Annotated in this window: 73 protein-coding genes, 3 rRNA genes and 1 pseudogene (1 of these 77 only partly in view); 38 read left to right on the top strand and 39 right to left on the bottom strand. The window is 70.0% G+C overall.

Annotated features, from left to right (window positions below; translation table 11 throughout):
* Both OG430_RS29735 and OG430_RS29730 read right to left on the bottom strand, forming a co-directional pair.
* Positions 1-740 carry the 5' portion of a serine/threonine-protein kinase gene (locus tag OG430_RS29735; RefSeq protein ID WP_327355694.1) on the bottom strand. 529 nt of this gene lie to the left of the window's left edge, so the window shows 740 of its 1,269 coding nt (coding positions 1-740); its start codon is at positions 738-740; its stop codon lies off the left edge, out of view.
* Between the two features lie 153 nt (positions 741-893).
* Positions 894-2,540 carry a serine/threonine-protein kinase gene (locus tag OG430_RS29730; protein WP_327355693.1) on the bottom strand — a complete coding sequence of 549 codons (1,647 nt, stop codon included), beginning with the start codon at positions 2,538-2,540 and terminating at the stop codon, positions 894-896.
* A gap of 653 nt (positions 2,541-3,193) precedes the next feature.
* Between OG430_RS29730 and OG430_RS29725 the strand changes: the two genes are divergently transcribed.
* From OG430_RS29725 to OG430_RS29690, 8 genes are all read left to right on the top strand, one after another.
* A complete protein-coding gene (locus OG430_RS29725; RefSeq protein ID WP_327355692.1) occupies positions 3,194-6,388 on the top strand; it encodes an FHA domain-containing protein in 3,195 nt (1,064 codons plus the stop codon).
* Between the two features lie 456 nt (positions 6,389-6,844).
* Positions 6,845-8,224: an ABC transporter substrate-binding protein gene (locus OG430_RS29720; protein WP_327355691.1), complete on the top strand. Its 1,380-nt coding sequence runs from the start codon at positions 6,845-6,847 to the stop codon at positions 8,222-8,224.
* Between the two features lie 9 nt (positions 8,225-8,233).
* Entirely contained in the window at positions 8,234-9,586 is a 1,353-nt protein-coding gene (locus tag OG430_RS29715) for a carbohydrate ABC transporter permease (RefSeq protein ID WP_327355690.1), read from the top strand.
* Positions 9,587-9,693: 107 nt separating this feature from the next.
* Positions 9,694-10,497, top strand: coding sequence for a carbohydrate ABC transporter permease (locus tag OG430_RS29710; RefSeq protein ID WP_327359271.1), 804 nt, complete (start codon positions 9,694-9,696; stop codon positions 10,495-10,497).
* A 203-nt stretch (positions 10,498-10,700) separates the two neighbouring features.
* Complete coding sequence (locus OG430_RS29705; protein ID WP_327355689.1) at positions 10,701-12,959, top strand: bifunctional glycosyltransferase/CDP-glycerol:glycerophosphate glycerophosphotransferase; 2,259 nt, start codon at positions 10,701-10,703, stop codon at positions 12,957-12,959.
* A gap of 98 nt (positions 12,960-13,057) precedes the next feature.
* Positions 13,058-13,918: a class I SAM-dependent methyltransferase gene (locus OG430_RS29700; protein WP_327355688.1), complete on the top strand. Its 861-nt coding sequence runs from the start codon at positions 13,058-13,060 to the stop codon at positions 13,916-13,918.
* A gap of 236 nt (positions 13,919-14,154) precedes the next feature.
* Positions 14,155-16,377 (top strand): bifunctional glycosyltransferase/CDP-glycerol:glycerophosphate glycerophosphotransferase, encoded by a 2,223-nt coding sequence (locus OG430_RS29695; RefSeq protein WP_327355687.1) that lies wholly within the window; start codon positions 14,155-14,157, stop codon positions 16,375-16,377.
* 3 nt (positions 16,378-16,380) lie between these two features.
* Positions 16,381-18,651 (top strand): bifunctional glycosyltransferase/CDP-glycerol:glycerophosphate glycerophosphotransferase, encoded by a 2,271-nt coding sequence (locus OG430_RS29690; RefSeq protein ID WP_327355686.1) that lies wholly within the window; start codon positions 16,381-16,383, stop codon positions 18,649-18,651.
* Positions 18,652-18,726: 75 nt separating this feature from the next.
* On the opposite strand, the gene OG430_RS29685 is transcribed toward OG430_RS29690, so the two are convergent.
* The 3 genes from OG430_RS29685 to OG430_RS29675 are packed head-to-tail and all read right to left on the bottom strand — an operon-like array spanning position 18,727 to position 21,953.
* Positions 18,727-19,101, bottom strand: coding sequence for a hypothetical protein (locus OG430_RS29685; RefSeq protein WP_327355685.1), 375 nt, complete (start codon positions 19,099-19,101; stop codon positions 18,727-18,729).
* 46 nt (positions 19,102-19,147) lie between these two features.
* Entirely contained in the window at positions 19,148-20,677 is a 1,530-nt protein-coding gene (locus OG430_RS29680) for a bifunctional glycosyltransferase/class I SAM-dependent methyltransferase (RefSeq protein WP_327355684.1), read from the bottom strand.
* A gap of 31 nt (positions 20,678-20,708) precedes the next feature.
* Entirely contained in the window at positions 20,709-21,953 is a 1,245-nt protein-coding gene (locus OG430_RS29675) for a glycosyltransferase family 39 protein (protein WP_327355683.1), read from the bottom strand.
* Positions 21,954-22,212: 259 nt separating this feature from the next.
* Between OG430_RS29675 and OG430_RS29670 the strand changes: the two genes are divergently transcribed.
* The 3 genes from OG430_RS29670 to rfbD are packed head-to-tail and all read left to right on the top strand — an operon-like array spanning position 22,213 to position 25,243.
* Positions 22,213-23,280: a glucose-1-phosphate thymidylyltransferase gene (locus OG430_RS29670; protein WP_327355682.1), complete on the top strand. Its 1,068-nt coding sequence runs from the start codon at positions 22,213-22,215 to the stop codon at positions 23,278-23,280.
* Positions 23,277-24,305 carry a dTDP-glucose 4,6-dehydratase gene (gene rfbB, locus OG430_RS29665; protein ID WP_327355681.1) on the top strand — a complete coding sequence of 343 codons (1,029 nt, stop codon included), beginning with the start codon at positions 23,277-23,279 and terminating at the stop codon, positions 24,303-24,305. The genes OG430_RS29670 and rfbB overlap by 4 nt, the downstream gene beginning before the upstream one ends.
* Positions 24,302-25,243, top strand: a complete 942-nt coding sequence (rfbD, locus tag OG430_RS29660; RefSeq protein ID WP_327355680.1) for a dTDP-4-dehydrorhamnose reductase — start codon at positions 24,302-24,304, stop codon at positions 25,241-25,243. The genes rfbB and rfbD overlap by 4 nt, the downstream gene beginning before the upstream one ends.
* Here rfbD and rfbC read toward each other — a convergent pair.
* The gene (rfbC, locus tag OG430_RS29655; protein WP_327355679.1) at positions 25,224-25,865 is read right to left on the bottom strand and encodes a dTDP-4-dehydrorhamnose 3,5-epimerase; all 642 of its coding nucleotides are present in this window, start codon (positions 25,863-25,865) and stop codon (positions 25,224-25,226) included. The two genes, rfbD and rfbC, sit on opposite strands and share 20 nt — an antisense overlap.
* 222 nt (positions 25,866-26,087) lie before the next feature.
* Between rfbC and OG430_RS29650 the strand changes: the two are divergent.
* The 5 genes and pseudogenes from OG430_RS29650 to OG430_RS29630 form a co-directional block, all read left to right on the top strand.
* Positions 26,088-26,603 (top strand): annotated as a pseudogene (locus OG430_RS29650) (acylneuraminate cytidylyltransferase family protein); the annotation flags it as partial.
* 222 nt (positions 26,604-26,825) lie between these two features.
* Positions 26,826-27,758 carry an N-acetylneuraminate synthase family protein gene (locus OG430_RS29645; protein ID WP_327359270.1) on the top strand — a complete coding sequence of 311 codons (933 nt, stop codon included), beginning with the start codon at positions 26,826-26,828 and terminating at the stop codon, positions 27,756-27,758.
* Positions 27,759-27,770: 12 nt separating this feature from the next.
* Positions 27,771-28,763, top strand: coding sequence for a glycosyltransferase (locus tag OG430_RS29640; protein ID WP_327355678.1), 993 nt, complete (start codon positions 27,771-27,773; stop codon positions 28,761-28,763).
* Positions 28,763-31,576, top strand: coding sequence for a polysialyltransferase family glycosyltransferase (locus tag OG430_RS29635; RefSeq protein WP_327355677.1), 2,814 nt, complete (start codon positions 28,763-28,765; stop codon positions 31,574-31,576). Before OG430_RS29640 ends, OG430_RS29635 begins: the two co-directional genes overlap by 1 nt.
* Positions 31,573-33,768 (top strand): polysaccharide pyruvyl transferase family protein, encoded by a 2,196-nt coding sequence (locus tag OG430_RS29630; protein WP_327355676.1) that lies wholly within the window; start codon positions 31,573-31,575, stop codon positions 33,766-33,768. Before OG430_RS29635 ends, OG430_RS29630 begins: the two co-directional genes overlap by 4 nt.
* Here the strand turns inward: OG430_RS29630 and OG430_RS29625 are convergent.
* The 3 genes from OG430_RS29625 to OG430_RS29615 all read right to left on the bottom strand — a co-directional run bounded on the left by OG430_RS29625 (position 33,754) and on the right by OG430_RS29615 (position 41,092).
* The gene (locus OG430_RS29625) at positions 33,754-35,235 is read right to left on the bottom strand and encodes a hypothetical protein (protein ID WP_327355675.1); all 1,482 of its coding nucleotides are present in this window, start codon (positions 35,233-35,235) and stop codon (positions 33,754-33,756) included. The genes OG430_RS29630 and OG430_RS29625 overlap by 15 nt on opposite strands.
* Entirely contained in the window at positions 35,232-38,786 is a 3,555-nt protein-coding gene (locus OG430_RS29620) for a bifunctional glycosyltransferase/CDP-glycerol:glycerophosphate glycerophosphotransferase (protein WP_327355674.1), read from the bottom strand. Before OG430_RS29620 ends, OG430_RS29625 begins: the two co-directional genes overlap by 4 nt.
* A 206-nt stretch (positions 38,787-38,992) precedes the next feature.
* A complete protein-coding gene (locus tag OG430_RS29615) occupies positions 38,993-41,092 on the bottom strand; it encodes a bifunctional glycosyltransferase/CDP-glycerol:glycerophosphate glycerophosphotransferase (RefSeq protein WP_327355673.1) in 2,100 nt (699 codons plus the stop codon).
* 165 nt (positions 41,093-41,257) lie between these two features.
* Here OG430_RS29615 and OG430_RS29610 point away from each other — a divergent pair, with 165 nt between their 5' ends.
* A complete protein-coding gene (locus OG430_RS29610) occupies positions 41,258-44,815 on the top strand; it encodes a CDP-glycerol glycerophosphotransferase family protein (protein ID WP_327355672.1) in 3,558 nt (1,185 codons plus the stop codon).
* Positions 44,812-46,350 (top strand): hypothetical protein, encoded by a 1,539-nt coding sequence (locus OG430_RS29605; RefSeq protein ID WP_327355671.1) that lies wholly within the window; start codon positions 44,812-44,814, stop codon positions 46,348-46,350. Before OG430_RS29610 ends, OG430_RS29605 begins: the two co-directional genes overlap by 4 nt.
* Here the strand turns inward: OG430_RS29605 and OG430_RS29600 are convergent.
* On the bottom strand, positions 46,347-48,053 hold the full coding sequence (locus OG430_RS29600) for a glycosyltransferase family 39 protein (protein ID WP_327355670.1): 1,707 nt from the start codon (positions 48,051-48,053) through the stop codon (positions 46,347-46,349). The genes OG430_RS29605 and OG430_RS29600 overlap by 4 nt on opposite strands.
* Before the next feature lie 81 nt (positions 48,054-48,134).
* Here OG430_RS29600 and OG430_RS29595 point away from each other — a divergent pair, with 81 nt between their 5' ends.
* The 3 genes from OG430_RS29595 to galE all read left to right on the top strand — a co-directional run bounded on the left by OG430_RS29595 (position 48,135) and on the right by galE (position 52,198).
* Positions 48,135-49,472 (top strand): glycosyltransferase 87 family protein, encoded by a 1,338-nt coding sequence (locus OG430_RS29595; protein WP_442816573.1) that lies wholly within the window; start codon positions 48,135-48,137, stop codon positions 49,470-49,472.
* A gap of 61 nt (positions 49,473-49,533) precedes the next feature.
* Entirely contained in the window at positions 49,534-51,150 is a 1,617-nt protein-coding gene (locus OG430_RS29590) for a glycosyltransferase family 2 protein (RefSeq protein ID WP_442816572.1), read from the top strand.
* 64 nt (positions 51,151-51,214) lie between these two features.
* The gene (gene galE, locus OG430_RS29585) at positions 51,215-52,198 is read left to right on the top strand and encodes a UDP-glucose 4-epimerase GalE (RefSeq protein ID WP_327355669.1); all 984 of its coding nucleotides are present in this window, start codon (positions 51,215-51,217) and stop codon (positions 52,196-52,198) included.
* 159 nt (positions 52,199-52,357) lie between these two features.
* Here the strand turns inward: galE and OG430_RS29580 are convergent, their stop codons facing one another.
* Positions 52,358-52,987, bottom strand: coding sequence for a TetR/AcrR family transcriptional regulator (locus OG430_RS29580; protein ID WP_327355668.1), 630 nt, complete (start codon positions 52,985-52,987; stop codon positions 52,358-52,360).
* 142 nt (positions 52,988-53,129) lie between these two features.
* Between OG430_RS29580 and OG430_RS29575 the strand changes: the two genes are divergently transcribed.
* The 5 genes from OG430_RS29575 to OG430_RS29555 all read left to right on the top strand — a co-directional run bounded on the left by OG430_RS29575 (position 53,130) and on the right by OG430_RS29555 (position 60,243).
* Positions 53,130-54,110 carry an ABC transporter permease gene (locus OG430_RS29575; RefSeq protein ID WP_442816571.1) on the top strand — a complete coding sequence of 327 codons (981 nt, stop codon included), beginning with the start codon at positions 53,130-53,132 and terminating at the stop codon, positions 54,108-54,110.
* Positions 54,111-54,117: 7 nt separating this feature from the next.
* Complete coding sequence (locus OG430_RS29570; protein WP_327359266.1) at positions 54,118-54,915, top strand: ABC transporter ATP-binding protein; 798 nt, start codon at positions 54,118-54,120, stop codon at positions 54,913-54,915.
* Positions 54,916-55,070: 155 nt separating this feature from the next.
* A complete protein-coding gene (locus tag OG430_RS29565; RefSeq protein WP_327355667.1) occupies positions 55,071-56,195 on the top strand; it encodes an alpha/beta hydrolase in 1,125 nt (374 codons plus the stop codon).
* A 122-nt stretch (positions 56,196-56,317) separates the two neighbouring features.
* On the top strand, positions 56,318-58,570 hold the full coding sequence (locus OG430_RS29560; RefSeq protein WP_327355666.1) for a CDP-glycerol glycerophosphotransferase family protein: 2,253 nt from the start codon (positions 56,318-56,320) through the stop codon (positions 58,568-58,570).
* Positions 58,567-60,243: a glycosyltransferase family 2 protein gene (locus tag OG430_RS29555; protein WP_327355665.1), complete on the top strand. Its 1,677-nt coding sequence runs from the start codon at positions 58,567-58,569 to the stop codon at positions 60,241-60,243. Before OG430_RS29560 ends, OG430_RS29555 begins: the two co-directional genes overlap by 4 nt.
* Before the next feature lie 42 nt (positions 60,244-60,285).
* Here OG430_RS29555 and OG430_RS29550 read toward each other — a convergent pair whose 3' ends face one another.
* Positions 60,286-62,562, bottom strand: coding sequence for a bifunctional glycosyltransferase/CDP-glycerol:glycerophosphate glycerophosphotransferase (locus OG430_RS29550; RefSeq protein WP_327355664.1), 2,277 nt, complete (start codon positions 62,560-62,562; stop codon positions 60,286-60,288).
* 252 nt (positions 62,563-62,814) lie between these two features.
* Between OG430_RS29550 and OG430_RS29545 the strand changes: the two genes are divergently transcribed.
* Positions 62,815-63,900: an acyltransferase family protein gene (locus OG430_RS29545; RefSeq protein ID WP_327355663.1), complete on the top strand. Its 1,086-nt coding sequence runs from the start codon at positions 62,815-62,817 to the stop codon at positions 63,898-63,900.
* Positions 63,901-63,938: 38 nt separating this feature from the next.
* Here OG430_RS29545 and OG430_RS29540 read toward each other — a convergent pair whose 3' ends face one another.
* The 6 genes from OG430_RS29540 to OG430_RS29515 form a co-directional block, all read right to left on the bottom strand.
* On the bottom strand, positions 63,939-65,285 hold the full coding sequence (locus OG430_RS29540; protein ID WP_327355662.1) for a hypothetical protein: 1,347 nt from the start codon (positions 65,283-65,285) through the stop codon (positions 63,939-63,941).
* A complete protein-coding gene (locus OG430_RS29535) occupies positions 65,272-65,763 on the bottom strand; it encodes a GtrA family protein (protein ID WP_327355661.1) in 492 nt (163 codons plus the stop codon). The genes OG430_RS29540 and OG430_RS29535 overlap by 14 nt, the downstream gene beginning before the upstream one ends.
* Before the next feature lie 56 nt (positions 65,764-65,819).
* Positions 65,820-66,542, bottom strand: a complete 723-nt coding sequence (locus OG430_RS29530; RefSeq protein WP_327359265.1) for a polyprenol monophosphomannose synthase — start codon at positions 66,540-66,542, stop codon at positions 65,820-65,822.
* A 148-nt stretch (positions 66,543-66,690) separates the two neighbouring features.
* Positions 66,691-67,773 (bottom strand): NDP-sugar synthase, encoded by a 1,083-nt coding sequence (locus tag OG430_RS29525; RefSeq protein ID WP_327355660.1) that lies wholly within the window; start codon positions 67,771-67,773, stop codon positions 66,691-66,693.
* 194 nt (positions 67,774-67,967) lie between these two features.
* On the bottom strand, positions 67,968-69,188 hold the full coding sequence (locus OG430_RS29520) for a hypothetical protein (RefSeq protein ID WP_327355659.1): 1,221 nt from the start codon (positions 69,186-69,188) through the stop codon (positions 67,968-67,970).
* Between the two features lie 159 nt (positions 69,189-69,347).
* Positions 69,348-74,330 carry an NAD-glutamate dehydrogenase gene (locus OG430_RS29515; protein WP_327355658.1) on the bottom strand — a complete coding sequence of 1,661 codons (4,983 nt, stop codon included), beginning with the start codon at positions 74,328-74,330 and terminating at the stop codon, positions 69,348-69,350.
* A gap of 458 nt (positions 74,331-74,788) precedes the next feature.
* Between OG430_RS29515 and OG430_RS29510 the strand changes: the two genes are divergently transcribed.
* Positions 74,789-75,355, top strand: coding sequence for a DJ-1/PfpI family protein (locus tag OG430_RS29510; protein WP_327355657.1), 567 nt, complete (start codon positions 74,789-74,791; stop codon positions 75,353-75,355).
* Positions 75,356-75,669: 314 nt separating this feature from the next.
* Here OG430_RS29510 and OG430_RS29505 read toward each other — a convergent pair whose 3' ends face one another.
* Positions 75,670-76,341, bottom strand: coding sequence for an HAD family hydrolase (locus tag OG430_RS29505; protein ID WP_327355656.1), 672 nt, complete (start codon positions 76,339-76,341; stop codon positions 75,670-75,672).
* Between the two features lie 100 nt (positions 76,342-76,441).
* Positions 76,442-76,948: a DUF6912 family protein gene (locus OG430_RS29500; RefSeq protein ID WP_327355655.1), complete on the bottom strand. Its 507-nt coding sequence runs from the start codon at positions 76,946-76,948 to the stop codon at positions 76,442-76,444.
* A 292-nt stretch (positions 76,949-77,240) separates the two neighbouring features.
* Here OG430_RS29500 and OG430_RS29495 point away from each other — a divergent pair, with 292 nt between their 5' ends.
* Positions 77,241-77,672, top strand: coding sequence for an Rv3235 family protein (locus tag OG430_RS29495; protein WP_327355654.1), 432 nt, complete (start codon positions 77,241-77,243; stop codon positions 77,670-77,672).
* A 59-nt stretch (positions 77,673-77,731) separates the two neighbouring features.
* On the opposite strand, the gene secA is transcribed toward OG430_RS29495, so the two are convergent.
* Positions 77,732-80,590 carry a preprotein translocase subunit SecA gene (secA, locus tag OG430_RS29490; RefSeq protein ID WP_327355653.1) on the bottom strand — a complete coding sequence of 953 codons (2,859 nt, stop codon included), beginning with the start codon at positions 80,588-80,590 and terminating at the stop codon, positions 77,732-77,734.
* A 230-nt stretch (positions 80,591-80,820) separates the two neighbouring features.
* On the opposite strand from secA, the gene OG430_RS29485 reads away from it, so the two are divergent.
* Both OG430_RS29485 and OG430_RS29480 read left to right on the top strand, forming a co-directional pair.
* Positions 80,821-81,402, top strand: coding sequence for a GNAT family N-acetyltransferase (locus OG430_RS29485; protein ID WP_327355652.1), 582 nt, complete (start codon positions 80,821-80,823; stop codon positions 81,400-81,402).
* Positions 81,403-81,476: 74 nt separating this feature from the next.
* Positions 81,477-82,652 carry a winged helix-turn-helix domain-containing protein gene (locus tag OG430_RS29480; RefSeq protein WP_327355651.1) on the top strand — a complete coding sequence of 392 codons (1,176 nt, stop codon included), beginning with the start codon at positions 81,477-81,479 and terminating at the stop codon, positions 82,650-82,652.
* Between the two features lie 33 nt (positions 82,653-82,685).
* Here OG430_RS29480 and OG430_RS29475 read toward each other — a convergent pair whose 3' ends face one another.
* The 7 genes from OG430_RS29475 to mtnA form a co-directional block, all read right to left on the bottom strand.
* Positions 82,686-83,444, bottom strand: coding sequence for a response regulator transcription factor (locus tag OG430_RS29475; protein WP_327355650.1), 759 nt, complete (start codon positions 83,442-83,444; stop codon positions 82,686-82,688).
* A 264-nt stretch (positions 83,445-83,708) separates the two neighbouring features.
* Complete coding sequence (hpf, locus tag OG430_RS29470) at positions 83,709-84,401, bottom strand: ribosome hibernation-promoting factor, HPF/YfiA family (protein WP_327355649.1); 693 nt, start codon at positions 84,399-84,401, stop codon at positions 83,709-83,711.
* A gap of 314 nt (positions 84,402-84,715) precedes the next feature.
* Positions 84,716-85,741, bottom strand: coding sequence for a ComF family protein (locus OG430_RS29465; RefSeq protein ID WP_327355648.1), 1,026 nt, complete (start codon positions 85,739-85,741; stop codon positions 84,716-84,718).
* Between the two features lie 106 nt (positions 85,742-85,847).
* Positions 85,848-87,671 carry an LpqB family beta-propeller domain-containing protein gene (locus tag OG430_RS29460; protein ID WP_327355647.1) on the bottom strand — a complete coding sequence of 608 codons (1,824 nt, stop codon included), beginning with the start codon at positions 87,669-87,671 and terminating at the stop codon, positions 85,848-85,850.
* On the bottom strand, positions 87,661-89,736 hold the full coding sequence (mtrB, locus tag OG430_RS29455) for an MtrAB system histidine kinase MtrB (RefSeq protein ID WP_327355646.1): 2,076 nt from the start codon (positions 89,734-89,736) through the stop codon (positions 87,661-87,663). The genes OG430_RS29460 and mtrB overlap by 11 nt, the downstream gene beginning before the upstream one ends.
* Before the next feature lies 1 nt (position 89,737).
* Positions 89,738-90,427 (bottom strand): two-component system response regulator MtrA, encoded by a 690-nt coding sequence (mtrA, locus tag OG430_RS29450; RefSeq protein WP_199820881.1) that lies wholly within the window; start codon positions 90,425-90,427, stop codon positions 89,738-89,740.
* Positions 90,428-90,431: 4 nt separating this feature from the next.
* Entirely contained in the window at positions 90,432-91,580 is a 1,149-nt protein-coding gene (mtnA, locus tag OG430_RS29445; protein WP_327355645.1) for an S-methyl-5-thioribose-1-phosphate isomerase, read from the bottom strand.
* Between the two features lie 140 nt (positions 91,581-91,720).
* Here mtnA and OG430_RS29440 point away from each other — a divergent pair, with 140 nt between their 5' ends.
* From OG430_RS29440 to OG430_RS29420, 5 genes are read left to right on the top strand one after another with little or no spacing between them, the layout of a single operon-like run.
* Entirely contained in the window at positions 91,721-92,992 is a 1,272-nt protein-coding gene (locus tag OG430_RS29440) for a glycerophosphoryl diester phosphodiesterase membrane domain-containing protein (protein ID WP_327355644.1), read from the top strand.
* 4 nt (positions 92,993-92,996) lie between these two features.
* A complete protein-coding gene (locus tag OG430_RS29435; protein ID WP_327355643.1) occupies positions 92,997-93,686 on the top strand; it encodes a DUF4129 domain-containing protein in 690 nt (229 codons plus the stop codon).
* Positions 93,683-94,864: a DUF4350 domain-containing protein gene (locus tag OG430_RS29430; RefSeq protein WP_327355642.1), complete on the top strand. Its 1,182-nt coding sequence runs from the start codon at positions 93,683-93,685 to the stop codon at positions 94,862-94,864. The genes OG430_RS29435 and OG430_RS29430 overlap by 4 nt, the downstream gene beginning before the upstream one ends.
* A complete protein-coding gene (locus tag OG430_RS29425; RefSeq protein ID WP_327355641.1) occupies positions 94,861-95,844 on the top strand; it encodes an AAA family ATPase in 984 nt (327 codons plus the stop codon). Before OG430_RS29430 ends, OG430_RS29425 begins: the two co-directional genes overlap by 4 nt.
* Before the next feature lie 11 nt (positions 95,845-95,855).
* Positions 95,856-97,166: a DUF58 domain-containing protein gene (locus OG430_RS29420; RefSeq protein WP_327355640.1), complete on the top strand. Its 1,311-nt coding sequence runs from the start codon at positions 95,856-95,858 to the stop codon at positions 97,164-97,166.
* Between the two features lie 121 nt (positions 97,167-97,287).
* Here the strand turns inward: OG430_RS29420 and rrf are convergent.
* From rrf to OG430_RS29400, 4 genes are all read right to left on the bottom strand, one after another.
* A 5S ribosomal RNA gene (rrf, locus tag OG430_RS29415) occupies positions 97,288-97,404 on the bottom strand.
* A gap of 100 nt (positions 97,405-97,504) precedes the next feature.
* A 23S ribosomal RNA gene (locus tag OG430_RS29410) occupies positions 97,505-100,627 on the bottom strand.
* 315 nt (positions 100,628-100,942) lie between these two features.
* Positions 100,943-102,468 (bottom strand): 16S ribosomal RNA (locus OG430_RS29405).
* The 16S, 23S and 5S rRNA genes sit together here, the layout of an rRNA operon.
* A gap of 671 nt (positions 102,469-103,139) precedes the next feature.
* Positions 103,140-104,147 carry a stage II sporulation protein M gene (locus tag OG430_RS29400; RefSeq protein ID WP_327355639.1) on the bottom strand — a complete coding sequence of 336 codons (1,008 nt, stop codon included), beginning with the start codon at positions 104,145-104,147 and terminating at the stop codon, positions 103,140-103,142.
* 104 nt (positions 104,148-104,251) lie between these two features.
* On the opposite strand from OG430_RS29400, the gene OG430_RS29395 reads away from it, so the two are divergent.
* A complete protein-coding gene (locus OG430_RS29395; RefSeq protein WP_327355638.1) occupies positions 104,252-105,223 on the top strand; it encodes an RDD family protein in 972 nt (323 codons plus the stop codon).
* 63 nt (positions 105,224-105,286) lie between these two features.
* Here the strand turns inward: OG430_RS29395 and OG430_RS29390 are convergent, their stop codons facing one another.
* Both OG430_RS29390 and ahcY read right to left on the bottom strand, forming a co-directional pair.
* Positions 105,287-105,901, bottom strand: coding sequence for a hypothetical protein (locus OG430_RS29390; protein ID WP_327355637.1), 615 nt, complete (start codon positions 105,899-105,901; stop codon positions 105,287-105,289).
* A gap of 153 nt (positions 105,902-106,054) precedes the next feature.
* The gene (ahcY, locus tag OG430_RS29385) at positions 106,055-107,512 is read right to left on the bottom strand and encodes an adenosylhomocysteinase (protein WP_327355636.1); all 1,458 of its coding nucleotides are present in this window, start codon (positions 107,510-107,512) and stop codon (positions 106,055-106,057) included.
* A gap of 362 nt (positions 107,513-107,874) precedes the next feature.
* Between ahcY and OG430_RS29380 the strand changes: the two genes are divergently transcribed.
* A complete protein-coding gene (locus OG430_RS29380) occupies positions 107,875-109,938 on the top strand; it encodes a fructose-specific PTS transporter subunit EIIC (protein WP_327355635.1) in 2,064 nt (687 codons plus the stop codon).
* A gap of 75 nt (positions 109,939-110,013) precedes the next feature.
* Here OG430_RS29380 and OG430_RS29375 read toward each other — a convergent pair whose 3' ends face one another.
* The 5 genes from OG430_RS29375 to OG430_RS29355 all read right to left on the bottom strand — a co-directional run bounded on the left by OG430_RS29375 (position 110,014) and on the right by OG430_RS29355 (position 115,293).
* Positions 110,014-110,991, bottom strand: coding sequence for a cation diffusion facilitator family transporter (locus OG430_RS29375; RefSeq protein ID WP_327355634.1), 978 nt, complete (start codon positions 110,989-110,991; stop codon positions 110,014-110,016).
* Positions 110,992-111,102: 111 nt separating this feature from the next.
* A complete protein-coding gene (gene manA / locus OG430_RS29370) occupies positions 111,103-112,254 on the bottom strand; it encodes a mannose-6-phosphate isomerase, class I (RefSeq protein ID WP_327355632.1) in 1,152 nt (383 codons plus the stop codon).
* A 141-nt stretch (positions 112,255-112,395) separates the two neighbouring features.
* Positions 112,396-113,541 carry an SIS domain-containing protein gene (locus tag OG430_RS29365; protein WP_327355631.1) on the bottom strand — a complete coding sequence of 382 codons (1,146 nt, stop codon included), beginning with the start codon at positions 113,539-113,541 and terminating at the stop codon, positions 112,396-112,398.
* Between the two features lie 73 nt (positions 113,542-113,614).
* A complete protein-coding gene (locus tag OG430_RS29360) occupies positions 113,615-113,785 on the bottom strand; it encodes a Trm112 family protein (protein ID WP_327355630.1) in 171 nt (56 codons plus the stop codon).
* A 134-nt stretch (positions 113,786-113,919) separates the two neighbouring features.
* On the bottom strand, positions 113,920-115,293 hold the full coding sequence (locus OG430_RS29355; RefSeq protein WP_327355629.1) for a phosphomannomutase/phosphoglucomutase: 1,374 nt from the start codon (positions 115,291-115,293) through the stop codon (positions 113,920-113,922).
* Positions 115,294-115,343: the final 50 nt, after the last annotated feature.

The following is a 115,343-nucleotide window of genomic DNA, read 5'->3' as shown; positions in this document are numbered from 1 at the left end:
TGGACGATCAGCTGCCACAGCTCGTCGGGGATGCCCGGCAGCGGCACGACGGTCTCGGTGACGTGGCGGCGCAGGACGGCGCCGGGGTGGCCGCCGCCGAACGGCGTGAAGCCGGCGAGGAGTTCGTACAGGACGGTGGCGAGCGCGTAGATGTCGACGGCCGCGCGGGGCGGCAGTCCCTCGATGATCTCGGGGGCGAGGTAGTCGGGGGTGCCGATCACCTTCGTCGCGCGCGTGCGGCGCGGTGAGTCGACGAGCTTGGCGACGCCGAAGTCGGTGAGCAGCGCCGGGTGCGAGCCGCCGGGGCCGAGCGGGCCCTGCATGTCGAGCAGGACGTTCTCCGGCTTCACGTCGCGGTGGACGATGCCCGCCGCGTGCGCGGCCGCGAGTCCGTCGGCGACGTCGGCCGCGATGGCGACCGCGGCCTCGGGGGCGAGCCTGCGCTCGCGCTCCAGGCGGGTGCGTACGTCCGTGCCGCGGACGAGGTCCATCACGAGGGCGAGGTCGTTGCCGTCGACCACCAGGTCGCGGACGCCCACCACGTTCGGGTGGTCGAGGCTGAGCAGCGCGGTGCGCTCCTGCACGAAGCGCCCGACGAGGTCCTGGTCGGAGGCGAGGTCCTCGCGCAGCAGCTTGATGGCGACGGGCCCCTCGGGTCCCTCACCGAGCCACACTGTGCCGGCGGATCCGCGGCCCAGGATCTGGTGGGCGGTGTACCGGCTGCCGATTTTCCGTGCCAAGACTGCTCCTACGGGGCGCTGTTGGCGACAAAGCTACGCGGCTTCGTCGCCAACCTTCACTTCCGCGGGAGAAATCACCCTGCAGATGTCGACAAATCTGCAGGGTCGCGTGCGCAGTTGGGTGCGGGCGGCCAGCGGTCGGCCGCCCGTGGACTACTGCGAGCCGCCGCCCGAGTCTCCGCCGAGGTCCCCGACCCAGCCGGACACCGTGCCGACCCAGTCCGAGATCTGCTCCCAGTAGCCCTTGCCCTGCCCGATCCAGTCCTGCAGCGGGCTCAGCTCCCAGATCAGCCAGCTGGCCACGATCAGGATGACGACCGTGAACAGGCAGCCCTTGAGGCAGCCGAGGCCCGGGATCCGCATCCGGTTCGGGTTGCTGCGCCGCGGCTCGCGCGGCGGCCTAGGCTGCTGGGGCGGCGGGGCCTGCGGGGGCGCGTAGTGCTGTGGCTGCTGCTGGGGCTGCGGGGCCGGGGCGTAGCGCTGCGGCTGGTGCTGCTGGGGTTGCTGCTGCTGGGGGTAGCCGTAGCCCGCCTGCTGCTGGGGATAGCCGTAGCCGCCCTGCTGCTGCGGCTGGCGCGGGGCCTGCTGCGGGCGGTTGACCTGACGCTGGGGGCGGCGGCGCAGCGGGTCCTGGTTGGGGTCCAGGTACTGGACCTGGGTCTGCTCGTTGCGGTCGCGAGCCGCGCGCATCTGGTTCTGCCACGGGTGCTCGTCCTGGGGGCCCTGGCCCGGCTGGTTCGGCGGGACGGGCGGCATGACCGCGGTGGGATCGGCGTGACCGGTGTGCGGCATGACGTTCGTCGCGGCGCCCGGGTCGTACGAGCCAGCGTTGCTCGGCAGTACCTGGGTGGGGTCGGCCGCGCCCGGGGTGCCCGGGACGGTGGCCGGGGCCGGGTCGGGGGCGAGCAGGGCGCCGACGCCCTCGGCCGCGGCGATCTGGGCGGAGTTCGCGTGCACCCCGACGCCGTCGGCGACGGTGCGCAGCCCGCGCGCGAGGTTCTCCGCGCTGGGGCGTTCGTCCGGGTTCTTGCGCAGGCAGCGCTCGATGACCGTCCACAGCGGCTGGGGCACGGTGGACGGGCGCTGCGGCTCCTCGCTGAGGTGCCGGTGCAGCACCTCGAGGGCGGTGCCGCCCGCGAACGGCGGGCGCCCGGTGACCAGTTCGTACAGCAGGATGCCCGCGCCGTAGATGTCGACGGCGGAGGTCTGCGGCCGGCCCTCGGCGGACTCGGGTGCGACGTACGCGGGCGTACCGACGAATTCATGGGTCCGGGTCAGGCCCGGGGAGTCGGCGAGGCGCGCGATGCCGAAGTCGGTGAGCAGCGGGTGGAGCTGACCGCCCTCGTCCTTCAGGAGGACGTTCGCGGGCTTCAGGTCGCGGTGTACGACGCCGTCCGCGTGGCTCGCGGCGAGGGCGTCGGCGATCTGGGCGGTCATCAGGGAGGCGGCGACGGGCGTCATCGGCCCGTTGTCCCGGATGTAGTGGTGCAGGTCCGGGCCGTCGACCAGGTCCATGACGAGCGCCAGGAGGTCGCCCTCGACGACCAGGTCGCGGGTGCGCACGATGTTCTGGTGGGTCAGGCGCAGCAGGACCGAGCGTTCGCGCAGGAAGCGCATCACGACGTCCGGGTCGTTCGCCAGCTCCTCCTTGAGGACCTTGATGGCGACGGTCTCGCCGGGCTGCCCGGCCACGGCGGCCTCGGCGCCCGCGGTCTCGCGCTGGCGGGCTCGCCAGACGGTGCCCGTGGCGCCGCGTCCGAGCGGCTCCTCGAGCAGATACTTGCTGCCTACCGGCCGCACGTCGCGCTCCCTGTCGATCTGCTGGTCTGCCTGGTGTTTCCTGGTCTGCTTGGTCCCAGGGGGCCCTCTGTACCGCGTCCAGGTGTTCCGACCCACTGTAGTGCGGGTGTCTGAGGGCCTTCCCCGGATGTATCGGATCAGTCGGATCAGTGTTCGGTGGGAAGACGTTCCTCCGTGGCCGTTGGTTGCCACCGTCGGGGTCGCAGGAGGTCACACCGGGTCGTCCGCGCCGTGGCGGCGGGCTCAGCGACAGGCTCAAGGCGTCAAAAAACAGTCAGACCCAGCCAATCAAGATCACTTACGGGTGGCCCCCGGGCGTGTTGTCAGTGGCAGGTGCGAGGATGCACAGCAGCACGGAGCCATGCCGTGTGCGGTGGGGGGAGTCACATGGGCCATCTCCCTGCCGGGCACTAGGGCCTGTTCTGAGTTGCCCGTCGTCCGCGCGAAGCGCGGACGCAGCGGCGGTCGGTGCGTGCCCTCGGCGTGCGGCGTCGCAGGTCATGAATGGGGTCTCCCCTGCTCGAGCGAAGTCGAGAGCTTGGGGAAGGAGCCACCTGTCCTGTGGCGCCGTGCGGTGAGGGTGCGTGCCGGGCGTCGGGGCGCAGACGGGCAACTCAGAACAGGCCCTAGCGCAGAAGGGACCGCTGACGGCGATGCAGATCCGGCTGACCGTCCTCGGGCCGCTCAGCGGCCGGACCCCGCAGACCGCACAGTCCGCGCAGGGCGAGCCGCCCCTGCCCCCCTCCCGGTCGTCCTGCGACGTGCTCGTCACCGCGCCCACCGGCACCGCTCTCGCGTCGGTGGTCTCCGGCCTGGCCACCGCCGTCGGCGGACCCGAGGGTCCCGTGGTGGTGTACGCGGGCTCCGAGCGCCTCGACGCGAAGGAACGCACGCTGGGCGAACCGCCCCTGCTGGACGGATCCGTGCTCGCCCTGGGCGGTCCGGCCGAGCCCGCCCCGTCCGCCGAAGGTGCCGCCGCGCGCCTCCATGTGATCGCCGGGCCCGATGCGGGCGGCGTCCATCTGCTGCACGGCGGGCAGGTCAGCATCGGCCGCTCCGCCGACGCGGACGTCCCGCTCGACGACCCCGATGTGTCCCGGCTGCACTGCGCGGTCACGGTGGCCCCGGACGGCCGGGTCACGGTGACGGACCTGAACTCCACGAACGGCACGGCGGTCGACGGCGAGCCGGTCGCCGACCGCCCCGTGCGGCTGGCCCCCGGCGCACTGTTGCGCATCGGCGAATCGGCGCTGCGGCTCGCGCCCCCGCGCGCGGAGACCGCGCTGGACACACAGGCGGACGGCGAAGGACACATCCGGGTGGGCGTCCCGGCGATCGCCGCCGTCGGCCTGTCCGCGACCGCCCCCGGCGCCCCGGCGGGCGCGACGGTGAGCGGCCTCGGCGACGCGGGGCCCGGCGTCGCCCCGCACGCGGGGCCCGTCGCCGAGTCGGACCCGCGCGCGGCCGCCCAGGAGGGAACGGCCTCCTCTTATACGGACCCTTCTTATACGGAGCCTTCTTATACAGAGCCTTCTGCGGGAGCTTCTTACGCCTCAGCAGGGCCCTCTTACGAGGGAACCCCGTCCGCCGGACCGTACGAGGGTGCGGAGGACGACGGCCGCACCCCCGAGCGCGGCCGCACCGGCACCCCCGCGCGGGGCACCACCGTGCCCCGGCAGATCCGCAGGCGCGGCGGGATCGGCGCCTGGGCCAGGCGGTTGACCGGTGGGCGGGGCGAGCAGGAGCTGCCCCTCGCACCGGCCGTCACCGCGCGCGTGACCGTCACTGAGCCCCCGGCGGCGCCGGAGGTCTGGCCCGACCCGTCCGCGCTGCTGCTCACCGCGCTCGGCCCGGGCCCCCGGCTCTGGGAGCGCGGGCCCGCGCACCCCGAGGCCCTCGCAGTGCGGCTCGGCACCGCGGACCGGGCCACGCCTGACGGGGCGGGGCTGCTGCCGGCCGTGCCCGTGACGGTCGGCCTGCGGGAGGCGGGCGCGCTGGGGCTCGCCGGGCCCCGGGACCGCCTCGCGGGCCTGGCCCGCGCGGTCCTCGCCCAGCTCGCGGCGCTGCACTCGCCCTCGGACCTGGAGCTCGTGCTGATCAGCACCGACCGGGTCCGGCCGGTGGAGGAGCGGACCGCCCAGTGGGGCTGGCTCGGCTGGCTGCCGCATGTGCGTCCGGCGCACGGCCAGGACTGCCGGCTGCTCCTCGCGTACGACCGTGAGCAGGCGGCCGCCCGCACGGGTGAGCTGCTGCGTCGCCTGGACGACCACCTGGAGGACGTCGAAACTCCGCCCGCCCGCGGCCCCTTCACCGTCCTCGTCGTCGACGGCGACCCCGGCCACGCGGGTCTGCGCGAGGCGACCACCCGGCTCGCGGCCGAGGGCCCGGCCGCCGGAATCCATGTGATCTGCCTGGCCGAGACCCCGGCGGCGTCCCCCGCCTCCCCGGTCGCGACGACGTACGAGACGGCCTGCGCCGCATCCCCCGCCTTCCGTGCCTGCGGGGCGGTCACCCTGCTGAGCGGCGACGTGGCGACGGCCCTGCGCCTCCTGCGCATCTCGCAGGGCCGCCCCGTCGGCCACGGCCAGGTCGCCTCGGTGGACGCCGTGTCGGCCGCCTGGGCCGAGCGGTTCGCGCGGGCGCTCGCCCCGCTGCGCACGGCGGACTCCCTGACGCCGGGCGAGCGGCACGCACGCGTGGCGGCGCCGTTGCCCCAAGCGGCCCGGCTCCTGGACGAGTTGGGGCTTGCCAGGGCCACCCCCGCCTCCCTGCTCGCACGCTGGGCGGCGGCCGCCGACGACAAGGAAGCGCTCGGCGGGCGCGCCTGGGCGGTGCTCGGGGCGGGCCCGCGCGGGCCGGTCTGCGCCGACCTGGTGGCCGCAGGCCCCCATCTGCTGATCGAGGGCCCGGCAGGCAGCGGCCGCACCGAGCTGCTCCGCTCGGCCGCCGCGTCCCTGGCCTCCGCCGAGCGGCCGGACCGCCTCGGCATGATCCTGATCGACGGGGCGGGCGGCGAGCGCGGCGAAGGCCTGCGCGCGGGCACGGAGCTGCCCCACGTCACCACCCACCTCACGGCCAACGACCCGGTGCGCATGCGGGAGTTCGCGCAGGCCCTGACCGCCGAGCTGAAGCGTCGCGCCGAGCTCCTGGGCCGCCTCGACTTCACGGCGTGGCACACCCAGCGGGAGGTGTCGGGGCGGATGGTGGCGCAGCGCTCGGGCGCCGGTGCGCCGGGGCGCCCGGAGCAGCGGGGCGCGGCGGATCTGGACGCGCCGCCCAGCTCGACCCTCAAGTTGCGTACGACACAGGCGAGTTCGGCCCCCGAGCCGGGCCCGCCGCTCCCCCGCCTTGTCGTCCTGGTCGACGACATCGACGCGCTGGTGGCGCCCGCGCTCGGCGCACCCGGGCGGCCCTCGGCCGGGTCCGTGGTGCGCGCCCTGGAGGCCATCGCCCGTGACGGCGAGCGGCTCGGCGTCCACCTCGTGGCGACCACGGGGCGTCCGGACCGGACCGCCGAGACGGAGCTGGCCCGGTCGGCGACCCTGCGCGTCGTGCTGGCCGCACCGGCGTCGAACCCGGAGGATCCTGCCCCGGGGCGCGGGCAGTTGCACACGGCGGACGGTCGTGCGACGCCCTTCCAGGCCGGGCGGGTCACGGGGCGCATTCCCCGTACGTCGACTTTGCGGCCTACCGCGGTGCCGCTGGAGTGGGAGCGGATGGGGGATCCGCCCACGCGGCGGCCCGTGCGTGAACTGGGCAATGGGCCCACCGACTTGGCCCTGCTGGCCAGTGCGCTGGAGCGGGCCGCTCGGTCCGTTGCGGCTCAGGAGGTTCCGTCGCTGTTGTGACGCCCCCCTTTTTTCTTCCCCTCCCCGCCCCTTCCCGTAAGGCTGCCGCCGGCTTCAAAAGACTGTCCTCAAACGCCGGACGGGCTGAAGAGACACGCCTGACGGGCTGAAGAGACATGCCGGACGGGCTGATTCATCGAGGCCGAGCTCGATGAATCAGCCCGTCCGGCGCTTGAGGACACCGCCCGGAGGGCGGAAAGCTCCGCAGGATTACGGGAAGGGGCGGGGAGGGGCAAAGGAAGGGGGCCCGGGAGCGAAGCCCCCGCGACCTCGGCCGGAAATCCCGCCCAGCCCTGACGGCAAGTCACGCTCCCATCACGATCGCCTACTTGACGCCGCAGACGCTATTGCCGGGCTCAAGGCACCGGGCGTACACCTGACCGCACGGGACAAGCTCTCCGCACGGGACAAGCTCCCCGCAGGGGACCGCGCACAGGAAGAAGAGACGGGGCAGTGATGCGCACAACTCTTCGCACGGGCAGGGCAGGCAGCGTAAGCAGCGCCAAGGCCGCCATAGCCATCGCAGTGGCAGGCGCCCTCGCGCTCGCCGGATGCAGCGACGACAAGAAGGGCGACGGGGGCGGCGAAAAGCCCAGCAAGTCCAGCGGGGCAAGCGTCCAACTGCCCAAGCTGGACGGCCAGAAGCTCGAGGTGGCGGCCGTCTGGACCGGGCCCGAGCAGGAGAACTTCCAGGCGGTCCTCGACGAGTTCGAGAAGCGCACCGGCGCCGAGGTCAGCTACGTACCGACCGGCAACAACACCTCCACCTTCCTGGGCACGAAGATCCAGGGCGGCCAGCCGCCCAATGTGGCGTTCCTCCCGCAGGTCGGCGTCCTGCACCAGTTCGTCGACAAGGGCTGGGTCAAGCCGCTGGGCACCGAGGCCCAGGCGCAGCTCGACAAGAACTTCTCGGCGGGCTGGAAGGACCTCGGGGCCTACAAGGACAAGCAGTACGGGATCTACGCCAAGGCCGCCAACAAGTCCCTGGTCTGGTACAACACGGAGGCCTTCGAGGCCGCGGGCATCAGTGACGCGCCCAAGACCTGGAAGGACTTCGTCGCCACCGCGCAGACCCTGTCGGACGCGGGCTCCCCCGCGGTCTCGGTCGCCGGGCAGGACGGCTGGACCCTCACCGACTGGTTCGAGAACGTCTATCTCTCGCAGGCGGGCCCGGAGAAGTACGACCAGCTGGCCGCGCACAAGATCAAGTGGACGGACCCCTCCGTGAAGGAGGCGCTGACCACCCTCGGTGAGCTGTGGGGCAAGGACGAACTCCTCGCGGGCGGCAAGGCGGGCGCACTGCGCACGGAGTTCCCCAAGTCGGTGACGAACACCTTCTCCGGTGACACCCCGGCCGCGATGGTCTTCGAGGGCGACTTCGTCACCGCGAACATCAACAAGGACACCAAGGCCAAGGTCGGCACGGACGCCAAGGTCTTCCCGTTCCCGGCGGTCGGCGACAAGTCGCCGGTGGTCAGCGGCGGCGACGTGGCCGTGATCCTGAAGGACGACAAGGCCGCCCAGGCCCTGATGACCTTCCTCGCCTCGACCGACGCGGCCGAGGTCTGGGCGGCGCAGGGCGGCATCATCTCCCCCAACAAGGAGATGGATCAGGCCAAGTACAAGGACGCCGTGATCCGGGACATCGCCAAGAACCTGATCGCCGCGGGCGACGACTTCCGCTTCGACATGTCCGACCAGGCCCCGGCCGCCTTCGGCGGCACCCAGGGCTCGGGCGAGTGGAAGGCGCTGCAGGACTTCCTCAAGAACCCCAAGGACGTCGCGGGCGCCCAGCAGGCACTCGAGGCGGCCGCCGCCAAGGCCTACAAGAGCTGACGGCAGCCCATGGCAGCCGACGCAGTGACGGCGGGGGGCCCAAGAGGTCCGGTGCCCCCCGCCGGAAAACGCAAGAGCTTGATGGGTACGCGACCGTGGGTGGTGGGACTCTTCCTGCTGCCCGCGCTCGTGCTGCTCGGAGCGCTCGTGGTCTACCCGATCGGGTACTCGGTCTGGCGCAGCCTGTTCGACGCCGATGGCTCGGGCTTCGTGGGCCTGGACAACTACGTCGACATGTTCACCGACGACGCCACCTTCACCGCGGTGAAGAACACCGCGATCTGGGTCGCGGTGGCCCCCGCCCTGTGCACCGGGCTCGGTCTGATCTTCGCCGTGCTGACCGAACGGGTGCGCTGGTCAACGGCGTTCAAGGTCATCGTCTTCATGCCGATGGCGATCTCCATGCTCGCCGCCGGCATCATCTTCCGGCTCGTGTACGAGGCGGAGCCGGACCAGGGCGTGGCCAACGCCGTGATCGTGGGCGTGCACGACAGCTTCGCCGATTCCTCGGTGTACCCGAAGGCGCGCCCGGCCCTCGGCGGGGATCTCAAGGCCTCCGGAGGCGGCGCGTTCACCACCAAGAGCACGGTGAACACGGACTCCCCGGCCCTGCTCCCCCTGGTCGGCATCGCGCCGAACAAACTCCCCGACAGCCCGCAGAACGCCAAACCCGCCGCAAGCACGGGTAGCGGCATATCCGGCACGGTCTGGCTGGACTTCAAGCTGGGCGGCGGCGGCAAGAAGGGTGCCATCGACCCGGGCGAGAAGGCCATGCCCGGCATCAAGATCGAGGCGGTCAAGGACGGCAAGGTCGTGGCCTCCACGAAGGCCGGCGCCGACGGCACCTTCACCCTGCCCAAGGAGGCGGACGGGGCCCAACTCCGTTTGCCCGGCTCGAACTTCGCGGCGCCCTACAACGGCGTCGACTGGCTCGGCCCCAGCCTGGTGACCCCGGCCATCATCGGCGCGTACGCATGGATGTGGGCGGGCTTCGCGATGGTCCTGATCGCGGCGGGCCTCGCCGGGGTGGACCGCAACCTCCTGGAGGCGGCCCGCGTCGACGGCGCGAACGAGTGGCAGGTGTTCCGCCGGGTCACGGTGCCGCTGCTCGCACCGGTCCTGGTCGTCGTGCTGATCACTCTGATGATCAACGTGATGAAGATCTTCGACCTGGTCTACATCATCGCCCCGCAGCCCACCCAGGACGAGGCCAACGTCCTCGCCCTGCAGCTGTACAACGTCTCCTTCGGCGGCGGCGAGAACCAGGGCCTGGGCAGTGCGATCGGCATCGTCCTGCTGCTGCTCGTCCTGCCGGTGATGATCATCAACATCCGCCGACTGCGAAGGGAGCGTCAGCGGTGACCGCACCCTCCGTACCCGCAGAAGAGACACCGGGGCCCGTCGAGGCCTCCGGACCGCCCAAGCGCTCGGTGGCCAACCGGCTGGCGAGCGGGGCGGCCGGCGGTGTGATGCGGATCTTCCTGATCCTGATCGCGCTGCTCTGGCTGACACCGACCGTCGGCCTGCTCGCCTCGTCGTTCCGCGATCCGACCGACATCGCCGAGTCCGGCTGGTGGGACGTCTTCAGCAAGCCGTCCCAGATGACCTTCGACAGCTACTCGACGCTGCTCGAGAAGGAGGAGATCACCGATTCCCTGCTGAACACGGTCCTGATCACCGTCCCGGCCACCGTCCTGGTGATCGTCATCGGCGCGATGGCCGGATACGCGTTCGCCTGGATGGACTTCAAGGGCCGCGACTGGTGGTTCCTGGCCGTGGTGGCGCTGCTCGTGGTACCCGTCCAGATCGCCCTGATCCCGCTGACCAGCCTCTTCCGCGACCTCGGGATCTTCGGCACGATCACCGCCGTCATCATCTTCCACGTCGGCTTCGGCCTGCCGTTCGCGATCTTCCTCCTGCGGAACTTCTTCGCGGAGATCCCCAAGGAACTCCTGGAGGCGGCACGACTGGACGGCGCGGGCGAGACCCGGGTGTTCACCCAGGTGATCATGCCGCTCGGCGGGCCCGCCATCGCCTCCCTCGGGATCTTCCAGTTCCTGTGGGTGTGGAACGACATGCTGGTGGCGCTGGTCTTCTCGAACTCCAAATCACGCCCACTGACCGTCGCCCTGCAGGAGCAGACGCGCGCGTTCAGCGGCAACATCGAGACACTCGCTCCCGGCGCGTTCATCTCCCTGGTGATCCCGCTGATCGTCTTCTTCGCCTTCCAACGCCAGTTCGTCTCCGGCGTGATGGCGGGCGCGGTGAAGTAGGTGCGGCAGGTGAAGCACGTGACCATGCACGGTGAAGCACCCGTGTGCACTTCGTGAACCAGCTTATTTTGTACGTGAGTTGAGGGGCGCCCCCGACCGACCAGGCCGGGAGCGCCCCTCACCCCTTTGCCACATCTGGCGTAACCGGCCCGCCATGTCGGCCGTTTCCGGGCAGTCTGCCCGTGCCGACCCATGGATGCGCCTTGCCCCGGTTCAGTGTCATCGTCCCCGCGTTCAAGGTGCAGGCGTATCTGCACGAGGCCCTCGAATCCGTACTGAGACAGTCGTACGCGGATCTGGAGCTGATCGCGGTCGACGACTGCTCACCGGATGCCTCGGGCGCCATCATCGACGAGTTCGCCGCAGCCGACCCACGTGTGAAGGCCGTCCACCTCAAGGAGAACGTGGGCCTGGGCCGGGCCCGCAACGCCGGCATCGAGCGGGCGAGCGGCGACTACCTGATCTTCCTGGACAGCGACGACACGCTCACCCCGGACGCCCTGCAGGCCATCGCGGACCGCCTCAAGGAGACCGACGGCCCCGACGTCCTGGTCTACGACTACGCGCGTACGTACTGGAACGGCTCCGTCGCGCGCAACGAGTTCGCGGACCAGCTCACCGAGCGCGGCGAGACCACCTTTCAACTCGCCGACCGGCCCGGCCTGTTGCGCGTGATCATGGTCGTCTGGAACAAGGCCTACCGGCGCGAGTTCATCGAGCGCGAAGGCTTCACCTTCCCGCCCGGCTACTACGAGGACACGCCCTGGACCTATCCGGTACTGATGGCCGCCGAGTCGATCGCGACCCTGGACCGGGTGTGCGTGCACTACCGGCAGCGCCGCCAGGGCAGCATCCTCGGCACCACCAGTCGCAAGCACTTCGACATCTTCGACCAGTACGACCGGGTCTTCGCCTTCCTCGACTCCCGTCCGGAGCTGGCGAGTTGGCGGCCGGTGATCTTCCGGCGGATGGTCGACCACTACTCGACACTGTTCACCAAGCGGGGCCGGCTGCCCCGCGGCAGCCGGCCTGAGTTCCTGCGCAGGGCCCGCGCCCAGTACGCCCGCTACCGCGTCAAGGGCGCCCGGGTGAAGCCCCGCACCCGACTGCGGCACGCCCTCGTCAAGCTGGGCGTGCACCGCGTCTACCGCACCCTGTGGACGGGCATCAGGATCGCCCGGCGGACCGGCCAATTCTCCCGGACCGTGCGCCGCATGGCCCGCGGGGCGCTGCTCCAGCTGCACTACCGCGTCCAGCTGCGCCTGCCCGTACGTGACAACCACGCGGTGTTCTCCGCCTATTGGGGCCGCGGCCACAGCTGCAACCCGGGCGCCCTGGAGGACAAGCTCCGCGAGCTCGCCCCGCGGATGCGCACCGCCTGGATCGCCGAGCCCGCCCACCAGCACACCGTGCCCACCGCGACCAGGAGGATCACCCCGGGCTCGATGGCGTACTGGACGGCCCTGGCCCGCGCCAAGTACCTGGTGAACAACGTCAACTTCGACCGCCGCCTGAAGAAGCGCCGCGGACAGGTCCTGATCCAGACCCAGCACGGCACCCCGCTCAAGCACATGGGCCTCGATCTGCAGGACCGCCCGGCGGCCGCCCGCACCATGGACTTCGGCGGCCTCATGGCCAACGTCGACAAGTGGGACTACGTCCTGTCCGCCAACCGGCACTCCACCCTCACCTGGGAGCGAGTGTTCCCCGGCAGCTACACCACGCTCGAGTACGGCTACCCGCGCAACGACATCTTCCAGCGCACCACGTCGAAGGACGTCACACGGCTGCGCGAGACTCTCGGCATCGCGCCCGGCACGACCGCGATCCTCTACGCGCCGACCCATCGCGACTACCGCACGACCCAGCGCCACTCGGTCGACCTGGCGCGGATGCTGCGCACGCTCGGCCCGCGCTTCACGATCCTGACCCGCGCCCACCACGCGTACGACGCACCGCTCTGCGAAGAGACGTCCGCCCGGCTCATCGACGTATCGGCACACCCGAGCATCGAATCGCTCTGCCTGGCCAGCGACGCCCTGATCACGGACTACTCGTCGCTGATGTTCGACTACGCGAGCCTGGACCGCCCGATCGTCGTGTACGCCGACGACTGGGAGGCGTACGAGGCGGCCCGCGGCACCTACTTCGATCTGCGCGCCTTCCCGCCCGGCGCGGTGGCCCGCAGCGAGGACGAGCTGATCGACATCTTCGCGACCGGACATTGGCGCGGATCCCGCTCGACACAACTGCGTTTGGCCTTCCGTGAACGCTTCTGCGGATGTGACGATGGGCGCGCCGCCGAGCGCGTCGTACGCCATGTGTTCCTTGGCGAGACGGCGGGCCTGCCGTCCGTCGTGCCCCTGGAGGAACGCCGTCCCGTGCCCGCACCGCACGCCGCCGACCACCTGCCCGAGCAGTACCAGGGACTTCCCGCTCTGCTGCCCACCGAGAGCAACTGACCGTCAGCACCTGATCCCGCCAGTACGCGCCGCCACGCGACTGAAATCGACCGATCGCACCGGACCATCCCGTACGCACCGGATCTCAGGAGCACCTCTTGACCAGCACCAACGCCACCGACACCCTCCCTCGTCCGACCAGCCTCGCCGAGGTGAAGGGCTGGTTCTTCCCTGCTGACCAGCTGCTCTTCGACTGGTTCCTGGCCCGGCAGCAGGCCCGCGACGTCCACGGCGACCTGCTCGAACTCGGCGCCTACATGGGCAAGAGCGCCATCTTCATGGGCGGGTACCTCCGCACGGAGGAGACCTTCACGGTCTGCGACCTCTTCGACTCGCCGGCGCTCGACGACCCCAACTCCAGGGAGATGAACCGCTCTTACGCGACGCTGACCCGCCGCGCCTTCGAGTCCAACTACCTGTCCTTCCACGACGAGCTGCCGAAGATCCTGCAGGGCCCGTCGTCCATCGTCACCGATCACGTGGCCGAGAACAGCTGTCGCTTCGCGCACATCGACGCCTCGCATCTGTACGAGCACGTGCACAGCGACATCGAGGCGGCCGCCCAACTCCTGGGCCCCGACGGCATCGTGGTCCTCGACGACTTCCGCGCGGAGCACTGCCCGGGGGTGGCCGCGGCGACCTGGGGCGCGGTCGCGACCACGGGGCTCAAGCCGCTGTGCATCACCGGCACCAAGTTCTACGGGACCTGGGGCGGCGGGCACGACGAGATCCACCAGGAACTCGTGGAGATGCTGAAGCAGCGCGGCGATCTGTGGCACGGCGTGGAGCAGGTCGCGGGCCGCGCGATGATCCGCATCGACGGCAAGAAGGCCAAGTCCCCTGCCCAGCCCACCTCGAAGCACCGCGCGGCGGACGGCGACAAGCCTGCCGGGCAGGTGCCCACTCAGGCCCGGCGAAGCCTCTCCGCCCGCCTGGCACGGCCCTTCAGGGGGCGCTGAGCACCCCCTCAACAGGGCTCGGAACCAAGGGTGTCTGCCCCGGTCGGCGGGGGCAGACACCCTTTCCTGCTGTCCGTCGCCGTGTGCTGTTCCTGTCCGACGCCGTGTGCTGTTCCTGTCCGTCGCCGCGTGCCGCTCGCGCGAAGATCCCCCGGATGCCACACCTGGCGTAACCGGAGCGGAAGACAGCCAGTTGCTGTGCAGAGCCCCACGTCTGCACATCGAGAGAGGCTGTCTTGTTGCGCTTCAGCATCATCGTTCCCACCCACGCGGTCGCGGGCCTGCTGCCCGGCTGTCTCGACTCGGTGCTCGGGCAGTCCTTCGCCGACTTCGAGCTGATCGCCGTCGTCTCGGAGCAGGAGGGGCTCGGCGCCTCGGCCCTCTCCGGGCAGGCGGGCCGCGATCCGCGGATCAGAGTGGTGTACGAGTCTGCTGAGGGTGGCCTGCCGGCCGCGCGGAACGCGGCCCTGAAGGTGGCCCGGGGCGAGTTCGTGCTCTTCCTCGACGGGGACGACACCCTCGTCCCGGGCACCCTGAGCGCCTTGGACGCGCGGCTCACGGAGACCGGGGAGCCCGATCTGCTGCTCTTCGACCACGAGAAGGTGCACTGGTACGAGGGCAGTCAGGGCCCGGTCCTGGACCGCCTCTGGCCGGGCGCCCCCGCCGGGGCGTTCGGGCTCGGCGGGCATGCCGCGCTGCCGGACGTCCTGGTGCCCGCCTTCTCGGCCGCGTACCGCCGTGAATTCGTCGAGAACGCTCGACTCGCCTTTCCCACCGGGATGTTCACCGATGTCGCCTGGAGCGCGCTGGCCGCGCTGCGGGCCGACCGGATCGCCGTCCTCGACCGGATCTGCGTCCGGCATCTGCAGCGCCGCCAGGGTGCGCGCAACCGGCTGCCCGGGGCGCACCATCTGGAGCTCCTCGACCAGTTCGACCTGGTGATGCGGGAGGCGGCCGGCCTGAAGCTGCCGAAGGGCACGCTGAACGCGCTCTTCCGGCGGCTGGTCCACGAGGTGCTCAAGACCGCGGCGACCCCGGGACGGCTGCCGTCCACGCGGCTGCGCCGACGCTTCTTCCGGCGGGCGGCGGGGCTCTACCGGCAGCACCGGCCGGCCGGGTTCTGCACGCCCGGCGGCAGCGTGGGACTGCAGCACCGGCTGCTCGCCACCGGCGCGTACGCCGCGTTCCAGGTGCTGCGCGGCGCCAAGGGGTCGACGGCCCTGGCCGCCCGACTGCGGCCCCGGCCGCGCACCCGCACCCCGTACGCGCGCCACCTCAGGCGGCCCGTCGACGAGAAGCTCGCCGTCTACTGCGCGTACTGGGGCCGCGGTTACACCTGCAGCCCGGCCGCCATCCACGCCGCCGCGCGGCGCCTGGCCCCGGACATCCGCTCGGTCTTCCTGGTCACCAAGGACGCGGTGCCCCGGCTGCCCGAGGACATCGAGTACGCGGTGATCGGCACGGCCCGCTACTGGGAGGTCCTGGCCCGCGCCAAGTACCTGATCAACAATGCCAACTTCGAGGGCACCGTCGTCAAGCGGCCGGGCACCGTGCACCTGTCCACCCAGCACGGCACCCCCCTGAAGAAGATGGGCATCGAGCAGGCCGCCTACCCGGTGGTCACGGCCGCGACCGGCAGTCTCGGCCGGCTGCTGCAGCGCATGGACCGCTGGGACTACAACCTCAGCTCCAACCGGCACTCCACCGAGGTGTGGGAGCGCGCCTTCCCCGGCAGCCACGAGACACTCGAGTACGGCTATCCGCGCAACGACGCGTACTACACCGCCACCGCCGCCGATGTGCGCCGCATCCGCGAGCAGTTGGGCATCCCCGAGGGGCGTACCGCCCTGCTGTACGCGCCCACCCACCGCGACTACCGGACCGGCTTCGACACCCAGCTCGACCTGACCGCCTTCTGCGAGGCGGTCGGCGAGGACTTCGTGGTGCTGCTGCGCGCCCACTACTTCTACGACGAGGGCGACCGGCGCCTGCCGCACGAGCGGATCATCGACGTCACCGGCCATCTCTCCTCCGAGGAGATCTGCCTGGCCGCGGACGCGCTGATCACGGACTACTCGTCGATCGCCTTCGACTACGCCAACTTGGACCGCCCGATCGTCGTGTACGCCGACGACTGGGACGTCTACCGCGAGACCCGGGGCATCACCCTGGACTTCCTGGCCGGGGCCCCGGGGCCGGTCGCCCGCACCCCCGAGGAACTGGCCGACGCCTTCCGGTCCGGCGACTGGGCGGGCGCGGAGTCGGCGGCGCGCCGTGCCGCCTTCCGGGAGCGCTTCTGCGAGTTCGACGACGGCCGGGCGGCCGAGCGCACCGTGCGCCGGGTACTGCTCGGCGAGCCGGCCGACGCCATCGAGCCACCGGTGCCGCTCGCCCGGCGCACCCCCGCGCCCGCCGCCGCACTGCGCGTGCCCGCCGCCACCACTGCCCAAAGGAGCTGACCCGTGCCCCGCTTCAGCATCGTTGTGCCCGTCTTCAAGGTGCAGGGGTACCTGCGTGCCTGCCTCGACTCGGTGCTCGACCAGTCGTTCACCGACATCGAGCTGATCGCCGTCGACGACTGCTCACCTGACCACTGCGGCGACATCCTCGACGAGTACGCGGCCCGCGACCCGCGCGTGACGGCGGTCCATCTGCCCGAGAACGTGGGGCTCGGCCGCGCCCGCAACGCCGGCCTTGACCTGGCCACCGGCGACTACGTCCTCTTCCTCGACAGCGACGACTCCTACACGCCCGGTCTGCTGCGCGCCGTCGACGACCGGCTGCGCACCACCGACGACCCCGATCTGCTGGTCTTCGACCACGTCCGCACCTTCTGGTGGGGCCGGGCCAACCGCGGCACCACGTCGGAACTGCTGGCGCAGATCGGCACCGGGACCTTCCGGATCGAGGACGATCCCGCGTACATCCATCTCTTCCTGGTCGCCTGGAACAAGGCGTTCCGCCGCGACTTCTTCCTCAAGCAGGGGTTCCGGTTCGCGCCCGGCCTGTACGAGGACGCACCCGTCAGCTATCTGGCGATGATCACCGCCGAGCGCATCGGCTGCCTGGACCGCGTCGGCGTCGAGTACCGCCAGCGCCGCCAGGGGGCGATCACCCGCACTCCCGGGCGCAAGCACTTCGACATCTTCACGCAGTACGAGGGGCTGTTCGCCTTCCTCGACGGGCGCCCGGAATTCGAGTGGGCCCGGCCCCTGCTGTTCGAGCGGGCCCTGGACCACATGCTGTTCGTGCTGGCCTGTGACGAGCGCGTGGCGCCGGCGGACCGCAAGGAGTTCCACCGCGAGACCGCGAGGTTCTACCGCAGCCACGTGCCGCGCGGCTTCACCCCGCCGCGCGGCCCGCGGCGCACCGAGTTCCGGCTGCTCTCCGCCCTTCCGTACGCGGCGTACGCGACTCATCGGCGGCTGCGGGCCATGGCCCCGGCGACGCGGGCGCACACGGAGAAGCTGACCAAGCGTCTGCACCACATGGTCAAACAGGCCTGGTACAAGGCGCAGTTGATGCGCCGACTCGACCCGCGGCTGGCGGTGTACGCGGCCGGTCACCATCGCGGGGTCTTCGGCGACCCGGCCGCGATCCACGCCCGGGCCGGTCAACTCGCCCCGCACATCAAGGGGGTGTGGGTGGTGCAGGCCGACGCGGTCGATCAGGTGCCGCCCGGCACCGACTACGTACTGGCGGGGTCCTGGAGCCACTACGCGGTGATGGCCCGCGCCACATATTGGATCAACCAGTTCAACTGGGCCGGGAACCTCGTCAAGCGCCGTGGCACGACCCACATCCAGACCCACCAGGGCACCCCGCTGAAGTACATGGGCCTCGACCTGCTCGACCGGCCCGCCGGCCGGCACGGCTTCAATCTGCGGGCGATGCTCCGGCGCAGCGACCGCTGGGACGTCAGCCTGGCCGCGAGCCGCTATGCGGAGGAGGTCTGGCAGCGCGCCTACCCCTGTCACTTCACGTCCCTGCGCACGGGCAGCCCCCGCAACGACGTGCTCGTGCGCGGCGACGCCGGACGCGCGGCCACGACCCGTGAGCGGCTCGGCATCCCTGCCACCGACACGGTCGTCCTGTACGCGCCGACCCGCCGCGACTACCGCGCGGGCGGCCACGTACAGCGCGTCGATCCGGAACGTCTGGCACGTGCGCTCGGCCCCGGGCACACCCTGGTCGTGCGGCTGCACCCGACGCTGGCGGGCGCACCCGAGCGCGACCTGGAACTGCGCGATCTGCACCGCGCGGGCCTGCTCGTCGACGCCACCGACGAGGCCTCGGTCGAGGATCTGATGCTCGCCTCGGACGCTCTGGTCACCGACTACTCGGCCCTGATGTTCGACTACCTCTGCCTGGACCGGCCGGTCGTCGTGCACGCCGACGACTGGGACGTGTACCGGGTCAGTCGTGGCGCCTACTTCGACATCACCGAGGACGCGCCCGGCCATGTCACCCGCACGGATGAGGAGTTGGCAGCGGTCTTCAGTTCCGGTGCCTGGCGGGACGAGGAGTCGGCGCGGCGCCGGGCCGGGTTCCGTGAGCGCTTTTGCGAGTACGAGGACGGGCGCGCCGCCGAACGTGTCGTACGCCGGGTGATGCTGGGCGAGCCGGATGCCGCGCTGCTGCCGGCGGCGCGGCGGGACAGCGAGAACACCGGGCACACCGAGCACACCGGACCGGCGCCCCGGCCCGCGCAGAGCGAGCACGTGCCGGGCTGAGCCGAGCTGCACGGGAATGCCGTCGGCCGCCTCGGATTCCGAGGCGGCCGACGGCTTTTCGGTGCGGCGGGGACGTCAGGCCTGCTGGCCGGCCATGACCGTGATCAGCCCGAGCACCACCATCACGGACCCCGACCAGGTCCACAGGGTGGTCCGCTCGTGCAGCACGGTGGCGCTGACCAGGACGATCAGCAGGTACCCGAGGGCATTGAACGGATAGGCGATCGACAGCGGCACCTGCGCCAGAGTCGTCATCCAGGCCACCGCGGAGACCGCGAACACGGTCAGGCCGAACAGCACCCACGGAGTGGTCATGGCATGCACGGCGATGGATCCGCCGCGCCGCTCGGCCGTGCTCGCGGCCACCCGCATGCCGTGCTTGAGCAGCAGCTGGCCCGCCGCCGACGAGAAGACGGCGAAGAGCAGCAGTGCGAGAGCGGGGAGGGTCAAGGTCCTTCTCCTGACGGGTGGTTCGACCTCAGGGGCCGCGGACGGCTCAGACCCGGACTGCTGCGGTACCGGCCGGCTCGGCGGGGCTGTACTGACGGTTGAGGAGCTCTTGGACATCGATGTGCTCTCCGGCCACGATCGTCTGGGCCGCATGCGGGGTGAGCGATGCGACGTACTGGTAGCCGAAGAGGGTCGGCCTGATGCGGGTGAGCAGCCGGGACGCGGCACCCAGGGTGCGGGCCACGATCCCGCCGCCGAGCACGGACCAGAAGGGCGCGCCCGTCGAGGTGAGCGCGATCAGGTCGTAGCCGGCCGCCTTGACCGTGCGGCGCAGGCTGCCGCGGGTGAAGAAGCGCAGATGGGTCTCGTCGAGGATGCCGCGCCGGTCGTAGTCGAAGGCGCCGGCCGCCACCCGCAGCCGCGAGTACCAGTGGCTGAAGTTCGGTACGGAGAGCAGCACTTGACCGTCGGGCCGCAGCACCTCGGCGACCTGCGCGAGCAGCTGCTCGGGCCGGGACAGGTGCTCGATCACGTCGCCGGCGACGACGTAGTCGAACTCGTCGCCGATCTCGTCCGGCAGGCCCGCTTCCAGGTTGGCCAGGACGAAGCGGGAACACTTCTCCCGTACGCCCGGCACCTCGATGTAGTCGACGCCGGTCACCTTGTGGCCGAGCGCTTCGAGGCGCTCGGCGAACAGGCCGCCGGAGCAGCCGAGGTCGAGGACCCGGCCGGGGGGCAGCTTGCGCATCTGCTCCAGGATGACGGCGTGCGAGGAGCCGTCGCCCTCCTTGAACGCGTACTCCGCGGGCTTGGGGATCCAGGGGCAGGTGCCGAACCCCTTGAGCGCGAGCCGGTATTCGAAGACGTCCTTGATGACGTCCTTGGCGTACCGCATTCCGTTGACGTAGCAGATCTCGTCGCCGTAATACGTCGGAATGGGGATCTCCTTGATCCGCATTCCGGCATCGATGACCTGGACGATGATCTGGGTGTCGAAGTCGAACTCGTCGGTGTTGCGGTCGATGGGGAGCTTCCGCAGGGCGTCCACGCTGTAAGCGCGGTAACCCGAGTGGAATTCGGTGAGCTTGGAGCCGAGCAGCTTGTTCTCGAGCCGCGTGAGGATGCGGTTGCCGAGCCACTTGTACATCGGCATTCCGCCCTTGCGGGCGCCGCCGTTCTTCATCATGCGGGAGCCGAACACGGCCTCGCATTCGCCGCGTTCGATGGGCGCCACCATGTCCGGCAGGAGTTCCGGCGCGTACTGGCCGTCGCCGTGGAGCAACACCACGATGTCCAGGCCGCGTTCCATGGCGAGCGCGTATCCGGCCTTCTGGTTGCCGCCGTATCCCAGATTCTTGGTGTGCCGCATGACCACGGTCTTGGGCCGGTCCTCCAACTGCGACCATCGGCAGCCGGCGGTGAAGGTCTCGTCGTGGCTGGCGTCGTCGAGGATGAGAATTTCGGCGATCCGGGAGCGGAAATCCTCCGGGATACGGTCGAGCGTCTTCTCCAGAGTCGACTCGGCGTTGTACGCCACGACCAGGATGCCGATCCTGGGAGCCGGGCTTTCGTTCACGGGTGGTTCTCCACTTTCCCTCGGGGGGTGGTCAGTTGGCAGCAGACTCGGCGGGTTCGGGCCGGTCGGCGGATGCGGAGCGCGGGGTGACGAGCGGCACCGGGGCCGGCTCCCCGGGAACGGTCAGGAGTTTGCGCATGCCATCCGCGATGGCGACGGCGAGCACCACCCAGCCGACGGCGGCGAGCACTTGCAGGGGCTCGCTCCAGACCACGGCGGACCGCCCCGCGTACGCCAGGTAGGCGACGGCTCCCAGGACGGCGTTGCAGGCGAGGCCCTGCCACAGGCCGACCGCGCACACCGCGGTGGCGGCCCAGGCCAGGTACTGCACGCCGGACGCCGTGGAGAGCAGGAGCAGCAGTGCCATGGTCAGCCCGACCACCGCCGGTGCCTCGTCGGGCCTGCGCCAGGCGAGCCAGACCCCCGCGGCCACGCAGGCCAGGACGAACAGGAAGTGACCGTCGCCGCGTGCGAAGCCCATCACCGGCTCGGGCACCCCGAGCCAGTCGCCGAACTTCATCAGCCCCCACAGCCGCCAGCGGCCGCCCTCATAGGCGAGGACGTTCGCCTTGAGGGCCGCGGGCACCGTGAGCAGGGCCGGCCCCCACAGCAGCGCCATCAGGCCGCCGAAGCCCGCACCGAAGCGCAGCAGCACCGCGCGCCCGCCCCGCAGCGCCACCACGAACAGCACCGGGATCGCCACGATGGGCACCAGCTTGACGCTGATGGCCAGGGCGGCCACCAGGCCTGCCGCGAGCGGGAGTTTGCGATCCGCAAGCAGATGGGCAGCGGCGAGCGCCAGCGTGACAGCGATCGGATCGGTGTTGCCGTGATAGGCGGAGACCCCCACCAGGACCGGACTGAGCGCCACGGCCAGCGCGCACAGCACGGCGCTGCGCAACCGGACGCGCCGCCGCATGATTTCGAAGACGAGCAAACAGGCGACGGCGTCCGCCAAGGAAGACGGCAGTCGAATGAGCACCCCGAACGGGAGTCCCATTCCCTCGAGTTCCGTCATCGCCGCGAGCATCCACCCGGCAAGCGGCGGGTGGTTGTAGACGGGAAGTCCGGGGAGGTCCTGTGCATAGACGCGTACGGGCCCGAACTTCTCGATGGCTTGGGCGAATCCGTGGAAGAAGCGGACGTCCGCCGTCCCGGGCGTCGTGACGACAAACCAGATCCGCAGCAGCAGTCCGGCCGCCGCCAAAGAGACGACAGCCCAACGCGCTCTGCGGACCCGGTCGGAATCCTCTCGCTGTTCGCTACTCAAGCTCATGGCCGTGGAACGTATCAACGCAGGCGAATCCCCTGCCGAACCGATGAACACATAGGAACGGCCCCGGAGTTCAACTGCCAGGGGATCTGGAGCCGCACAGTGGACACGGCGGTTCGCTGATTCACCCGGAAGGCCCACAGGCCCCCGTAATCCGGATGGTTATCTCTCGTTCACTACCTGTCCCCCTGCAGACATCCCTGCATGCACGGGCCCCGTTCATCTCTTCGTTCACCCGCCATCAGCGCGAAGGACAGACACAGTGAAGGCACTCGTACTTTCCGGCGGCGCCGGCACCCGGCTGCGGCCGATCACTCATACGTCCGCCAAGCAACTCGTCCCGGTGGCCAACAAGCCCGTGCTCTTCTACGGCTTGGAGTCGATCGCGGCGGCCGGCATCACCGAGGTGGGCATCATCGTCGGTGACACCGTCGAGGAGATCAAAGCCGCGGTCGGCGACGGCTCCCGCTTCGGGATCGACGTCACGTACATCCACCAGGACCAGCCGCTCGGTCTCGCGCACGCGGTGCTGATCTCCCGGGACTTCCTCGGGGACGACGACTTCGTGATGTACCTGGGGGACAACTTCATCGTCGGTGGAATCACCGATCTGGTACGGGAGTTCCGCACCAGCCGGCCCGAGGCCCAGATCATGCTGACCAAGGTGCCCGACCCGCGCTCCTTCGGTGTGGCCGAACTCGACGGCGAGGGGCGCGTGGTGCGCCTGGAGGAGAAGCCGGAGCAGCCGCGCAGCGATCTGGCGCTGGTCGGCGTCTATCTCTTCACGCCGTCGATCCACGAGGCCGTACGGTCCATCAAGCCGTCCGCACGCGGCGAGTTGGAGATCACGCACGCGCTGCAGTGGCTCATCGACGAGCGGCGCGAGGTGAGTTCGACCACCATCTCCGGCTACTGGAAGGACACCGGCAATGTGGTCGACATGCTGGAGGTGAACCGGTCCGTGCTCGAACTCCTCGAACCCGTCTGTGAGGGTTCCGTCGCCGACGACACCGAGATCATTGGCCGGGTGCACATCGGCGAGGGGGCAACCGTGCGCGGCTCCCGGATCGTCGGTCCCGCGATCATCGGCCCCCGTACCACGGTGGAGAACTCCTACATCGGCCCGTCCACGTCGATCGCCGAGAACTGCCGGATCACGGACAGCGAGATCGAGTACTCCATCGTGCTGTGCGGGTCCTCGCTGGACGGCGTGGGCCGCGTCGAGTCCTCGCTGATCGGCCGGGACGTCGAGATCACCCCCGCCCCCAACACCCCTGCCGCACACCGTCTGGTGCTCGGCGATCACAGCAAGGTGCAGATCTCCGCATGACGCAAGGCCTCCGCATGACCCAAGGCAAGGACCACGCCCCCCGCATCCTGGTGACCGGCGGTGCCGGGTTCATCGGCTCGCACTATGTCCGTACGCTGCTCGGCCCGGGCGGCCCCGAGAGCGCCGTCGGCGCCGATGTCACCGTGCTCGACAAGCTCACCTATGCGGGCAACCCGGCCAACCTCGACCCGGTGCGCGACCACCCGCGCTTCCACTTCGTGCAGGGCGACATCTGCGACGCCGAGCTGGTGGGCAAGCTGGTCTCCGAGCACGACCAGATCGTGCACTTCGCGGCCGAGTCGCACGTGGACCGCTCCATCCAGGGCGCCGACACGTTCGTCCGTACCAACGTGCTCGGTACGCAGGTGCTGCTTGATGCCGCGCTGCGCCACCGGCTCGGCGCCTTCGTGCACATCTCGACGGACGAGGTGTACGGCTCGATCGAGGAGGGCTCCTGGCCGGAGACCGACCCGCTCGCCCCCAACTCCCCGTACGCGGCGGCCAAGGCGTCCAGCGACCTGCTCGCGCTCTCGTACCACCGCACCCACGGTCTCGATGTCCGGGTGACCCGCTGTTCCAACAACTACGGGCACCACCACTTCCCGGAGAAGATGATCCCGCTGTTCATCACCCGGCTCCTGGACGGCGGCCGGGTGCCGCTGTACGGCGACGGTCTGAACGTCCGGGACTGGCTGCACATCGACGACCACGTCCAGGGCATCGAGCTGGTCCGCAGCCGCGGCCGGGCGGGCGAGGTCTACAACATCGGCGGCGGCACCGAGCTCACCAACCGGCGCCTCACCGAGCTGCTCCTGGAGCACTGCGGCGCCGACTGGGACCGGGTCGACCACGTCGAGGACCGCAAGGGCCACGACCGGCGCTACTCGGTGGACTGCACCAAGATCCGCACCGAGCTGGGCTACGTACCGCGCAAGGACTTCCCGACCGGGCTCGCCGAGACGGTCCGCTGGTACCGCGAGAACCGCTCCTGGTGGGAGCCCCTGCTCGAACGGTCCGGGCTGTGAACACCCCGGCGGCGAGCGGCCGCTGGCTCGTCACGGGCGCGGGCGGCATGCTCGGCCAGGACGTCACGGCGCTCCTGGAGCGGACGGGTCCTGCCCATGTCGCCCTAAATCGGGCTGAGTTGGACCTCACCGACCCGGCCGCGGTCTCCCGTGCGCTCATGGACGTACGTCCCTCGGTGGTCGTCAACTGCGCGGCGTGGACCGCCGTCGACGACGCCGAGGAGCGCGAGGCCGAGGCGCTGCGGATCAATGGCGCGGCGACCGACGTACTGGCCACCGCCTGCGGCGCGCAGGGCTGCGTCCTGCTGCACGTGTCGACGGACTACGTCTTCGCGGGCGACGCGCACGCCCCCTACGCGGAGAGCGGGATCCCCGCGCCGCGCACCGCCTACGGCCGCACCAAGCTCGCCGGGGAGCGCGCGGTGCTCGACCGGCTGCCCGAGCGCGGCCATGTGGTGCGCACGGCCTGGCTGTACGGCGCGGGCGGCGCCAACTTCGTACGCACCATGATCCGTCTGGAGGGCGTCAAGGAGACCCTGGACGTCGTCGACGACCAGCGCGGTCAGCCGACCTGGACCGCCGACCTCGCGGACCGGCTGCTCGCGCTCGGCCGGGGCGCGCTCGCGGGCACCGCGCCCGGCGGGGTCTACCACGGCACCAGCGGCGGCGAGGCGACCTGGTTCGAGCTGGCCCAGGAGACGTTCCGGCTGCTCGGCGCCGATCCCGGCCGGGTGCGGCCCACCACGAGCGCCGCCTTCGTGCGGCCCGCGCCCCGGCCCGCGTACAGCGTGCTCGGCCACGAGCGCTGGCGGGCGGCCGGCCTGGCACCGATCGGCGACTGGCGGGCGCGTCTGGCCGAGGCCTTCCCCGCCCTGCTCGCGGCCGAACGGGGCGGGCGAGCAGGGCAGGGCGCCGCGGTCAGTGCTGCACGGGAATAGCCGCCGGGGTGCGGCGGCCCTCCACGGCACGGGCCTGGAGCTCGCGCTGCCAGGCCACGCACTCCTCGTAGTCGGGCAACAGGCCCCCGCGCTCGGCCTCGGCGAGCGTGGGGGCCGCCGCGTCCTTCTCCGAGAGCAGCGGCGCGAGGTCGGCGGGCCAGTCGATGCCGAGCTCCGGGTCGAGCGGGTGGATGCCGTGCTCGCGCTGCGGGGCGTAGCCGGTCGAGCAGAGGTAGACGACGGTGGCGTCGTCGGTGAGCGCCATGAAGGCGTGGCCGAGACCCTCGGCGAGATGCACGGAGCGGTGCTCGGTGTCGTCCAGGCGGACCGCCTCCCAGCGACGGTACGTCGGTGAGCCGACCCGGATGTCGACGATCACGTCGAGGACCGCGCCGCGCACGCACTTGACGTACTTCGCCTGCCCGGGCGGCACATCGGCGAAGTGGATGCCGCGCAGGGTGCCGCGCGCGGAGACCGAGCAGTTGGCCTGGGCGAGGCCCAGGCCGTAGCCGGTGGCGGTGCCGAAGTCGCCCTCCTTGAACCACTCGTGGAAGCCGCCACGGCCGTCCGTGAACACCCGCGGTTCCATGACCCAGGCGCCTTCAATGCTCAACGGCCGCATGTGCAGCCCTCCTTCGGACGTAAGACAACTTCGGACTCGGGCAACTTCGGGACAACAACGGGGTTCAACCCGCTTCGCCCGTCCCGGTCACCTCCGGTGCGCCATACGGGGGACATCTCCGCGCCCCGCGCTTTCGCGCCGGGCTGGTTTTCCGCGGCGGGCCGAAACCCAACACGCCCATGGGCGTTGGTACTTCGTTCCCGCCTGCCATGAAGGAGTCCGATGCCCACGGTCCTGGCTGTGATCCCCGCCCGGGGAGGCTCCAAGGGCGTGCCCGCCAAGAACCTGGCCCCCGTGGGCGGCGTCCCGTTGGTGGCCCGTGCCGTGCGCGCCTGCCGGGGTGCGCGGCTGGTCACCGCCGTCGTCGTCTCGACGGACGACGCGGCGATCGCCGAGGTCGCACGGGCCGCGGGCGCCGAAGTCGTCGCCCGCCCACTGGAGTTGTCCGGTGACACGGCGACCAGCGAGTCGGCCGTGCTGCACGTCCTTGAGTCGTACGAGGGCGCGGACGTGGTCCTCCTCGTCCAGGCGACCAGCCCCTTCCTGACGAGTGCCGAGATCGACGGCGTCGCGGCGGCGGTCGCCGAGGGCGGCGCGGACAGCGCCCTGACCGTCGCCCCCTCGCACGGCTTCATCTGGCGCGACGCGGCCGAGGCGCCCGGGGCCGACGTCGGGACCCACGGGGTCAACCACGACAAGGCGTTCCGGCCGCGCCGCCAGGACCGGCCCCAGGACTACCTGGAGACCGGCGCCGCCTACGCCATGGACGTCGCGGGATTCCGGGCCGCCGGCCACCGCTTCTTCGGGCGCACCGCCCTCGTACACACCGATCCCGCCCGGGTCCTGGAGATCGACGATCCGCACGACCTGGCCCGCGCCCGCGCCCTCGCACCGCTCCTCGACCGCCCTGTCACACCGCTCCTCGACCGCCCCCTCACCAGGCAGGGAACACCACACCTCATGGGCACCAACTCACCCCTGCGCACGCTGGGTTCGCGCGTCGTGGGCTTCGACCAGCCCGTCTACATCACCGGCGAGATCGGCATCAACCACAACGGCGACCTCGGATGCGCCTTCGCGCTGATCGACGTGGCCGCCGAGGCCGGCTGCGACGCGGTCAAGTTCCAGAAGCGCACCCCGGAGATCTGCACCCCGCGCGACCAGTGGGACATCGAGCGCGACACCCCCTGGGGCCGCATGACCTACATCGACTACCGCCACCGCGTCGAATTCGGTGCGGACGAGTACCGCCAGATCGACGACCACTGCAGGAAGCGCGGCATCGACTGGTTCGCCTCCCCCTGGGACACCGAGGCCGTCGCCTTCCTCGAAAGGTTCGACGTCCCCGCCCACAAGGTCGCCTCCGCGTCCCTCACCGACGACGAACTGCTGCGCTCGCTGCGCGCCACCGGCCGCACGATCATCCTCTCCACCGGCATGTCGACCCCGAAGCAGATCCGCCACGCGGTCGAGGTCCTGGGCAGCGACAACATCCTTCTCTGCCACGCCACTTCGACCTACCCGGCCAAGGCCGAGGAGCTCAACCTGCGCGTCATCAACACCCTGCAGGGCGAGTACCCCAACGTCCCGATCGGCTACTCCGGCCACGAGACCGGCCTGCAGACCACCCTCGCCGCCGTCGCCCTCGGCGCCACCTTCGTCGAGCGTCACATCACCCTCGACCGCGCCATGTGGGGCTCCGACCAGGCCGCCTCCGTCGAACCCCAGGGCCTCACCCGCCTCGTCCGCGACATCCGCACCATCGAGGCCTCCCTCGGCGACGGCATCAAGAAGGTGTACGAGTCCGAGCTCGGCCCCATGAAGAAGCTCCGCCGCGTCCCCGGCGTCGTGGCCCAGGCCGACACGGCCGACCGCGCACCACTCGCGGTCTGACGGGGCCCGGCCATGAGACTGACGTCCGTCGTCGCCTGCCACAACGTGGCCCCTCACCTTCCCGAGTGCCTTGCCACCCTGTGGCGCAACACCGGCCCGGACATCGAGTTCGTCTTCGTCGACGACCACTCGACCGACGGCACCCTCCCCCTGCTCGAGGAGGCCGTGCGTTCCCTGCCCCGCTGCACCCTGATCCGGCACCCCGACAACCGGGGCGTCTCCGCGGCACGCAATACGGGCACGGCTCGGGCCAGGGGTGATTACGTCACCTACCTCGACGGCGACGACTGGATCGCGCCCGGCTACTACCCCCGCCTCGCGGCCGCCGCCCGGGCGAGCGGCGCGGACTTCGTCAAGGTGGACCACATCAGCGTTGCGGGCCGGCGCCGCACTCTGCACCGCGCCCCGGAAGACCGTCGCGACCGCCTCCTCCACCCACTCGACCAGGTGGAGACCGAGGAGCGGACCACCATGGTCGACTACCCGCAGGTGTGGGCGGGCGCGTACCACCGGCGGCTGGACGCCCGCGGTCTGCTCACCTTCGACACGACGCTGCGCAGCGGCGAGGACCGGCACTGGACCTGGCGGCTGCACCTGCGCGCCGACTCCTTCACGGTGGCCGGTCTCGACGGCCCCCGCTTCCGCGACATCGCCCCCGGCCCGGCGCCGGACGACCACCACCTCGACTTCCTGCCCGCCTTCCGGAAGGTGATCGAGGAGGCCGCGGCACACCCGATGGGCGCCAGGCTGCTCCCCAAGGCGATCCGCTCCTGCCTCGACGTCGTCCATTCCCACGCCGAACGCATCCCCGCCCACGACGCACCCGCAAGGCGCGCGCTGCGTACCGGGTACGCCCAACTCGCCGCGGAACTGCCCCAGGACCTCCTCGCGGACGTGCTGTTGCGGATGGACGACAAGCGCCGCAAGAAGCTCCTCACGCTGTATCGGCCCGAGGGGCTTTACCGACCCGAGGGGCTGCACAGACCCGAGGAGACGTGGTCGTGATGACCGTACAGATCGTCGAGATCTCCACGGTCTACGGACTCGCCTGCGTCTGCGCGGCCGTCGACGCGGGGCTCCTCGACCCCGCCGAGCCGGGCCCCGTGCGCCGCATCCTGGTGACGTCCACCAACACGGCGGTTCCCGAAGCGGCCCCTCGCTGGGAGGAGTACGCGGGCTTCGACGCACTGCGCACCCGCTTCGAGCGGGTCGTCTCCTGGAACGACACCATCCACCCGAACCACCCGGCCACCTGGTCGCCCCAGCCGCGCGACGTCCCGATCCTGGAGCGCGCGCTGCGCCACGCCTGGGGCATCGAGGCCGCGGAGCCGGTGACGCTGGTGGTGGAATCCATCCAGATCTCCCCCGGCCAGGCGCTCGCCAAGCTCTTCCCCGACGCCCGCGTCCAGGTGTACGCCGACGGGCTGATGGCGTACGGGCCGCTGCGTGCCCGGCTGCCGCACCAGGTGCTGCGGCGCATCGAAGCGCTCATCCACCCCGATCTCGTCCCCGGGCTGCGCCCCCTGGTGCTCGACGAGACCGCCTTCGGCCGGCACCGTCCCGTCCACCGGACCGTTCCGCACGACGCCCTGAGGTCGGTCTTCGCCGAACTGGCCCGCACCCCTCGGACGAAGGAAGCACTCGAACCGCTGCGCGGCGCTGCGAACCCGGTGATCCTCCTCGGCCAGTTCCTCGCCGCTGGAGGCATCCTCAGCGACGAGGAGGAGTCCGGTCTGCATCTGCGGATGCTGCGCCGGGTGATCGGACACGGCCACCGCGACGTCGTGTTCAAGGCACACCCGAGCGCCCCCAGGACCCAGCTCCACGCACTGCACGACGAGGCGGCGGCCGCGGGGATCACGCTGCGCACCACTACCGCCCCCGTACCGGTGGAGGTGCTCTTCCAGGAGCTCGGGCCGGCGGCCGTGGTCGGCTGCTTCTCCACCGGGCTCTTCACCGCCCGCGCCCTGTACGGGATTCCGGCCGCCCGCTTCGACACCGCGATGGTGCTCGACAGACTCTCCCCGTACGAGAACAGCAATCGCGTCCCCCTCGTCATCGCGGACCGTGCGCTGCCCGAGCTGCGGGCCGGTGAAGGCGGCGAGGGCAGCGAGGGCGGCGACCCCGGACCGCTGGTGCGGGCGGTGACGTACTGCATGCAGCCGAAGGCCTACCCCCAACTCCGCCCGGCCGCCGAACAGTTCCTCGCCGCCCACCCGGACTGCGAGGAGACGCAGCGGCACTTCGGGCACGACCGCCTGCGCGAGGTGGGGCTCGCCGCACCCCCCGCAGTCCCGTCCGTCCCACTCGCGCCGCCCGCCGAAGAGCGGCCCGTGCCCGACCACCCCCGGCCGACGACCCAGACCAGGAGCACGCCCCCCATGCACCCCTCCCGGCCACAGCCCACGAAGAGCCGCCGGGCGGCACGCCGGCTCAAAGCGGCCGCGCGGAGGCTGACGCGGACCGCCCCGTCCGCCTCGTCCGCACCTCCCGCGCCTGCCGCACCCCGGCGTCCGCTCGCGGAGATCATGCGGGCCAATCCGCTCGCCGCGGGCATCAGCGCGTGCGCCGACCGGATCGAGGAGATCCGGGGCAGCGACAGCGCCGACCACCTCGCCCTCGCGACGGCGGCGGGGCAGCTGGTCCGCAGCTATCTCGGCACCCTGTCCGACCCCGAACACGCGGAGGACGTACGGAGCGCCAACGGGCCCTGGTGCAAGGCGGGTTCACCCCACCTCGTCCAGCTGTTCAGCACCTGCCGCGCGGCCCTGCGGTCCGGGGAGCCCGCCGACGCCCGGCTGATCCGCACCCTGGCCGACGCCGTGCTCACCGCGCGCCCGGGCTCCTGGACCGCGCTGCACTACCGCGCCAGGGCGCTCGAAGCGCTGGGCGATCTGCCCGGGGCGCTGCGCGCCTACGACACGTACCTCGACGCGTGCGGCGACGACACCACCGCGGTGCGCCGCAAGGTGCGGCGCCTGCGCGAGACGTACGCCGCCCAGTCGGCCTGCGCCGACCTGCTCACACCGCACCTTCCCCCGGCATCCTTGCCCACGGCACCCGACCGGTGCGCGACGGCCCCCGCCGCCGAGGCCGTCACGCTGATCCGTGCGGGCTGCTCCCTCGCGGAGGGTTCCCGGGCCCTGGACGCGGTGGCCGTCCCGCTGGTGCTGGGCACCACGATCGACGGGCTGGACACCACTGCCTTCCTCCGCGGCTACGCGGAGCAGGGCGCGTCGGCAGGCCACGGCCCGCTGTCCCGGCCCGGCCCAAAGGATGCCGCGCACCCTCTCGACGTCGCCCAGTTCCGCAACGCCGTCGTCGGCCGGAGCATCTGTCTGGTCGCCGACTCGCCACTGCTCGCGGAGGGCGGGTGCGGCGCGGAGATCGATGGTTACGACCTCGTGGTCCGCTTCTGCTCGTATGTCACCGAGGCCCACTCCACCGGCGTACGCACCGACATCCACGTCACGACTGCCCGCGACACCGAGAACTGGGATCAACAGGTGCCCATGCGCCTGGTGTTGGAACCCAGCAGGTCCCTCTGGGCGCAGGCGCTGCGTCACCAGCTGGTGCCCGGCGCACAGCGACAGGTGGGCGATGCCTCGCTGCGCCACCCCGTCGGCTCCCTCGGCACACCGGGCCAGGGCCTGCCCGCCGCGCCCTCGCCCGGATTCACCATGGCCTGGCTCCTCGACTTCCTCGACGTCAGCCCCCGCATCGACCTCTTCGGCTTCGACTTCACCTCCCCGGCAGAAGCCGGCTGGCTCGAGGGCCGCACCCGGTCGGTCACTCGGACAAGGACCACGCTGCGATGACCGCGACGACCACCGCCACCGCCACCGCCGGCGACCGCGCACTGACCGGCAAGCGGCGCATCGCCTTCGCCTCCTTCGTCGACGAGGCCCGACTGCCGGGATTCCTCGGCCTGTTGCGCAGTCTCGCCCTGCACAACCCCGCGCTCTGCGAGGACTTCGCGGTCCTGCACGAAGAGCTGTCGCCCACGTCGTGGGAGGCCGTCCACCGGCTCCACCCCCGGGTGGTCCCGTTCCGCGTCGAGCCGGGCCGCCCGCCCGCGTACGCCCTCCTCGACGCCCTCCGGCTGCGCGGCTACGACACGGTCGTCGCGGTGGATTCCGGCATGGAGGCCCTCGGCGACATCGGCCATCTGCTCACGCCGAGGGAGGGCTGGGCAGGCCTGCCGTCCGGGGACGACGAGTGCGGTGATCTGCTGGTGATCCAGCGGGAGTTCCTCACCGACGCGTTCTGCCGACGGATCGACGCGGCGCTCCGCAATGCGGAGCACGAGGGAGGCCGGCACGCCCAGGACGTCCTCGAAACGCTGGCCCAGGACTCCCTGACGCCCCTCACCCCCCGGTTCAACCTGGTCCGGCAACAGGACGGGCAACAGGACCGGCCCGCGTGCTCCGACACCGACTTCCGCACCGCCTATCTGGACCTGAAGGGCGCCAGGCACCCCGACCTGGTGATCCACTACGCGACGGCACACCGTCAGGAGAACGGCGCCCTGTCCACCGCGCAGGCGACCGCGCTCTGCAACGCCCTGTACGCGTCCTCGCGTTACGAGGAGGCCGTGGCGGCGATCACGGCCGCCCAGCCGCTGGCGGCCGACGATCACGCCGCCCAGCTGGCCGCCGGCCGGGCCCTGATCGCCTGCTCCCGGTATCCGGAAGCCGAGCGCCATCTGCTGATCGCCGCCGCCCATCACCCCGATCCGGTCCGCCCGTACCGCGAGCTCGCCCGGTGCGCGTGGATCCGTGACGACCGGGCGCAGGCCCACGCGTACGCCGCGCAGGCGCTGGCCGCGCTGCCCGCCGACCGTGGCGCCCACGAACTGTTCGTACGCACCGGCCCCGAGGCGCCCGCCCCTCAAGAGCACAACCCAGCAAGGCAGTTGAGCCATGTCGCGTACTACATGGACCAGCAGGGCAACGCCGGTGACAAGGTGCTGCCCGAGGCGGTCCGGCTCTGCTTCGGCCCGGACACCGGACCCTCGGCGTGGCATGCGGTCCATGTGCACCAGGAGTTCGACGGGCGCCGCATCGACGAGGTCAACCGGCGACGCGGTGTCGTCGTGGGCGGCGGCGGACTCTTCCTTCCCGACACGTCCCCCAACGGTCACAGTTCCTGGCAGTGGAACGTCCCCGACGCGGCGCTGTCCCGCATCGACGTCCCGCTCGCCGTTTTCGCCGTCGGCTTCAACTCCTTCGACGGCCAGGGCTATCCGCGACCGGGATTCCCCGCCAGTCTGCGCGGGCTCGTGGAGCGCGCCGACTTCTTCGGCCTGCGCAACCACGGCTCCGTCGAGCGGGTGCGCGACCTGCTCCCCGCCCATCTGCACGACCGCGTCGTCCACCAGCCCTGCCCGACCACGGTCCTTGACCACCTCCGCCCGCCCGCCGCTCCGGTGCCGCGCGTGGACACCGTCCTGGTGAACTGCGCGTACGACCGCTCGGGGATGCGCTTCGGCCACGACTACGAGGCCTTCCTCGCGCACATGGCGCGGGCCGTCACCGCCCTCGGCCGCCGGGCCGAAGTGCGGTACGCGGCCCATTCCGGGAACGACGAGAGGTTCGTCCTCGATCTGCGTTCCCGGTACGGCATCAGCCTGCCGGTTCTGCCGATGTACGACTACACCAACACCCAGACCTGGGCGGCCTACCGGAGCACCCGGCTGGTCATCGGCATGCGGGGACACGCGAGCATGATCCCGTTCGGTGTGGGAACCCCGGTGCTCAGTCTGGTCTCGCACCCCAAGATGATGTTCTTCCTCCAGGACATCGGCCGCCCGGAGTGGGGGGTCTCCGTCCACGACCGGAATCTGTCCGACGTGCTCGTCGACAAGGCGACGCACATCCTGGACGACCATGCGCGGGCGGTCGCGGATGTCCGCGACCGCCAGAACGCGCTGTGGCAGGTCACCCGGGGCAACCTGGAGGTCCTGGAGAAGACCTTCGGATCCAACGGCCAGGGCTCACCGCGCAGTTGATGCCACCGGTTCGGGGAGCTCCGGGGCGGGTGACGGTGCGGTGGACTGGACGGGCAGCCCCTCAGCGGCGGCGACGGTACCGGCCGCCGCGCGACGCCGCGCCGCGTAGGCGGTCGCGACGAGCACCAGCGCGACCGTCCCGGAGAGCGCCGGCCAGTACACGTAGCGGAAGTTGGACTCGGGCGCGGTGGGCAGGTACGCGAGGACGTACACGAGCGAGCTGGCCCCGATGAGACGCAGCTCCCTGCGGTAGGGGCCGGGCCGGCGGCGCAGCACCAGCACCAGGGACACCGCCAGCCAGAACCAGCCCTGGAAGAGCATCGGCAGGTCACGGACGGCACCTGTCACATAGTTCTGCAGGGCGAACCTCAGTGTGTCGTTGGTCGGTTGCTGCGACGCGATCTCGGGCAGCCGACTGCCCTTCGGGAGCCGGGTGCCGTTGAAGAAGGTCTGATTGCTCTGGAAGAGCACCTTGGTGAACACCCGGACCCGGTACTCGGCGTATCCCTGCCAGTGCCTCGGCATCTGCCGCATCCACATCCGGCGTACGACGTCGGCGTTGCGGCTCAGCTCCATCACGTCGAAGCGGCCCTTGCGCGGATAGCACTCCAGGTACGCGTTGGACGTGAGCCGGCGCTTCTGGCAGTCGACGGCTGCGGTGACCATGCGGTCCGTGAAGTCCGCGCTTCCACCGGCCTGTTGGGCGGCGGAGCGGACCTGGGTCGGGGTGAGCACATGGACGAGGTCGTCCACCGGGATGACCGCGTACACGCGGGTCGGCAGCGGTTGGGCGACCGCGGACACACCGATGCTGCCGACGACGGTGAGCGCGAGGAACACCCCGGTGGCGGCAAGCCACCGGCGGCGGCCCGGAGTCGGCCACGCCGCGAGGACGAGCAGCGCGAAGACCGGGAGCACGGCGGGGAAACCGTTCTTGCGGACCATGCCCGCGTACACGACGAACAGCACCCCGAGCACCAGCAGGGCCCATCGCGTCCTGGTCCGGTCCCTGGGCAGCTCACGTACGGTGAGCGCGAGCGCGCAGGCCGCGAGGAGGGCGTACGCCAGGTGTACGTCCTTCCAGACCACGCCCGTGAAGTTCATGACCTGGGGCGCGAGGCCGACGGCCAGCATCGCGAGAGACAGGCCGCGGCTGCCGGTCTTCAGCCAGACCAGTCGGGCGAGCAGCCACAGCGACCCCCACAGCAGGGCGGTCTGCAGGTCGGCCATGGCCGAGACGCCCCCCGTGGCCCACAGCAGGGCCCGCCACACGAGCGCCAGAACCGGCGGGTGCCAGTCGCTCATCGGCTCGTCCCCGAGCGCCTGCAGCAGCTGGTAGTGGCTGTCCGCGCTGAAGTATCCGGGGTGGAAGACGGTGGCCACGGCGTAGCCGCAGACGGCCGCGATCGCCGCCAGGCACCACGGCCAGGGCGAAGGCCTTTCGGAGGGGGTTGTTGTGTGCTTCACAGCGCGCTCTGACCCAGCAGCCGGTCCGCCACCCGCTCGGCCGCGTGCCCGTCGTCCAGGTCGCAGAAGGCCTCGCGGAAGGTGTCGTACGCCTCGGCGCTCGCCTCCATCACTCCTCCCAAGTCCCTCAGCGCGTCGACGACTTCGGCCGACGTGGAGAGCAGCGGGCCCGGCGCGCGGGACTCGAAGTCGAAGTAGAAGCCGCGCAGCACGTCCCGGTAGTGCTCCAGGTCGTAGGTGAAGAACAGCATCGGCCGGCCGGTGTGCGCGAAGTCGAACATCAGGGACGAGTAGTCGGTGATCAGGACGTCCGCGATCAGCATCAGCTCGGTGATGTCCGGATGGGCCGACACGTCGCGGACGAAGCCGCTGGGCGAGGCGGGTACGGAGTCGGACACGAAGTGGTGCTTGCGGATCAGGAGTACGTGGTCGTCGCCGAGGGCGCGTTCGGCCGCCTCCAGGTCGAGTCGCAGGTCGAGCTTGTAGCGGGCGGCGTCGTACCGCATGTCGTCCCGCCAGGTCGGCGCGTACAGCACGATCTTCTTGCCCTCGGGCAGACCGAGATCGCGCCGCACCGCCTCGGCGACCTTGCCCCGGTCCTCCGCGTACAGCAGGTCGTTGCGCGGGTAGCCGGACTCCAGGATCTCGCCCTCGTAGGCGAACGCCCGGCGCAGGATGGGGGTGCTGAAGCGGTTGGGGGACAGCAGCATGCTCCACTGGCCGGCCCGTCGGCTCAGGCCCCGCAGATAGGCGGGGTTGGCGAAGTCGGTGCCCGCCAGGTCGTGGCCGATGCGCTTGAGCGGAGTGCCGTGCCAGGTCTGCAGGACCGTCTGGCCGGGGCGCTTCCTGAACCAGCGCGGGAGGTGGGTGTTGCCGACGATGGTGCGGCTGCGGCCCAGGGCCTGGTGCCATTCGGCGCTGCCGAGCACCACGGCGCGGGCGGTGGGCGGTACCTCGGCCTGGCCGTCGCGTACCGCCCAGAGGTGTTCCACGTCGGCGGAGCGGCGTACCAGTTCCTCGTGCACGGCTCGTGGCGAGTCCGAGTACTGCTTGCCGTCGAAGCTGTTGTAGAGCACGGCGTCGCGCAGCGGCAGGTGCCGGGCCACCGGGAAGCCGACGGTGGCGAGTCGGTGCTGCCGGTAGGCGCCCCGCTCCCGGGGGCCGAGCGTGGAGCCGGACCCGAGGAAGAGCAGGTCGTGGAAGCGGCGCTGCACTGTGAAGGTTCGGTCAGACGCCCGGTGTTCCAGGGGCAGTTGAGGCAGAAGCGCCGGGGCGAGCCGCAGGGGGGCGTCGACCCCAGGGGTCCGGGCGTCGCGGAAGAACGCGTACCAGCGTCCCTCGCGCAGCGGCCGCCCGCCGCCGCCCGCGGCCGCCGGGGACACCTCGGTGCGGAACCGGCCGTCGCTCAACTCCACCGGCAGCACGATCTCTTCGCGGTGCTCACTGTGCTGCCACACCAGCTCGACGCCGGCCGCCCCCGCGTGGGCGCCCGCCAGGACGAGCCCGCCCTCGGGGGTCCAGGTGAGGGTGTCGACGAGGGGCTGGCCGATCTGGTCGATGAGAGTCAGATGGCCGGACGCGTCGGCGGTCACGGCGAGTTCACGGCGTACGCCGCCGAGGCGCGGGTCGGTGCCAAGGGGGTGGCGGCCGGGTGTCAGGCCCTGGGGCACGAGCAGCCGGTGGCGGCCGCCGTCGGTCGTGGCGAGCTCGACCTTCCAGTAGTCCCTGGTGCGGACCGGCTCCTCCTTGGGCCCGGCGGCCTCGACGGGGCGGGTCGCTTCGAGGACGGCGAGCGGGACCCGGGCGGTGAACGGCGCCCAGCCACCGGGCACTTCGGCCGATTCGGCAGGGGTCGCCGCCACGGGAATGTCGAGCGACTCGACGGAGTCCGGCCCGGTGAGCCGCAGCGCGACGGGCGCGGAGCCGCCCCGCACCAGGCCGGTCAGTTCGAGGTCGTCCCCGTCGAGCCGGTGGCCGGCGAGCCGGGCCCCGGTCTCCTCCACGGTGATCCGGAGCACGCCCTGATGGAAGGCGGGCACGGCACGCCGTCCGTCGCCGAGGTCCAGGGCGGGCGGCTGGGCGCCGGATCCCTCGACGCCCGCGCCGATCCGGCTGCGACGCAGCACGCCGCCGGTGAGGACGCCCAGGGTGAGGTGCCAAGTGCCCGTCCTGACACCCTTCTTGAGGAGCCGGTCGAGGTCGATGCGGAGCCCGAAGCCGGAGGCGTCGTACGAGTACATGCGCTGCCCGGAGTTGCGGGTCGCCTCGGGGCAGGACGTGCCGCGCACCCACACCGGCACGACGGAGCGACTGCCCTGGCGGCGCAGCCAGCCCGCCTTGACCGAGCGGTGCGGGCGGCCGGCGCGCAGGCCGCGGATGTACGCGTATCCGCCGAGTCGCAGGGTGCGGCCGTCCCAGTCGGCCGACAACAGGCGGGCGTGCAACGGGAGTTCCGACCGCTTGAGTGTGGCGATGCCCGCCGGGACGCGGATGACACGGCCGTTCGGCGCGGTGGGCACGGCACGGCGCCCGCGGTGGCCGGCCAGGCGGAACACGGAGGGGTTGGCCACCTCGAAGGCGAGCAGGTCGAGCAGGTCGGCGGTGCGCCGCTCCTTGATCAGCTGCCACTTGAGCCGCATCCCGAGCGGCAGTTCGGCGTGCACCGAGGGGTCGACCCGGCTGAGGAAGTCGGCACCGAGCTCCACGAAGAGCTCCTGGAATTCCTCGGAGCCCTGGGCCAGGACCTCCATGAAGAGCACCAGGTCGCTGGCCAGGACGCTGCGGTCGTAGGCGCGCTTGAGCGGGGCCGCGCTCGGGTCGTCCTGCGCGGCGAGGAAGCGGCTGGCCCCGTCGACGGAGGTGAACCGGTCCCGCAGTCCGCTCGGCCTGGTGCGGGCCTGCGTGATGGAGCCCTCGCGCTCGCGCCAGTAGTAGACGTGGTCGCTGAGCACGTCGACCGACCTGGCGTGGTAGTGCGCGGGGATGCTCACCGGGATGTCCTCGTAGAGCCTCCCCTCGGGGAACGTGAAGGAGTGCTTGTCCCAGAAGGCGCGACGGTAGACCTTGTTGCAGACGATGCGGTCGTACACGAGGTCGTGGTGCCGGGTGATGTGGGTGGCGACGCGGGTCTGGGCCATCGGCTTCTTGAAGGTGCCGGACTGGCCGAGGCCCCGCGCCCGCAGCCGCATCACATTGCCCGTGGCGAAGTCGGAGCCGCTGGCCTCCAGGGAGTCGAGCATCTTGGCGTAGGCGTCGGGCGGGATGACGTCGTCGCTGTCGACGAAGGTGAGGTACCCGGCCCCGGGGTCGATGTGCCGCACCCCGGTGTTACGGGCGTGCCCCAGCCCGCCGTTGGCCTGCCGGACCAGGGTGAAGCGCTCGTCCACCGCCGCGTACCGCTCGGCGATGGCCGTGCTGCCGTCCGCCGATCCGTCGTCGACCATGACCACTTCGAGGTCTGCCATGGTCTGGACGGCCAGCGAGCTCAGGCAGTCCTCCAGGTAGAGCTCCACGTTGTAGATCGGGACAACGACGCTGAGCCTGGGCGGCATGGAGGCACATCCGTTTCACGCGGGGGCGGGGGTTGCTGGTGACCAACCCCGCAGTCGCGCCGCGGTCACCCACGAGTGGGCCGTACGGGTGACCCCTGACGGCATGACTCAACTTCGGGTGTTCTCCGGCGAGTTCACGCGAGTTCACTCCGGGGAAAGCCGCCTCTGCTCCGCGGCGGGCCCACCTCGCCGAGGGCCGGCCGCCCTCACCGGTCCCCGAGGAAGACCCGCCGCACCACCCGCTCCGCCGCTCCCCCGTCGTCGTACGGACAGAACCGCGCCCGGAACGCGGCCCGCAGCCGGTCCGTCTTCTCCGTGTCCCACGCCCCCACCTGGAAGAGGAAGCCCAGCTCCTCCTCGCTGGCGGCGACCGCCCCCGGCGTCTCCCCGGGCCGGCCCGAGAGCAGGTCGAAGTAGGTGCCGCGGGCCAGCCGGTACGCCTGCCAGTCGGGGGCGTAGCTGATGATCGGGCGGTCCAGGCAGGCGTAGTCGAACATCAGGGACGAGTAGTCCGTGATCAGTGCGTCGGCGGCCAGGCAGAGGTCCTCCACGCGCGCGTGGCCGGTGACGTCGACGATCTGCGGGTGCGTGGCGAGCCCCGCCTGTGCGCCGTAGAAGTAGTGGGCCCGCACCAGGATCACGAAGGAAGGGCCGAGCTTCAGGGCGAAGCGCTCCAGGTCGAGGCGGGGCTGGAAGCCCTTCTGGTAGTCGCGGTGGGTGGGCGCGTAGAGCAGTGCGGTCTGGCCGGGCCGGATGCCCAACTCCTCGCGCACTGCGGCTACTTGCTCCTTGCCGGCCCGGAAGTAGATGTCGTTGCGCGGATAGCCGAGTTCGAGCGCTTTGTACGTCGACGGATAGACGCGCTCCCAGATCTCGGTGGAGTGCGGATTGGCGGAGAGCGAGAAGTCCCACTGGTCGGTGTGGTCCAGGACCTTCTGGAAGCTGATTCCGTGCGTGCCGGCCGGGTAGCGGCGCTGGTCGAGGCCCATCTTCTTGAGCGGGGTGCCGTGGTGGGTCTGCAGGTAGACCTGACCGGGGCGCTTGACGAAGCCGCCGGGGAAGCTGGAGTTGTTGACCAGGTAGGTGGCCTGCGCCATGACCCGCCAGTAGCGGCGTGATCCCTCGATGACGTACTCGACGCCCTCGGGGACGCGGTGCCGGTTGCGGCTGGAGACGACCCAGACGCCGCGGATGTGCGGGGCGAGCTCGCGGGCCTTCTCGTAGACCGCCAGGGGGTTGCAGGACAGGCCGCGGTTCCAATAGGAGCCGTAGACCGCGAGCCGGGGGTCGAGGGCCCGGCGGCGGTCGGTGCGGTAGGTGAGGCGCATGACCTGGGCCCGCAGCCGCTTCTTGCGGTGGGTGAGGGCCTTCTTCGCCGCCTTGAGGCGGCCGTTGGCGTGCTTGAGGCCCTGATAGGCGGCGTACGAGCCGGTCGCGAGGGCCCGCTGGCGGTCGCCCACCGGCTCGTAGTCGTCCGGGCGGTGGGCCCGGTAGAGGCGGGCCGCGCCGCGGAAGAAGTCGGCCCGGTCGGCGGGGCGGATCCGGCCCGGGTCGCCGAGCACCGCGAGCGCGTGCTCGATCGCGGGCCCGAAGAGCCGCTGCCCGGACTCGCCCGCGCCGGACGTCCCCGCGGCGCCGGAGAGCAGTTCCTCGTACCGGTCGAGGACCGCGAAGTGCGCTCGCCCGGGCGTCGTGGACACGCTGCCGCCGCGTCGCTTGCGCCAGCGCACGCAGACCTTGGGCAGGACGGCGAGGCGCCGGCCGGCCAGGAGCGTGGCCCGGTGCATGGGCACCACGTCCTCATAGGGCCCTTCGGTGAAGGCCAGCCGGTGCGTCACCCAGAAGGAGCGGCGCACGACGCGGTTCCAGGCGGCCGGGGTGACGGCAAGGGGTTCGCCCGCGAGGTCGTCGCCGCTGCCGGAGACGTTCTCCCACCAGTCGACCCGGTCGTGGTCGAAGAGCAGCACGTCCGTCTCGCGCTCGGCGAGGGCGCGGGCCAGGGATGCGAGGGCGCCGGGCAGCAGCAGGTCGTCGCCGTCGAGGAAGAGGAGGTGGTCGCCGGTGGCGCGGTCGGCCCCGGCATTGCGGGCGGCGCCCGTGCCGGAGTGCTTGTCGAGGCGGACGAGTTGCAGGCGGTCGTCGCGTTCCGCATACTCCGCGGCGATCGCGGCCCCGGCGTCCGGGGAGCAGTCGTCCACGACGATCAGTTCGAGGTCCCGGTGACTCTGCGAGAGCACGGATTCCAGGCATTCCCGCAGATAGCCCTGGATGCGGTGAGCGGGCACGACGACGGAGAAACGGACCATGACAACTGACCGTAGTCAGCCGCGTACGCCCTGTCGAAGACCTCTGGCCACTCTTTCGGGTTACGTAAGGCAAAAAGATTGACGTGAATGGGCAAATGGGACAAATACACCGCATTCACTCGCGGTGCGCCCTTGTTCCTTTTGGACCGCTGCGAAAGGCCCACCGTGCAGCCCCGACTCAGCGTCGTCGTGCCCATCTACAACGTCGAGGACTACCTGGAGGACTGCCTGCGCTCCCTCGCAGGCCAGACCATCGCGCAGAGTGAGCCCGCAGAGGGCGATGCAGATGCGGTCGGCTTCGAGGTCGTCCTCGTCGACGACGGCTCCACCGACGGCAGTACGGACATCGCCCGTGCCTTCGCCGAGCGCGACCCCCGCTTCCGGTACGTCCACCAGCAGAACGCGGGCCTGAGCGCGGCCCGCAACACGGGGGTCCGGCACGCCTCGCCGGACGCCACGTATCTGACCTTCGTCGACAGCGACGACGTCGTGGCGCACGACACCTACGCGCGCATGATCGCCAGCCTCGACGCCTCGGGCTCCGACTTCGCGACCGGCAACGTGTGGCGCCTCAACGAGCGCGGCCGCCAGCAGGCCTGGCAGTACAAGTGGCTGACCGAGTCCCGGACGCGTACGCACATCACCCGCGATCCGGAGCTGCTGGCCGACCGCGTGGCCTGGAACAAGGTGTTCCGCCGGGACTTCTGGGACAAGCACGCCTTCGAGTTCCCCGAGGGCAAGCTCTACGAGGACACCCCGGTGATGATCCCGGCGCACTTCCTCGCCACGTCCGTGGACGTCCTCGCCGAGCACGTCTACTACTGGCGGGTGCGCGAGGGGTCCATCACCCGCCGCCGTACGGATGTGAAGGGCGTACGCGACCGGATCGCGGCCTGCGCCGGCGTCAGCGCGTTCCTCGGCGAACGCTTCCCCGGACAGAAGCGCACCTACGACCTGTCCTGCCTGCGCGACGACTTCCTCTACTTCCTGGACGGGCTGCCGATGGGCGGCCCCGAGTACCGCGCGGCCTTCCTCGCGGACACGGCCGCCTTCCTGCGCGACGCGGACGCCTCGGTGATCGCGGAGCTGCCGGTCGACCTGCGGGTCAAGTGGCAGCTCGTACGCGAGGAGCGCCTGGCCGATCTGGTCGAGCTGCTCGCCTTCGAGCAGGCCAACGGGACGGCCTTCCGGGTACAGGGGGCGTTGGCCCGCAGCGCCGTGTACCCGAGTGCGGCCGGCGGCCGCCTCGACGTCGACCCGAAGCTGACCCGGATCGGCAGCCGTGAACTCCCCGTCGTGGCAAGGGTTGTCGATGCCTCCTGGGGCGCCGACGGGAAGCTGACGATCAGCGGGTACGCGTACGTCCGCAATCTGGAGGCGGCGCGGCCGGGTCAGTCCGTCAAGGCCGGAATCCTCAAGTCGGCGCACAGCAGAGGGCAGTTCAGGCGGGTCCCCACCACGACCGTCGCCTCCCCGTACGCCACCGAGTCCTCCCGGCAGCAGCTGCACAGCTACGACCAATCCGGCTTCGAGATGACCATCGACCCGCGCAAGCTGAAGATCCGCGGGCGCTGGCGGCCGGGCAACTGGCTGCTCGGCGTGGTCGTCGCGGGCCACGGCACGGTCCGCCGGGCCGCGGTGCGCTCGCTCGACGGCGCGGCCGCGCAGTCGGTGGTGCGGGAGCTGGCGGACGGCCTGCGGCTCGTGCTCGCCTTCAGCAAGGGCCGCCTGGTGCTGCGCGTCGAGCGGTACGCCGCCCGGGTCGAGTCGCACGCCCTGGACGGCGGCGACGTGGTGCTCACCGGGCGCGTGCACGGCGGGCCCGAGCCGAAGGCGCTGCGGCTCACCCACAAGGACTCGAAGGCGGAGCTCGACTGCCCGGTCGCCTGCGCGCTCGGGCGGTTCAGCGTGCGGATTCCGCTGGCCGACCTGGAGGCCGTGCCGCCGACCGAGCACCGGGCGCCGCGCGAGGTCGAACCGCCGCACGGGGACCGGTGGCAGGCCAATCTGGTGCTGCCGGACGGGTCGTTGAAGTCGGTCGCCGCGGTGTGCGACCTGCCGCCCGGGCGGTACGCGACGCAGGCCGGCCGCGAGGTGTGCGCGACCGCCAACGACGCCGGGCAGCTGGTGGTCGAGCTGACCCGGCAGCCCGTCGCCGACGTGGTCCGCTGGACGGACGAGGGCGCGCTTGTCGTCGAGGGGTGGGTGAGCGAGGCCAGTTGGTACGAGGCCGAGCTGGTCCTGCGGCACAGCACACGGGACGAGGAGGTCACGGTCGCGGTCGAGCGCGACGGCGGCCGCTTCCGGGCGTCCTTCGCCCCCGCGAGCGCGGACGACGGGCTGTCGCTGCGGGAGGGGCGCTGGTACGCCTTCCTGCGCGAGGTGGCCGCGGTCGGCGAGGACGACCGGGTGTCAGGGGACGGCTCCGCGATCTCTGCGGGCCCGCGACGCCTCGACGGTGTGCCGGTACGCCTGCTCGCCTCGGTCGGCGCCGGGCTGCCGCTGGCCCGCGAGCACGGGGGCCGTACCTTCACCGCCGACCGGCGCTTCGGGGACCGGCTCCTCCTTGACTCGGGACCCGTACTGCCCGCCGCCGAGCGCAGCGCGTACAGCCGTGCCCGACTGCGTACCGTCCACTACCCGGCGCAGCGCCAACTCCCCCTCCAGGAGACGGTGTTGTACTTCGACGGCGATTCCCCGCGCGCCGTCCACGAGGAACTGGTCCGGCGCGGCACCGACCTGGAGCACCTGTGGGTCGCCCACGACGGGCAGACCCGCATCCCGGCCGGCGCGCGCGCCGTCGAACTGCACAGCACCGCCTGGTACGAGGCCCTCGCACGGGCCCGGCACATCGTCACGGCCGGCCATCTCCCCGACTTCTTCGAGCGGCGCGAGGGCCAGCACGTCGTCCAGACCTGGCACGGCGCACCCCTCAAGCGCATCGGCAAGGACCTCACCGACACGCTGTACGCGGACCACGCCCACGTCGACGCGCTGCCGAGGCTCACCGCGCAGTGGAGCCTCCTGGTCTCGCCGAACCGGCACTCCATCCCCCACATGTCGCGGGCCCTGAGCTACCAGGGCGAGGTCCTGCAGGCCGGATCGCCGCGCAACGACGTCCTGTTCGCCGACGACCGCGCCAAGATCGCGGACCGGGTGCGGCGCGACCTCGGCATCGAGGAGGGCAAGCGGGTCGTCCTGTACGCCCCGACCCACCGCGACCACCTCGCCTACGAGCCCGGCCGCTTCCGCTACGAGGCCGCCCTCGACTTCCGCGAGGCCGAGCGGGCCCTCGGCGAGGACCACGTCCTGCTGGTCCGCAAGCATCCGCTCGCCACGGGCCGGCTGCCGGGCGGCCGCGCTCCGTTCGTGCGCGATGTCTCGGCGTACCCGCAGGTGGCCGAACTGCTCCTGATCACCGATGTGTTGGTGACGGACTACTCGTCCCTGGTGTTCGACTTCGCGCACACCGGCCGCCCGATGCTCTTCCACACCTACGACCTGGAGCACTACCGCGACACGGTCCGCGGCTTCTACCTCGACTTCGAGACCCGCGCCCCTGGCCCGCTGCTCGCCACCACCGGCGAGCTGATCGAGGCGCTGCTCGACGTCGACACGATCGCGGCCCGGCACGCGGACGTGTACGCGGCGTTCCGGCAGGCGTACTGCGACCTGGACGACGGGCGGGCCGCGGGCCGGGTCGCGGACAGGATGCTGCGGTGAGCGGGCCCGCCACCGCGACGCTCACCCGCAAGGCCCGCATCACCCACGGCGCGACCGCGCTGTTCGGCGGCCGGCGCTCGCTGCGCCCCAGCCCCTACCTGGTGTTCGGCACGCTGTTCTGGGTACTGATGTCGGCGGCGGCCTGGCGGGTCCCGGTCTGCTGCGACTTCGGGCAGCACGCGGCAGTCGTCGAACGCCTCAAGGCGGACCTGCTCAGCCCGTCCCACCCGATGGCGGACCTGCCGGGCGACGGCAGCGCGTACTACTCGCCGTACGCCGTCCTGCAGGGCCTGTTCGCCCAGCTCGCCGGCCTGGCGGGCTGGCAGGTGGTCAAGCTGACCGGCCCGTTCAACCTGCTCGTCCTGCTCACCGGCCTCGGGCGCTTCGTGAAGGTACTCACTCCACGCCCCTGGGCGCCGGTCCTCGCGCTGGCCTGCATGGTGCTGCTCTGGGGCACCAAGATGGCCTGGTGGAGCGGGTACTTGGGCCTGATGTCCATGACCGGCCACCTCCCCTTCCCGAGCACCTTCGCGATCGGGCTGGCCTTCTGGATCTGGGCGCTGACCGGACGCCTCACCCGCTCCGGCGGACGTCTTTGGTCGTACGCGGTGCTCGGCGCGCTCTGCGGCCTCGTCCTGCTCGTCCACCCGATCACATCCGTGGCGACGATGCTGGGCGTGCTCGCCTTCGTCGCCGGATGGCAGCGGGGCCGGCCGCCGCGCGTGCTCGGCGGCTGGGCGCTCGGGGCCGTGGTGGCGGTGCTCGTGGCGGCCGGGTGGCCGTACTTCAGTGTCGTCTCGCTGGTCGGCGACCAGAGCGTCGACTGGATCCACGAGCAGCTCTACTTCGACATGCCGGCACACTTCTGGCTGGCCTTCCTCGGCCTGCCCGCGCTCACGCTGCGGTGGCGCCGGGACCGGCGTGATCCGCTGGTCCTGATGTTCGCGCTGGAATGCCTGACCATCGGCTACGGCTGGGTGAGCGGGCACTACACCTACGGCCGGATCATGGGGATGACGCTGATCCCCCTGCAGTTCGCCCTCGCGGTGGAGCTGGCCCGGCCACGACCCTGGCCTCTTGGCCGTCAACTCCTAGGCACCGCCGCCGGGTTGGGTCTCTGCATCGGCTTCTTCCAGGTCCAGGCGGGCGCGGTCGTGCCCCGCGCCCTCGACCCGGCCGGCTTCGACCAGCCGCCGCGCTGGCCGTCGTACGACTGGGCGGCCCGCCGGATCGCCCCCGGCGAGGTCGTCCTCACCGACGCGTACAAGGCCACCCGGTCGCTGCCCGGCTTCGGCCCCAACCTGGTCGCACCCGCCTGGCCCGACGCCTCCCTGGACGAGCGGGAACGCAACCGCAGACTGCGGGCGGTGAAGGACTACTTGGCGCCGTCGTCGACCCGCGCGGTGCGCGCCGAAGTGGTACGCCGCTACCACGTGCGGTGGCTGCTGCTCTCGCCGGACCAGCGGGCGCCCGAGGAGGCGGTGGTGGTGGCCTGGGGGCCGCACACCGGGGAAGTCCTGGCGCGGATCGGCTAGTTGTCGTTCTCCTGCTCTTCTTCCACTGAACCGGGGTGGTCGGCTCCCGCCGGCCACCCCATCGGCTTGACCGGGGCCCTGCGGACGTACTGCCTGAGCACGCCGCTGCGCGTGGCGAACTCGTCCCGCAGCACGAACTGCTCGTTCACCACGGAGAGCTTGGCCCGCTCCGTCGCGTTCCTCGGGTACCAGGCGGGCCGCACCGCGAACGGCTCCGCGAGCACCCACACCCGCTCCAGGCCGGCCAGCCTGCGCCGCACCTCCGCCGCACCTGCCTCCTCGCCGTACAGCGTCCCGGACTCGGGGCCGGGCGTGCGCAGCGCGAGATCCTTCGTGCCACGGAACCCCGCCGGATACGCCATCGCCGTGGCGCGCCCGCTGGACGGCAGGAACAACAGCGGGTCCCCCGGGTGGAGTTCCCGCGCGGCCATCCGGGCCACCCCTGCCAGATCGTCCCGGCGTTCCATGCCCGTCCGCTCCGCCCGGTGCTCCGGCAGCTGCCACACGAAGCCCAGGCCCACCGCCACCACTCCGGCGAACGCCCCGATCGCCCGCCGCCGCACCACCGCCCGCCCGCCGAGGCGGCGTACCGCCCGCGCACAGCGCTCGGCCCCCGCGGCGACCAGGAGCGGAAGACCCGCCAGCGTGAAGAACAGATAGCGGCCGCAGAACAGCGGCGTGCTCTGCGGGGCGAAGAACAACACGACGGGCGGGACCAGGACCAGCGGCAGCGCCACCGCGTTCAGCGAGACCGACCCACGCCGTCCCGAGGGACCACGCCGTCCCGAGGGACCCCGCCACCCCGAGGGACCGTTCAGCGCCGCGCAGGCCAGCAACAGGCTGACGCACAGCACGAGTTCGGTCGGCCCGCCGAAGGCGCGCAGGACCACCTCCGCACTCTCCCCGTTGGGCGGCTTCAGCCAGGCGATCTGTCCCCGTTGCCCGGCCGACAGCCACAGCAGGGGCAGCAGGGCGGCGAGTGCCGCACCCGAGGCGAGCGCCCACCCCGCCCACACCCGCCGGTCGATCCGCCGCCAGGAAACGGCCAGCGTCACCGCGTGCGCGAGGAGCAGCAGCGCGGCGAGCTCGTGCAGCAGTGCGGTGCCGGTGACGGCGACCCCGTACAGAAACCAGTCCCGCACGCGCGCGTGACGTACGGCGCGCAGCAGGAGCAGCGTCGCGGTCGCCGCCCCGGCCGCGACCAGGGCGTAGGAACGGCCCTCCTGCGCGTAATGGCCGGTGATCGGCATGACCGCGTAGAGCAGTCCCGCCCACAGCCCGACGCGGGGCCGCGCGAGCCGCACCCCGAGGAACGCCACGAGCGCGGCACTGGCGGTCGCGGCGAGCACCGAGGGCAGCCGCAGCGCGACCTCGCCCGGGTGCACGGCGACGGCCAGGTGCATCAGCACGTAGTAGAGGCCGTGCACGGCGTCGACGGTGCCGAGCAGCCGCCAGATCTCCGGCAGCGAGCGCCTGGCCACCTGGAAGGTGGCGCCCTCGTCGCTCCACATCGTGCCCCGGTCCAGGCCCCAGAGACCGAGACCGAGCATGACGGCGGCGGGGGTGAGCACGGCGGTGACGGCCGGGCGGGCCGTGCAGACTCCGACGAGCAGCCTGAGGAGCGTGCGGGCGTGCCCGTCGGGGCGGGGGCTCGTGCGGTGCGCATGGTCCGCACGGTGCGTACGGGGTGTCATGACCTGCATGACGCAGAGTTTGTACGATTAACAGCCGATTGCTGTGTATTGACGAGGCATCAGGCGATACGCGCCCTAAGCTGCCCGCCGATGACACCGCACCCGACACCCACCGCCCCCGCCCTGACCGCCGCGGCACCCGAAGCCGGACCCACGGCCGCCACTGCCGGACGCAGGGCCCAACTCCCTTCCTTGCCCAGCGTGTTGCTTGCCACCTGGGGCGTGACGCGCTGCGTGATGCTGGCCCTGCTCCTCCTCGACGGACGCGCGCCGCTCGGTGTCGGCGGGGTGGCGCGCGAGGTGCACGAGCTCTACTTCCGCTGGTACGGGGTGCTGGCCCAGGGCGGCTTCCCGGTGGGCGACCCGCTCTGGCAGTACCCGCCGGCGGCGGGCCCGGTGCTGCTCGCGCCGGGGCTGCTGCCGGGACTCACCTACTTCCAGGGCTTCGTGGCCCTGACGCTCGCGGCGGACGCGGTGGTCGCGTACGCCTTGGTGCGGACGGGACGGCGACCGGGGCGCAGCCTGAAGGGGGCCGCGCTCTGGGTCGGCGGCCTCCCGCTCCTCCTGCACCTCCCGCTCGCCCGCTACGACGTACAGGTCACGGCCTTCGCGGTGCTCGCCCTGCTGGTGCTTCCGGCATCACTTCCGGCGGGCACGCGCGCGTGGGGCTCGTCAGACCCGACATCGCAAGGCACGCGCGCGTGGCGGCCGATCGTCTGCGGCGTGCTCACCGCGCTCGGCACCCTGGTGAAGGTCTGGCCCGCCCTCGCCCTCCTCGGCACCCCGCGCGGCCGCACCACCCGCGCGGCCTGGACCTCGGCGCTCGTCTCGGCGGCGGCCCTGCTCCTGACCCTGACCGCGCTCTTCGCGCACCCCTTCGCCTTCCTCCGCCAGCAGGGCGGCCGGGGCATCCAGATCGAGTCGCTCGCCGGCACCCTCCTCGCCTTCGCCCGGCACGCGGGCTGGCCGGGCGAGGTGCGCTATCAGTACGGGGCGATGGAGTACGTGGGCCCGTACGTCACCCTCCTGGCCCAGGCCTCCCTCCTGCTCACCGCGCTCGCCTGCGCCGCGCTGCTGTTCTGGCGGGTGCGGGCCGGGCGCTGGACGGAGGCCACCCCCTATGACGCCGCCCTCTGCGCCGTCCTGCTGTTCACCCTCACCAGCCGCGTGATCAGCCCCCAGTACCTGATCTGGCTGCTCGGCCTCGCCGCCGTCTGCCTCACCTCGCGCGCGACCACCCAGCGCCCGGTGGCGGTGCTGCTCCTTGCCGCGGCCGGGGTGAGCACGCTCGTCTATCCGGTCCTGTACGAGGACGTCATGGCCGGGACCTGGACGGGCTGCGTGGTGCTCGGGGTGCGCAACGCGCTGCTGGTGGGGGCGGCGGTGCTGTCGTGGCGGGGCCTGTGGCGCTCCGTGCACGCAAAGTGACCCAACCAGCCTCCAGCCATCCCTTTACTGCCCAATAACTGGCAATCGTTAATATTTACCCGTGAATAGCCTGCCGCCCCGGTCGTCCCAGGTCTGCGTCGTCGTGATCGGTTACAACGACGCGGCCCATGTGGCTGACGCGGTGCGCTCAGCCCTCGCCCAGGGCCCCGCCGTCCGCGAGGTGATCGCGGTCGATGACTGCTCCGACGACGAGAGCCCCGAAATCCTGCGGCGCCTGGCCGCCGACGAACCCCGCCTGAAGGTCGTCCTGCGGGACACCAACAGCGGCGGTTGCGGCAGTCCCCGCAACGACGGCATCGACGCCTGTGCGTCGCCGTATGTGATGTTCCTGGACAGCGACGATCTGCTGCCGCCCGGAGCGGTGGACGCGCTGCTCACCGCCGCCACCGAGCACCGCACGGAGGTCACCGCCGGCCTGTGCGTGCGCGTGGAGCTGCCGTCGGGGCGCGAGGTGGCCTGGCAGCCCGAGCTGTACGACGTGCCTGCCATCGTCGAGCGTCCGCAGGACCGGCCCCGCCTCGTCCACGACACCCTCTGCGTGAACAAGCTGTACGAGACGGACTTCCTGCGCGCGCACGCGATCCGCTTCCCCGAGGGCCGGTTCATCTACGAAGACTTCGTCTTCACCGCGCGCGTCCTCGCCGCCGCGCCCCGGATCGCCCTGATCTCGAACACCGTCTACCGCTGGCACGTCCGCCGGTCCGCCGCCAAGCTCTCCATCTCCCTCGACCGGTCCGGCATCGCCAACTGGAAGGCCCGGATGGAGGCCCACCGCCAGGTCGTCGACATCCTTCTGGGCGCCGGCGAGAAGCGCCTCGCCAGGGCGGCCCGCGCCAAGTTCCTCGACCACGGCCTGCGCATGTACACCAAGGAGCTGGGCGCCCGCAGCCCCGAGTACCGGCGCGAGTGGTGGGACCTCACCCGGGCCTATCTGCGCACCTTCGACACGGCCGACTTCGAGCTGGCCCCGGCCCCCGGCCGGGTCATCGGCCGGGTCGTCATGGCCTCGCCCGACCCCGTCGACCTGCCCCGCCTGCAGCAGGTCGCGGCCCGCCCCGCCCGCCTCACGCCGCCCTACCCGCGCACCGGCTCCGGCACCCCGGTCTGGTCGGCCGACCTCCCCCAGGTCACCCTCGAACACCTCCTCGTACGCCCCATGCGCCTGCTGCCCCTCGCGGTCGACGCGGAACTGCGGCCACGCGCGCGTGCCTCCGTTCTGTCCCTCCGGCTGCACGAGCTGTACGGCCGGGTGGCGGCTGCGGAACCGACGTACGTGGACGTGGAGCTGCGCGCACGCAACGGCGGCCGGTGCGGACTGCGGCGGACCGCGGCGTGGGCGCCCGCACAGGGTTCCGGGGGCACCGCGAGCTGGACCGCCGACGTGCTGCTCGACCTGGCCGCGCTCGACCGCGGCGTCTGGGACCTGCGCATCCGGCTCCGCTTCGCCGACGGCACCACCCGCGACACGACCGGGCAGGCGACGGCGGGCGCGCCCGGACTGCGCCCCCGTATCCTGCCGCACCGGCGCCGCGGCGTCCTGCTCGTCCGCCCGTACGCCACCACGGCGGCGAACCTCGCAGTGCGGGTCGCACCCGGGGTGCGGGCGGCGGGCGGGGTGGTCCGGGGGCGGCTGAAGCGGCTGTTCGGCCCGGGCTGACGGAACCCGGCCCCCGACCCCGCACGTTGACCGACAGACAACCCGCACAACAGAGAGCGAATCCATGACCTGGCTGATCACCGGCGGCGCCGGCTACATCGGGGCGCACGTCGTCCGCGCCATGACCGAGGCCGGCGAGCAGGCCGTCGTGTACGACGACCTGTCGACCGGGGTCGCCGAGCGCGTCCCCGCGGGCGTGCCCCTGGTGCGGGGATCCGTCCTCGACCGCGAACTGCTCGACCGCACGATCGCCGAACACGGCATCACGGGCGTCGTGCATCTGGCGGGCAAGAAGCAGGTCGGCGAGTCCGTCGAACTGCCGCTGCACTACTACCACGAGAACATCGAGGGCCTGCGCGTCCTGCTCGCAGCGGTCGCCGCTGCGGGCGTCGGCTCCTTCGTCTTCTCCTCCTCCGCCTCGGTGTACGGCATGCCCGACATCGACCTCGTCACCGAGGACACGCCCTGCGCGCCGATGAGCCCGTACGGCGAGACGAAGCTGGCCGGCGAGTGGCTGGTGCGCGCGGTCGGCCGGGCGCACGGCCTGTCCACGGCGTCGCTCCGCTACTTCAACGTGGCGGGGGCGGCGGCGCCCGAACTCGCGGACACCGGCGTCTTCAACGTCGTCCCGATGGTCTTCGAGAAGCTCACCGAGGGCGCGGCCCCCCGCATCTTCGGCGACGACTACCCCACCCCGGACGGCACCTGCGTCCGCGACTACATCCACGTGGCCGACCTGGCGGACGCCCATGTGGCCACCGCCCGCAAGCTCGCCGCGGCCGAGGCCGGGACCGATCTGACGCTCAACATCGGGCGGGGCGAGGGGGTTTCGGTGCGCGAGATGGTCGACCTCATCAATGAGGTCTCGGCGTACGACATCGCCCCGGAGGTGACACCGCGCCGCGCCGGCGACCCGGCCCGGGTGGTCGCGTCCGCGGAGCGCATCGCGACGGAGCTGGGCTGGTCGGCCAAGCACGACGTGCGGGCGATGGTCACTTCGGCTTGGGCGGGGTGGGTTCGGCTGCATCCGGAGGCGGCTCGGAGCTGACTTCGACGCCGGCGGTGGCCGGGCCCGTAACGGGCCCGGCGCTTCCGTTTCCGCCGCAAAGGGCCGCTGCGCCGCCTCCCGCTCGGCCCGCCCGGCCCGCTCGCCCTGCCCGGCCGCACCGAAGGTCAGGCGCGGCCCGACACCTGCTCCTGAGCCCGCTCAAAGAGCCCGCAGCCCGGCCGCGGTAGCCCCCGCCAAGGCCCCCAAATACCCTCCCGGCAAGGGAACCCGCACCACCAACGACCGCCAGTACAGCGGCCCCGAAATCAGATCGAGTGCCAACTCCTCGTCCAGCCCCGGGCGGAGCTCCCCCCGCCCGATGGCAGCCTGGACGATGCCATGGGCGACTCCGTACTGGCTCTCGCGCAAAGCTTTCTGCAGCGGCTCCCGGATCTCCGGGTTACGCGCGGCCTCCGCCTGCAGGTCCGGGATGATCTGGCTCGCCACGGGATGCCGCAGGGCCCGCGCGGAGACTTCGTACAACAGTCGCAGATCCCCCTCGAGCGACCCCGTGTCCGGCGCCGGCAGCCCCTGCACCGCGAGCGCCGAGACCAGGTCCAGGACCAGGTGCAGCTTGGATCGCCAGCGCCGGTAGACCGCCGTCTTTCCCACGCCCGCGCGGCGCGCGATGCCCTCCATGGACATCCGGGCGTAGCCCACCGCGGCCAGCTCCGCGAAGACCGCAGCGCGGATCGCCTCGGTCTTGTCCTCGCGCAGGACGGCGGCCCCGGCAGGGGCTCTGCGCCGGGCGGACGGGGTGGATCGGGGGGCGTCGGCGGGGTCAGTCATGAGGACAGCATAAGGCGTGACGACGATACGGTTGCGTCCCGACGTCACTTCTGCTTACTCTCGACGTAGCGACGCAACGGGTCCGTCCCGACGTGTGCCGCCACATCAGGACACACTCCCCCGCGGAAGGCCAGGCCGATCAGTGAGTCAGCTCCTCGACGCCCCACCGCGTAAAGCGACACCTCACGAAGCGACACTTCATGAAGCGGCGCCGCACGAAACGGCGCCTCACGAAGCGTGGACAGGACCCGCGGCCCGCTCCGCCACCGAACTCGCCGAGCAGTACGGCCTGGCCATCAGCAACGCCCGCCCCCCGCTGTCCACGTACGCCAAGCAGCTCTGGCGGCGCCGGCACTTCATCACCGCCTTCGCCACCGCCAAGCTGACCTCGCAGTACAGCGAGGCGAAGCTCGGCCAGATCTGGCAGGTCATGACGCCGCTGCTCAACGCGGGCGTCTACTACCTCATCTTCGGCGTCCTGATGAACGCGAAGCGAGGCATCGACGACTACATCCCGTTCCTGGTCACCGGCGTCTTCGTGTTCACCTTCACGCAGTCCTCGGTGATCGCCGGGACCCGGGCCATCGCCGGAAACCTGGGCCTGGTGCGGGCGCTGCACTTCCCGCGGGCCGCACTGCCGATCTCGTTCTGTCTGCAGCAGCTGCAGCAGCTGCTGTTCTCGATGGTCGCCCTGGCCGTGATCATCCTCGGCTTCGGACTGCCGCTCTCGACCTCCTGGCTCCTCGTACTGCCCACCCTGGTGCTGCAGTTCGTGTTCAACGCGGGGCTCGCGATGATCATGGCCAGGATGTGCGCGAAGACCCCGGACATCGCACAGCTGATGCCGTTCGTGCTGCGGACCTGGATGTACATGTCCGGCGTGATGTTCGCGCTCTCGAACGTCCTCAAGGGCCACAACGTCCCGCACGCCGTCCATGTGGCGCTCGAGTGCAATCCGGCCGCCGTCTATATCGACCTGATGCGTTTCGCCGTGATCGACAGCTTCCACAAGAGCCAGCTGCCGCACCACGTGTGGGCCTGGGCCATCGGGTGGGCGCTACTGGTCGGCGTGGGCGGGTTCATCTACTTCTGGAAGGCAGAGGAGACCTACGGCCGTGGCTGACACCCTGATCAAGCCGGACACCCACCCGGTACGGGCCGGCGGCGGCCCGCTGACCCCCACCGTCATCGCCGAGAACGTCGACATCGTCTACCGGATCATCGGCACCGGCTCGGGCCGCGGCAGCGCCACCTCCGCGCTGACCCGGATCATCAGCCGCAAGGAGCGTCCCGGCATCCGCGAGGTGCACGCCGTCAAGGGCGTCTCCTTCACCGCCTTCAAGGGTGAGGCCATCGGCCTCATCGGCACCAACGGCTCCGGCAAGTCGACCCTGCTGCGGGCCGTCGCGGGGCTGCTGCCCTGCGAGAGGGGCCGGATCTACACCGACGGCCAGCCCTCCCTGATGGGCGTCAACGCCGCCCTGATGGACGACCTGACCGGCGAACGCAATGTCACGCTCGGCTGCCTCGCCATGGGCATGAGCCGCGAGCAGGTCAAGGAGCGCTACGACGACATCGTCGACTTCTCCGGGATCAACGAGAAGGGCGACTTCATCTCACTGCCCATGCGGACCTACTCCTCCGGCATGCGCGCCAGGCTCCGCTTCTCCATCGGCGCCGCCAAGGACCACGACGTACTCCTGATCGACGAGGCCCTGGCCACCGGCGACCGGCGCTTCCAGAAGCGATCCGAGGAGCGGATCCGGGAGCTGCGCCAGCAGGCCGGCACGGTCTTCCTGGTCAGCCACAACAACAAGTCGATCGCGGACACCTGCGACCGGGTCCTGTGGCTGGAGGGCGGAGTGCTGCGGATGGACGGCCCGACGGGCGAGGTCCTGGAGGCGTACGAGCGGTTCACCGGCAAGTAGCCGACGAACCGGCCGGTGAACGGCTCACCGGCGGGCCGGCGACGGGCGGGCGACGGGACAGCGACGGGGATCACTCTGAGTCGTAGAACCCAATCGGGACATTTAGCCTCTTGTTGTCGGGGTACCTCCTCCGCCGCCGCCAGCAAGGACACACCATGGGTCTCACCAGCAAGAAGCTGCTGCTGCTCGCCATACTCGTGGCGGTGGCGCTGTTCGTGCTCACCATGTGGCTGTGGCCACGGTTCTCCCGTACGACCGTGCGCGCCTGGCTGGGCCGGCTGGCACTGCTCGTCTGCACCCAGGTGGCCGTACTGTCCGTGGTGCTGCTGTACGTGAACGACAAGTTCGAGTTCTACGCCTCCTGGGACGACCTCTTCGGCACGCAGCAGGGCGAGGGCGTCGTCCAGGAGGTGGGTCCCGGCGGCAAGCTGGTTCAGCAGTCCGCGAGCCAGCCGCTGGGGGGTGCCGGGAGCAAGGCGCCGGGGATCGCCGGGCGGATCGACACCGTGAAGATCCTGGGCGAGTCCACCCGGATCGCCGCGACCGCGAAGGTCTATCTGCCGCCCCAGTACTTCCAGAAGGGCGACCGGCACAAGAAGTTCCCGGTCATCCTGGCGATCACCGGCTATCCCGGCACCGTCGACGGAATGATCAACGAGCTCAAGTTCGCCGAGACCGCCCGGGACAAGGCCCGCAAGAAGAAGATGCCGCCCGCGGTGATGGTCTTCATCCGCTCGGCGGTGACCCCGCCCCGGGACACCGAGTGCGTGAACGTGCCGGGCGGACCGCAGGTCGAGACGTACTTCGCGAAGGACCTGCCCAAGGCGGTGACCTCCGAGTACCGGGTCCAGACCGGGCCCGAGCACTGGGTCGTCACCGGCTACTCGACCGGGGGCTACTGCGCACTGAAGCTGCCGCTGATGCACCCCGACGTGTTCTCGGCGGGCGCCGGGCTCTCCCCCTATTTCTCGGCCAAGACCGACGACACCACCGGGGACCTCTTCCAGGGCAACAAGAAGCTGCAGCAGGAGAACGACCTGATGTGGCGCATGGAGCACCTGCCGCAGCCGCCGGTCTCGCTGCTGGCCACCAGCAGCCGCAAGGGCGAGTACGACTACGGCCACACGCTGAAGTTCCTGGCCGCGACCAAGCCTGGCCCGCTGCGGATGTACCGGATGCTCCTCGACGAGGGCGGCCACAACTTCAACACCTGGAAGCGCGAGGTGCCCGGAACCCTGGTGTGGCTGGGCAAGCAGCTGGACCCTAAGAAGTCGCCTTAATTCTTGCCTTATAGACTCAAAAGTCACATAAAGCTGCACACGGTGACCGACCCCGACCGACCACTGCTGACTGTGCCGCCACCCGACCGACGACTGCTGACCGGATAAGGACGACCTGCCCCATGCCCCACCTCAGCGTGATCGTGTCCGGCCCGGACATTCAGGGCCATCTGTACGAGTGTCTGGACAGCATCGCCGCGCAGCCGGACACCGGTCTCGAGGTGCTCGTCGCCACCGCCGACGAAGCCGCCGGTGAGCTGGCGGCCGCGCACGCCGCCCGCGACCCGCGCTTCATACCCCTCGCCCTGCCCGAGGGCACCTCCCCGGCCGCCGCCCGCCGCGCCGCCCTGGACCGGGCCACGGGCCTGTATCTGCACTTCCTGCAGAGCAAGGACGGCCTCCCGGCCGACGCCGTGGCCTCGATCGTCGCCCGCCTGGACGAAGCCGCGACCGCCGACGGCGACCTGGACGTGCTGCTCTTCGACCACGTCCAGGTCCACTGGTGGGACCCGGCCCGCCCCAGCGGCGACACCGCGCTCATGGCGAAGGCCGGCCACGCCGTCACCCGACTGGCCGCCCGCCCCGAGCTCCTGACGGCCGCACCCCTGCTCGGCAACCGTGTGCTGCGCGCCGACTTCGCCCGCGCCCACGCCGACCTGCTGACCTCGGACCTGCCGCCCGCCCCGAACGCCCCGGCCGACGAGCGCCACCCGGCCTACGCGACCCTGCTGCTCGCCGACCGCATCGGCTGCCTCGACAAGGTCGCCCTCCACCACCGCCGGCTGCGCCGGGCCAGCCTGCCCCCGCTCTCCGCCGAGCAGCACTTCGCGGTGTTCGCGACGTACGAGCGCCTGCAGGAGCTCGCCGAGAGCAGCCCGAAGGCCGTACGCATCGCGCTCTACGACCTCATGGTCGAGGACTATCTGCGCACCATCGCCCGCCCCGGCCTGCTGCCCGCGGCCATCGCCCCGGACTACTTCCACCGCGCCGCCGAGCACGCCCGCCGCTACCGGCCCGACGGGTATCAGACGCCGGGCGGCCTGGCCGGCGTACGACGGAATCTGCTCGACCGCGACCAGTACACGGGCTACAAGGCCCTGAACACCGCCAACGCCAAGCGCCGCGGCCTGCAGTCCAAGCTCGGCGCCAAGAAGCGCAAGGTCGGCGCGGCGGTCCGCAAGCACCGCTACGGCAAGGCGCTCGAGCAGCCCGTCGACCGCGAGCTCGCCGTGTTCTCCGCGTACTGGGACCGCGGGGTGGCCTGCAACCCGGCCGCCATCGCAGCACGGCTCGGCGAACTGGCCCCCGAGATCCACCCGGTGTGGGTCGTCGCCCAGGACCGGGTGCCGCTCCTGCCGCCCGGCACCGACTTCGTGGTGCCCGGCAGCCGCCGCTACCTCGAAGTGATGGGGACCGCGAAGTTCCTGGTCAACAACGTCAACTTCCCCAATGCCATGGTGAAGCGGCCCGACCAGACCTACCTGCAGACCCACCACGGCACCCCGCTCAAGCGGATGGGCCTGGACCAGCTGGACTTCCCCGCGGCCTCCAAGGGCCTCAACTTCCGCAGCCTGCTCGCAAGGGTGGACCGCTGGGACTACAGCCTCTCCGCGAACAGCCACTCCACGCGGATGTGGGAGCACGCCTACCCGTCGCACTACACCTCGCTCGACTACGGCTATCCGCGCAACGACGTCTTCTACCGGGCGGGCGCGGAAGAAGTACGCGCCGTACGCGCCCGCCTCGGCATCGCCCCCGGCAAGCGGGCCCTGCTCTACGCGCCCACGCACCGCGACTACGAGGCCGGCTGGACCCCGCGCCTGGACCTCGCCGCGCTCAGCGAGGCGCTCGGTGAGGACACCGTGATCCTGGTGCGAGGCCACTACTTCTACGGCGGCGCGGCATCGCCGCTGGCGCGGCTGCGCAAGACGGGGCGGGTCATCGACGTCTCGGCGTACGACCCGGTCGAGGACCTGTGCCTGGCCGCCGACGCGCTGATCGCGGACTACTCCTCGATCATGTTCGACTACGCCAACCTGGACCGCCCGATCGTCATCTTCGCCGACGACTGGGAGATGTACGCCAAGACCCGAGGCGTCTACTTCGACCTGGTGGCCGACCAACCGCCCGGCCATGTCGCCTTCAGCCAGGACGAGTTGACGCAGCTGCTCGGCTCGCAGATGTGGCGCGACGAGGCGGCCGCCAAGCTGCGGGCCGACTTCCGGCGACGCTTCTGCGAGTTCGACGACGGTTTCGCCGCCGACCGGGTGGTCCGCCGGGTCTTCCTGGGCGAGCGCCCCGAAGCCCTCCCGCAGATCATCCCGGTCGAGGACCGTACCCCCGCACCGACCCCGGAAGAGGCCGCCGCCCGATGAGCACTTCAGCGATATCCCCCACGACGGCCGCGGACACCACCAAGGGCCCGGACGTCACCGTCACGGTGATCGTCTTCAATGACGCCGAGCGGCTGCCGCGCGCGGTCGCCTCGCTGCGCGCGCAGACGCACGCCAATATCGAGATCATCATCAGCGACGACCACTCGACGGACAACACCCCCGAAGTCGCGCGGCAGTTGGAGTCCGGGGACGAGCGGGTCCGCTATCTCCGCCTCCCCGAGAACAGCGGCGGCTGCAGCGCCCCGCGCAACCGCGCGATGGAGATCGCCCGCGCCCCGTACCTGATGTTCCTCGACAGCGACGACGAACTCCCGCCCGACGCCGTCGAGTTGCTGCTCGCCGCCCACCGGGAGCAGGACGTAGACTTCGCCATGGGCCAGGTCGAGCGCGTCCGCGTCGACACCGGCGCCCGCTCCACCTGGATGCCCGACCTGGTCGCCGAGCGGCGCACGGTGCAGGGCATCGAGGCCGAGCCGCGCCTGCTCTTCGAGCACCTCTCCACGTCGAAGATGTACACCAAGGCCTTCCTGGACCGGCACGAGCTGCGCTTCCCGGAGGGCATCCACTACGAGGACCAGCTGTTCTCGGCCCAGGCGTACTGCCTGGCCAGGGCCTTCACCATCGTCCCCAAGCCGGTCTACCGCTGGTACATCGAGCCGTACGCCGCCGCAGGTGCGGCCTCCATCTCCAACCAGCGGCACAAGATCAGCAACGTACGGGACCGGATCCACGTCCAGACCTTGATCGACGACTTCCTGGTCTCGTCCGGCCATGCGGGCCTGCGCGCCGACAAGGACTACAAGTTCCTCAAGCACGACTTCCGGATGTACGCGGGCGACCTGCCGTTCCGCGACGAGGAGTGGCTGCGGCAGTTCGCCGGGGCCGTCGTGCCGTACCTCGACGACGTGGCGCCCTCCGCGCTCGCCCGGCTGCCGCGCTCCGAGCGCGTGGTGATCCAGCTGCTGCGCGACGGCCGGCTCGCCGACGCCCAGGTGGCCGCGCGCGGCATGGGCCACGGGGTCGCACCCCGGCAGACCACCGCGGACGAGACGGGCCGGGTGTACTGGGGCGACCGCGTGCCGGTCACCGAGCAGACCAAGGCGGAACTCGACCTGACCGAACTGGATCTGGACACCCGGCCGTTCCCGGCGGCCCAGTTCCGGCACGAGATCACCCAGGTGACCAAGGGGCCGGGCGCCACGATCGACCTGGACATCCGCACCTACGACCCGGGACTCAGGCTCGCGGTCGGCCCGCACGCGGCCGCCGTCCACCTCGCACCGGGCGGGCGCCGGCACACCTGGCGGTTCCGCCTCGACGTGGTGCGGCCGGGCGTCTACGAGGGCCGGGTCCGGCTCGACCTGGCCGCCGCGCAGCTGCCGGTGCAGGGCTTCGACGGGACGCGGCACCCGGTGCTCGAGCTGGAGGAGAACCGGCAGCGCAACACGGGGCTGCTGCTCGCGCCGCTCACCTTCACACCGCTCACCGCGTCACTGCGGCCGCGGCACGGGCTCACCCATCGAGTGACGGTCGAGCCCGAGGGCCGCAACTCCGGTCGCCTGCAGGTGCGTTGGGTTCCGGAAGGCGTACTGGCCCGGGTCCGGCCGCTGGCGGTGCGGGCTCGTGGGCTGCGGGCGGTACTGGCCCGCTGACGCCCCCGGTCGGGCGCGGACCCACTCCGCGCCCGGCCCGGCTCAGCCCGCGAGCAGCACGTCCTGCACCCCACGGGGCCCCGGCAGAAGGCCGAGCCCGTCCGGGCCCGGTGCGGGTGCCGGAGTGCGGTCGGCCAGGGGCAGCACGGCGGGACCCATCTCCTGCCCGAGCAGGACCCGGCGCACCACACGCTCGGCGGCACGCCCGTCGTCGTACTGGCAGAACCGCTCCCGGAACGCGGCCCGCAGCCCGGCGGCGGCCTCCCCGCGCCAACTGCCGTTGCGGAAGGCCTCGATGAGCTCGTCCTCGGTGGTGGCGACGACGCCCGGGGTGTCGCCGGGGTTGCCGGAGAGGAGGTCGAAGGTGACGCCGCGGGATTCGGCGTAGACATCCCAGTCGTCCGCGTAGGTGACGATCGGGCGGTCCAGGTTGGCGTAGTCGAACATGATCGACGAGTAGTCCGCGATCAACGCGTCCGCGGCGAGGCAGAGCTCTTCGACGACCGGGTACTGGGAGACGTCGACGAGCGCGCCCTGCGCCGCGAGCTGCTCCAACTGCCGGTCCTGGCCGTAGAAGTAGTGGGTGCGCGCCAGGATCACATAGTCGTCACCGAGCGCGGCGCCGAGGCGGGCGAGGTCCAGACTGGGGGTCCAGTCGGCCCGGTAGTCACGGTGCGTGGGCGCGTACAGGAGCACGGTCTTGCCGGGCGCGATGCCCAACTTCTCCCGGATGGCTGCCACGCCCTCGGCATCGGTGCGGTAGTAGGCGTCATTGCGCGGGTAGCCGGCGTCGACGGACTCGAAGGCGCTCGGGTAGACGCGCTCCCAGTTCTCGGTCGTGTGCTGGTTCGCGGAGACGCTGAAGTCCCAGCGGTCGGCGCGCGCCAGGAGCCGGGCGAAGCTCATGCCCTTGGCAGAGGCCGGGAAGCGCTTCTGGTCGATGCCCATGCGCTTGAGCGGGGTGCCGTGGTGGGTCTGCAGGTGGACCTGGCCAGGGCGCTTGACGATGTTGTCGGGGAAGTTGACGTTGTTGACGAAGTACTTGGCGCGCGCCATCACCTCCCAGTAGCGCCGGGAGCCGGGGACCACGAAGTCGATGCCGGCCGGCACCTGGTCGGCGAGCGCCTTCTTGACCACCCACACGCCGTGCACACCGGGGGCCAGCTCCTTGGCCTCCTGGTAGATCGCGAGTGGATTGCAGGAGGGCAGACGGTTCCAGTACGCGGAGTAGACCGCGAGGTTCTCGTCGAGCGGGCGGCGGCGCTGCAGCGCGTAGAAGCTCTGGTAGGCACGCTTGCCCAGCTTGTTCCTCGACGTCGTGACCTTCTTCAGGCCCGACTTCGCGGACTGGCGCAGGAGTTCATTGGCCTGGAAAGCGCGGTAGTTGCCGCGTGCGAGCAGCCGGACGCGGCCCAGCTCGTCCCCCTCGTCCGGTGTGAAACCGGCGGGGAGGTGGCGCCCGTAGAACGTGACGGCCCGGGCGAAGAACTCCTTGCGGTCGGCCGGCATCACCCTTTCCGGGCGGACCAGCGCGAAGAGTATGTGGTCCAGGGCCCGCTCGAAGAGCAGCGGCTGCGCCCAGGCCAGCTCCGGCCGGGCCTCGATGAAGGCGAACAGGCCCTCGTACTGGCGGAAGATGTCGAAGTGCTTGCGGCCGGGAGTCTTGGTGATCGCGCCCTGCCGCCGCTGGCGGTACTCCACGCCCACCCGGTTGAGGCAGCCGATGCGCTCGGCGGTGACCATCGCCTCGTAGGTGACGGGCGCGTCCTCGTACAGACCGGGCGCGTACTGGAGGCCCTGCTCCAGGAAGAACTCGCGGCGGAACGCCTTGTTCCAGGCGACCAGGAAGAGGTTCAGATACTCCGGGGCGTCCTCGATCCGGAAGCTGTCCGTGCCCGCCTTCTCGAGCAGGTGCGCGGCATCGCTCTGGCCGCCGTTGCCCCACCAGTACGTGCGTACGTGATCGAAGACCAGGATGTCCAGGTCGCCGGACGCGTCGAGCCGGTCGGCGAGGGCCTGGAGCAGTCCGGGGGTGTAGGTGTCGTCGCTGTCGAGGAACAGCACGTACTCGCCGGTGGCGTGGGTGAGCCCGGCGTTGCGGGCGCGGCCGAGTCCGCCGTTCTCCGCCAGGTGCACCGGGACCACTCGCGAGTCCCGCGCCGCGTACTCGTCGATGATCGCCCCACACGCATCCGGCGAGCAGTCGTCGACCGCGATGACCTCGATGTCCCGGAAGGACTGACCGAGCACGGAGTCGAGGCACTCGCGCAGGTAGCCCTGCACCTTGAACACGGGTACGACGATGCTGAAGCGGGGCATGAAGAGGGAGCCTCCCGGCGGCGACACTTCGGACGTAGATGCACTTACTTGGACTTTACGTAGGGAAGTTGTAGCCCGTTCTCCCCAAAGGTCCCTATCCGCCGGGACCAAAGACCCCTGCCTCGCGCTTCGGGTTCGGCGGCATGCCAATGCCGAAAAACCCTGAAAAAGGCCGTGTTAGCGTGGTGAGCCGTTCGCGCGGGCGAGGGAATCCGTGCACCGCCCCGTCAGCCTGCCGCCCGGAGAGTCACCATGCCCCAGCCCTCCCTCGCCGCCCCGCCCCACCCCGCCCGGTCTACCCCCGTGCCGCGCCAGGCGACGGCCGGCGGCCGGCTCAGGGTCCTGGACGGACTGCGACTGCTCGCCGCGCTGATGGTGATGCTCTACCACTTCGCGAGCCCGGACATATGGGGCGGTACGCGATTCGGTGTGCTCGGGGCGATCGCGCCCTACTCATGGCTCGGCGTCGAACTCTTCTTCCTGATCAGCGGATTCGTCATCTGCATGTCCACCTGGGGCAAGACCCTGCGGGACTTCGTGCGCAGCCGGGTCGTGCGGCTCTTTCCCGCGTACTGGTTCTGTGTGCTGCTCACCGGTGCCGTGCTGCTGGTCCCCGGTCTTCCCGTGGACGGCGACCGGCCCACCGTGAGCACGATCCTCACCAATCTGACGATGGTGCAGGACCCGCTGGGCGTCGCCGAGGTCGACCACTCGTACTGGACGCTCTGGGCGGAGCTGCGCTTCTACCTGCTGTTCGCGGTGGTGGCCTGGCTCGGGGTGAACTCACGGCGGGTGCTCGCCTTCTGCTGGGTGTGGACCGCCGCGGTGGTGCTCGCCGGCGATTCCGGCATCCCGCTGCTGAGCACGCTGGCCAATCCGGGGTACGCCCCGCTGTTCATCTCCGGGATCGCGTTCTACTTGATCCGCCGGGACGGGCCGCGCTCGCGCCAGCCGTGGGCGCTGCTCGGCGTCAACTGGCTGTTCGCCCAGCACAATCTCGTCGACACGGCGCAGAACTACAGCACCGGGCAGCACCAACTGTCCTGGACGGTCTGCGTGACGGTGCTCACCGGCTGCTACGCCCTGATGGCGGCCGTCGCGCTCGGTCTGCTCGACCGGATCGACTGGCGCTGGCTCTCCGTGGCGGGGGCCATCTCGTATCCGCTGTACCTGGTCCACCAGGCGATCGGCACCACCGCGCTGCGCGCCTGGCACGACGCGGCACCGGCGTGGGTGGTGCTGCCCGGCGTGATGGCGGGGATGGTCGCGGTCGGCTGGCTGATCCACCGGTTCGTGGAACGGCCCGGCTCAAAGGCGCTGCGCAAGGCTTTCCGCTAGCGCGGCGCCTCACCTCAGAGACGTACCGGTCCCTCACCTCAGAGACGTACCGACGTGTCCCTCTCGGCCTCGGCCGCCGGCTTCCCCGTCGGGGAGGACGAGGAGGACACCGCGGCCCGCGCCGCTCCCAGCTGCCAGATCCGCTCAAGGGCGAGCGGCAGCCCGATCACCGCGATCAGCCACACCTGGACGTACAGCCGGTCCTGCTCCATGTCGAGCGGATGCGCCGCCATCGTCGCGAATCCGGTCAGTCCCATGGCGAGCACACACAGCGCGACCGGCACGGACCGCTTCCAGACGCCCCAGGCGCCGACGGCCAGCAGGAACAGCAGCAGCGGCGCGAGGGACTCCTTCTGGAGCCACTGCCACCAGTAGTTGAAGTTCAGCCGGGCCAGCGCCCGCCACGGATCCGCGATCTCCGGCCGCGTCCAGTGCAGCGAGAACGTGTCCTGCAGCGAGTCCACCATCCCGGGCAGCCCGAGCACCTTGCTCAGTACGACGGCGAACAGCGTGCCGCCCGTCGAGAGCCCGGCCAGCCACCAGGTGCCGCGATGACGCACCCCTCGTACGAACAGCAGGGCGGCGATCACGGCGGCCGCCAGGAACGGGGCCGCGACCAGGAAGCTCGAATACTTCACCCCGAGCCCCAGCGCGAAGGCGCCGGTGAACAGCAGCGCACCGCTGCGCACCCGGCCCTGCAGCAGCCAGACCGAGGCGAGCAGCAGAGCCGTCATCAGGCTCAGCATCGGCCCCTCGGTCAGCGGCCGGCCGCCCCATGCCGCGAGCGGCGTCACGTAGTAGAGGACCTGCCCGAGCACGGCGGCCGCGGGCGGCGCCCGCAGCGCGCGCAGCAGCAGGTACACCAGGTAGCCGGCGAGCGTGGTGAAGCCCAGGGCGACCAGGGTCAGCCCCGCCTTGGCGCCGAGCAGCCAGACGAAGGGGGCCGCGATCAGCGGGTAGGCCGGTCTGGTGTGGAAGATCTTCTCGTAGCGCGGGTCGTTCGGCTCCAGGCCGTTCTTGTACTTCGCCACGCAGTCGCGGGTGTACTCGGCCTCCCGGCCCGGACCGCGGAACTGGAGCTGGTCCAGCATCCGGTTGCGGTGCACCAGCTTGGCGGTGTCGGTGCAGTACGCCTCGACCGCCTTGGCCTGCGCCTCCTTGGGCGAGTCGCCGAGGAATTCGTACGCCTGGCGCGCATAGCGGTAGGAGTCGTTGGAGAAGCGGGTCGCCGGGTAGCCGAAGGCGTGCAGCAGCACGAAGGCGGCCGCCGCGATCAGCGGCAGCGCACGCAGCACCCGCCGCCTGCGGGCGGCGCGGGAGGCCGCGGTGCGGGCTGGGGCACGGACCTGCGTACGCCCTCCGGCGTGGCCGTCAGTGCCGGTCATGCTGGAAGACCCAGGTCCGGTAGACCAGGAAGCGGAACGCGGAGGCGAGGACGATCGAGCCCGCCTTGGCGATGTTCGAGCCGAGCGGGCCGCTCCAGTCCAGGCCGTGATAGGCGACGTAGAACAGGGCGCTCTCCACGGCCACCCCGAGGCCGCTGAAGACGAAGAACAGCACGATCTGCTGCTTGGTGCGCTTCGCCCGGTCCCGGTACGCGAAGAAGCGGAAGCCCAGGTAGTTGGTGCAGATGGCGACGCAACTGGCGAGGATCGTCGAGGTCATCGGCCCCCAGCTGAGGCCGTGCAGAAGCAGGTTGAAGACGACGAAGTTCACGCCGACACCGCTGCCGCCGACGATGCCGAACTTGATGACCTCCTTGCCGATCCTGCGCAGCCGGTCTGCGCCGGACGGCTTCGGCAGCGCCCCCGGCACGGCGGGCGCGGGAACGGAGACGGTGGGGGGTTCGTGCAGCGTGGTCATGGCAGTGGGGTCACCAAGTCGGTCGTACGTGTGGGAGGTCGGGGCTTCCTGGTCGGTCAGCGGCGGCCACGGGAGCGGGCGCGCAGCTTCCACGGCATGGCCATGGACTCGAGCTGCACGGCGAGGTTCATCTTGGACTCCCCGATGGTGCGGTCCTCGAAGTGGATCGGCACCTCCATCACGCTGAAGCCACGGCGCAGGGCGGCGTACTTCATCTCGACCTGGAAGCTGTAGCCGGCGGAGCCGACCGAGGCGAGGTCGATGGCGCGCAGGGCGTCGGCGCGCCAGAGGTTGAAGCCGCCGGTGATGTCGCGCACGCGGGTGCCGAGGATGGCGCTGGCGTAGGCGTTGGCCCAGCGGGAGAGCAGCTTGCGGTGGGCGCCCCAGGCGTCCGAGAGGGACCCGCCGGGGACGTATCGGCTGCCGACCACGACGCCCGCGCCGGTCGAGAGGGCGACACCGAGCATCTCGGCGACCTTCTCGGCGGGGTGGCTGCCGTCGGCGTCCATCTGCAGCACGTACTGGGCACCCTGCTCGACCGCCTGGCTCATGCCGGCCGCGTAGGCACGGCCGAGGCCGTCCTTGTCGGTGCGGTGCAGGACGCGCATACGGGGCCGGTCGGCGCCCTTGTTGTAGCGCGCGGCCAGGGTCTCGGCGAGGTCGCCGGTGCCGTCCGGGCTGGAGTCGTCGACGACGAGCAGGCTCAGTCCGGGCAGGTCGAGGTCCATGAGAGTCTCGGCCATGCCGGGCAGGTTGCCCGCCTCGTTGTACGTCGGCATCACGACGGTCAGCGGGGTGTCGGCCCAGGCCGCGGGCAGCGCTCGGGCTGCCGACTGCTGGGTCCGGGGGGTGGGGTTCACTTGCTTGCCCTTCGTTTCTTGCGTCGTCGTGTGCGGCTCGCCGGTGTTCATCGGCCCGTTGCCGCCTTCAGCGGTCCGACGAGAACCGCAGCGCGGCGTCGGGCAGCTCTGCCTCGCACCACACCCGGGCTCCCGCCCGCAGTTCGTTGTCGGCCCCCACCCGTGCGCCGTCGCCGATGACGGCTCCGTGCAGTGCGGTGCGCGGGCCGATGGTGGCACCCGCGCCGACCAGGCTCTCGTGTACGTAGGCGTCCTCGGCGACGACCGCTCCGTCCAGGACCACCGAGCCCTGCACCACGGCCCCGGCCCCGATGCGCGCACCGGCTCCGACGACGGTGCCGTCGGCGAGCTTGGCTCCCTCGGCGACCTGCGCGCCGGCCAGGACCAGGGCCTCGCCGCGCTCGCCGGGCACCGCCGGGGAGTCGACGATGCCGCGGACCAGGTCGGCCGAGGCCTGGATGAAGGCCTCCGGCGTGCCGAGGTCCAGCCAGTAGCCCTGCTCGACCTTGCCGTGCAGCCGGGCGCCGGAGGCGAGCAGGGCGGGGAAGGTCTCGCGCTCCACGGAGACCGGGCGGCCGGACGGAATCGTGTCGATCACCGAGCGCTTGAAGACGTAGCAGCCCGCGTTGATCTGGTCGGTGACGATCTCCTCGGGCGTCTGTGGCTTCTCGGTGAAGGCGGTCACCCGCCCGTCCGCGTCGGTCGGCACCAGGCCGAAGGCGCGCGGATCGTCGACGCGGGTGAGGTGCAGGGTGACGTCGGCGCCGGCCTGCTGATGCGAGTCGACCAGGCCGCGGATGTCCAGGCCGGTCAGGATGTCGCCGTTGAAGACGAGCACCGGCTCGTCGGCGCCGCAGGTCAGGTGCTCGGCGGCATGGCGGATGGCGCCGCCGGTACCGAGCGGCTGGTCCTCGACGACGTACTCGAGCGTGACGCCGAAGGCGGAGCCGTCGCCGAAGTACGGCTCGAAGACCTCGGCCAGATAGCAGGTGGCCATCACGATGTGGTCGACCCCGGCGGCCGCGGCCCGTGCGATCTGATGGGCCAGGAAGGGGACTCCGGCGGCGGGAACCATCGGCTTGGGGGTGTTGACCGTCACCGGTCGCAGCCGAGTCCCCTGGCCTCCGACCAGCAGAATTGCTTCCGTCATCCACAAACCCCAGACAGGTCAGAACTCGACAGCAGGCAAGTAATCAGATCAAGCTTAGGCCATATGTCCGAGTTCTTATCTATTGCGCTTCTCGCACGATTTCTTCCATGCGGGAAGCAACCTCGGGCGCGCTGTGCGCATCAGACCCCCTCGGCCGGTGCGAGAGACATCAGCGGCCCTCGACCCGTCCCAGGTCAGGGCGCGGGCCGGAACAGCACCAGGAGGCTCACCCCGTACCACCCGGCGAACACCGCACCGCTGCCGTAGAGCAGCCACCGCACCTGCCGAGGAGCCCGCGCCAGCGGCGTGGCGACCAGCAGCAGGAGCACCGGCAGGAAAGGCAGCATGAAGCGTGGCTTGGAGAACGGTGCGCCCGGCGTGCCGACCATCAGCAGCCACGCCCCCGACACCAGGGCGACCAGGGGCCACGGAATCCGTCGGTCCAGGACCAGGGCGACGACACCGATCAGCACGGCCGCGATCACCGCGATGACGGCGACGTACCGCAGGTCGAAGGAGTGCGCCCCGGCCGCCCGCTTGAGGAAGCGCAGGGTGCCGAGGCCGAAGTCGAAGGACTGGTCCCAGGCCTTCTGGGCCTCGAACCAGCCGGTCACGGAGCCGATCCTGCTGCCCAGATACAGCCAGCTGCCCACGAGACCCACGGGCGCCAGCATCAGCGCGGCCAGCGGACGCAGCCCGTCCCGTCTGCCCCAGAGCGCCGCGAGCGCGCTCAGCGCCACCACCGCGACCAGCACCGACGCGGTCGGCCGCACCGTCCCCGCCAGGGCGCACAGCAGCCCCGTCGTCACCCAGCGCCGGGCAAGCAGCGCCACCAGGGCCCACATCAGGACCGCCGTGAACACGGCCTCCGAGTACGGGATCCACAACACGAAGGCGTACGGCGAGCAGGCCCACAGCGCCACACAGGCGAAGGCCGCCGACCGGCCGACGACGGCCCGGGCCAGGGTGTGGATCCCGGCGGCGGCCACGGCGCCCGCAGACCAGGAGACGACGACCCCGGCGAAGGCGAAGGGCAGCCCGGTCAGCAGATGCAGGCCCCGGATCAGGCCCGGCACCAGTGGGAAGAAGGCCAGCGTGTTGTAGTCGGGCACGCCGTCGGGCCGGTACTTCAGGGCGCTCGGGTAGCCGTGCTCGGCGACGGACAGATAGTTCGCCGCGTCCCAGCGCCCGAGGAGCCCGGTCACCCCGTGGTCGAGGTGCCGATTGAGCACCAGCAGCACCGCGAAGCCCAGGAGCGCGAGGATCAGGTGGAGCGCGGCCGCGAGATGGGCCTCGTGCCGCACCAGGCGGATGCGCACCGGATCCCGGTCGAGCAGTCGGCGCCGCCCGTCAGCGGCGCCGCCGGACGGCAGCCGGTGCTTGCGGGCCGGCGCGAGGGTGCTGCCGAGCGTCATGTCGGTGGATCTCCAGTCGGGCAGAGGTGCTGGTGCGCGCCCTCCCCCGAAACGGAACGCTCCGGCCAGTCAGATGGCCGGAGCGTCCCTTTGGTTCACTTTTTTGACTTTAACGCCTCTTTTGACGCGGAGCCGCGGTCAGCTCCGCGCCGCCAAGCCTCAGCCGTGCGTCCGCAACAACGTCCGCATGGTCCGCATCGCCACCGACAGATTCGCCAGATCGAACGCCTCGGACCCCTGGATCTCGTCCAGCGTCGTCTTCGCCCGGCCCAGGATCGCCGCGTTCCGCTGCTCCCACGCCTTGAAGCGCTGCTCCGGCGTCGACGTACCGTTGCCCGCCGCCAGGACGTCCGCGGTGAGGGCCGCGTGCGCCGCGTACAGGTCCTCGCGGATGGCCGCGCGGGCCATCGACTGCCAGCGGTCGGTCCGCGGCAGCGCGCTGATGCGGTCCATGAGCTGGGTGATGGAGAGCCGGTCGGCCAGGTCGTAGTAGACCTCGGCGACCGCCATCGGCTCCTTGTCCATGCGGTCCGCGATCAGTACGACGTCGAGCGCGGGGAAGGCGGACGAGAAGCCGGCGACCCGCTGGGCGAGCTCGTCCGGCACGTTCGCGCCGGTCAGCTCGTCGCGGATCTGCTGGTACCACTCGAGGTCCGCGCCGCGCAGCAGCGTCGGCAGCTCGGACCAGACCTGGGCGACGCCCGCGCTGAAGAAGCCGATGGTCTCGTCGAGCTGGAGCGGCTGCGGCCGGTTGTTGAGCAGCCACCGGGTGCCGCGCTCGACCAGGCGCCGCGAGTGCAGCCGGATCCGGGTCTGGACGTCGGCGGCCACGACGTTGTCGAGGGCCTCGACCGCGTCCCAGACCTCGCCGAGACCGAAGATCTCGCGGGCCGCGGTGTGCGCGCGTACGACCTCTTCGAGCGAGGCGCCGGTCTCCTCGCGCATGCGGTGCAGGAAGCTCGTGCCACCGGAGTTGATCGTGTCGTTGACGAGGACCGTCGTGACGATCTCGCGGCGCAGGGCGTGCGCGTCGATCTGCTCGGTGAACTTCTCGCGCAGCGCCGTCGGGAAGTACGCGTGCAGCAGGCTCTGCAGGTACTTGTCGTCCGGCAGATCGGTGGCGAGCAGATCCTCGGCCACGGTGATCTTCGCGTACGCGAGGAGGACGGAGGTCTCCGGCTGGGTCAGGCCGAGACCGGCGTTGAGCCGCTCGCGGATCTGCCGCTCGGTGGGCAGGAACTCGAGTCCCCGGTCGAGGCGGCCCTCGCGGACCAGGGTGCGCATGAAGCGCTGCTGGGCGTGGAGCATGGACGAGGACTGGGCGAGCGCGTTGGCCAGCGCGGTGTTCTGCGCGTAGTTGTTGCGGAGCACCAACTTGCCGACCTCGTCGGTCATTTCGGCGAGCAGCTTGTTGCGCTGCTTGACCGTCATGTCGCCGTCCCCGACGACCGCGTTGAGCAGGATCTTGATGTTCACCTCGTGGTCAGAGGTGTCCACGCCCGCGCTGTTGTCGATCGCGTCGGTGTTGACGCGTCCGCCGGTGCGGGCGAACTCGATGCGGCCGAGCTGGGTCAGACCGAGGTTGCCGCCCTCGCCGACGACCTTGACCCGCAGGTCCTCGCCGTTGACGCGGATGGCGTCGTTGGCCTTGTCGCCGACGTCACCGTGCGATTCGGCGGACGACTTCACGTACGTACCGATGCCGCCGTTCCACAGCAGGTCGACGGGCGAGCTGAGGATCGCCTTCATCAGGTCGGCCGGGGTCATCTTGGCGACGCCCGACTCGATGCCGAGGGCCTCGCGGATGTGCGCGTTGAGCTGGATGGACTTGGCGCTGCGCGGGAAGATGCCGCCGCCCGCGGAGAGCAGCTGCTTGTCGTAGTCCGCCCAGGACGAGCGCGACAGCTCGAAGAGGCGGCGCCGCTCGGCGTACGAGGTCGCGGACTCCGGGTTCGGGTCGATGAAGATGTGCCGGTGGTCGAAGGCGGCCACCAGGCGGATGTGCTCGCTGAGCAGCATGCCGTTGCCGAACACGTCGCCGGACATGTCGCCGACGCCGACGACCGTGAAGTCCTCGTTCTGCGTGTCGTGGCCGAGCTCGCGGAAGTGCCGCTTGACCGACTCCCAGGCGCCGCGGGCGGTGATGCCCATGCCCTTGTGGTCGTAGCCGGCCGAACCGCCGGACGCGAAGGCGTCACCGAGCCAGAAGTTGTACGACTCGGCGACCTCGTTGGCGATGTCGGAGAAGGTCGCGGTGCCCTTGTCGGCGGCGACCACCAGGTAGGTGTCCTCCCCGTCGTGGCGGACCACGTCGGAGGGCGGCACGACCTCGCCGGCCACCATGTTGTCGGTGATGTCGAGCAGCGCCGAGATGAACGTCTTGTAGCTGGCGATGCCCTCCGCCAGCCACGCGTCCCGGTCCACGCCCGGGTCCGGCAGCTGCTTGGCGACGAAGCCGCCCTTGGCGCCGACCGGCACGATGACGGTGTTCTTCACCATCTGCGCCTTGACCAGGCCGAGGATCTCCGTACGGAAGTCCTCACGCCGGTCGGACCAGCGCAGCCCGCCGCGCGCGACCTTGCCGAAGCGCAGGTGCACGCCCTCGACGCGGGGCGAGTACACCCAGATCTCGTACGCGGGCCGGGGGGCCGGCAGGTCCGGGATAGCCTGCGGGTCGAACTTCATGGAGACGTACGTGTGCGGCTTGCCCCCGCCCGCCTCCTGGAAGAAGTTCGTGCGCAGGGTCGCCTTGATGACGGTGAGGAAGGACCTGAGGATCCGGTCCTCGTCGAGGGAGGCCACCTGGTCTAGGGCGCCCTCCAGCTCCTCCATGAGCCCGTCGATCAGCTCGGTGCCCGCGCGCTGGCGGTCCGGGGACATCCGGGCCTCGAAGAGGGAGACCAGGAGCCGGGTGGTGTGGACGTTGTCCCGGAGGGTGTCCTCCATGTAGTCCTGGCTGAAGGTCGCACCGGCCTGGCGCAGGTACTTGGCGTACGCGCGCAGCACCATCGCCTGGCGCCAGTCCAGACCGGCGCCCAGGACGAGCGAGTTGAAGCCGTCGTTCTCGGCGGCACCGGTCCAGACGGCGGCGAAGGCCTCCTGGAAGCGCTCGCGGGCGTCGTCGGCGAGGTAGTCGCCGTTGCCGTTGGCCTTCGGCATGCGCAGGCCGAAGTCGTAGACCCACGCGGTGGAGCGGTCCGAGCAGCGCAGCTCGTACGGCCGTTCGTCGACGACCTCGCAGCCGAGGCGCTGCAGCACCGGCAGGACGGCGGACAGCGAGACCTGGCCGCCGAGGCGGTAGATCTTGAAGCGGCGCTCACCGGGGCCGGCGCCCACGGGCTCGTACAGGGAGAGCGCGAACTCCTTGTCGGCGCCCGAGAGTTGCTCGATGTGCATCAGGTCGGCCACGGCGGAGCGCGGGGTGTGGTCGGCCTTGTAGCCCTCGGGGAAGGCGTTGCCGTACCGGCGGAGCAGCTCGGCGGCGCGCTCCTCGCCGCACTCGGCGGTCAGCGCCTCCCCGAAGCCGTCGGCCCAGGAGCGGGCGGCCTCGACGAGGCGGGCCTCGATGCGGTCGGTGTCGGCCTCGGTGAGCGCGGGCAGCTCGGTGCCCTGCGGGACGCGGACGACGAAGTGCAGGCGGGACAGGATCGACTCGGTGTTCCAGGCGGTGAAGTCGACGTTCGTGCCGCCGAGCTCCTCCTTGAGGATGTCGATCAGACGCAGCCGTACGCCGGTGGTGTAGCGGTCGCGCGGCAGGTAGATCAGCGCCGAGTAGTAGCGGCCGTACTCGTCCTGGCGCAGGTAGAGCCGCAGTCGGCGGCGCTCCTGGAGGTACAGGACGGAGGTGACGATGGCGCGCAGCTCGTCGGGCGGCGTCTGGAAGAGCTCGTCGCGCGGGTACGTCTCCAGGATCTGCAGCAGGTCCCGGCCGTCGTGGCTGTTGGGCGAGAAGCCCGCGCCCTTGAGGACCTCGGCGACCTTGCGACGGATGACCGGGACGCGGCGTACGGACTCGGTGTACGCGGCCGACGAGAAGAGGCCGAGGAAGCGGCGCTCGCCGACGACGTTGCCCTCGGCGTCGAACTTCTTCACGCCGACGTAGTCGAGGTAGCTGGGCCGGTGCACGGTGGCGCGGCTGTTGGCCTTCGTCAGGACCAGGAGCTTGTGCTCGCGGGCCTTGGCGCGGGCGTCGGCGGGCAGCCGGTTGAAGGAGGGGCTCACCGGGTGGCCGGTCGAGTCGCCGCCGTGGTGCGGGTCGGAGCGCAGCACGCCGAGGCCGGTGCCGGGCACGGCGGCCAGGGAGTCGTCGTCGCCCAGCTGGTACTCGCGGTAGCCGAGGAAGGTGAAGTGGTCGGCGGCCAGCCAGCGCAGCAGCTCGCGGGCCTCCTCGACCTCCTGGTTGGGCAGGTCACCGGCGGTGGGCTCACCGGGCAGTTCGTCGGCGATGCGCAGCGCCGCGTCCCGCATCTTCTCCCAGTCCTCGACGGCCTCGCGGACGTCGGACAGGACGCGCTGCAGATCGGCGGTGATCTGCTTGAGGTCGGCGCGGTCGGTCTCGCGGTCGATCTCGACGTGGATCCAGGACTCGACGGCCGCGTCGTGCGGCAGCTGGTCCGCGGCCGGGGCGTCGGTGAGGAGCTCGATCAGCTTGCCGGTGACATCACGGCGGACGATCACCTGCGGGTGGATCACGACATGGATGCCGCGGCTCTGCCGGGACAGCTCATTGGTGACCGAGTCGACGAGGAAGGGCATGTCGTCGGTGACGACCTCGACGACGGAGTGCGAGCACGTCCAGCCGTTCTCCTCGACGGTCGGGGTGTGCACCCGGACGCTGGCCGTGCCCTGCGGGCGCATCTCGGCCAGGCGGTAGTGCGAGAGCGCGGCACCGAAGACGTCAACCGGGTCCCGGTCGGCCAGATCCTCGGGGGCGGTGTGGAGGTAGTACCGCTGCAGATATGTGAGGACGGTGTCCTGGTCCGGACGGCCGGAAGCGCCTGGATCGCCGGAAGAGCCTGCCCCGCCCCCTGCCGCCCCGGTCGTGGCCCCCGTCGGAAGTTGCCCCCCGACCGGGCTGTTCTCAGCAACCCGGGCAGCCCTTGCGAGCAGCTCGGCCTTGGCTTCGTCCAGCTTGGTCTGCATGTCCTCTGGCTCCTGTCAGCGCGCCATTGCGTGACGTAGAAAATGTGGCGTGACGCCGCGACACGGGGTGTCCGGTCGAAGTCGACGTTATGCCGTGAAAAGAGATGCCCGGGCGGATACAGGACATCTGCGAACGGGCCTTGTCGGCCATCTTCGAGTGCCTGCCCCGGATCTGAGGATCAGCAAGCGCCCGGGCACGGTGGTGCACCGGGCGGCGGCCGGGAGCTGCACTGCTCCCGAGGCGTATCGCGCTGATCACGCGACAAGGCTATCGCCCCGCACCGGGGAACCGTCATGAGCCGGTTCTGTCCAAAAAGTGCCGGGGATTTTGACACTTTGGCCAGAGGCGGCGCCCTCTCGGTCCGTGCCCCTTGGCAAACCCGCCCGACGGGGGCACGTTGACCGCAACGGCACACATGGCACACATCGGATGGCACACACCGAGGGAGCGATCGGCGATGTCAGTGAAGATCCTGATAGTGACCGGTGATGCGGCCGAGTCGCTGGAGGTCCTGTACCCCTACCAGCGGCTGCGCGAGGAGGGCTACGACGTCCACATCGCGGCCCCGGCCCGCAAGAAGCTGCAGTTCGTGGTGCACGACTTCGAGCCAGGTTTCGACACGTACACGGAGAAGCCGGGCTACACCTGGCCGGCCGACCTTGCCTTCTCGGAAGTCGATCCGGGACAGTACGCCGCCCTGGTGATCCCGGGCGGCCGGGCCCCCGAGTACCTGCGCAACGACCCGGAGCTCCGCAAGGTCCTCAAGGCCTTCTTCGACTCCGACAAACCGGTGGCCCAGATCTGTCACGGCCCCCTCCTCACCGCAGCGGTCGGCGCCCTCACGGGCCGCAGGGTGACGGCGTACCCGGCCCTGGAAATGGACATGCAGGCAGCGGGCGCGACCTTCCAGGACGCGGAAACAGTGGTCGACGGCACCCTGGTGTCGGCACGGGCTTGGCCGGACCACTCACGCTGGATGCGGGAGTTCCTTACGGTGCTGCGCGCGAAGGCTCCGGTGACCTGAACCAGCCCGCCCGCATCTCTCCACCCGCCCACATCTCTCCAGCCCGTCCGCAGCTCTCCACCCGCCCGCATCTCTCCAGCCCGTCCGCAGCTCTCCACCCGCCCGCATCTCTCCAGCCCGCCCGCAGCTCTCCACCCGCCCGCATCTCTCCAGCCCGTCCGGCGTTTGAGGACAATCTTTTGCCTTTGAAGCCGGCGGCAGCCTTACGGGAAGGGGCGGGGTGGGGGAATCAGCCCGCCGCAGGCGCAACGAACCCCCGCCCGCCCCACGCCCCACGCCCCACCCATCACGCATCACGCATCACGCATCACCCATCACGCAACGAGGCGCCCCACCTCCTCAACAGCCTCCGCAAGCGTGTCCACCACAGGCACCCCGGCCACGGCAAGGCTGGCCCGACTGTGCGACCCCCCGGTGTAGAGCACGGCCTTGGCCCCGACATGCGCCGCGGCCAGCGCATCGTCCACCGCATCCCCGATGACCACGGAACGCCCCGGATCCACCCCCGGCAGCGCGGCTATGTGCCGCACCATGTGCTCCGCCTTGCCGCCCCGCGAGTCCCCCACCCGCCCGTCCACCCGCACAAAATGCCGCTCGATCCCATGCGTACGCACGATCGGCAAGAGCTCCGCATGCGGCGCCAGCGAACACATCGACTGCGTGAGCCCCGCCCCCTGCCAGGAGGCCAGCAACTCCCGCGCCCCCTCGGCAAGCCCCGCCCCCGCGGCCCGCACCCAGTAGTGCCGATGGAACGCCTCGTCCATCACGGCCCACTCGGCATCCGTCGGCAGCCGCCCCATCAGCCGCTCGTAGAACTTCGGCACGGGCACGCAGTACAGATCCCGGTAGCGCTCCAGCGTGATCGGCTCGAGCCCGACCTCCGCGAACGAAGCGTTCGTGGCCTCGATGACCGCGTCGATGTCATGGAACAGCGTGCCGTTCCAGTCCCAGACGATGTGCCCGCCCTGCGTCCCGTTCTTCCCCATGCCCAAGAACGTACCCGCCACCACCGACAACACGGCAGCCGCAACCAATTCACCCAGGCCAGCCGATCAAACTCCGCGGAGCAGACCCAGCGGATCAGACTCAGCCGATCAGATTCGGGATCTCCTGCGTCGCGAACCACAACAGCTCGTGGTCCTCCGCACCGTCCACGGTGAACTGCGCGTCGTCGTCCCCCTGATCGGCCGCGCCCAGCGCGTCCGCCGCCGCCGACACATCGCCCTCGGCGTCATCGGCGTCGACGTGTACCGCCGCCGCCTTGGCCAGCGGCACGGCCACCGCGATCCGCACCTCGCCGAGCGCCCCCGCGTCGAGACCCCGGTCCGGGTCGACGGAGGCATCGGAGTCCGGCACGTCGACGGCGAGCACGACGCGCCGCCTGGCGGCGGCCGGATCCCCGGCGAGCAGCCGCAACGAGGCGGCGGCGGCCCGATTGAGCGCCGCGTACTCGAGCTCCTCGATGTCGTCCGAGACGTACCACTCACGCAGCGCCGGCGTCACCGCATACGCGGTCAGCGGCCCGGGGCCCAGCTCTCCCGCCCGGTGCGCCGCCGCGAGACCGCCGAGTGTCAGGGGTACGTAGACGCGCATGGCCGTCGCTTTCGTGGTCGGGGCTGAACGGTCGAGTCCGAACGGCCTTCAGGATACGTGCGGGAGTCCCCCTTCGGGCTGTCGGCCAAGGCCCGCACCACGTCGACTCCGCGCCCCGCACGCCAGGGCCCGCCTGCCCCTGACCCGGGCCTGCCTCACCCTGATAGGTGATTCCGTCGTACGTCGCCGCTGCGGCCCCACGCCGTTGCGGCACCCTCGCCCGCCCCCGTAGAAGAAAGCCAGAAGCTACTGGCCGGTAAGCAGGCCGGAACAGGCAGAACGGGGCACTGGCATGACGACGGGGACCACGACCTCGACCCGGCCCGGCGGCCGGCGCGACCGGAGCACCAGGCCGGGCGGCGCCCCGGCACAGCGCGGGCGCCGACGCGGCATCACCCCGCACGAGCTGTTCGCCGAGCGCCTGTTGGCGGTGCTCAGCGGACAGCGTCCGGTGCACTGGATGCTGAACCACACCGTCGGGCCCGGCTTCCAGCACCTGGTGGAACTCGCACCCGGGGCCCCCTTCAGGGCGCAGGGCCCGCGCTCCGTGGTCCGCACCTGCCGGGCCGTCCCGCTGCGCCCCGGCGTCGTGGAGGCCAGCGCCTGCATCGGCACCGGCGACCAGGTGCGCGCCATGGCCTTCCGCCTGGAGCAGGGCCCCGACCTGCGCTGGCGCTGCGCCGCCGTGGAGCTGGACGGCCGACGGGAACCGGCCGAGGCCTGAACGCGAGAGGGCCGGGGCCCAGCAGCAACTGCTGGACCCCGGCCCTCGTACAGCCAGAACTACTTCTTGCGGCGGCGGCCCTTCTGCGCCTTGCGCCGCTCCGCGCGGGTCATGCCGTCGGCCTCCGAGCGGGCCGGGCCGTCGCCGTTGTCGAAGTCGCCCTCGACGACACCGCCCTCGCCGTCCACGGTCGGCGCCGAGAAGTGCAGCCGGTCCGGGCGCTGCGGGGCGTCGAGGCCCTTGGCGCGGATCTCCGGGCGGGCGCCCGCGGGGACGGTGTCCTGGACGTCGTCACCCTTGTCCAGGGACGGCTTCGCGTCCTCGACCGGGACCTCCTCGACCTGCTGCTCGACCTGGACCTCCAGGTTGAACAGATAGCCGACGGACTCCTCCTTGATGCCTTCCATCATGGCCGTGAACATGTCGAAGCCCTCGCGCTGGTACTCGACCAGCGGGTCCTTCTGGGCCATCGCGCGCAGGCCGATGCCCTCCTGGAGGTAGTCCATCTCGTAGAGGTGCTCGCGCCACTTGCGGTCGAGGACCGAGAGGACCACGCGCCGCTCCAGCTCACGCATGATCTCCGAGCCGAGCTGCTCCTCACGGGCGTCGTACTGCTCGTGGATGTCGTCCTTGATGGACTCCGAGACGAACTCGGCGGTGAGGCCCGCGCGGTCGCCGGTGGCGTCCTCGAGCTCCTCGATGGTCACCTTCACCGGGTAGAGCTGCTTGAAGGCGCCCCACAGCCGGTCCAGGTCCCACTCCTCGGCGAAGCCCTCGGCGGTCTCGGCGCCGATGTACTCGTCGATGGTGTCGTCCATGAAGTGGCGGATCTGCTCGTGCAGGTCCTCGCCCTTCAGGACGCGACGGCGCTCGCCGTAGATGACCTCGCGCTGGCGGTTGAGAACCTCGTCGTACTTCAGGACGTTCTTACGCGTCTCGAAGTTCTGCTGCTCGACCTGCGACTGCGCGGAGGCGATCGCGCGGGTCACCATCTTGTTCTCGATCGGTACGTCGTCCGGAACGTTGGCCATCGCCATGACGCGCTCGACCATCTGGGCCTTGAACAGGCGCATCAGGTCGTCACCGAGGGACAGGTAGAACCGGGACTCGCCCGGGTCGCCCTGACGGCCGGAACGGCCGCGCAGCTGGTTGTCGATACGCCGCGACTCGTGCCGCTCGGTGCCGAGCACGTAGAGCCCGCCGAGGTCCTTGACCTCGTCGTGCTCGTCCTTGACGGCCTGCTCGGCCTTCTCCAGGGCGGCGGGCAGCGCGTGCGCCCACTCCTCGATGTGCTCCTCGGGGTCGAGGCCCTGCTGGCGCAGTTCGGCCTCGGCGAGGTCCTCGGGGTTGCCGCCGAGCTTGATGTCGGTGCCTCGTCCGGCCATGTTCGTGGCGACGGTGACGGCGCCCTTGCGGCCGGCCTGGGCGACGATCGTGGCCTCACGGTCGTGCTGCTTGGCGTTGAGCACCTCGTGCGGGACGCCGCGCTTGGCGAGCTGCTGCGAGAGGTACTCGGACTTCTCGACCGAGGTGGTGCCGACCAGGATCGGCTGGCCCTTCTCGTGCTTCTCGGCGATGTCGTCCACGACCGCGTCGAACTTCGACTTCTCGGTGCGGTAGATCAGGTCGGACTGGTCGAGGCGGACCATCGGCCGGTTCGTCGGGATCGGCACGACGCCCAGCTTGTAGATCTGCTGGAACTCGGCGGCCTCGGTCATGGCCGTACCGGTCATGCCGGACAGGCCGCTGTCGTAGTCGTCGCGCTTGTAGAGGCGGAAGAAGTTCTGCAGGGTGATCGTCGCGAGCGTCTGGTTCTCGTCCTTGATGTCCACCCCTTCCTTCGCCTCGATCGCCTGGTGCATCCCCTCGTTGTAGCGGCGGCCGGCGAGGATACGGCCGGTGTGCTCGTCGACGATCATGACTTCGCCGTCCATGACGACGTAGTCCTTGTCGTTCTTGAACAGTTCCTTCGCCTTGATGGCGTTGTTCAAGTAGCCGACGAGCGGGGTGTTCACCGACTCGTAGAGGTTGTCGATGCCCAGCCAGTCCTCGACCTTGGCGACACCCGACTCATGGATGGCGACGGTGCGCTTCTTCTCATCGACCTCGTAGTCGCCGGTCTCCTCGATGCCCTTGAGCTGGTTGCCCGGCTCGCCCTTCTTGAGGCGGGTGACGAGCTTGGCGAAGTCTCCGTACCACTTGGTGGCCTGGTCGGCGGGGCCGGAGATGATCAGCGGCGTACGGGCCTCGTCGACGAGGATCGAGTCGACCTCGTCCACCACGGCGAAGTTGTGGCCGCGCTGGACGAGCTCGTCCTGGGACCACGCCATGTTGTCGCGCAGGTAGTCGAAGCCGAACTCGTTGTTCGTGCCGTACGTGATGTCGCAGTTGTACTGCTCGCGGCGCTGGGCCGGCGTCATGTTGGCGAGGATGCAGCCGACGCTCAGGCCCAGGAACTTGTGGACCCGGCCCATCATCTCGGAGTCGCGCTCGGCCAGGTAGTCGTTGACCGTGATCAGGTGCACGCCCTTGCCCGACAGGGCGTTCAGGTACGTGGGGAGGGTGCCGACGAGGGTCTTGCCCTCACCGGTCTTCATCTCGGCCACATAGCCGAGGTGGAGCGCGGCACCACCCATGATCTGCACGTCGTAGTGGCGCTGGCCGAGGGCGCGCTTGGCGGCCTCACGGACGGTGGCGAAGGCCTCCGGCAGCAGGTCGTCGAGGCTGTCGCCCGACTTGCCCTCGCTGTCGACGTACTCCTTGTACCGCTCCTTGTACTCCTCGGTGAGGGCGCGCAGCTCGGCGTCGGAGAGGCTCTCGAAGTCCTCTTCGATGGAGTTGACCTGGTCCGCGATGCGGTGCAGCTTGCGCAGGATCTTGCCTTCGCCTGCACGCATGAGCTTGGAGATGACGGACACGAGGGAAGGTCTCCTTGGCGATCGGGCCTTGCGCGGTCGGGTACTGCTGAGCAGCGGTCGGTACTACTGAGCAACGGCCATCGTATGCGAGGACCCGCCTGCGCCGGGAGGGTCGTCGTGACGAACGACACCTGTTGCCTCTATTGGCAACGATTCGGCACCGCGTGAGGTGCCCAAGCGCACAGGAAAAGTTCTGGCGCCGCGCTCCGGATCGGACCGAGAATCGGCCGATGGAGCCCGTCACACTGACCACCGACCGACTGCTGCTGCGCCCCCTGGGCCCGGACGACACCGAGGCCGTGTACGCGGCCTGTCAGGACCCGGACATCTCACGCTGGACCACCATCCCGAAGCCGTACCGGCGCGAGCACGCGGAGGGCTTCACCCAGAAGATCGCCCCGGAGGCCTGGCGCAGCGGCAGCGAGTACGCGTTCGCCATCCTCAGCAAGGAGGCGGACAACGAGGGCGCCCTCGTCGCCTGCATGGGCATCATGGCGCGCGGTCTGGGCGTGGCCGAGGTCGGTTTCTGGGCGGTCAAGGAGCACCGCGGTCGCGGCTATGTGACGGAGGCGCTGCAGACCCTGGCCCGCTGGGCCTTCGAGGAGGGCGCGGTCGACCGTCTCGAGTGGCGGGCGGAGGTGGGCAACGAAGCGTCCCGCGCGGTGGCAACGAGGGCCGGCTTCACCTTCGAGGGGACGCTGCGGGCCGCGATGGCGCACAGGGGCGCCCGGCACGACTGCTGGGTGGCCTCACTGCTGCCGTCGGACGTGGGGCTCAGGCCGCTCGATCCCTATCGCCCGACGGCGAGTTGATGCCCCCGAGGCACGTCGCGGGCTGATCCCGCAGGCCGGCGCCGATTGTCAGTGGCGGGTCCTACGGTACGTACATGACCTCTGCGCCCACCCCCGAAGCCGAGCTCTCCGCCGCCGACGCCCGCCGCATCGCCCTGCGCGCCCAGGGCTTCCTCGGCGCTCCCGACCGCCGCGGCGGGGTGCGGGGCGTGCTGCGGCACCTGGGGGCGGTCCAGCTCGACACGATCTCGGTGCTCGCCCGGTCGCACGAGCTGATTCCGTACGCACGCCTCGGCGCGGTCGGCCGGTCCTCCGTGGAAGACGCCTACTGGACCGAGACGCACGCCTTCGAGTACTGGTCGCACGCGGCCTGCATCCTCCCCATCGAGGAGTGGCCGCACTTCGCCTTCCGCCGCCGCGCCTACCGCAACCGACCGCACTGGAATCACCAGCTCACCGACGGCGCGTACGAACAGGTCATCAAGCAGCTGCGCACCGAAGGCCCGCTCACGGCCACGGAGTTGGGCGGCGCGAAGAACAAGGGCGAGTGGTGGGACTGGTCGGAGTCGAAGGTCGCCGTCGAGCGCGCGCTGATGTACGGCGAGGTGGTGTGCACCGAGCGCCGCAGCTGGAAGCGGGTGTACGACCTCGCGGAGCGCGCCGTACCGCAGGAGCTGCTCCATGACGATCTGGACGACCGTGAGTGCCGGCGCCGCCTGGTGCGCCTGGCCGGCGAGGCCCTGGGCATCGGCACCCGCTCGGACATCGCGGACTACCACCGCTTGAAGAACGAGGAGTTCGACGAGGTGGTCGAGGACTCGGGCCTGGTACCGGTGACGGTCGAGGGCTGGGGAAAGCCGGCCTGGGCGGACCCGGCGGCCCTGGCGACGCCCGCGCGCGGCCGCCACCGCACGACGCTGCTCTCGCCCTTCGACTCCCTGATCTGGGAGCGCCCCCGCACCGAGCGGATCTTCGGCTTCACCCACCGCCTGGAGGCGTACGTCCCCAAGCCGAAGCGGGTGTACGGCTACTTCGCGATGCCGCTGCTCGCCGGCGGAGAGCTCCTGGGCCGCGTGGACCCGGCCCGCGAGGGCTCGACCCTGGTGGCCCGGCACGCCTCACTCGACACCCCGAAGGCGGTGGAGCCGATGGCCAAGGCGCTGGTGGAGGCGGCGGGTTGGGTCGGCTGTACGAACGTACGGGTGGAGCGCGTCACCCCGGCCGAGCTGGGGCCCCGTCTGACGGCGGCCGTGGCGGCGGAGCTCGGCTGAGCCGGGCTCTGCACCGGGTCGGCGCGGGTCACTTCACCGGATCTCGAGGATCTTCTCCCGCATCGCGTACACCACGGCCTCCATCCGGGAGTGCAGCTGCAGCTTCTCCAGGATGTTGCGCACGTGGTTCTTCACGGTGTTCTCGGAAATGAACAACTCTTTCGCGATATCGCGGTTGTTCATCCCGGTCGCCACGAGCTTGAGCACTTCGAGTTCACGGTCGGTCAGCCGCGGCGCGGGCACCAGGCGGCGCTCGTCGGTGCGCTGGATCATCGACTTGAACTCGGTGAGCAACTTCGAGGCCATCGAGGGGCTGATCTGCGACTGCCCGTCGGCCACGGCCCGAATCGCGGTGGCCACCTCGTCGGTCGAAATCTCCTTGAGGAGATATCCGGTGGCCCCCGCCTTGATCGCGTCATAGAGGTCGGCCTCTTCGTCGCTGATCGTCAGCATGATGATTTTGGCGCTCGGTGCCACTTCCTTGATGGAGGTGCACGCCTCGATCCCGCCGCGCTTGGGCATCCGTACGTCCATCAGCACGATGTCCGGCAGCAGATCCGCGGCCTTGTCCACCGCCTCGGCGCCGTCCCCGGCCTCGCCGACGACCTGGATGTCCTCCTCCTGCGCGAGGACGATCTCGAGGCCCCGCCGGAAGAGCGCGTGGTCGTCCACCACAAGGACCCTGATGGGCTCCTTGCGGGACACATCCGCCTCCGCACCGATGCCGGCGATGCCTTCGACGTCGCCGTCGTCGGCACCCTCGCGACGCATCGGTCCGAAACTGTCCGCCATCGTTCCTCCCCCTGAAGGCCGTGGCCCCGTGCTGCTTTTCAAGTGTCGCGGCGAGTGCGCGTGAGTGCCGCACCAACCCGGGTCGGCAGTGCATGGGTTGGCCTGCCGGGCCATGATTTCATGCCCGGGTGACAGTGCGGTGCCCGAAGTGGCTGTAAGTGGCCGTACGCAGCCGCCCGGACGGTTCTCATACGGGTGCCCCTGGGGGCCGCGGCGGGCTCCAGGGGCACCATCGATGGGGTTGCCGGGGGACGTCAGCCGACGTCAGCCACCCAGCGCTCCGCCTGCTCCGGCCGTCTGCGCCTTGGACACCATGGGGTCGGCGTCCAGGTGGATGACTCCGTAGTCATAGGCGTGGCGGCGGTAGACGACGCTGGGCTGCTTCGTCTCGGAGTCGACGAAGAGATAGAAGTCGTGTCCGACCAATTCCATCTCGTAGAGCGCCTGGTCGAGCGACATGGGCGCCGCGACGTGGGTCTTCTCGCGGACCACGAGCGGCCCTTCGCCCTTGATCTCCAGGGAGCCGATCCGCTTCGTCGGGATGCCGTCGCCCTCCTGCTCCTCGGCGGGCGAACCGTCACCGTTGAGGTAAGCCGTGTCCGGGTTCCGGTCGGCGACCTCGGCGGCCGACAGACGGCCGTTGCCACGTCGGGTGGAGCGCTTGCTGTGCTCCTTGCGGAGCCGGGCCTGCAGCTTCTCTTCTGCCAGGTCGAGCGCCGCGTACGGGTCGCTGGCCGAGGCTTCCGCGCGGATCACGGGACCGCGCGAACGCAGCGTGATCTCGACTCGGTCGGAACGGTCGGCCTGTCGCGGGTTGGGCTCCTTGGACACCTCGACGTCCAGGCTGATCACCTTGCCGTCGAGCTTCTGGATCTTCTCCAGCTTGAGCTTCTCGGCCACGTGCTTGCGGAACCGCTCGGGCACCTCGGTCTTGCGGCCCTTGACGACGATGTCCACGCAGAACTCCGTTCCCGGATAGCTCCGCTCCTACAGGCGGAGCATCTCCCTTTTGCACCAGACTCCGGTGAGCCCCGGAGTCTCGGACTCGGTGACTTCCACCTCCTCCTCCCCCGCAGACAAGATCTCCACCCCACCGGTGCGGGTGATTACGAAAACCCACAGCACGGCATTCCGATATGCGAGGTACAGCGTCCGCCATTCCTCACAACCGAACATATCTCGCCCGGACGGATGTCGTCACCCTCTACCGTGGCGTACCTCCGTTCAGGTGGAATGCCACTCTCACTACCTGCAACGATGCAAGTTCTCGGTCAGTTCCGGTTTATTTCGAAAGAATCCGGTGACGCGGCAACCACGGCCGCGTACGTGCGGCACGTTCGACTCATTTCTCCGGCTTCTTCGGGCGCCTGCCCACTTGTGGCACTGGCACGCAATGCCCTTGCCGCCTCCGTCAAGGAGGCCCCTGTGGTCAGGAGATCGTCCACCAGCACCGCACGGTGCCCGGCGAGGAGCCGCTCGGCACCGGGTGCCGTCTCCAGCGCACCGGTCAGGTTGGCGAGCCGCTGCCGGGAGTTGAGCCCCGACTGGTCCGCCACGACCCGACGCTGCCGCAGCACCGGGAGCACCCGGGCCGAAGTGCCTCGCCGGCGCAGCTCATGGCTCGCGGCCAGCGCGATCCGTCGCGCCGGATCGTGTCCACGCGCGGCCACGGCCCGCCGCGACGAGGGCACCGGCACGAGCAGCACCGCCCGCCTCTCCACGCCGCCGGGCGGCTCGCCCGACAGCTCACCTGGCGGGCGGCCCGGCAGGTGGCCCGCCCGCCGGTCTGACAGCCCGGCTCCGGATGCCCCGCCGGGCCACCCGTCCGGGAACCCACTCAGCCCGCCCGAGGGCCCGACCGGCCCGGCCGAGGGCCCGACCGGCCCGGCCGAGGGCCCGACCGGCCCGCCTGGGGACCGGCCCGGTACCTGCCCGGCCACCGCCGAAAGCCCTGTGGATCCGGAGTTTGCCGCCCGAGCGTCGCCCGGCCCCAAGTCCGGAGCGTCCCCCAGCCCCGCGAGCACCGCCCCGGCCAGCGCGGCTCCCAGCGCCTCCGCAAGCCCCAGCGCGCCCCGCTCCTTGTGCGCGAGCAGCACGGCCCGCACGGCGTCGGCGTAGGGCGCGGCCGCGTACACCACGGGCAGCCCGGCCGGCTCCGGCTCGGGCCGCACCCGCTGCGCCGGCTCACCGCACAGCGCCGCACGGCAGGACGCGCACAGCACCGTGCGAGGCCTCCCGCAGCCGCCGCAGTCGGCCGGCAGCACCAGGTCGGCGAATTCCCGCCACCACCCCCGCATGCCCACCACTGTGCCAACGCGGAGAGCGCCCTGCCACCCCTGTGGATAACTCCGCTGTGGACAACTCCACGCAACAGGCGCCGACTTGTGCGGACCTAGCAGCCGATCAGCCCGGATAGACCGGCGCCGACCCCTTGGTGACCACGGTCTTCCATCCCTCGCCCGGCGACAGCCGCACGATCCCGTCCTCGGAGTGCGCCACCAGCGGCAGCCGCTCGTTCTCGGACGCCGCGATCTCCGTGACCCCGGTGAGCCCGGGCAGCGCCGGCCCCACCGCGTCCGAACCGTCGCTCTGCACATACTTCATCTGCTGCACCCCGCCGGCCTCCTTGCCGACGACCACCAGGCGGCCGCCGCCCGCCCAGGACATGGCGGTGACCTCCTCCATCTGCGGTGCGCCCGAGCGCAGTTCACGCACGGAGACCTCGGGATGCTCGGGCGTGCCCGCGCGCTCGATCCAGCCGACTTTGAGCGAGGTCTTGCCGTCCTGCTCTACGAGCAGCGCCACCCGGACCCCGTCGTCGGACACGCGCAGTGACTTGATGCGCCCGTCCGCCAGATCCGGGACCTTGACCTCGACCGGCTCGCCGGCGCCGCCCGCCAGCCAGAGCAGCCGCGAACGCTCCGGGTCCTGGTCGGCCACCCACAGGTCGTCCCGGTTGTCCCAACTCGGCGCCGTCAGCCGGTCTTCCGCCCGCTTGGCCCGGCTGCGCACCTTCGTCTTCTCGGCCTCACCGCCGCTCAGCATCGACCCGACGTACAGCGATCTGCCGTCGCTCGACACCCCTGCCGCACGGCGCTCGCCCCGCGCCACCGCGACCGAGCCGAGCGCGTAGGTGCCGTCACCCAACGGCCCGTACACCGGATGCGCCTCATCGCCGTTCTTGGCCAGGCTCACCAAGCGGTGCTTCTCGTTGACGAGGTACTGGGAGTAGGCACCGGCCGACCGGTGCGGGGCGCTGCCCGCGGCAGCGTCGGCGCCCAGGGCGCAAATCAACGTGCCCTGCGCGTCCTGGAGCTCCACCTCTTCGATCGCGGTGGGCGTCAAGTTCTGCAGGGTGAAGAACAGTTGGGTCGCCATCCCCATGCACTGGCTCTGGCCGATCCTGTCGGCCCGCCCGTTCAGCGGCACCTTCAGGCGGTTCTCGTCATCGAACGTGAGCCCCTTGGTGCCTGCCTTCAGCTTTGTGTCGCTGGGGAACCGTGACGACACCCCCTGATCGAGCCAGCTGGTCGGCCCGTCGAGCAGTGCCTTGACCGTCTCCGTCACCGTGTCCATCCGCTTGCGCACATAGACCGGGTCGGGCACGAGCGACGTCGGCTGCGCACCGTCCCGGTCCAAGGGCGAACGCGAGGCGAAGTAGTACTTGTTGACGGACTGATAGAGCCGCTGGAAGTCCGACTTGCCGAGCACCACACCGTGCGGCAGCGAATCGATGCGCCACTCCTTGCCGCCCTGCTTGGTGAGGTGCATCTCCCCGTCGTACGTACCCCTGTCGGACTTGTACGCGTGCTCCGTGTTCACCACGCCGACCTTCTGGCCGGTCATCACGTACCGATAGCCGTTCCCGTCGCTGTCGGTGGTCGTCTGCCGGGCATCCGCGGTGGGCCCGTCCGTGAGAACCGTGGTCGACCGGTCGGAACGCCAGCTCTTCGCCGCCTTGGAGGTGAGGTACTTGCGCGCCGTCGAGAATTCCGGATCATCGCTGGTCAGCGCCTCCAGGAACCCCTGGAGGATCTCCTCGGGCTTTGCACCCTCGCGCGGCGGCACCGCGAACACCCGCACCTGCGGCTCCTGCGGCGAGGCCTCGACGGGCTCCACGCCACCGCCGTCCGGCATCGACGCACACCCGGCGAGCAGCACCCCGCTACAGCCCAGCACCAGCCCCGTCCGCAGGGACCGGACACGCCGACCTCGCTCAGCGCCCACGAGTGCCCTCCCCTTCCGGACCACGATCGGCCCGTACGGAACCGATCTCTTCAGGCTCCGAATATCCGGATACGTCGAGTCCGGCATGGCCCTCGCCCGCCTGCGCGTCCGGTTCCCGGGCCGGCCGCGGCACGACCCGCGCCCCGCTGCCGGGCAACGCCGTCGGATCCGCCGTCGGGGACTCGAAGCGCGGCGGTATCGGCCCCCGCTGCGACAGGGACGGCGCCGCCATCTCCCGCGCGGTCTGCGCCGGCACCGTGGCCCGCTTGCCGGCCCCGCCCTGCGGCAGGCCCGCACCACCCAGGCCACGGTTGCGCCGCGAGTCGTCGGGCTCCAGCGCTATCGGCGAGCCCCGCAAGGCCTCGTCCGCCGTACGCGGCAACGTGAGCCGGAACTGCGAGCCGCCTCCCGGCTCACCCCACGCCTGCAGCCAGCCACCGTGCAGCCGCGCGTCCTCCAGCGCGATGGACAGGCCGAGGCCCGTACCACCGGTGGTACGCGCACGTGCCGGATCCGCCCGCCAGAAACGGTTGAACACCCGGGTCGCTTCACCCGGCTTGAGTCCCACGCCGTAATCACGCACGGCGACGGCCACCGCCCCGCCCGCGACACCCAGGCGTACCACCACGTCCTTGCCGTCGCCGTGCTCCACGGCGTTGACGACCAGGTTGCGCAGCACCCGCTCCACCCGGCGGGCGTCCGCCTCGGCCACCACCGGCTGCTCGTCCCCGATGATCCGGATCCGGCTGCCCTTGCGCTCCGCCAGCGGCTCGGCCCCGCCGACCACGCGGCGCACGACTTCCCGAAGATCTATCGGCTCGGCCTCGAGCGCGGCCGCGCCCGCGTCGAACCTGCTGATCTCCAGCAGATCGGCCAGCAGCGACTCGAAGCGGTCGAGCTGATCGGCAAGAAGCTCCGCCGACCGCGCGGTGATCGGATCGAAGTCGACCCGCGCCTCATGGATGACGTCGGCCGCCATCCGCACGGTCGTCAGCGGCGTACGCAGCTCGTGCGACACGTCCGAGACGAACCGCCGCTGCATCCGCGAAAGATCCTCCAACTGCTGGATCTTCAACTGCAGGTTCTGCGCCATCTTGTTGAAGGCCTCACCGAGCCGCGCGATGTCGTCCTCGCCGGTGACCTTCATACGTTCCTGAAGCCGCCCGGCGGACAGCCGCTCGGCGATCCCGGCGGCCATCCGCACCGGCGTGACGATCTGCCGCACCACGAGCCAGGCGATGGCCCCGAGCAGCACCACGACGAAGAGCCCCGCCGTCGCCAGCGTGCCCTTCACCAGACTCAGGGACTTCTCCTCCTGAGTCAGCGGAAAGATGTAGTAGAGCTGGTACGCATCGCCGTTCACGTCCGTCAGCCGCTTGCCGATGACCAGCCCGGCCTCCGGCTCCGGGTTCTTGTCGTACACGATGCGGGAGAACGCCTGGAACGTGCCCGGGTTCTTGTCCACCTCGTCGCGCAGCTCCTGCGGCACGACCTGCAGCGGGGTCACATCACCGGAAGCGCGCGGGCTGCGGCTGCTGTAGGCCGTGCCGTCCGCGTTGGAACTGAGCGCCGCCACATGGAACGCGCTCTGCCCACCACTCGACAGCTCCGCCACCAGGTCGGACATCCACTGCCCCGCACTCCTCTGCGCACCTCGCCCGTCGTCGGCCGCACCACCCTGCCCAGCACCGAGCCCTCCGGTGCTGGCCCGCTCCTGGGCCGCTACGAAGCCCCCCTGAGCCTGGATCTGGGACGCCTTCTCCTTGGCATCCAGCAGCCCGTTGCGCACCTGCCCGATGACGACGAAGCCAAGAAGCAGCACCACACCGAGCGACATGATCAACGTGCCCGCGACGACGCGCAGCTGGATGTTCCGCCGCCACAACCGCATGACCGGCAGCAGCGGACGCCGCACCCAACGCGTGAAGAGCCGCAGCACGGGGCTGCCCTGCACCCCGTCCTGCAACCGCTGCCCACTGTCGAGCAGCCGTCCGAACCGGGCCCCGCGCCGCACCGGCCTGCTGCCCGGCTCCCCGGGCGCCGAAGCGGCGCTGTCCCGGGTCACGTCAGCTCGGTCCGGCCTTGTAACCGACGCCACGGACGGTCACCACGATCTCCGGCCGCTCGGGGTCCTTCTCGACCTTCGAGCGAAGCCGCTGCACATGTACGTTGACCAGCCGGGTGTCGGCGGCGTGCCGATAGCCCCACACCTGCTCGAGCAGCACCTCACGCGTGAACACCTGCCACGGCTTGCGCGCCAGCGCGACCAGCAGGTCGAACTCCAGCGGCGTCAGCGCGATCGACAGCCCGTCCCGCTTCACGGAGTGCCCCGCCACGTCGATGACCAGGTCACCGATGGCCAGCTGCTCCGGCGCAGGCTCCTCCGACCTCCGCAGCCGCGCCCGGATACGGGCCACGAGCTCCTTCGGCTTGAACGGCTTCACGATGTAGTCGTCGGCGCCCGACTCGAGCCCCACCACCACATCCACGGTGTCGCTCTTGGCGGTGAGCATGACGATCGGCACCCCGGACTCCGCCCTGATCAGGCGGCACACCTCGATGCCGTCCCTCCCGGGCAGCATCAGATCGAGCAGCACCAGATCCGGCTTCGACTCCCGAAAGGCAGCCAGCGCCTTGTCGCCATCAGCTACAAACGACGGCTCAAAACCTTCTCCCCGCAGCACAATGCCCAGCATCTCGGCCAGCGCGGTGTCGTCGTCGACGACAAGGACTCGTCCCTTCATAAACGACATCATCCCATTAGCTAATCGTTACCTGGCGTGACCTGGCACACAGCTCGGCAAGTCCTTCGGCTGTCACGGGCGACACAACCCCGTATTCCGTGACGATCGCGGTCACCAATTCCGGCGGCGTCACATCGAACGCAGGGTTGTACGCCTGCGTTCCCAAGGGGGCCACCGCGATCCCGCCTCCCGCTTCCGTTCCCGCCACGGGCACCTGCGGCGCCGTGAACTCCGTCACTTCATGTCCCGCCCGTTGCTCGACCTCGATCGCCGCCCCGTCCGGCGTCTGAAGATCCACCGTCGTCACGGGCGCGACCACGATGAACGGCACATGGTGGTACTTGGCGAGCACCGCGAGCGGATAGCTCCCCACCTTGTTGGCCACCGAACCGTCGGCCACGATCCGGTCGGCGCCGATGAGCACCGCATCGACCTCCCCCGCAGCGAACAACGAGCCCGCCGCGTTGTCGGTCAGCAAGGTGTACGCCATTCCGCTGCGCGCCGCCTCGTACGCGGTCAGCCGAGCCCCCTGCAGCAGGGGCCGTGTCTCGTCCACCCACAGCCGCCGGAGCCTGCCGGCCCGATGCGCCGTGAGCGCCACCGCGAACGCCGTGCCCTCGCCACCGGACACCAACGCCCCGGTATTGCAGTGGGTGAGGATGCGGTGGCTGCCACCGGGCAACATCTCATCGAGCAACGCCAAGCCGTGCTCCGCCATGGACCGGCTGGCCGCCGCGTCTTCCGCATGCAGCGCCCGCGCCTCCGCCAGCGCCGTACGTGCGGCCTGCTTCTGATCCGCCCCGCCTTCGACCGCCGCCCGGTAGGCCGCCAACGCCCTGCGCACTCCGCGCTCGAGGTTGACCGCGGTGGGCCGGGCGGTGGCGAGCGCTTCGGCTGCCGCGTCCACGTCGAAGCCCCGTACGGCGGCGAGCGCGACGCCGTACGCACCGGCGATCCCGAGCAGCGGTGCCCCGCGCACGGCCAGTGTCTGGATCGCCTGAACCAGCGTCGACGCGTCGGTGCACACCAACTCGACTTCCTCCGCCGGGAGCCGCGTCTGGTCGAGAAGCACCAGCACCGGGCCTTCCGGCGGCTCCTCCCAACGGATCGAAGGGATGTCCCGCACGCCGCCGTCTTCAAGGGATTGCGCGTACTGATCAGCCATCCGCCCAGTCTGCCCCCTACCCGAAGCACAATTGAAGGTGCGCAGCCCATACAACGCCCGGTCCACGCAAGGACACACCGTGGCACGATGGCTGCCAACCTGCCGCCGCAACCGCGGTCGGGCACCGTGAAGGAGCGACGATGAACGACACTCCGGGCTGGGCCTCGCCCGGATCTGCCCCCTCCAACGGACCGGACGGGGAGACGCCCCGCCCTGCAGAGCCCGCAGACCCGCAGAGCTCGAAGTGGTCCAAGGAACAGCCGCCTGCCGGCCAGTGGTCCGCCCCCAGCACTCCGGTGCCGGGCCAAGCGCCACCGCCTCCGGCGCCCGGTCAGGCCCAGCGGCCCGGCTGGGGCGGTCCCGGAGTTCCTCCCGGGCAACCGCGCGGAGGCTGGAGCAACGGCTGGGGCGGACCCCCTGCCGCCGCCAAGCCGGGCGTCATCCCGCTCCGTCCCCTCGGCGTCGGCGAGATCCTCGACGGCGCGGTATCGACCATGCGCGCCCACTGGCGCACGGTCCTCGGCATCTCGCTCGCCGTGGCCGTGGTCACGCAGATCGCGATCATCCTGCTGCAGGGCCTGGTCCTGAACGGGGCCGACACAGACGTCCTGAGCGACCCCAACGCCACTGCCGGTGAGCTGGGCCGCGTGATGACCAGCCTCATGACGGCGACCGCCGCAATCGGGCTGGTGGGGATGATCGGCACATTCTTCGTCACCGCTCTGCTCACCATGGTGACCAGCCGCGCCGCCCTCGGTAGGTCCGTGACCACCGCGGAGGCCTGGCGGGACGCCCGACCTCAGTTGCCCCGGCTCCTCGGCCTCACCTTCCTGCTTTCGCTGCTCGGCGTGGCGATCATCGCAGTCGGCGCTCTGCCCGGTGTGCTGGTGTCCGTCGCAGGCGCCCCGGAAGCCGGTGTCGTGCTCGCCATCCTGGGAATCATCGGCGGCGTCGTCGTCGCCGTGTGGATCCTGATCCGCTTCTCCCTGTCCTCTCCCGCGCTCATGCTGGAGAAGCAGACCATCCGGAAGTCCATGGCGCGCTCGGCGAAGCTGGTCCGCGGTTCGTGGTGGCGGGTCTTCGGCATCCAACTGCTCACGCAGATCCTCGTCGCCATCGTGGTGTCCATCGTCGCGATCCCGTTCTCCTTCCTGGCCGTAGCTCTCAGCGGGGAAGGCATGAGCGGCTTCCTCAGCACAGGCGGGACCGAAGGCGGCTGGACGTTCCTCATCGTCAGCGGCATTGGATCCGTGATCGGATCCATGATCACTTTCCCGATCGCCGCGGGCGTCAGTGCCCTGCTCTACATCGACCTCCGGATCCGCCGCGAGGCCCTCGATCTGGAGCTCGCCCGAGCAGCAGGCATCCAGGGCTACGGCTCCACGGCTCCGGGCCCCACCCCGGGGAGCTGATGCGGTGACTGTGGCGGGGGGATTCCTCAGAACGGCGTCCGCGACGGTGGTCACCGGCGACGAGCCGCCCGTGACCGCCCCGCGCGACGCCGCGCGGGAGGCTGCCGAGCGCGAGTTGTCCAAGCCGAGGTACCACGAGAACGATCCGAGCCTCTTCCAGCGCGCCCTGAACCGCTTCTGGGAATGGGTGGGCGACCTCTTCGATGCCGCCTCCGGCGCGACCCCCGGCGGCACGCTCGGCCTCCTCGTCATCGTGCTCTTCATCGTGCTGGCCCTGGCGGGACTCTGGTGGCGGCTCGGTACCCCCGCCCGCACCCCGTCCTCCTCCCCCGCGCTCTTCGACGACCGCCCACGCAGCGCCGCCGAACATCGCGCCACAGCGCAGGCGCACGCCGCCGCACAGCGCTGGAGCGAAGCCGTCCAGGAACGCATGCGCGCCATCGTGCGGTCCCTGGAAGAACGCGCCCTGCTGGACCCCCGCCCCGGCCGCACCGCCGACGAGGCAGCCGCGGAAGCCGGCCGGACCCTCCCCGCCCACGCGGACCAACTCCGGGACGCTGCCCGAGAGTTCGACGGCGTCACATACGGCGGACGCCGCACCAACGAGCAGGCGTATCTCCGCCTCACCGAACTCGACCACGCCATCGAACAGGCCAGCCCCGTCCTGAGCTCGGTCCAGGGGGACGCGGTATGACCGGGACCACCCTCCCGTCCACCTCGGTCTCCACCACACCCCGTCAGGCGTGGACCCGCGCCCGGGGACTCCTCCTTGCCCTCGTCATCCTGCTGGTCGCCGGAGTCGCGATCGCCGCCCTGCGCTCCGGCGACCAGCACGGCAGGCTCGACCCACGCTCCGCCGACCCCTACGGCAGCCGAGCCGTCGCCGAACTCCTCTCGGCCCGCGGGGTGTCCACCCGGGTAGTCACCACGACCGACGAAGCAGCGGCCGCGGCGGCCTCCGACACCACCCTGCTGGTGACCGCCCCCGACCTGCTCACCGGCAAACAACAGTCGGCTCTGCACTCGGCGACCAAGAAGTCCGACGGCCGCACGGTCCTCCTCGCTCCGGGCCCTCCGTCGCTCCGCACCCTCGCCCCCGGCGTCCGGGCCGAGGCCCCCAGTTTCGAGTCGACGCTGCAGCCCGACTGCTCCCTCGACATCGCCCGCCGCGCGGGAGACGCCGACACCGGAGGCACCCGCTACTCCTCCGACGTGCCCGGTTCCGACGCCTGCTACATCGACGACGGCCTCCCCACGCTGCTGCGACTCCCGGCCGCCGACGGCGACACAGTCCTGCTCGGCTCCGCGGACATCCTGTACAACGACCAGCTCGCCGAGCACGGCAATGCCTCGCTCGCCCTTCAACTCCTCGGCTCCCGCCCCCATTTGGTCTGGTACCTCCCCTCACTGGGTGACGCAGCGGCCACCGACGACGGCGACCGCAGCTTCTTCGATCTCATCCCCTCCGGATGGCGATGGGGAGCACTGCAGCTCACCATCGCCGTCGTACTCGCCGCCCTGTGGCGAGCCCGCCGTCTGGGCCCTCTCGTGCACGAGCGCCTGCCGGTGGCCGTCCGCGCCTCCGAGACCGCCGAAGGCAGGGCCCGTCTCTACCGCAAGGCCAACGCCCGGGACCGGGCGGCCACAGCCCTCCGCTCAGCCACTCACACCCGCCTTGCCCCCCTCATCGGCGTGCCCCCTTCCCAAGCCCACGCCCCAGAGTCCCTGCTGCCCGCCCTCTCCACCCATCTCCCCGGCACCAGCTGGGACTTGCATTCGCTCCTCTTCGGGCCGACGCCGACCGACGACGCCGCCCTCATCGCCCTCGCCGACCAACTCGACGCCCTCGAAAGAGAGGTACGCACCTCATGAGCGCCCCGAACGCAGACTCCGCAGGGAACGCGGACCACGCCCGCGCCTCCCTGGAAGCCCTGCGCGCCGAGATCGCAAAGGCCGTGGTCGGCCAGGACCCTGCTGTCACCGGACTCGTCGTAGCCCTGCTCTGCCGCGGCCATGTACTTCTGGAGGGCGTGCCCGGAGTCGCCAAGACCCTCCTCGTACGCGCACTCTCCGCCGCACTCGAACTCGACACCAAGCGAGTCCAGTTCACCCCTGACCTCATGCCCAGCGACGTCACCGGCTCCCTGGTCTACGACGCCCGGAGCGCCGAGTTCTCCTTCCAACCAGGCCCTGTCTTCACCAATCTCCTGCTCGCTGACGAGATCAACCGCACCCCGCCGAAGACGCAGTCCTCACTGCTCGAGGCCATGGAGGAGCGACAGGTCACAGTCGACGGCACCCCGCGGATGCTGCCCGAACCCTTCCTGGTGGCCGCCACCCAAAACCCCGTCGAGTACGAAGGCACCTACCCCCTCCCGGAAGCCCAACTGGACCGCTTCCTCCTCAAATTGAACGTCCCCCTCCCCTCCCGGCAGGACGAGATCTCCGTCCTCACTCGGCACGCAGAGGGGTTCAACCCGCGCGACCTGCACAGCGCCGGCGTCCGCCGCGTCGCCGGCCAGGCCGACCTGGAGGCCGCCCGCGCAGCCGTCGCCAAGACCTCCGTGTCCCCCGAAATCACCGGCTATGTCGTCGACATCTGCCGTGCCACACGCGAATCCCCCTCACTGACGCTCGGCGTATCACCACGTGGCGCCACCGCCCTGCTCTCCACCGCCCGCGCCTGGGCCTGGCTCACCGGCCGCGACTACGTCATCCCGGACGACGTCAAGGCCCTCGCCCTGCCCACCTTGCGACACCGCGTCCAGCTGCGTCCCGAGGCCGAGATGGAAGGCGTCACCCCCGACTCCGTCATCACGGCGATCCTCGCCAACGTCCCCGTACCCCGCTGAACCGAGGACCCATGGCACTCACCGGACGTGCGGCCTTCCTTGCCGCCCTCGGCACGCTCCCCGTCGGCGTACTCGCACCCAGTTGGACCGGCATCCTCGCCGTCAACGCTCCCCTCACACTCGCAATGATGTGCGACTACGCCCTCGCCGCACCAGTGCGATCGCTCCGTTTCACCCGATCTGGTGATACATCAGTTCGACTTGGTGATACCGCTGACGTCACGCTCACGATCACCAACCCTTCAACTCGCCCGCTGCGCGCCCATCTCCGCGATGCATGGCCTCCGAGCAGCTGGACTACCGGAACCGAAACAGCCGCGTCCCGGCACCAGCTGAAGGTCCCGGCAGGAGAACGCCGCCGGATCACCACACGACTTCGCCCTACTCGCCGCGGAGACCGCCAGGCCGAGCGCATCACCATCCGCTCCTACGGCCCCCTCGGGCTCCTCTCACGCCAAGGCAGCCACCAGGTGCCCTGGACGGTCCGCGTCCTCCCACCGTTCAACAGCCGCAAGCACCTACCGTCCAAACTCGCTCGCCTCCGCGAACTCGACGGCCGCACAAGCGTGTTGACGCGTGGCGAAGGAACCGAGTTCGACAGTCTCCGCGAGTACGTTCCCGGAGACGACACCCGCTCCATCGATTGGCGCGCCACCGCTCGGCACTCCACGGTCGCGGTACGCACTTGGCGCCCTGAGCGTGACCGGCACATTCTTCTGGTCCTCGATACGGGACGTACCTCCGCCGGTCGTGTCGACGATGCTCCGCGTCTCGATGCCTCCATGGATGCCGCATTGCTCTTGGCGGCGCTTGCTTCCAGAGCCGGCGACCGCGTGGATCTCCTTGCCTTTGACCGCAGCATTCGTGCCCTCGTGCAGGGCCGTGGAGCAGGAGAGCTGCTGCCTGCCCTCGTCAATGCGATGGCCACGCTCGACGCCGAACTGGTGGAGACAGACGCCCGAGCGCTCACGGCTGCTGCCCTCCGCACGGCCCCACGCCGATCCCTCGTCATCCTGCTCACCAGTCTCGATGCAGCACCCATTGAAGAAGGTCTGCTCCCCGTGCTCACCCGTCTCACCAAGCGCCACACGGTGCTTTTGGCTTCGGTGGCCGACCCGGAGATCAAGCGCATGGCGACCAACCGCGGCACCACCGACGCAATCTACGACGCAGCAGCCGCAGCCCAGGCGCAGGCCGAGCGACGGCGTACCGCCGACCAACTCACTCGCCGTGGAGTCACCGTCGTCGACGCAACGCCTGAAGACCTGCCACCCGCGCTGGCCGACGCCTACCTGGCCCTCAAGGCTGCCGGCCGTCTCTGACGTATTGAGTTTGAGTGTCCTGTTCTTGCGAGAACAGGACACTCAATACGTAGACCTAAGACCTATAACGCAGAAAACCCCCGCACCATAGGTGCGGGGGTTTCCCTTTCATCTAAATTTAGTTCGGCGGCGTCCTACTCTCCCACAGGGTCCCCCCTGCAGTACCATCGGCGCTGTGAGGCTTAGCTTCCGGGTTCGGAATGTAACCGGGCGTTTCCCTCACGCTATGACCACCGAAACACTTTGAAATTTTGAACCGATGCCTCAACCCCCCATGGCCTTAGGGGGGAGGCGTGTTGTTCGTTATTTCAGAACTAACACAGTGGACGCGAGCAACTGAGGACAAGCCCTCGGCCTATTAGTACCAGTCAGCTCCACCCCTTACAGGGCTTCCACATCTGGCCTATCAACCCAGTCGTCTACTGGGAGCCTTAACCAATCAAGTTGGTGGGAATACTCATCTTGAAGCAGGCTTCCCGCTTAGATGCTTTCAGCGGTTATCCTTTCCGAACGTAGCCAACCAGCCATGCCCTTGGCAGGACAACTGGCACACCAGAGGTTCGTCCGTCCCGGTCCTCTCGTACTAGGGACAGCCCTTCTCAATATTCCTACGCGCACAGCGGATAGGGACCGAACTGTCTCACGACGTTCTAAACCCAGCTCGCGTACCGCTTTAATGGGCGAACAGCCCAACCCTTGGGACCGACTCCAGCCCCAGGATGCGACGAGCCGACATCGAGGTGCCAAACCATCCCGTCGATATGGACTCTTGGGGAAGATCAGCCTGTTATCCCCGGGGTACCTTTTATCCGTTGAGCGACGGCGCTTCCACAAGCCACCGCCGGATCACTAGTCCCGACTTTCGTCCCTGCTCGACCCGTCGGTCTCACAGTCAAGCTCCCTTGTGCACTTACACTCAACACCTGATTGCCAACCAGGCTGAGGGAACCTTTGGGCGCCTCCGTTACTCTTTGGGAGGCAACCGCCCCAGTTAAACTACCCATCAGACACTGTCCCTGATCCGGATCACGGACCCAGGTTAGACATCCAGCACGACCAGAGTGGTATTTCAACGACGACTCCCCCTGAACTGGCGTCCAAGGTTCAAAGTCTCCCACCTATCCTACACAAGCCGAACCGAACACCAATATCAAACTGTAGTAAAGGTCCCGGGGTCTTTCCGTCCTGCTGCGCGAAACGAGCATCTTTACTCGTAGTGCAATTTCACCGGGCCTATGGTTGAGACAGTCGAGAAGTCGTTACGCCATTCGTGCAGGTCGGAACTTACCCGACAAGGAATTTCGCTACCTTAGGATGGTTATAGTTACCACCGCCGTTTACTGGCGCTTAAGTTCTCAGCTTCGCACACCCGAAAGTGCACTAACCGGTCCCCTTAACGTTCCAGCACCGGGCAGGCGTCAGTCCGTATACATCGCCTTACGGCTTCGCACGGACCTGTGTTTTTAGTAAACAGTCGCTTCTCGCTGGTCTCTGCGGCCACCCCCAGCTCAGGAAGCAAGTTCCTTCACCAGTGATGGCCCCCTTCTCCCGAAGTTACGGGGGCATTTTGCCGAGTTCCTTAACCATAGTTCACCCGAACGCCTCGGTATTCTCTACCTGACCACCTGAGTCGGTTTAGGGTACGGGCCGCCATGAAACTCGCTAGAGGCTTTTCTCGACAGCATAGGATCATCCACTTCACCACAATCGGCTCGGCATCAGGTCTCACCCTTATATGTCATCCGGATTTGCCTAGATGACGGGCTACACCCTTACCCCGGGACTACCACCGCCCGGGCTGGACTACCTTCCTGCGTCACCCCATCGCTTACCTACTACAAGTCTGGTTCGTCGGCTCCACCACTTTCCTTTCCCCGAAGGGTCCGGAACGGCTTCACGGACTTAGCATCGCCTGATTCAGTATTGGGCGTTTCAAAGCGGGTACCGGAATATCAACCGGTTGTCCATCGACTACGCCTGTCGGCCTCGCCTTAGGTCCCGACTTACCCTGGGCAGATCAGCTTGACCCAGGAACCCTTAGTCAATCGGCGCACACGTTTCTCACGTGTGTATCGCTACTCATGCCTGCATTCTCACTCGTGAACCGTCCACAACTCGCTTCCGCGGCTGCTTCACCCGGCACACGACGCTCCCCTACCCATCCCAGCGGGCGTTGGCCCTATTGCTGGAATGACACGACTTCGGCGGTACGCTTGAGCCCCGCTACATTGTCGGCGCGGAATCACTAGACCAGTGAGCTATTACGCACTCTTTCAAGGGTGGCTGCTTCTAAGCCAACCTCCTGGTTGTCTCTGCGACTCCACATCCTTTCCCACTTAGCGTACGCTTAGGGGCCTTAGTCGATGCTCTGGGCTGTTTCCCTCTCGACCATGGAGCTTATCCCCCACAGTCTCACTGCCACGCTCTCACTTACCGGCATTCGGAGTTTGGCTAAGGTCAGTAACCCGGTAGGGCCCATCGCCTATCCAGTGCTCTACCTCCGGCAAGAAACACGTGACGCTGCACCTAAATGCATTTCGGGGAGAACCAGCTATCACGGAGTTTGATTGGCCTTTCACCCCTAACCACAGGTCATCCCCCAGGTTTTCAACCCTGGTGGGTTCGGTCCTCCACGACCTCTTACAGCCGCTTCAACCTGCCCATGGCTAGATCACTCCGCTTCGGGTCTAGAGCGTGCAACTCAATCGCCCTATTCGGACTCGCTTTCGCTACGGCTTCCCCACACGGGTTAACCTCGCTACACACCGCTAACTCGCAGGCTCATTCTTCAAAAGGCACGCAGTCACGACGCATTGAGTAAACTCAATGCGCGACGCTCCCACGGCTTGTAGGCACACGGTTTCAGGTACTATTTCACTCCGCTCCCGCGGTACTTTTCACCATTCCCTCACGGTACTATCCGCTATCGGTCACCAGGGAATATTTAGGCTTAGCGGGTGGTCCCGCCAGATTCACACGGGATTTCTCGGGCCCCGTGCTACTTGGGTGTCTCTCAAACGAGCCGTTGACGTTTCGACTACGGGGGTCTTACCCTCTACGCCGGACCTTTCGCATGTCCTTCGTCTACATCAACGGTTTCTGACTCGTCTCACAGTCGGCAGACTGTGAAAGAGAGATCCCACAACCCCGCATGCGCAACCCCTGCCGGGTCTCACACGCATACGGTTTGGCCTCATCCGGTTTCGCTCGCCACTACTCCCGGAATCACGGTTGTTTTCTCTTCCTGAGGGTACTGAGATGTTTCACTTCCCCTCGTTCCCTCCACATGCCCTATGTGTTCAGGCATGGGTGACAGTCCATGACGACTGCCGGGTTTCCCCATTCGGAAACCCCCGGATCAAAGTCTGGTTGACGACTCCCCGGGGACTATCGTGGCCTCCCACGTCCTTCATCGGTTCCTGGTGCCAAGGCATCCACCGTGCGCCCTTAAAAACTTGGCCACAGATGCTCGCGTCCACTGTGTAGTTCTCAAACAACGACCAACCACCCATCACCCTGACCCTTACGGTCAAGTTCACTGGGGCCGGCATCCCGAAGCACAACCTTGCGGCCGTTACTTCAGATACCCAACAGCGTGCCCGGCCCAGTCCCCAACCCGCTTCGCTTTCCACGCTCCGAAGAGCAGTACTTGCGGCCCGAGTTGGCCAACTGTGCCGAATAATCAACGTTCCACCCATGAGCAACCACCGTCGAACGTGTGCCGACGTAATGGCCCTGGACCACCAAGCAAGCTTGGCGGCCTAGATGCTCCTTAGAAAGGAGGTGATCCAGCCGCACCTTCCGGTACGGCTACCTTGTTACGACTTCGTCCCAATTGCCAGTCCCACCTTCGACAGCTCCCTCCCACAAGGGGTTGGGCCACCGGCTTCGGGTGTTACCGACTTTCGTGACGTGACGGGCGGTGTGTACAAGGCCCGGGAACGTATTCACCGCAGCAATGCTGATCTGCGATTACTAGCAACTCCGACTTCATGGGGTCGAGTTGCAGACCCCAATCCGAACTGAGACCGGCTTTTTGAGATTCGCTCCACCTTGCGGTTTCGCAGCTCATTGTACCGGCCATTGTAGCACGTGTGCAGCCCAAGACATAAGGGGCATGATGACTTGACGTCGTCCCCACCTTCCTCCGAGTTGACCCCGGCGGTCTCCTGTGAGTCCCCATCACCCCGAAGGGCATGCTGGCAACACAGGACAAGGGTTGCGCTCGTTGCGGGACTTAACCCAACATCTCACGACACGAGCTGACGACAGCCATGCACCACCTGTATACCGACCACAAGGGGGGCACTATCTCTAATGCTTTCCGGTATATGTCAAGCCTTGGTAAGGTTCTTCGCGTTGCGTCGAATTAAGCCACATGCTCCGCTGCTTGTGCGGGCCCCCGTCAATTCCTTTGAGTTTTAGCCTTGCGGCCGTACTCCCCAGGCGGGGAACTTAATGCGTTAGCTGCGGCACCGACGACGTGGAATGTCGCCAACACCTAGTTCCCACCGTTTACGGCGTGGACTACCAGGGTATCTAATCCTGTTCGCTCCCCACGCTTTCGCTCCTCAGCGTCAGTAATGGCCCAGAGATCCGCCTTCGCCACCGGTGTTCCTCCTGATATCTGCGCATTTCACCGCTACACCAGGAATTCCGATCTCCCCTACCACACTCTAGCTAGCCCGTATCGAATGCAGAACCGGGGTTAAGCCCCGGTCTTTCACACCCGACGTGACAAGCCGCCTACGAGCTCTTTACGCCCAATAATTCCGGACAACGCTTGCGCCCTACGTATTACCGCGGCTGCTGGCACGTAGTTAGCCGGCGCTTCTTCTGCAGGTACCGTCACTTTCGCTTCTTCCCTGCTGAAAGAGGTTTACAACCCGAAGGCCGTCATCCCTCACGCGGCGTCGCTGCATCAGGCTTTCGCCCATTGTGCAATATTCCCCACTGCTGCCTCCCGTAGGAGTCTGGGCCGTGTCTCAGTCCCAGTGTGGCCGGTCGCCCTCTCAGGCCGGCTACCCGTCGTCGCCTTGGTGAGCCATTACCTCACCAACAAGCTGATAGGCCGCGGGCTCATCCTTCACCGCCGGAGCTTTTAACTCCCTGCCAGGAGGCAAGGAGTGTTATCCGGTATTAGACCCCGTTTCCAGGGCTTGTCCCAGAGTGAAGGGCAGATTGCCCACGTGTTACTCACCCGTTCGCCACTAATCCACCCCGAAGGGCTTCATCGTTCGACTTGCATGTGTTAAGCACGCCGCCAGCGTTCGTCCTGAGCCAGGATCAAACTCTCCGTGAATGTTTTCCCGTAATCGGGATGACACCACGAGAGCGGAACAACCAGGAGGAATAATCCCGGTCGTTCACAGCGTCCTCGCTGTGTTTGCCTACCAACCGGTGTAGATCGGCAGGACTTTTTCAAAGGAACCTCGCCCCAACCGAACGGTTGGAGACGGGGTATCAACATATCTGGCGTTGATTTTTGGCACGCTGTTGAGTTCTCAAGGAACGGACGCTTCCTTTGTACTCACCCTCTCGGGCTTTCCTCCGGGCGCTTCCCTTCGGTCTTGCGTTTCCGACTCTATCAGACGCTTTCGTGTCCGACTTCCTCGGCGCTTTCCAGGTTTTCGCTTTCGCGCTTTCCCTTTCGGCGTTTCCAACTCTACCAGATCCTTTTCCCATTCCGTTTCCGGTGTGGAATTCGAATCCGTGGCCGTTGGGAGCCATTCACCTTTCGGCTGATCCGACTTTATCAGAGGCTTTCCGCCGGTTTGACCAGCGGCTCGCTCTAATGAATCGGGAGAGGCTTCATTGGAAATGAGAATTTCCGAAGCAGACAGATGCTAACTGTTGCGGTCGAACCTGTCTAGTTCGAGGCAACTGTTCGAATCTACCTCCCCGCGCCAGCCGTGTCAACGACTTTTTGCGGGGCGGAGAGGACAGTAGCAGCTCAGCAGGGGCCGACGCACATCACGCCGCAGTGGGGAGGCCGGCGCTGCGCTCTGCCCTGGCGAGGTCGCCTGTCTCGCCGGCTCGGGTCGCCCTGCCGCCGAGGACGTAGACGTACAGAAGGAAAGCGAGTTCGGCCGCGATGCCGATCCCGATGCGGGCCCAGGTGGGCAGGCCCGATGGGGTCACGAAGCCCTCGATGGCGCCTGAGACGAAGAGGATCAGGGCGAGGCCGATGGCCATGCCGAGGGCCGCTCGGCCTTCTTCGGCGAGGGCCGTGCGCCGGGTGCGGGGGCCGGGGTCGATGAGGGTCCAGCCGAGGCGGAGGCCCGTGCCGGCGGCTACGAAGACTGCGGTGAGCTCGAGCAGGCCGTGCGGCAGGACCAGACCGAGGAACGTATCAAGCCGGCCGGCTGAGGACATCAAGCCGATGCCTACGCCGAGGTTGAGCATGTTCTGGAAGAGGATCCAGATGACCGGGAAACAGAGGAACGCGCCCAGGACCAGGCACATCGCGGCGGCCTGGGCGTTGTTCGTCCAGACCTGTGCGGCGAAGGACGCTGCGGGATGGCTGGAGTAGTACGTCTCGTACTGGCCTCCGGGGCGGGTCATCTCGCGGAGGGCCTCCGGGGCCCCGATCGAGGACTGGACTTCGGGGTGCGTGCCGATCCACCAGCCGATCAGGATGGCCACTGCGGTCGACAGGAGTGCGGTGGGTACCCACCAATGGCGCGTGCGGTACATCGCTGCGGGGAAACCCGCGGAGAGGAAGCGTGTGACGTCGCGCCAGGTGGCGCGGCGCGTGCCGGTCACGGCGCTGCGCGCGCGGGCCACCAGTTGGGTCAGGCGGCCGGTGAGCTGGGGGTCGGGCGCGCTGGACTGGATCAGGGAGAGGTGGGTGGTGGTGCGTTGATAGAGCACGACGAGTTCGTCGGCCTCGGCGCCCGTGAGGCGGCGCTGGCGGCGCAGGAGTGCGTCCAACCGGTCCCACTCGGCTCGGTGGGCGGAGACGAAGACGTCCAGGTCCATCAGTCGGCTGCTCCCCTTCTACTGCGGCCGGCGGCCGCAGGCGCGATGCGCACTCAGCTTGGCAGACTGGCGGTTCCAGGGGCAGGGCAGGAAGGGCGGCATACGTGAGTGAGCTTGTGACGGGTGAGGCGGTGGCGCTTGAGCTGCGGGCCGCGAAGCTGCCGAGCCGGGCGCTGGCCGTCCTGATCGATCTGGCGGTGGCGATGGCGGCGTACATCGCTGTGTCCATCGGGCTGTTGGCCGCGACGGCGTCGCTCGATGCCGCGGCCGCCGCTGCCATATCGGTGGCCAGCTTTCTGCTGGTGCTGGTGGGTGGGCCTATCGCCGTGGAGACCCTGAGTCATGGCCGGTCGCTGGGGAAGCTGGCCTGTGGGCTGCGGGTGGTGCGGGACGACGGAGGGCCCATTCGGTTCCGGCATGCGCTGGTGCGCGGGGCGATGGGCCTGATCGAGATTCTGGGGACCTTCGGGGTCGTCGCCTGTATCGCGTCGCTGGTGTCGGCGCGGGGGCGGCGGCTCGGGGATGTGTTCGCGGGGACGCTCGTCGTGCGGGAGCGGGTGCCGGCGGGGCGTATGCCCTTTGTGCCGCCGCCTCCGCCCTGGTTGGTGGGGCGGTTCGCCGGACTGGATCTGTCGGGGGTGCCGGATGGGTTGTGGCTGGCGATACGTCAGTACCTGACGCGGATGGGGCAGCTCGATCCGCAGATCGGCTGGTCGATGGCCGAGCGGCTGGCCGGTGATCTCGCGGCGTGCACCGGGGCGCCGGCTCCGCCGGATGTGCCGCCGGCGGCCTATTTGGCGGCCGTGGTGAATGAGCGGCAGGCGCGGGATGCGCACAAGGCTTTCGGGGGCGGTGGGGTGCCGGCGGTCGCGATGCCCAACGCGGCAGGTGCTGGGGCGGTGCCGCCGGGTGTGCAGGGGCACATGGGGGCGAATGTGCCCTCGTACGAAGCGTCGGTACGGCAGGACCGTCCCGTGCAGCCGTCGTATCGGCCGGAGCCTTCGGCTCAGGTGGCGCCGCCCGCTGGGCGTGAGGGCGAGACTCCGTCGGCCACTGGGTTCGTACCGCCCGCGTAGGGAGCGGAGTTGGCGGCTGCCGGTGTGTTTCGGGTGCGGCCTGGGTGCGTTCGTCGGATGGCGTTACGGGAACGTCGACGGTGGGGTTTCGAGGTGTTCCAGCTCGATGCCGGGGGCTGCTAGGACCACGTCGCCGGCGATGTGGATGCTGGCCTGTTCGCCGGTGTCCAGGGCTGTGACCTGGTATTCGTCCACGGCCAGCGGGCCGTTGTCAGTGGCGTGTGCTTCGCTATTCAGCAGTGCCCAGGACTGGTCGAGGGTGCGTGGGGCGAGGACCGGTTCGGTGAAGCGGACGAGGCGTACGCGGGTGGCGGGGGCGCCGGGCGTCAGGCGCAGCAGCCGGGATGTGGCGATCAGGAAAGCGGGGGATGCGCCGGAGAAGGCATGGGCCGGGACGTTGCCTTCTGTGGCGTGGGTGCCGGTGGGGTCGGTGCGTACCCAGGTCACGCCGTCGAGGGCGGCGCCGCGGACCTGCCAGCTCGCGGCGTGGAGTGCGAGGCGGATGGGGCGGCCGAGTTCGTCGAGGGCCAGGTCGACGGAGCCGGTGTGATCGCCGGAGGGGGCGGTGAGTTGGGAGACGTAGCGCCAGCCGGAGGGGCCGGGTGCGCAGTGGAAGTGTTCTTCGCCGAGGGGGGTGTGGTCGTGCGGGTCGTGGAGCGAGTAGCGGCCGCGGGGCATCGGTGTCGGTCCTTGCTCGGGGCCGTGGGGCGGTCCCTGGTGGGTACCGTGTCGGGCCTTCATGGGGGCAGGCCCCCGCCGCGGGGGCGAGGGCCTGCGTCACGTGCGGCTGACGGGCCGGTCCGCGGCGCGGGGGCCGGGACCGGCTGCCGGTCAGTAGCGGTAGTGGTCGGACTTGTACGGGCCCTCGACCTTCACGCCGATGTAGTCGGCCTGCTCCTGTCGCAGTTCGGTGAGCTTCACGCCGAGGGCGTCGAGGTGGAGGCGGGCGACCTTCTCGTCCAGGTGCTTGGGCAGCACGTAGACGTCGGTCGGGTACTCCTCGGGCTTGGTGAACAGCTCGATCTGGGCGAGGGTCTGGTCCGCGAAGCTGTTGGACATCACGAAGGAGGGGTGCCCGGTGGCGTTGCCCAGGTTCAGCAGACGGCCCTCGGACAGCACGATGAGGACCTTGCCGTCGGGGAACGTCCAGGTGTGGACCTGCGGCTTGACCTCGTCCTTGACGATGCCCGGGATCTGGGCCAGGCCGGCCATGTCGATCTCGTTGTCGAAGTGACCGATGTTCCCGACGATCGCCTGGTGCTTCATCTTGGCCATGTCGCTCGCCATGATGATGTCCTTGTTGCCGGTCGTGGTGACGAAAATGTCGGCCTTGTCGACGACCTCGTCCAGCGTGGTGACCTGGTAGCCGTCCATCGCCGCCTGCAACGCGCAGATCGGGTCGATCTCCGTGACGATGACGCGGGCGCCCTGGCCGCGCAGCGACTCCGCACAGCCCTTGCCCACATCGCCGTACCCGAACACGACCGCGGTCTTGCCGCCGATCAGCACGTCGGTGCCACGGTTGATGCCGTCGATCAACGAGTGACGGCAGCCGTACTTGTTGTCGAACTTCGACTTCGTCACCGCGTCGTTGACGTTGATCGCCGGGAACAGCAGCGTCCCGTCACGGTGCATCTCATACAGACGGTGGACACCGGTGGTGGTCTCCTCCGTCACACCGCGGATCTCCGAGGCGAGCTTCGTCCACTTCTGCGAGCCCTCGGTGATGGTGCGGTTGAGGAGCTGCAGGATGACGCGGTGCTCGTCGTTCTCGGCCGTCTCGACGGAGGGGACCTTGCCGGCCTTCTCGTACTCGACGCCCTTGTGCACCAGGAGCGTGGCGTCGCCGCCGTCGTCCAGGATCATGTTCGGGCCGCCGGTGGGGCTGTTCGGCCAGGTCAGCGCCTGCTCCGTGCACCACCAGTACTCCTCCAGCGTCTCGCCCTTCCAGGCGAACACCGGGATGCCCTGCGGGTTGTCCGGGGTGCCGTTGGGACCCACCGCGATCGCCGCGGCGGCATGGTCCTGGGTGGAGAAGATGTTGCAAGAGACCCAGCGGACCTCGGCGCCCAGGGCGACCAGGGTCTCGATCAGGACGGCGGTCTGCACGGTCATGTGCAGCGAGCCCATGATGCGGGCGCCGGCCAGCGGCTGCGTGGCGGCGAACTCCTTGCGGATCGACATCAGGCCGGGCATCTCATGCTCGGCGAGCGTGATCTCCTTGCGGCCGAACTCGGCAAGCGAGAGGTCGGCGACCTTGAAGTCCTGTCGGTTGTCGACAGTGGTCATAACGAGCTGCTCCTCGTGGTTGGTCGAGAGCTTGGGCATGGCTGTTCTGCGGCGGCGGACACACGCGTGCCCGGGACGCTCGCAGCGCAGTCCGTCGGAGGCCCTCTCTCCCTCGGCCGACCCGCGATGCGGACCGCCCGACCGCCATCAGCAGCGACGTCTGGCTCTGGTCACGAATCTACACCGATCGGCCCAGTGAGCCCCAGTCCCCCTCCGGCCGCTCCACGACTGGGCCAAACGGGACTAACCCGCTCTAATTCGGGACTTTTGGACTTTGATTGTGCGCTTATCTGTTGCAGGATGCCTGAAGATCGGGAACACATATGCGCGATCTTGGTGCCGAAGGCGTTAGGAGATCCAACGTGACCAGTCCGGGCGACCCCCCAGTGGACGCGAGCAAGGGTGGGCAGAGGAAGTTGGTCGCGGTGACCGCTTGCCCGACCGGCATCGCTCACACCTACATGGCGGCGGAAAAGCTACAGCAGGCCGCCGACAGTCTCGGCATCGACATGAAGGTGGAGACGCAGGGCTCGATCGGGGCCGAGAACGTCCTCACTGACAACGATGTCAGGCAAGCGGACGGCGTGATCATCGCCGCCGACAAGGAGGTCGACCTCGATCGCTTCGCCGGGAAGAAGGTGCTCCGCGTCCCGGTCGCCGACGGCATTCACCGCCCGGAGCAGCTCTTCGAAGAGGTGCAGAAGGCGCCCGTCCAGCAGGCTGGGGCCGCGCCCGCCAGCGGCGGTGGGGGCGGCGGCGGCAAGGAGCGGAGTCAGGCATACAAGGCGCTGATGAACGGCGTCTCGTACATGATTCCGTTCGTCGTGGTGGGTGGTCTGCTGCTCGCCGTCTCGCTGTCTTTGGGTGGACATGCCGCCCCCGGCACCGATGGCGGCCTGAAGATCCCGGAAGACACCTTCTGGTTCTACGTCAGCAAGCTCGGCGAGACCGGCTTCAAGCTGATGCTGCCGATCTTCTCCGGCTACATCGCCTACGCACTCGCTGACCGTCCAGCCCTCGTGCCGGGCATGATCGGTGGCTTCCTCGCCGCCGATGCCGTGGGCATCTACGGGGCCGACGCCAACGCGGGCTTCCTCGGCGCCATCGTCACCGGCTTCCTCGCCGGGTATCTGGTGCTGTGGATCAAGAAGGTCAAGGTCCCCAAGTTCATCCAGCCGATCATGCCGATCATTGTGATCCCGATCGTGTCGACGCTGGCCTTGGGCCTCTTCTACATCTACGTGATCGGTCAGCCCATCTCGTGGGTGTTCACGCAACTGACCGACTGGCTGAACGGGATGACCGGTTCGAGCGCCATCGTGCTCGGGGCCATCATCGGCCTGATGATCTCCTTCGACATGGGCGGCCCGGTCAACAAGACCGCGTTCCTCGCCGCTGTCGGCCTCATCGGCACCAACAACGCGGTGATGGGTATGGCCGCCGCCGCGATCCCGGTGATGCCGCTCGGCCAGGGTCTGGCCACCGTCCTGCGCCGCAAGCTCTACAGCGAGCAGGAGCGGGAGACTGGTATCGCAGCCCTGTTCATGGGCTTCTTCGGAATCTCCGAAGGTGCCATTCCCTTCGCTGCCGCTCGGCCTGCCCAGGTCATCCCCGCGAACATGCTGGGTGGCGCGGTGGCCGGCGCCATCGCTGGTGTAGCCGGGGTCGAGGACTCGGTGGCACACGGTGGTCCGATCGTCTCGCTGTTCGGCGCCATCGGGAACGTCGCCATGTTCTTCGTCGCCATCGCCATCGGTGTGGTCGTCACGGCGTTCACCACCAACGCCCTGATCGAGATCAAGCTGCGCAGGCAGGGTCGCTCGGCCGGGGAGCCGGCTCTGGTCAGGGAACCCGCACTGGCCGGAGTCGGGGCAGGCGCCGCCGGCGCCGTCTCAGGTTCGAAGGCCCCCGCGGCCGTGACCGACGCCCCGCACACGAGTGCCGCAGCGGGCAGCGGTCCGGGCGAGGACGAGGTGCTCTCCGGCTACCTCACCCACCAGACCGTAAAGACCCAGCTGGACTCCACCGACAAGGAGTCCGCGATCCGCGAGATGGCCGCCATGCTGGCCCGTACGGGCAATGTCGCGGATGAGGAAGAGCTCGTGCAGACCGCCCTGCGCCGCGAGGCCCAGGGCACCACCGGGCTCGGCGAGGAGATCGCCATCCCGCACGCCAAGACCGATGCGGTGACCTCGCCGACGGTCGGGTTCGCGCGGTCCGCCGAGGGCATCGAGTGGGGTGCCCTCGACGGTACGAAGGCCAAGCTCATCTTCATGATCTCGGTGCCGGAGGCGGCGGCCGGTGATGAGCACCTGCGGATCCTGGCGCTGCTCTCGAGGAAGTTGATGGACTCCGGCTTCCGGGAGCGGCTGATGGCGGCTCCGGACGAGCCGGCGATCATCGAAGTCCTGCGCGAGATCCAGTAGGGCTCGCACCGGTCCTGTACGTGGATGGGGCTCGCACCGAATTCGGTGCGAGCCCCATCCACGTACGAGCAGAAATCAGTGACCGGTGTCAGGCATCGGGCCGCCCGGCGACTTCGCCGGATTGGTGCCCGCCGCGGCCGCCGACTCGCTGTAGATGTCCGGCTCCAGGTAGATCACGCGGGCGATCGGCACGGCCGTGCGGATGCGCTCCTCGGCGGCGTTGATCGCGGACGCGACCTCGGCCGCCGTGTCGTCGTGCTGGACCGCGACCTTGGCCGCTACCAGGAGCTCCTCCGGGCCGAGGTGGAGCGTGCGCATGTGGATGACCCGGGTGACCGTGTCGCCGTCGACCAGGGCGTCCTCGATCTTCTTGACCTCGTCCGTGCCCGCGGCCTCGCCGAGCAGCAGGGACTTGGTCTCCGCGGCCAGGACGATCGCGATCAGGATGAGCAGGATGCCGATGCAGAGGGTCCCGATGCCGTCCCAGACTCCGTTGTTGGTGGCCAGCGCGACGCCGACGCCCGCGAGGGCGAGGACCAGACCGATGAGCGCACCCAGGTCCTCGAGGAGGACGACCGGCAGCTCGGGGGCCTTGGCGCGGCGGATGAAGTCCTTCCACGACTGCTTGCCGCGGATCTGGTTGGACTCCTTGATGGCCGTACGGAAGGAGAAGGATTCGGCGATGATCGCGAACACCAGGACCCCGACCGGCCAGTACCAGTGGCTGATCTCGTGCGGGTTCTTGATCTTCTCGTAGCCCTCGTAGATCGCGAACATGCCGCCGACCGAGAAGAGCACGATCGAGACCAGGAAGGCGTAGATGTAGCGCTCGCGGCCATACCCGAAGGGGTGCTGCGGGGTCGCCTCGCGCTGGGCCTTCTTGCCGCCGAGCAGCAGCAGGCCCTGGTTGCCCGAGTCGGCGAGCGAGTGCACGCTCTCCGCGAGCATCGACGACGAGCCACTGAAGAGGAACGCCACGAACTTCGCTACCGCGATCGCGAGGTTGGCGGCGAGTGCCGCCACGATCGCCTTGGTCCCGCCTGACGCGCTCATGTGTGCCCGCTGTCCCTTCGTACGTGCTCGTACGTACCCGGGTATTCGCTACCCGGGTACTCGTCTGCTGAACGGTGGGTCATTGTTGCAGCACGCGGGGACAGTGGTGCGTCAGGCCACCACGGTGGCCCGGAAGAGGGTGCCGTTTCCGGAAATCTCTGCCTTGTCCCCGGCGGGCACGAAGGCCGACTGCCCCGGCGCCAGTTCCAGCTCGCCGGCCCGCACCGTCCCCGCCGTGCAGAGCATGATCTGGGGCGTACGTGCCGTCAGGTCGCGCGGCGCCGAGTCCTCCGCGAGGACGTAGCGGGACAGCCGGAACTCGTCGATCGGCGTCTCATAGACCTCTTCGCCGTCCGCGCTCGCCTCGGGCCGCAGCACGCCGGGGTCGGTGGCCTCGAAGCGGACGATGCGCAGGAGTTCGGGCACGTCGACGTGCTTCGGGGTCAGTCCGCAACGGAGTACGTTGTCCGAGTTCGCCATGATTTCGACACCCAGGCCGTCCAGGTACGCGTGCGGCACGCCGGCGCCGAGGAACAGGGCCTCGCCGGGCTGGAGTTGGACGTAATTGAGCAGCATTGCGGCGATGACGCCCGGGTCGCCCGGGTAGTGGCGGGCGATCGACGCATACGGCGCGTACGGACCGCCGAGGCGCTCGCAGGCCGCGGCGGCCTCGGTGACCGTGGCCGCCATCTCGTCCCGGTCCGCGGAAAGCACGGCGGTCAGGACCTCGCGCAGGGCCGCCTCTTCGGGGTGCGCGGACAGGATGTCGACGTACGGCTTGAGGCCGTCGACGTCCAGGGTCTCCAGGAAGCGGGCCGCCTGGTCCGGGGCGCGGAAGCCGCACAGGCCGTCGAAGGGCGTGAGCGCGCAGATGAGTTCGGGCTTGTGGTTGGCGTCCTTGTAGTTGCGGTGCGGGGCGTCGATCGGGACGCCGCGCGCCTCCTCGTCGGCGTAACCCTCCTTCGCCTGCGCGAGGTTGGGATGCACCTGGAGGGAGAGGGGGGCGCCGGCCGCGAGGATCTTCAGCAGGAACGGCAGCCGGGGGCCGAACTTGGCGACCGCCTCGGGGCCCAGCTCCTGCTCGGGGTCGGCGGCGATGACCTCGTTCAGCGGACCGCGCTCGAGGTGCGAGGGCGCGCCCGGGTGGGCGCCCATCCACATCTCGGCCTGCGGCTCACCGGTCGGCTCGATGCCGAGGAGCTGGGGGATGGCGGTGGTCGAACCCCAGGCGTAGGGGCGGACGGTGTTGGTGAGGCGGTCCATGATGCTTCTTTCGTACGCGGTCGCTGACCGTGTGTCCGGCCGGGCGGGCCCGCGATCGGGCTTTGGCCTTGGGCCGGGCCTTGGGTCAGCCGACGTCGTCGGTCGGGTCGGTTCCCCCGAGTCGGGTCGGTCCCCCCAAGATCATCGGTCCCCCGATGCAAGCGCCAGGTAAACGGCGGCGAAATCCGTGATGGCGATCAGCTCGGCGAGCGACTCGAGTCCGGTGCGCTCGCCTTCCTCCTCGTCGGGTGCGAGCTCGCTGATCGCGACGTCATGGCTGAGCGCCAGCTCGCGGGCGGCCGGGGCCGCGCTGAGGCTGCCGACGGAGCCCTCGCGGAGCAGCACGGCACGGGCGCGCAGGGCCTGCGGTTCGTCCACCCGGTCGCGGAAGAAGTCGTCCGGGTCGGCGCCCGCGGCCAGGCCCCCGGTGAGCAGCCTGCCGTGCGCGGGCAGCGCCTCGGGCAGCTCGGCGGCGAGCGCGGGGCTGCCCGCGAGCTCGGCGAGGCAGGCGGCGAAGCGGCGGCCGGCCGGGCCCGCGAGGGGGCCCTCGGTCCAGATCAGCGGCAGGCTCTCGGTGAGCTCGGCCGCGAGGGTCTTGGCGGGATTGCTGTACGTAGCCACGGTGGGGCCGCAGCGCTCCGCGGTGGTGTCGAGCCGGTCTGCGATCTTCTGCAGGGTGTCCGGCGGCGCGGCGATCAGGCCGGTGCGGTCGAGCAGGGCGAGCAGTGGGGTGAGCAGGGCCCACAGGGCGTCGGCCCCGGCGGCCGCCTGCTCGTACTCCTCGGCCTCGAAGGGCGCCGTCGCCATGGCCACGGCGAGGCCGTGCTTGCCGCCCACCGCTTCGGTCAGCGGGGAGCGGGCCGGGGCCACGCTGGCGACGGTGCAGCCGCGGCGGTAGGCCTGGTCGACCAGGAGCTCGAGGCCGGGTTCGGTGCCGTCCGGGGTGGCGATGAGCAGGAGGTCCACGGGGCCGACCCAGCCCGGCAGCGTCCAGCGCAGGGCGCCCGCGGCGGGGGCGACTCCGGTGGGGTGCAGCCGGGACACCGGGCAGCCGCCGCCCGCGAGGGTGCCGATCAGGTCGGCGACCGAACCGGCGGCGGTACCGGGCCCCGCGATGAGGATGGCGCGGGGGCGGCCCTCCGGCTTGAGGTCCATGACCCCCGCCTCGACGGCGTACCGCACGGCCGTGCGCACCCGGGCGCCGGCCTCGGCGGCGCCGCGCAGCAGGCCGCGGCGGTCGGCGCGGGCCAGCGCTTCGGGGTCGTCGAGCAGCGATTCGTCGAGCAAGGGGGTCAGCCTCCGATGTGCCGGTGCCGGGTGTTGCTCTCGCGTGGGGCCGGTGATGCTCTCGCGTGGGTCCTCAGGCGGGGCGGCGGGCCTCGTCGACCAGGAGGACCGGGATGCCGTCCTTGACGGGGTAGGCCAGGCCGCAGTCCTTGCCGGTGCAGAGCAGCTCGCTGTCCGCCTCCTTGAGGGGGGCATGGCAGGCCGGGCAGGCGAGGATCTCCAGGAGGCCGGCTTCGAGCGGCATGGCGTGGTCCCTTCGGGCGGGTGGATGCGGCCTGGTCAGCGTACCGCTGGGCGGTGACAGCGGGCTGGTCGAGGCGCGACCTGCCCGCTGTCTTCCTGTGCTGCGACCGGGAACGGCCGGAGATCAGCCGGAGATCAGCCCCGGATGATGGCCAGCGCCTCGTCGCGGACCTTCGCCATCGTGGCCTCGTCGCGTGCCTCCGCGTTCAGCCGCAGGAGGGGCTCGGTGTTGGACGGGCGTACGTTGAACCACCAGTCGGCGGCCGTGACGGTCAGGCCGTCCAGCTCGTCCAGGGTGACGCCTTCCTTGCCCTCGTACGCGGTCTTGATCGCGGCGAGCCGGCCGGCCTGGTCGTCCACCGTGGAGTTGATCTCGCCCGAGCCCGCGTAACGGTCGTACTGCGCCACCAGCCCGGACAGCGGCCCGTCCTGGCCGCCGAGGGCGGCGAGGACGTGCAGGGCGGCGAGCATGCCCGTGTCGGCGTTCCAGAAGTCCTTGAAGTAGTAGTGCGCCGAGTGCTCACCGCCGAAGATCGCGCCGGTGGTGGCCATCTCCTGCTTGATGAAGGAGTGGCCGACGCGGGTACGGACGGGGGTGCCGCCGTTCTCCTTCACGACCTCCGGCACGGACCACGAGGTGATCAGGTTGTGGATGACGGTGCCCTTGCCGCCGTGCTTGGCGAGCTCGCGCGCGGCGACCAGGGCGGTGATCGCGGAGGGCGACACCGGGTCGCCGCTCTCGTCCACCACGAAGCAGCGGTCGGCGTCGCCGTCGAAGGCGATGCCCAGGTCGGCGCCCTCGGCGCGCACCTTCTTCTGGAGGTCCACGATGTTGGCCGGGTCCAGCGGGTTGGCCTCGTGGTTCGGGAAGGTGCCGTCCAGCTCGAAGTACATCGGCACCAGCGTGAGCGGCAGGCCGTCGAAGACGGTCGGGACGGTGTGCCCGCCCATGCCGTTGCCCGCGTCCACGACCACCTTCAGGGGGCGGATCGAGGTCAGGTCGACCAGCCCCAGCAGGTGGGCCGCGTAGTCGGTGAGGGTGTCGCGCTGCGTGATCCGACCCGGGGTCGTCCCGGCGGCCACGGCGGGGGCTCCGGTCTCGGACCACCCCTCGACCAGGGTGCGGATCTCGGAGAGACCGGTGTCCTGGCCGACCGGGGCGGCGCCCGAGCGGCACATCTTGATTCCGTTGTACTTTGCGGGGTTGTGCGACGCCGTGAACATCGCGCCTGGCAGATCGAGGGCTCCGGAGGCGTAGTACAGCTGGTCCGTCGAGCACAGACCGATCTCCGTGACGTCCACGCCACGCGCCGCGGCGCCGCGCGCGAACGCCCGCGAAAGGCCCGGCGAAGAGGGCCGCATGTCATGCCCGATCACGATCGCCTCAGCGCCGGTGACCTGCACGAAGGCAGCGCCGAACAGCTCTGCGAGCGACTCGTCCCACTGGTCGGGAACCACTCCACGTACGTCGTACGCCTTCACGAGCTGCGAAAGATCAGCCACTGCCAAGCCTCTCTGGGATTCTGCGCGGTCCGTCAAAAGTACCCGTCCGCACCGAC

The organism is Streptomyces sp. NBC_01304 (genome assembly GCF_035975855.1).
Classification (GTDB): domain Bacteria; phylum Actinomycetota; class Actinomycetes; order Streptomycetales; family Streptomycetaceae; genus Streptomyces.
The sequence above is the reverse complement of the archived record's forward strand: the minus strand, read 5'-3'. Positions and strand labels throughout refer to the sequence as shown.

What these genes read in the sequence shown, in the direction of transcription:
- OG430_RS29725 (WP_327355692.1), top strand. Translation starts at nt 3,194, where the DNA reads ATGCAGATCCGGCTGACCGTCCTCGGGCCGCTCAGCGGCCGGACCCCG.
- OG430_RS29720 (WP_327355691.1), top strand. Translation starts at nt 6,845, where the DNA reads ATGCGCACAACTCTTCGCACGGGCAGGGCAGGCAGCGTAAGCAGCGCC.
- OG430_RS29715 (WP_327355690.1), top strand. Translation starts at nt 8,234, where the DNA reads ATGGCAGCCGACGCAGTGACGGCGGGGGGCCCAAGAGGTCCGGTGCCC.
- OG430_RS29710 (WP_327359271.1), top strand. Translation starts at nt 9,694, where the DNA reads ATGCGGATCTTCCTGATCCTGATCGCGCTGCTCTGGCTGACACCGACC.
- OG430_RS29675 (WP_327355683.1), bottom strand. Translation starts at nt 21,953, where the DNA reads ATGAGCTTGAGTAGCGAACAGCGAGAGGATTCCGACCGGGTCCGCAGA.
- rfbB (WP_327355681.1), top strand. Translation starts at nt 23,277, where the DNA reads ATGACGCAAGGCCTCCGCATGACCCAAGGCAAGGACCACGCCCCCCGC.
- rfbC (WP_327355679.1), bottom strand. Translation starts at nt 25,865, where the DNA reads ATGCGGCCGTTGAGCATTGAAGGCGCCTGGGTCATGGAACCGCGGGTG.
- OG430_RS29645 (WP_327359270.1), top strand. Translation starts at nt 26,826, where the DNA reads ATGGGCACCAACTCACCCCTGCGCACGCTGGGTTCGCGCGTCGTGGGC.
- OG430_RS29640 (WP_327355678.1), top strand. Translation starts at nt 27,771, where the DNA reads ATGAGACTGACGTCCGTCGTCGCCTGCCACAACGTGGCCCCTCACCTT.
- OG430_RS29635 (WP_327355677.1), top strand. Translation starts at nt 28,763, where the DNA reads ATGACCGTACAGATCGTCGAGATCTCCACGGTCTACGGACTCGCCTGC.
- OG430_RS29630 (WP_327355676.1), top strand. Translation starts at nt 31,573, where the DNA reads ATGACCGCGACGACCACCGCCACCGCCACCGCCGGCGACCGCGCACTG.
- OG430_RS29620 (WP_327355674.1), bottom strand. Translation starts at nt 38,786, where the DNA reads ATGCCGCCCAGGCTCAGCGTCGTTGTCCCGATCTACAACGTGGAGCTC.
- OG430_RS29615 (WP_327355673.1), bottom strand. Translation starts at nt 41,092, where the DNA reads ATGGTCCGTTTCTCCGTCGTCGTGCCCGCTCACCGCATCCAGGGCTAT.
- OG430_RS29600 (WP_327355670.1), bottom strand. Translation starts at nt 48,053, where the DNA reads ATGCAGGTCATGACACCCCGTACGCACCGTGCGGACCATGCGCACCGC.
- OG430_RS29595 (WP_442816573.1), top strand. Translation starts at nt 48,135, where the DNA reads ATGACACCGCACCCGACACCCACCGCCCCCGCCCTGACCGCCGCGGCA.
- galE (WP_327355669.1), top strand. Translation starts at nt 51,215, where the DNA reads ATGACCTGGCTGATCACCGGCGGCGCCGGCTACATCGGGGCGCACGTC.
- OG430_RS29580 (WP_327355668.1), bottom strand. Translation starts at nt 52,987, where the DNA reads ATGACTGACCCCGCCGACGCCCCCCGATCCACCCCGTCCGCCCGGCGC.
- OG430_RS29565 (WP_327355667.1), top strand. Translation starts at nt 55,071, where the DNA reads ATGGGTCTCACCAGCAAGAAGCTGCTGCTGCTCGCCATACTCGTGGCG.
- OG430_RS29560 (WP_327355666.1), top strand. Translation starts at nt 56,318, where the DNA reads ATGCCCCACCTCAGCGTGATCGTGTCCGGCCCGGACATTCAGGGCCAT.
- OG430_RS29555 (WP_327355665.1), top strand. Translation starts at nt 58,567, where the DNA reads ATGAGCACTTCAGCGATATCCCCCACGACGGCCGCGGACACCACCAAG.
- OG430_RS29550 (WP_327355664.1), bottom strand. Translation starts at nt 62,562, where the DNA reads ATGCCCCGCTTCAGCATCGTCGTACCCGTGTTCAAGGTGCAGGGCTAC.
- OG430_RS29545 (WP_327355663.1), top strand. Translation starts at nt 62,815, where the DNA reads ATGCCCCAGCCCTCCCTCGCCGCCCCGCCCCACCCCGCCCGGTCTACC.
- OG430_RS29540 (WP_327355662.1), bottom strand. Translation starts at nt 65,285, where the DNA reads ATGACCGGCACTGACGGCCACGCCGGAGGGCGTACGCAGGTCCGTGCC.
- OG430_RS29535 (WP_327355661.1), bottom strand. Translation starts at nt 65,763, where the DNA reads ATGACCACGCTGCACGAACCCCCCACCGTCTCCGTTCCCGCGCCCGCC.
- OG430_RS29530 (WP_327359265.1), bottom strand. Translation starts at nt 66,542, where the DNA reads ATGCCGACGTACAACGAGGCGGGCAACCTGCCCGGCATGGCCGAGACT.
- OG430_RS29525 (WP_327355660.1), bottom strand. Translation starts at nt 67,773, where the DNA reads ATGACGGAAGCAATTCTGCTGGTCGGAGGCCAGGGGACTCGGCTGCGA.
- OG430_RS29520 (WP_327355659.1), bottom strand. Translation starts at nt 69,188, where the DNA reads ATGACGCTCGGCAGCACCCTCGCGCCGGCCCGCAAGCACCGGCTGCCG.
- OG430_RS29515 (WP_327355658.1), bottom strand. Translation starts at nt 74,330, where the DNA reads ATGCAGACCAAGCTGGACGAAGCCAAGGCCGAGCTGCTCGCAAGGGCT.
- OG430_RS29510 (WP_327355657.1), top strand. Translation starts at nt 74,789, where the DNA reads ATGTCAGTGAAGATCCTGATAGTGACCGGTGATGCGGCCGAGTCGCTG.
- OG430_RS29505 (WP_327355656.1), bottom strand. Translation starts at nt 76,341, where the DNA reads ATGGGGAAGAACGGGACGCAGGGCGGGCACATCGTCTGGGACTGGAAC.
- OG430_RS29500 (WP_327355655.1), bottom strand. Translation starts at nt 76,948, where the DNA reads ATGCGCGTCTACGTACCCCTGACACTCGGCGGTCTCGCGGCGGCGCAC.
- OG430_RS29495 (WP_327355654.1), top strand. Translation starts at nt 77,241, where the DNA reads ATGACGACGGGGACCACGACCTCGACCCGGCCCGGCGGCCGGCGCGAC.
- OG430_RS29485 (WP_327355652.1), top strand. Translation starts at nt 80,821, where the DNA reads ATGGAGCCCGTCACACTGACCACCGACCGACTGCTGCTGCGCCCCCTG.
- OG430_RS29480 (WP_327355651.1), top strand. Translation starts at nt 81,477, where the DNA reads ATGACCTCTGCGCCCACCCCCGAAGCCGAGCTCTCCGCCGCCGACGCC.
- OG430_RS29475 (WP_327355650.1), bottom strand. Translation starts at nt 83,444, where the DNA reads ATGGCGGACAGTTTCGGACCGATGCGTCGCGAGGGTGCCGACGACGGC.
- OG430_RS29465 (WP_327355648.1), bottom strand. Translation starts at nt 85,741, where the DNA reads ATGCGGGGGTGGTGGCGGGAATTCGCCGACCTGGTGCTGCCGGCCGAC.
- mtrA (WP_199820881.1), bottom strand. Translation starts at nt 90,427, where the DNA reads ATGATGTCGTTTATGAAGGGACGAGTCCTTGTCGTCGACGACGACACC.
- mtnA (WP_327355645.1), bottom strand. Translation starts at nt 91,580, where the DNA reads ATGGCTGATCAGTACGCGCAATCCCTTGAAGACGGCGGCGTGCGGGAC.
- OG430_RS29440 (WP_327355644.1), top strand. Translation starts at nt 91,721, where the DNA reads ATGAACGACACTCCGGGCTGGGCCTCGCCCGGATCTGCCCCCTCCAAC.
- OG430_RS29430 (WP_327355642.1), top strand. Translation starts at nt 93,683, where the DNA reads ATGACCGGGACCACCCTCCCGTCCACCTCGGTCTCCACCACACCCCGT.
- OG430_RS29425 (WP_327355641.1), top strand. Translation starts at nt 94,861, where the DNA reads ATGAGCGCCCCGAACGCAGACTCCGCAGGGAACGCGGACCACGCCCGC.
- OG430_RS29420 (WP_327355640.1), top strand. Translation starts at nt 95,856, where the DNA reads ATGGCACTCACCGGACGTGCGGCCTTCCTTGCCGCCCTCGGCACGCTC.
- OG430_RS29400 (WP_327355639.1), bottom strand. Translation starts at nt 104,147, where the DNA reads ATGGACCTGGACGTCTTCGTCTCCGCCCACCGAGCCGAGTGGGACCGG.
- OG430_RS29390 (WP_327355637.1), bottom strand. Translation starts at nt 105,901, where the DNA reads ATGCCCCGCGGCCGCTACTCGCTCCACGACCCGCACGACCACACCCCC.
- ahcY (WP_327355636.1), bottom strand. Translation starts at nt 107,512, where the DNA reads ATGACCACTGTCGACAACCGACAGGACTTCAAGGTCGCCGACCTCTCG.
- OG430_RS29375 (WP_327355634.1), bottom strand. Translation starts at nt 110,991, where the DNA reads ATGAGCGCGTCAGGCGGGACCAAGGCGATCGTGGCGGCACTCGCCGCC.
- manA (WP_327355632.1), bottom strand. Translation starts at nt 112,254, where the DNA reads ATGGACCGCCTCACCAACACCGTCCGCCCCTACGCCTGGGGTTCGACC.
- OG430_RS29360 (WP_327355630.1), bottom strand. Translation starts at nt 113,785, where the DNA reads ATGCCGCTCGAAGCCGGCCTCCTGGAGATCCTCGCCTGCCCGGCCTGC.